The 113,790-nt window shown below is 72.7% G+C and carries 96 protein-coding genes and 9 pseudogenes (1 of these 105 running past the window's edge); 58 read left to right on the forward strand and 47 right to left on the reverse strand.

Annotation, left to right across the window (positions count from 1 at the left end):
- The first annotated feature begins 112 nt into the window (after positions 1 to 112).
- A complete protein-coding gene (locus P2424_RS01310; RefSeq protein ID WP_276473962.1) occupies positions 113 to 343 on the forward strand; it encodes a hypothetical protein in 231 nt (76 codons plus the stop codon).
- Between the two features lie 202 nt (positions 344 to 545).
- On the opposite strand, the gene P2424_RS01315 is transcribed toward P2424_RS01310, so the two are convergent.
- A complete protein-coding gene (locus P2424_RS01315; RefSeq protein ID WP_276473963.1) occupies positions 546 to 1,448 on the reverse strand; it encodes a serine hydrolase in 903 nt (300 codons plus the stop codon).
- A 2-nt stretch (positions 1,449 to 1,450) separates the two neighbouring features.
- Positions 1,451 to 2,380 (reverse strand): LysR family transcriptional regulator, encoded by a 930-nt coding sequence (locus P2424_RS01320; protein ID WP_276473964.1) that lies wholly within the window; start codon positions 2,378 to 2,380, stop codon positions 1,451 to 1,453.
- 186 nt (positions 2,381 to 2,566) lie between these two features.
- Here P2424_RS01320 and bla point away from each other — a divergent pair, with 186 nt between their 5' ends.
- Positions 2,567 to 3,484, forward strand: a complete 918-nt coding sequence (gene bla / locus P2424_RS01325) for a class A beta-lactamase (protein ID WP_276473965.1) — start codon at positions 2,567 to 2,569, stop codon at positions 3,482 to 3,484.
- A gap of 61 nt (positions 3,485 to 3,545) precedes the next feature.
- Here bla and P2424_RS01330 read toward each other — a convergent pair whose 3' ends face one another.
- The 3 genes and pseudogenes from P2424_RS01330 to P2424_RS01340 all read right to left on the reverse strand — a co-directional run.
- Positions 3,546 to 5,030, reverse strand: coding sequence for an alanine/glycine:cation symporter family protein (locus tag P2424_RS01330; protein ID WP_276473966.1), 1,485 nt, complete (start codon positions 5,028 to 5,030; stop codon positions 3,546 to 3,548).
- Between the two features lie 500 nt (positions 5,031 to 5,530).
- Positions 5,531 to 6,325 (reverse strand): MerR family transcriptional regulator, encoded by a 795-nt coding sequence (locus P2424_RS01335; RefSeq protein WP_276473967.1) that lies wholly within the window; start codon positions 6,323 to 6,325, stop codon positions 5,531 to 5,533.
- Between the two features lie 15 nt (positions 6,326 to 6,340).
- A pseudogene (locus P2424_RS01340) lies at positions 6,341 to 7,072 on the reverse strand (ABC transporter permease); the annotation flags it as partial.
- Between the two features lie 222 nt (positions 7,073 to 7,294).
- Here P2424_RS01340 and P2424_RS01345 point away from each other — a divergent pair.
- The 7 genes and pseudogenes from P2424_RS01345 to P2424_RS01375 all read left to right on the forward strand — a co-directional run bounded on the left by P2424_RS01345 (position 7,295) and on the right by P2424_RS01375 (position 12,315).
- Entirely contained in the window at positions 7,295 to 7,558 is a 264-nt protein-coding gene (locus P2424_RS01345) for a DUF6406 domain-containing protein (protein WP_276473969.1), read from the forward strand.
- Positions 7,559 to 7,982: 424 nt separating this feature from the next.
- On the forward strand, positions 7,983 to 8,519 hold the full coding sequence (locus P2424_RS01350; RefSeq protein WP_276473970.1) for a hypothetical protein: 537 nt from the start codon (positions 7,983 to 7,985) through the stop codon (positions 8,517 to 8,519).
- Between the two features lie 138 nt (positions 8,520 to 8,657).
- A pseudogene (locus P2424_RS01355) lies at positions 8,658 to 9,221 on the forward strand (XRE family transcriptional regulator).
- A 201-nt stretch (positions 9,222 to 9,422) separates the two neighbouring features.
- A pseudogene (locus P2424_RS01360) lies at positions 9,423 to 9,619 on the forward strand (DUF6247 family protein); the annotation flags it as partial.
- Between the two features lie 228 nt (positions 9,620 to 9,847).
- Positions 9,848 to 11,455, forward strand: a complete 1,608-nt coding sequence (locus P2424_RS01365) for an NACHT domain-containing protein (RefSeq protein WP_276473971.1) — start codon at positions 9,848 to 9,850, stop codon at positions 11,453 to 11,455.
- A 369-nt stretch (positions 11,456 to 11,824) separates the two neighbouring features.
- A complete protein-coding gene (locus P2424_RS01370) occupies positions 11,825 to 12,133 on the forward strand; it encodes a transposase (protein WP_276473972.1) in 309 nt (102 codons plus the stop codon).
- Positions 12,130 to 12,315 (forward strand): hypothetical protein, encoded by a 186-nt coding sequence (locus P2424_RS01375; protein ID WP_276473973.1) that lies wholly within the window; start codon positions 12,130 to 12,132, stop codon positions 12,313 to 12,315. Before P2424_RS01370 ends, P2424_RS01375 begins: the two co-directional genes overlap by 4 nt.
- Here P2424_RS01375 and P2424_RS01380 read toward each other — a convergent pair.
- Positions 12,301 to 13,072 (reverse strand): annotated as a pseudogene (locus P2424_RS01380) (transposase family protein). The gene P2424_RS01375 and the pseudogene P2424_RS01380 overlap by 15 nt on opposite strands.
- Before the next feature lie 112 nt (positions 13,073 to 13,184).
- Positions 13,185 to 14,022 (reverse strand): annotated as a pseudogene (locus P2424_RS30935) (ATP-binding cassette domain-containing protein).
- A 311-nt stretch (positions 14,023 to 14,333) separates the two neighbouring features.
- On the opposite strand from P2424_RS30935, the pseudogene P2424_RS01395 reads away from it, so the two are divergent.
- Positions 14,334 to 14,488: pseudogene (locus P2424_RS01395) on the forward strand (IS110 family transposase); the annotation flags it as partial.
- Here P2424_RS01395 and P2424_RS01400 read toward each other — a convergent pair.
- Positions 14,475 to 14,768, reverse strand: a complete 294-nt coding sequence (locus tag P2424_RS01400; protein ID WP_276473976.1) for a YciI family protein — start codon at positions 14,766 to 14,768, stop codon at positions 14,475 to 14,477. The pseudogene P2424_RS01395 and the gene P2424_RS01400 sit on opposite strands and share 14 nt — an antisense overlap.
- Before the next feature lie 69 nt (positions 14,769 to 14,837).
- Between P2424_RS01400 and P2424_RS01405 the strand changes: the two genes are divergently transcribed.
- Complete coding sequence (locus P2424_RS01405; RefSeq protein WP_276473977.1) at positions 14,838 to 15,488, forward strand: Crp/Fnr family transcriptional regulator; 651 nt, start codon at positions 14,838 to 14,840, stop codon at positions 15,486 to 15,488.
- 35 nt (positions 15,489 to 15,523) lie between these two features.
- On the opposite strand, the gene P2424_RS01410 is transcribed toward P2424_RS01405, so the two are convergent.
- The 3 genes from P2424_RS01410 to P2424_RS01420 form a co-directional block, all read right to left on the reverse strand.
- A complete protein-coding gene (locus tag P2424_RS01410; RefSeq protein WP_276478777.1) occupies positions 15,524 to 17,776 on the reverse strand; it encodes an AAA family ATPase in 2,253 nt (750 codons plus the stop codon).
- Between the two features lie 358 nt (positions 17,777 to 18,134).
- Positions 18,135 to 18,365, reverse strand: a complete 231-nt coding sequence (locus P2424_RS01415) for a 4-oxalocrotonate tautomerase family protein (protein ID WP_276473978.1) — start codon at positions 18,363 to 18,365, stop codon at positions 18,135 to 18,137.
- Positions 18,366 to 18,559: 194 nt separating this feature from the next.
- Entirely contained in the window at positions 18,560 to 19,342 is a 783-nt protein-coding gene (locus P2424_RS01420) for an SDR family oxidoreductase (RefSeq protein ID WP_276473979.1), read from the reverse strand.
- Between the two features lie 158 nt (positions 19,343 to 19,500).
- Here P2424_RS01420 and P2424_RS01425 point away from each other — a divergent pair, with 158 nt between their 5' ends.
- Positions 19,501 to 20,406 (forward strand): helix-turn-helix transcriptional regulator, encoded by a 906-nt coding sequence (locus P2424_RS01425; RefSeq protein WP_276473980.1) that lies wholly within the window; start codon positions 19,501 to 19,503, stop codon positions 20,404 to 20,406.
- Positions 20,407 to 20,777: 371 nt separating this feature from the next.
- Positions 20,778 to 20,936 (forward strand): annotated as a pseudogene (locus P2424_RS01430) (MFS transporter); the annotation flags it as partial.
- 181 nt (positions 20,937 to 21,117) lie between these two features.
- On the opposite strand, the gene P2424_RS01435 reads toward P2424_RS01430, so the two are convergent.
- Both P2424_RS01435 and P2424_RS01440 read right to left on the reverse strand, forming a co-directional pair.
- Positions 21,118 to 22,035 (reverse strand): NADP-dependent oxidoreductase, encoded by a 918-nt coding sequence (locus tag P2424_RS01435; RefSeq protein ID WP_276478778.1) that lies wholly within the window; start codon positions 22,033 to 22,035, stop codon positions 21,118 to 21,120.
- Between the two features lie 170 nt (positions 22,036 to 22,205).
- On the reverse strand, positions 22,206 to 23,012 hold the full coding sequence (locus P2424_RS01440) for an SGNH/GDSL hydrolase family protein (protein WP_276473981.1): 807 nt from the start codon (positions 23,010 to 23,012) through the stop codon (positions 22,206 to 22,208).
- A gap of 215 nt (positions 23,013 to 23,227) precedes the next feature.
- Here P2424_RS01440 and P2424_RS01445 point away from each other — a divergent pair, with 215 nt between their 5' ends.
- From P2424_RS01445 to P2424_RS01455, 3 genes are all read left to right on the forward strand, one after another.
- Positions 23,228 to 23,947 carry a spermidine synthase gene (locus tag P2424_RS01445; RefSeq protein WP_276473982.1) on the forward strand — a complete coding sequence of 240 codons (720 nt, stop codon included), beginning with the start codon at positions 23,228 to 23,230 and terminating at the stop codon, positions 23,945 to 23,947.
- A 146-nt stretch (positions 23,948 to 24,093) separates the two neighbouring features.
- Entirely contained in the window at positions 24,094 to 24,288 is a 195-nt protein-coding gene (locus tag P2424_RS01450) for a DUF1059 domain-containing protein (RefSeq protein WP_276473983.1), read from the forward strand.
- Between the two features lie 275 nt (positions 24,289 to 24,563).
- On the forward strand, positions 24,564 to 24,869 hold the full coding sequence (locus tag P2424_RS01455) for a hypothetical protein (protein ID WP_276473984.1): 306 nt from the start codon (positions 24,564 to 24,566) through the stop codon (positions 24,867 to 24,869).
- 265 nt (positions 24,870 to 25,134) lie between these two features.
- On the opposite strand, the gene P2424_RS01460 is transcribed toward P2424_RS01455, so the two are convergent.
- Positions 25,135 to 26,112 carry a DUF5996 family protein gene (locus tag P2424_RS01460; RefSeq protein ID WP_276473985.1) on the reverse strand — a complete coding sequence of 326 codons (978 nt, stop codon included), beginning with the start codon at positions 26,110 to 26,112 and terminating at the stop codon, positions 25,135 to 25,137.
- Between the two features lie 153 nt (positions 26,113 to 26,265).
- On the reverse strand, positions 26,266 to 27,381 hold the full coding sequence (locus tag P2424_RS01465; protein WP_276473986.1) for a LacI family DNA-binding transcriptional regulator: 1,116 nt from the start codon (positions 27,379 to 27,381) through the stop codon (positions 26,266 to 26,268).
- Positions 27,382 to 27,650: 269 nt separating this feature from the next.
- On the opposite strand from P2424_RS01465, the gene P2424_RS01470 reads away from it, so the two are divergent.
- The 4 genes from P2424_RS01470 (at position 27,651) to P2424_RS01485 (ending at position 32,463) form a co-directional block, all read left to right on the forward strand.
- Positions 27,651 to 28,979: an extracellular solute-binding protein gene (locus P2424_RS01470; RefSeq protein WP_276473987.1), complete on the forward strand. Its 1,329-nt coding sequence runs from the start codon at positions 27,651 to 27,653 to the stop codon at positions 28,977 to 28,979.
- Positions 28,960 to 29,955, forward strand: a complete 996-nt coding sequence (locus P2424_RS01475) for a sugar ABC transporter permease (RefSeq protein WP_276473988.1) — start codon at positions 28,960 to 28,962, stop codon at positions 29,953 to 29,955. The genes P2424_RS01470 and P2424_RS01475 overlap by 20 nt, the downstream gene beginning before the upstream one ends.
- A gap of 10 nt (positions 29,956 to 29,965) precedes the next feature.
- Positions 29,966 to 30,862: a carbohydrate ABC transporter permease gene (locus P2424_RS01480; RefSeq protein ID WP_276473989.1), complete on the forward strand. Its 897-nt coding sequence runs from the start codon at positions 29,966 to 29,968 to the stop codon at positions 30,860 to 30,862.
- A gap of 158 nt (positions 30,863 to 31,020) precedes the next feature.
- Positions 31,021 to 32,463, forward strand: coding sequence for a GH1 family beta-glucosidase (locus P2424_RS01485; RefSeq protein WP_276473990.1), 1,443 nt, complete (start codon positions 31,021 to 31,023; stop codon positions 32,461 to 32,463).
- Positions 32,464 to 32,544: 81 nt separating this feature from the next.
- Here P2424_RS01485 and P2424_RS01490 read toward each other — a convergent pair whose 3' ends face one another.
- Positions 32,545 to 33,450 carry a phosphatidylinositol-specific phospholipase C gene (locus tag P2424_RS01490; RefSeq protein WP_276473991.1) on the reverse strand — a complete coding sequence of 302 codons (906 nt, stop codon included), beginning with the start codon at positions 33,448 to 33,450 and terminating at the stop codon, positions 32,545 to 32,547.
- A 275-nt stretch (positions 33,451 to 33,725) separates the two neighbouring features.
- Here P2424_RS01490 and P2424_RS01495 point away from each other — a divergent pair, with 275 nt between their 5' ends.
- Complete coding sequence (locus P2424_RS01495; RefSeq protein ID WP_276473992.1) at positions 33,726 to 35,336, forward strand: MFS transporter; 1,611 nt, start codon at positions 33,726 to 33,728, stop codon at positions 35,334 to 35,336.
- A 283-nt stretch (positions 35,337 to 35,619) separates the two neighbouring features.
- Positions 35,620 to 37,586: pseudogene (locus P2424_RS01500) on the forward strand (serine hydrolase).
- Here the strand turns inward: P2424_RS01500 and phzG are convergent.
- The 5 genes from phzG to P2424_RS01525 form a co-directional block, all read right to left on the reverse strand.
- A complete protein-coding gene (gene phzG / locus P2424_RS01505) occupies positions 37,575 to 38,219 on the reverse strand; it encodes a phenazine biosynthesis FMN-dependent oxidase PhzG (protein ID WP_276473993.1) in 645 nt (214 codons plus the stop codon). The pseudogene P2424_RS01500 and the gene phzG sit on opposite strands and share 12 nt — an antisense overlap.
- 73 nt (positions 38,220 to 38,292) lie before the next feature.
- A complete protein-coding gene (locus tag P2424_RS01510; protein WP_276473994.1) occupies positions 38,293 to 39,180 on the reverse strand; it encodes a PhzF family phenazine biosynthesis protein in 888 nt (295 codons plus the stop codon).
- Between the two features lie 82 nt (positions 39,181 to 39,262).
- Entirely contained in the window at positions 39,263 to 41,296 is a 2,034-nt protein-coding gene (locus tag P2424_RS01515) for an anthranilate synthase family protein (RefSeq protein ID WP_276473995.1), read from the reverse strand.
- Entirely contained in the window at positions 41,293 to 41,928 is a 636-nt protein-coding gene (locus tag P2424_RS01520) for an isochorismatase family protein (RefSeq protein ID WP_276473996.1), read from the reverse strand. Before P2424_RS01520 ends, P2424_RS01515 begins: the two co-directional genes overlap by 4 nt.
- Positions 41,929 to 42,126: 198 nt before the next feature.
- On the reverse strand, positions 42,127 to 42,630 hold the full coding sequence (locus P2424_RS01525) for a PhzA/PhzB family protein (protein ID WP_276473997.1): 504 nt from the start codon (positions 42,628 to 42,630) through the stop codon (positions 42,127 to 42,129).
- Between the two features lie 304 nt (positions 42,631 to 42,934).
- Between P2424_RS01525 and P2424_RS01530 the strand changes: the two genes are divergently transcribed.
- Both P2424_RS01530 and P2424_RS01535 read left to right on the forward strand, forming a co-directional pair.
- On the forward strand, positions 42,935 to 43,984 hold the full coding sequence (locus P2424_RS01530) for a methyltransferase (RefSeq protein ID WP_276473998.1): 1,050 nt from the start codon (positions 42,935 to 42,937) through the stop codon (positions 43,982 to 43,984).
- 64 nt (positions 43,985 to 44,048) lie between these two features.
- Complete coding sequence (locus P2424_RS01535; RefSeq protein ID WP_276473999.1) at positions 44,049 to 44,903, forward strand: class I SAM-dependent methyltransferase; 855 nt, start codon at positions 44,049 to 44,051, stop codon at positions 44,901 to 44,903.
- A 176-nt stretch (positions 44,904 to 45,079) separates the two neighbouring features.
- Here the strand turns inward: P2424_RS01535 and P2424_RS01540 are convergent, their stop codons facing one another.
- Positions 45,080 to 46,255 (reverse strand): beta-1,3-glucanase family protein, encoded by a 1,176-nt coding sequence (locus P2424_RS01540; RefSeq protein ID WP_276474000.1) that lies wholly within the window; start codon positions 46,253 to 46,255, stop codon positions 45,080 to 45,082.
- A 453-nt stretch (positions 46,256 to 46,708) separates the two neighbouring features.
- Here P2424_RS01540 and P2424_RS01545 point away from each other — a divergent pair, with 453 nt between their 5' ends.
- Both P2424_RS01545 and P2424_RS01550 read left to right on the forward strand, forming a co-directional pair.
- Positions 46,709 to 47,359: an XRE family transcriptional regulator gene (locus tag P2424_RS01545; protein WP_276474001.1), complete on the forward strand. Its 651-nt coding sequence runs from the start codon at positions 46,709 to 46,711 to the stop codon at positions 47,357 to 47,359.
- Positions 47,360 to 47,459: 100 nt separating this feature from the next.
- Positions 47,460 to 47,681: a DUF6126 family protein gene (locus tag P2424_RS01550; protein ID WP_276474002.1), complete on the forward strand. Its 222-nt coding sequence runs from the start codon at positions 47,460 to 47,462 to the stop codon at positions 47,679 to 47,681.
- Positions 47,682 to 47,699: 18 nt separating this feature from the next.
- Here the strand turns inward: P2424_RS01550 and P2424_RS01555 are convergent, their stop codons facing one another.
- A complete protein-coding gene (locus P2424_RS01555) occupies positions 47,700 to 50,468 on the reverse strand; it encodes a SpoIIE family protein phosphatase (RefSeq protein WP_276474003.1) in 2,769 nt (922 codons plus the stop codon).
- A gap of 633 nt (positions 50,469 to 51,101) precedes the next feature.
- On the opposite strand from P2424_RS01555, the gene P2424_RS01560 reads away from it, so the two are divergent.
- The 4 genes from P2424_RS01560 to P2424_RS01575 are packed head-to-tail and all read left to right on the forward strand — an operon-like array spanning position 51,102 to position 54,017.
- Entirely contained in the window at positions 51,102 to 52,658 is a 1,557-nt protein-coding gene (locus P2424_RS01560) for an ATP-binding protein (RefSeq protein WP_276474004.1), read from the forward strand.
- A gap of 3 nt (positions 52,659 to 52,661) precedes the next feature.
- Positions 52,662 to 53,066, forward strand: coding sequence for a roadblock/LC7 domain-containing protein (locus tag P2424_RS01565; RefSeq protein ID WP_078534820.1), 405 nt, complete (start codon positions 52,662 to 52,664; stop codon positions 53,064 to 53,066).
- Complete coding sequence (locus tag P2424_RS01570) at positions 53,063 to 53,416, forward strand: DUF742 domain-containing protein (RefSeq protein WP_276474005.1); 354 nt, start codon at positions 53,063 to 53,065, stop codon at positions 53,414 to 53,416. Before P2424_RS01565 ends, P2424_RS01570 begins: the two co-directional genes overlap by 4 nt.
- On the forward strand, positions 53,397 to 54,017 hold the full coding sequence (locus P2424_RS01575; protein ID WP_276474006.1) for an ATP/GTP-binding protein: 621 nt from the start codon (positions 53,397 to 53,399) through the stop codon (positions 54,015 to 54,017). Before P2424_RS01570 ends, P2424_RS01575 begins: the two co-directional genes overlap by 20 nt.
- A gap of 132 nt (positions 54,018 to 54,149) precedes the next feature.
- Here the strand turns inward: P2424_RS01575 and P2424_RS01580 are convergent, their stop codons facing one another.
- Complete coding sequence (locus P2424_RS01580) at positions 54,150 to 54,656, reverse strand: MarR family transcriptional regulator (protein ID WP_276474007.1); 507 nt, start codon at positions 54,654 to 54,656, stop codon at positions 54,150 to 54,152.
- A 478-nt stretch (positions 54,657 to 55,134) separates the two neighbouring features.
- Here P2424_RS01580 and P2424_RS01585 point away from each other — a divergent pair, with 478 nt between their 5' ends.
- From P2424_RS01585 to P2424_RS01610, 6 genes are all read left to right on the forward strand, one after another.
- Positions 55,135 to 57,324, forward strand: coding sequence for a glycosyltransferase family 39 protein (locus P2424_RS01585; RefSeq protein ID WP_276474008.1), 2,190 nt, complete (start codon positions 55,135 to 55,137; stop codon positions 57,322 to 57,324).
- A 274-nt stretch (positions 57,325 to 57,598) separates the two neighbouring features.
- Positions 57,599 to 58,780 carry an ROK family transcriptional regulator gene (locus tag P2424_RS01590; protein ID WP_276474009.1) on the forward strand — a complete coding sequence of 394 codons (1,182 nt, stop codon included), beginning with the start codon at positions 57,599 to 57,601 and terminating at the stop codon, positions 58,778 to 58,780.
- 95 nt (positions 58,781 to 58,875) lie between these two features.
- Positions 58,876 to 60,141, forward strand: a complete 1,266-nt coding sequence (locus tag P2424_RS01595) for a 6-phospho-beta-glucosidase (RefSeq protein ID WP_276474010.1) — start codon at positions 58,876 to 58,878, stop codon at positions 60,139 to 60,141.
- Between the two features lie 83 nt (positions 60,142 to 60,224).
- Complete coding sequence (locus tag P2424_RS01600) at positions 60,225 to 61,289, forward strand: BadF/BadG/BcrA/BcrD ATPase family protein (RefSeq protein WP_276478779.1); 1,065 nt, start codon at positions 60,225 to 60,227, stop codon at positions 61,287 to 61,289.
- Positions 61,290 to 61,390: 101 nt separating this feature from the next.
- Positions 61,391 to 63,475 carry a SpoIIE family protein phosphatase gene (locus P2424_RS01605; RefSeq protein ID WP_276474011.1) on the forward strand — a complete coding sequence of 695 codons (2,085 nt, stop codon included), beginning with the start codon at positions 61,391 to 61,393 and terminating at the stop codon, positions 63,473 to 63,475.
- A 120-nt stretch (positions 63,476 to 63,595) separates the two neighbouring features.
- Complete coding sequence (locus tag P2424_RS01610) at positions 63,596 to 64,735, forward strand: aminotransferase class V-fold PLP-dependent enzyme (RefSeq protein ID WP_276474012.1); 1,140 nt, start codon at positions 63,596 to 63,598, stop codon at positions 64,733 to 64,735.
- A 30-nt stretch (positions 64,736 to 64,765) separates the two neighbouring features.
- Here P2424_RS01610 and P2424_RS01615 read toward each other — a convergent pair whose 3' ends face one another.
- On the reverse strand, positions 64,766 to 65,410 hold the full coding sequence (locus tag P2424_RS01615) for an HD domain-containing protein (RefSeq protein WP_276474013.1): 645 nt from the start codon (positions 65,408 to 65,410) through the stop codon (positions 64,766 to 64,768).
- Positions 65,411 to 65,464: 54 nt separating this feature from the next.
- Positions 65,465 to 65,911 carry a nitroreductase family deazaflavin-dependent oxidoreductase gene (locus tag P2424_RS01620; RefSeq protein ID WP_276474014.1) on the reverse strand — a complete coding sequence of 149 codons (447 nt, stop codon included), beginning with the start codon at positions 65,909 to 65,911 and terminating at the stop codon, positions 65,465 to 65,467.
- Positions 65,912 to 66,129: 218 nt separating this feature from the next.
- On the opposite strand from P2424_RS01620, the gene P2424_RS01625 reads away from it, so the two are divergent.
- Entirely contained in the window at positions 66,130 to 66,345 is a 216-nt protein-coding gene (locus P2424_RS01625; RefSeq protein WP_276474015.1) for an EF-hand domain-containing protein, read from the forward strand.
- A 345-nt stretch (positions 66,346 to 66,690) separates the two neighbouring features.
- A complete protein-coding gene (locus tag P2424_RS01630) occupies positions 66,691 to 67,506 on the forward strand; it encodes an SAM-dependent methyltransferase (protein ID WP_276474016.1) in 816 nt (271 codons plus the stop codon).
- Between the two features lie 33 nt (positions 67,507 to 67,539).
- Here the strand turns inward: P2424_RS01630 and P2424_RS01635 are convergent, their stop codons facing one another.
- On the reverse strand, positions 67,540 to 67,914 hold the full coding sequence (locus P2424_RS01635) for a hypothetical protein (protein WP_276474017.1): 375 nt from the start codon (positions 67,912 to 67,914) through the stop codon (positions 67,540 to 67,542).
- 132 nt (positions 67,915 to 68,046) lie between these two features.
- Here P2424_RS01635 and P2424_RS01640 point away from each other — a divergent pair, with 132 nt between their 5' ends.
- The 3 genes from P2424_RS01640 to P2424_RS01650 all read left to right on the forward strand — a co-directional run bounded on the left by P2424_RS01640 (position 68,047) and on the right by P2424_RS01650 (position 71,502).
- Complete coding sequence (locus tag P2424_RS01640) at positions 68,047 to 68,532, forward strand: helix-turn-helix transcriptional regulator (protein ID WP_276474018.1); 486 nt, start codon at positions 68,047 to 68,049, stop codon at positions 68,530 to 68,532.
- A 10-nt stretch (positions 68,533 to 68,542) separates the two neighbouring features.
- Entirely contained in the window at positions 68,543 to 68,953 is a 411-nt protein-coding gene (locus P2424_RS01645) for a VOC family protein (RefSeq protein ID WP_276474019.1), read from the forward strand.
- Positions 68,954 to 69,090: 137 nt separating this feature from the next.
- Positions 69,091 to 71,502 carry an excinuclease ABC subunit UvrA gene (locus tag P2424_RS01650; protein ID WP_276474020.1) on the forward strand — a complete coding sequence of 804 codons (2,412 nt, stop codon included), beginning with the start codon at positions 69,091 to 69,093 and terminating at the stop codon, positions 71,500 to 71,502.
- A gap of 14 nt (positions 71,503 to 71,516) precedes the next feature.
- Here P2424_RS01650 and P2424_RS01655 read toward each other — a convergent pair whose 3' ends face one another.
- On the reverse strand, positions 71,517 to 73,796 hold the full coding sequence (locus P2424_RS01655) for an ATP-binding cassette domain-containing protein (protein ID WP_276474021.1): 2,280 nt from the start codon (positions 73,794 to 73,796) through the stop codon (positions 71,517 to 71,519).
- Between the two features lie 62 nt (positions 73,797 to 73,858).
- On the opposite strand from P2424_RS01655, the gene P2424_RS01660 reads away from it, so the two are divergent.
- Positions 73,859 to 74,821 carry a YafY family protein gene (locus tag P2424_RS01660; RefSeq protein ID WP_276474022.1) on the forward strand — a complete coding sequence of 321 codons (963 nt, stop codon included), beginning with the start codon at positions 73,859 to 73,861 and terminating at the stop codon, positions 74,819 to 74,821.
- 555 nt (positions 74,822 to 75,376) lie between these two features.
- Here the strand turns inward: P2424_RS01660 and P2424_RS01665 are convergent.
- Complete coding sequence (locus tag P2424_RS01665) at positions 75,377 to 76,330, reverse strand: mechanosensitive ion channel family protein (protein WP_276474023.1); 954 nt, start codon at positions 76,328 to 76,330, stop codon at positions 75,377 to 75,379.
- Between the two features lie 434 nt (positions 76,331 to 76,764).
- Here P2424_RS01665 and P2424_RS01670 point away from each other — a divergent pair, with 434 nt between their 5' ends.
- Positions 76,765 to 77,265, forward strand: coding sequence for a hypothetical protein (locus tag P2424_RS01670; protein WP_276474024.1), 501 nt, complete (start codon positions 76,765 to 76,767; stop codon positions 77,263 to 77,265).
- Between the two features lie 125 nt (positions 77,266 to 77,390).
- Here the strand turns inward: P2424_RS01670 and P2424_RS01675 are convergent, their stop codons facing one another.
- Positions 77,391 to 78,251, reverse strand: coding sequence for an SDR family oxidoreductase (locus P2424_RS01675; RefSeq protein WP_276474025.1), 861 nt, complete (start codon positions 78,249 to 78,251; stop codon positions 77,391 to 77,393).
- 91 nt (positions 78,252 to 78,342) lie between these two features.
- Here P2424_RS01675 and P2424_RS01680 point away from each other — a divergent pair, with 91 nt between their 5' ends.
- From P2424_RS01680 to dhaM, 4 genes are all read left to right on the forward strand, one after another.
- On the forward strand, positions 78,343 to 79,068 hold the full coding sequence (locus P2424_RS01680) for a TetR/AcrR family transcriptional regulator (RefSeq protein ID WP_276474026.1): 726 nt from the start codon (positions 78,343 to 78,345) through the stop codon (positions 79,066 to 79,068).
- Positions 79,069 to 79,522: 454 nt separating this feature from the next.
- Positions 79,523 to 80,515: a dihydroxyacetone kinase subunit DhaK gene (gene dhaK / locus P2424_RS01685; protein ID WP_276474027.1), complete on the forward strand. Its 993-nt coding sequence runs from the start codon at positions 79,523 to 79,525 to the stop codon at positions 80,513 to 80,515.
- Between the two features lie 161 nt (positions 80,516 to 80,676).
- Positions 80,677 to 81,396 (forward strand): dihydroxyacetone kinase subunit DhaL, encoded by a 720-nt coding sequence (dhaL, locus tag P2424_RS01690; RefSeq protein WP_276474028.1) that lies wholly within the window; start codon positions 80,677 to 80,679, stop codon positions 81,394 to 81,396.
- Position 81,397: 1 nt separating this feature from the next.
- On the forward strand, positions 81,398 to 81,814 hold the full coding sequence (gene dhaM, locus P2424_RS01695; protein WP_276474029.1) for a dihydroxyacetone kinase phosphoryl donor subunit DhaM: 417 nt from the start codon (positions 81,398 to 81,400) through the stop codon (positions 81,812 to 81,814).
- Here dhaM and P2424_RS01700 read toward each other — a convergent pair.
- Entirely contained in the window at positions 81,799 to 82,359 is a 561-nt protein-coding gene (locus P2424_RS01700; RefSeq protein WP_276474030.1) for a hypothetical protein, read from the reverse strand. The genes dhaM and P2424_RS01700 overlap by 16 nt on opposite strands.
- A gap of 672 nt (positions 82,360 to 83,031) precedes the next feature.
- Here P2424_RS01700 and P2424_RS01705 point away from each other — a divergent pair.
- Positions 83,032 to 84,231, forward strand: coding sequence for a cytochrome P450 (locus tag P2424_RS01705; RefSeq protein WP_276474031.1), 1,200 nt, complete (start codon positions 83,032 to 83,034; stop codon positions 84,229 to 84,231).
- Positions 84,232 to 84,297: 66 nt separating this feature from the next.
- Entirely contained in the window at positions 84,298 to 85,830 is a 1,533-nt protein-coding gene (locus P2424_RS01710; protein WP_276474032.1) for a M28 family peptidase, read from the forward strand.
- Positions 85,831 to 85,887: 57 nt separating this feature from the next.
- Here the strand turns inward: P2424_RS01710 and P2424_RS01715 are convergent, their stop codons facing one another.
- The 3 genes from P2424_RS01715 to P2424_RS01725 all read right to left on the reverse strand — a co-directional run bounded on the left by P2424_RS01715 (position 85,888) and on the right by P2424_RS01725 (position 88,015).
- Positions 85,888 to 86,385 (reverse strand): NUDIX domain-containing protein, encoded by a 498-nt coding sequence (locus P2424_RS01715; protein ID WP_276474033.1) that lies wholly within the window; start codon positions 86,383 to 86,385, stop codon positions 85,888 to 85,890.
- Positions 86,386 to 86,449: 64 nt separating this feature from the next.
- Complete coding sequence (locus P2424_RS01720; protein WP_276474034.1) at positions 86,450 to 87,067, reverse strand: hypothetical protein; 618 nt, start codon at positions 87,065 to 87,067, stop codon at positions 86,450 to 86,452.
- Between the two features lie 138 nt (positions 87,068 to 87,205).
- Positions 87,206 to 88,015, reverse strand: a complete 810-nt coding sequence (locus tag P2424_RS01725) for an aspartate/glutamate racemase family protein (protein ID WP_276474035.1) — start codon at positions 88,013 to 88,015, stop codon at positions 87,206 to 87,208.
- Positions 88,016 to 88,139: 124 nt separating this feature from the next.
- Between P2424_RS01725 and P2424_RS01730 the strand changes: the two genes are divergently transcribed.
- Positions 88,140 to 89,288 (forward strand): glycosyltransferase, encoded by a 1,149-nt coding sequence (locus P2424_RS01730; protein WP_276474036.1) that lies wholly within the window; start codon positions 88,140 to 88,142, stop codon positions 89,286 to 89,288.
- Positions 89,289 to 89,334: 46 nt separating this feature from the next.
- Here P2424_RS01730 and P2424_RS01735 read toward each other — a convergent pair whose 3' ends face one another.
- A complete protein-coding gene (locus P2424_RS01735) occupies positions 89,335 to 90,714 on the reverse strand; it encodes a TerD family protein (RefSeq protein ID WP_276474037.1) in 1,380 nt (459 codons plus the stop codon).
- A gap of 402 nt (positions 90,715 to 91,116) precedes the next feature.
- On the opposite strand from P2424_RS01735, the gene P2424_RS01740 reads away from it, so the two are divergent.
- Positions 91,117 to 91,779 (forward strand): DUF6643 family protein, encoded by a 663-nt coding sequence (locus tag P2424_RS01740; RefSeq protein ID WP_276474038.1) that lies wholly within the window; start codon positions 91,117 to 91,119, stop codon positions 91,777 to 91,779.
- A 79-nt stretch (positions 91,780 to 91,858) separates the two neighbouring features.
- Here the strand turns inward: P2424_RS01740 and P2424_RS01745 are convergent, their stop codons facing one another.
- The 5 genes from P2424_RS01745 to P2424_RS01765 form a co-directional block, all read right to left on the reverse strand.
- Entirely contained in the window at positions 91,859 to 92,278 is a 420-nt protein-coding gene (locus P2424_RS01745) for a DUF779 domain-containing protein (protein ID WP_276474039.1), read from the reverse strand.
- Entirely contained in the window at positions 92,278 to 93,801 is a 1,524-nt protein-coding gene (locus P2424_RS01750) for an aldehyde dehydrogenase family protein (protein WP_276474040.1), read from the reverse strand. The genes P2424_RS01745 and P2424_RS01750 overlap by 1 nt, the downstream gene beginning before the upstream one ends.
- Before the next feature lie 92 nt (positions 93,802 to 93,893).
- Complete coding sequence (locus P2424_RS01755) at positions 93,894 to 95,240, reverse strand: helix-turn-helix domain-containing protein (RefSeq protein WP_276474041.1); 1,347 nt, start codon at positions 95,238 to 95,240, stop codon at positions 93,894 to 93,896.
- 109 nt (positions 95,241 to 95,349) lie between these two features.
- On the reverse strand, positions 95,350 to 96,738 hold the full coding sequence (locus P2424_RS01760) for a family 2B encapsulin nanocompartment shell protein (protein ID WP_276474042.1): 1,389 nt from the start codon (positions 96,736 to 96,738) through the stop codon (positions 95,350 to 95,352).
- A gap of 108 nt (positions 96,739 to 96,846) precedes the next feature.
- Positions 96,847 to 98,259 (reverse strand): family 2B encapsulin nanocompartment shell protein, encoded by a 1,413-nt coding sequence (locus P2424_RS01765; protein ID WP_276474043.1) that lies wholly within the window; start codon positions 98,257 to 98,259, stop codon positions 96,847 to 96,849.
- Positions 98,260 to 98,745: 486 nt separating this feature from the next.
- On the opposite strand from P2424_RS01765, the gene P2424_RS01770 reads away from it, so the two are divergent.
- Both P2424_RS01770 and P2424_RS01775 read left to right on the forward strand, forming a co-directional pair.
- A complete protein-coding gene (locus P2424_RS01770) occupies positions 98,746 to 99,348 on the forward strand; it encodes a hypothetical protein (protein ID WP_276474044.1) in 603 nt (200 codons plus the stop codon).
- A 181-nt stretch (positions 99,349 to 99,529) separates the two neighbouring features.
- The gene (locus P2424_RS01775; RefSeq protein ID WP_276474045.1) at positions 99,530 to 102,010 is read left to right on the forward strand and encodes a right-handed parallel beta-helix repeat-containing protein; all 2,481 of its coding nucleotides are present in this window, start codon (positions 99,530 to 99,532) and stop codon (positions 102,008 to 102,010) included.
- Here the strand turns inward: P2424_RS01775 and P2424_RS01780 are convergent.
- A complete protein-coding gene (locus P2424_RS01780; RefSeq protein ID WP_276478780.1) occupies positions 101,980 to 104,364 on the reverse strand; it encodes a hypothetical protein in 2,385 nt (794 codons plus the stop codon). The two genes, P2424_RS01775 and P2424_RS01780, sit on opposite strands and share 31 nt — an antisense overlap.
- Positions 104,365 to 104,702: 338 nt before the next feature.
- Between P2424_RS01780 and P2424_RS01785 the strand changes: the two genes are divergently transcribed.
- Positions 104,703 to 105,560, forward strand: coding sequence for a DeoR/GlpR family DNA-binding transcription regulator (locus tag P2424_RS01785; RefSeq protein WP_276474046.1), 858 nt, complete (start codon positions 104,703 to 104,705; stop codon positions 105,558 to 105,560).
- Positions 105,561 to 105,611: 51 nt separating this feature from the next.
- On the opposite strand, the gene P2424_RS01790 is transcribed toward P2424_RS01785, so the two are convergent.
- Complete coding sequence (locus P2424_RS01790) at positions 105,612 to 106,751, reverse strand: PLP-dependent cysteine synthase family protein (protein WP_276474047.1); 1,140 nt, start codon at positions 106,749 to 106,751, stop codon at positions 105,612 to 105,614.
- A gap of 155 nt (positions 106,752 to 106,906) precedes the next feature.
- On the opposite strand from P2424_RS01790, the gene P2424_RS01795 reads away from it, so the two are divergent.
- Both P2424_RS01795 and P2424_RS01800 read left to right on the forward strand, forming a co-directional pair.
- Positions 106,907 to 107,218 carry a hypothetical protein gene (locus tag P2424_RS01795; protein WP_276474048.1) on the forward strand — a complete coding sequence of 104 codons (312 nt, stop codon included), beginning with the start codon at positions 106,907 to 106,909 and terminating at the stop codon, positions 107,216 to 107,218.
- Between the two features lie 143 nt (positions 107,219 to 107,361).
- Entirely contained in the window at positions 107,362 to 107,958 is a 597-nt protein-coding gene (locus P2424_RS01800) for an ATP-binding protein (RefSeq protein ID WP_276474049.1), read from the forward strand.
- A gap of 48 nt (positions 107,959 to 108,006) precedes the next feature.
- Here the strand turns inward: P2424_RS01800 and P2424_RS01805 are convergent, their stop codons facing one another.
- The 5 genes and pseudogenes from P2424_RS01805 to P2424_RS01825 all read right to left on the reverse strand — a co-directional run bounded on the left by P2424_RS01805 (position 108,007) and on the right by P2424_RS01825 (position 111,563).
- Positions 108,007 to 108,405, reverse strand: coding sequence for an FtsX-like permease family protein (locus P2424_RS01805; RefSeq protein ID WP_346660123.1), 399 nt, complete (start codon positions 108,403 to 108,405; stop codon positions 108,007 to 108,009).
- A gap of 177 nt (positions 108,406 to 108,582) precedes the next feature.
- Positions 108,583 to 109,284, reverse strand: a pseudogene (locus P2424_RS01810) (ABC transporter ATP-binding protein); the annotation flags it as partial.
- Positions 109,281 to 109,586 (reverse strand): SHOCT domain-containing protein, encoded by a 306-nt coding sequence (locus tag P2424_RS01815; protein WP_276474050.1) that lies wholly within the window; start codon positions 109,584 to 109,586, stop codon positions 109,281 to 109,283. The gene P2424_RS01815 and the pseudogene P2424_RS01810, both read right to left, overlap by 4 nt.
- Before the next feature lie 197 nt (positions 109,587 to 109,783).
- Complete coding sequence (locus P2424_RS01820) at positions 109,784 to 110,329, reverse strand: GNAT family N-acetyltransferase (protein ID WP_276474051.1); 546 nt, start codon at positions 110,327 to 110,329, stop codon at positions 109,784 to 109,786.
- Between the two features lie 4 nt (positions 110,330 to 110,333).
- Positions 110,334 to 111,563, reverse strand: coding sequence for an ROK family protein (locus P2424_RS01825; protein WP_276474052.1), 1,230 nt, complete (start codon positions 111,561 to 111,563; stop codon positions 110,334 to 110,336).
- Positions 111,564 to 111,580: 17 nt separating this feature from the next.
- On the opposite strand from P2424_RS01825, the gene P2424_RS01830 reads away from it, so the two are divergent.
- Positions 111,581 to 112,876: an MFS transporter gene (locus P2424_RS01830; protein ID WP_276474053.1), complete on the forward strand. Its 1,296-nt coding sequence runs from the start codon at positions 111,581 to 111,583 to the stop codon at positions 112,874 to 112,876.
- 91 nt (positions 112,877 to 112,967) lie between these two features.
- Positions 112,968 to 113,790, forward strand: the 5' portion of a protein-coding gene (locus P2424_RS01835; RefSeq protein ID WP_276474054.1) for an alpha/beta fold hydrolase. Its footprint extends 8 nt past the window's final position; the window shows 823 of its 831 coding nt (coding positions 1–823); it begins with the start codon at positions 112,968 to 112,970; its stop codon lies off the right edge, out of view.

Genomic DNA, 113,790 nt, shown 5'->3' on the forward strand with positions numbered 1-113,790 from the left:
CGGATCAGCGGCGCGGACGGGAGACCCCGGAGGCGGGGGGCGTGTCCGCTGCGGACCGGGGCTCGTTGTCGTAGTGATCCGTCGTGCGGTACCGACAGCCGGGAGGAACCGGATGCACAAGCGAGCGCTGGCGCTGGGAATGCTGACCGCCGGAGCGTCCCTGCTGGGAGCGGCCACCGCGGCACAGGCCGCGGTGGCCGACGGCGGGTCGCAGCCTTCGGCCGCCCCGGCGCCGGCCCCGGCCGGCGGTGCCGGCAAGCTCGGGCTCGGCACCCTCATCTCCCAGCCCGAGCAGCAATTGCGCACCCTGGGGGAAGAGGCCCAGCGGTACGGGCAGCGCTGATCCGGGCGGCGGCGCCTGCCGCCGGGAGGCTCCTGGACGTACCCATCCGGGCGGCCCGCCCGGATGGGCGATGCCGGCCCGGCCCGGGCGATCAGCTCCTCAGCAGCTTCCGCAGTCCCGGCTGGAGGCGCCGTGCGCTTCCACCATGGCGTCGCACAGCTGTCGGATCCGTTCCGGTGGCAGCGCGCGGCTGCGCACCGCCTCAGCCGTGCCGCAGATGGTCCCGCAGCTCGCGGGCGACCTGGGCCATCAGGGCCTCGGCGCCGGGCTGGGCCACCGCGGGTACCCGGGACTCGGTCAGGGCCGCGACGGCGAAGACGTCGCCGTCCTCGTGCTCGACCACCCCCACCTCGTGCCGGAGGTTGAGGAGGGTGCCCGTCTTGGACGCCCAGGTGGCCGCGTCGGAGCTGAAGTCCGGCGCGAGCCGTTGGCGCAGCACGTTGTCGGCCATCAGGGAGCGGATCCGCGCCGCGACGTGCGGGTCAACGGCCGAGGGGGTCCAGAAGACTTCCAGCAGGTCGGCGAAGGCCCGGGCCGTCCCGGAGTTGGCCCGGGTCACATCGAGTTGCGGGAGCCGGTGGCCGTGCCCGCCGGTGGCGGCGCCGACGGCGAGGGAGTGCGCCAGAGGCGCGTTCTGCGCCGGTAGGTGCTCCACGGGCGTGTCGGTCAGCTCGCCGAGGGCGTGCCGGATCGCGAGGCCCCGCACCCCCAGCGCCCGCACCCGGGCATCCACGTCCCCGGGCGGGGTGAGGCCGAACAGGGCGTTGGCGGCGGCGTTGTCGCTGAGGGAGGTGCTGAGGTAGAGGAGGTCGTCGAGGGCGACGCGGGCCGGATGCCGGAAGCGGGTGAGCCCGGTGGGGCCGGGCCGGGTGGCGCGGCCCGGCTGCACGTCGAGCTGCTGGGCGCCGTCGAGTTCACCGCGCCGGATACGCTCCAGGGTCGCGAGGGCGAGGGGCAGCTTGACGAGGGAGGCGACGGGCAGCTCGAAGTCCGGGTCGATGCCCGCCTCCCGCCCCGTCCGCAGGTCGCGCACGAGGAACGAGCCGGTCAGTCCGCCGTCGTGCAGGGCCTGGCGCAGCTCCCGCAGCAGGTGGCCGTCCGTCATGCTCAGCTCTCCTCTTCGTCCGCGTCCTCGTGCTCGTGCTCGTCCTCGTCCTCGTCCTTCCGCACGTCCGCGCCCAGGCAGTGTGCGATCTGCTCGTCCAGGCGGGCGCCGAGCCGTTCGGCGTCGCTCTCCTCGTCAGCCAGGAGGCCGAACGTCCGCTCCAGCGCGAGTTCGCCGAGGGGCCGCCAGTGCAGACCGAACTCCCGGGCCTGCAGCGGTGAGCACAGCAGCAGGTCCTGCGAGGCGAACACCTCGGCGGCCGCCTGGGTCAGCGTGGCGGCGACGGTGAGCTGCGCGGGACGCAGTCCGACCGTGTCGCGCAGCCGGACCATCGGGTCCCGGATGTGCGGGACGTCGTCCTCGGGCTGGAGCCAGACGCGGCGGGGCGGCGCCGAGCCGGTGCGCCGGGGCCGCAGTGTTTCCAGGTAGCGGCGCCGGGCGCGCGGCCGGTCGAGGCCGGCGAGCCCGAGCGGCACGCGCCAGCGCGCCTGGTCCGGCGGGACCGCCACGAGCGCGGCCCGCACCTGCTGGGAGCGGACGAGGTGGGGGCGCGCCTCCGGGTCGGCGGTGCGCAGCTCCAGGGCGATGCGGTGACCGCGGGCGGCCGCCGCGAGGCGGGCGAGGGCGGGTGCCGGGCAGGTGTCGGGGACGGCGAGGCGGACGGGCCGGCGACGCGCTGCCGCCGCCTCGTGCTGAAGCTCCTCGGCCGCGAGCACCAGCCGCCGCGCCGCGGGGAGCAGTTCCCGTCCGAAGGGGGTCAGGCGGGTCCGTCGCGCGCTGCGCTCGAAGAGCAGTTCGTCGAAGTGCCGCTCCAGCGCGGCGACGCGACGGCTGGCGACCGACTGGGACATGCGCGCCGCGGCCGCGCCCACGGTAAAGCTGCCCCGTTCACTGACGTGCACGAACGCACGGCAGGCGCCTACAAGATCCACGCATGCCACTGTATGCGCCTGCCGAAGCTATGCGGATCCTGCATCAACCGGCGCGATCCGGTCTTGGACCGCATGACCGGCGCCGCGGCAGGCTGCCTCCCGCGGCGGCGCACGTGTGGCCCGCCGTACCGGGCCCCCACCGGCCCGGGGAATCAGGTTCCGGACAGTCGGAGGTATCGACCACCCATGCGCACGACCTCAGCCCGGCGCAGAACTCTCAGCGTCCTCGGTCCGCTCGCGCTCGTCCTGCCGCTGCCGGCCTGCGGCACCGACGACCGCACGGGGTCCTCCGCCGAGCCCTCGGCGACCGGGTCCGCGCGGCACGAGACCGCCGCGGCCTTCCGGAAGCTGGAGCGCACGTACGACGCCCGGCTCGGCGTGCACGCCGTGGACACCGGCACCGGCCGGGAGATCTCCTTCCACGCGGGCGAGCGGTTCGCCTACGCCTCGACGCACAAGGCGTTCACCGCCGCCGCCATCCTGGACAAGCGCTCGCTGAGCGGTCTCGACAAGGTGATCACCTACCACAAGGAGGACCTGCTCCCCCACTCCCCCGTCACCCGCGAACACGTCGAGGAGGGGATGACGCTGCGGGCGCTGTGCGCGGCGGCCCTGAGGCACAGCGACAACGCCGCGGACAACCTGCTGCTGCGCGAACTGGGCGGGCCCAAGGCGCTGGACGCCTTCCTCGAGACGCTCGGCGACGACGTGACCAACGTGAACCGCTACGAACCTGAGCTGAACGAGGCGACCCCCGGCGACGACCGGGACACCACCACGCCGCGCGCCTGGACCGCCGACCTGCGCGCCGTCGCTCTCGGTGACGGCCTGAGCGGGAAGGAGCGGACCCAGCTCGACACCTGGATGCGGAACAGCCCCACCGGGAAGACTCTGATCCGGGCCGGGGTCCCCGAGAAGTGGAGTGTCTCCGACAAGAGCGGGGGCGGGCGCTACGCCACCCGCTCCGACATCGCCGTCGTCCGCCCGCCCGGCAGGGCTCCGCTCGTGGTCACCGTGATGTCCAAGCGCACGGAGCGGGACGCCGAGTACGACGACAGGCTGGTGGCCGAGGCCGCCTCGGTGGTCGCGGACGAGCTGACCTGAGCACGGCGGGGCCCCGCGGAGAGCCGTCCCTCCGCGGGGCCCCGGACGGCGCCGGTGCGGCTCAGCGCTTCTCGGCCGACGCCTTGGCAGTCTCCGCCGCGGCGGCCCGCTCGCCTTCCCAGCACTCGATCTCGCCGGGGAGCTCCGGCAGCCGGTCCCGGACGAACGTCGGGTCCAGGCCCTGGCGGCGCTGGGCGCGGTAGTCGTCCAGCAGCTTCCACGCGATGGCCGACAGCGGCAGGATCGCCACCAGGTTGACCAGCGCCATACTGCCCATGAAGACGTCCGCGAGGTTCCAGACCACGTCCACCGAGCCGAGCGCGCCCGCGAACACGGCACCCAGCACCAGGATGCGGAAGCCGGGCAGCACCCAGCGGCGGCCCTTGGCGCCTGTCATGAACTGCAGGTTGGACTCGCCGTAGTAGTAGTTGCCGATCAGGGTGGAGAAGGCGAGCAGGAAGACGACCAGCGTCAGCACGTGCCCGGCCCAGCCGCCGAGGGAGTCCTCCAGAGCGGTCTGCGTCAGGTCCGCACCGCCGCGCTCGGAGAGCGAGGGGTTGGTGGTGAGGATGACGAAGGCGGTCATCGAGCAGATCAGCAGCGTGTCGAAGAAGACCCCGAGGGTCTGCACCAGCCCCTGCTTGACGGGGTGCGAGACCTCGGCCGTCGCGGCGGCGTTGGGCGCCGAGCCCAGGCCGGCCTCGTTGGAGAACATGCCGCGCCGGATGCCCTGCTGGATCGCCGCACCGATCGCGCCGCCGGCGACCTCGCGGAAGCCGAAGGCACCACCCACGATGTCCGCGAAGACCCGCGGCACATCGGAGATGTTGAGGATCACCACCGCGAGGCCCAGCAGCAGGTAGATCACGGCCATCACGGGGACGACGAGCTGGGTCACCGTCGCGATGCGCCGGACACCGCCGAAGATCACCAGGCCCAGCAGCACCATGACGGCGATGCCGGCGCCGGCCGCCGGGAAGTCGTCGCCGAAGGAGCCCTTGGTGACCGAGGCGATGGTGTTGGACTGCACCGCGTTGAACACGAAGCTGAACGTCAGCGTGATGACGACCGCGAAGACCACACCCAGCCAGCGCTTGTTGAGGCCGCGCTGCATGTAGTAGGCGGGGCCGCCCCGGTAGGTGCCGGACTCGTTGCCGTCCTTGTCCCGGTTGCGCACCTTGTACAGCTGCGCGAGAGACGCCTCCACGAACGCGGACGAGGCGCCCAGCAGCGCCATCACCCACATCCAGAAGACCGCACCGGCCCCGCCGGCGGTGATGGCGGCGGCCACACCCGCGACGTTGCCGGTGCCCACCCGGGCCGCGGCGGAGATGGTGAAGGCCCCGAAGGACGACACCTGCTTGCGGCCGTCCGGCCCCGGCTGGGCCTTGTCGCCGAGCACCCGCACCATCTCGGGGAGCAGCCGCAGTTGCACCCCGCGGGACCGGAGCGTGAAGTACAGGGCGGCACCTACCACCAGGGGGATGAGGAGATAGGTCCAGAAGACGTCGTTGACGTCGAGGATGAGGGAGTTGAGCGAATCCACGCGGCGTCCTCGGGAAGATCACGGTCGGTGCACGGGGCGCCGACCGGGGGACAAGTTCCGGAAAATCTTCCGTAGCGTACTTGTCACCCCGGACAGCCCGCAGCGCTCGACGGTGTGCCCTGCCTCACACCCCGTGCCGGAGGGCTTGCGCACCCTCCGGCACAGCGGTATTCGAGCATCGGCGAGAGCCGGGTCACACGGCGGGGTACGACGGGGCGCCCGGCGGGTGCGAGGTGCCGCGCCGCGTGCACGCACCGTCACAGTGGGGACGTCGTTCCACGGGCCTGCCCGCTCCCGGCGCGGCCGGCCCGACGACCGGCGCCCCTGCGCGGACGCTCACCACCCGGATCGATGCGACGGAAGGCACCGGCGAGCCTCGGAGGCCGACCTGGCGGGCACGGTCCAGCGGATCTTTCCTCATCCGCTTCGGCATGCTGTGTCCGCAGAGGCCGTGTGCGGGCGATCCCGTGTGGCCATTGCACCAGGACCCCGGTCCGCCTTCAGGACGGCGGCAGCTCAGTGTCGAGTCTGTCGGCAGGCACTTGCTCGATGCGGGTCCAGCCCCTCCAGCCCCGCTCCTCCAGGATCGCCAACAGCCGTGCGGCGTGTGGTGAGGACTCGACCATGGTCGAGTCCAGCAGGTCGACGAACTGGTCGTCGATGCCGTCGTCGGCACCCATCTCGCCGGCCTCCACAGCCCGCATCATCAAACGCTCCATGAATGCGGCGACCTCGACGACCCGCGGATCGTCGGCCGGCCAGTCGAGTGCCCCGCTGAGAAGGCCGTAGAGCTTCACCATGTCGGGGTCGTCCAGTTCCTCGTGCTTCTTGGCGATCACGGAGTCGATGGAGTGCGGCACCTGGGCGGCGATCATGATCCAGGCGTCCCGCTCCATCTCGATGTACCGCTGCTCAACGCCGAGACCGCGCAGCCGGTCGAGGTAGCCCACGACGCTCTGCGGGAGCGCCAGGTGCTCTCCGGCGGCAAGCCTGGCGAGTCGGCTGCGGGTGTCCCGCAGCCGCCGGATCTCGGCACGCAGGGCCGTGTCGACCTCCTGGACAGCGCCGGCGAACTCCTGCGGGCCGGCGTCGAGGAGTTCCTGCACCCGAGCCAACGGCACGCCGGCGTCTGCGAGGGTCCGGATCCGGATCAGTCGCACGACCGCGGCAGCGTCGTAGTTCCGATATCCGGACCGGTCGCGCTCGGGCTCCGGCAGCAACCCGATCCGGTGGTAGTGGCGTACCGCCCGCACTGTCACCCCGGCGTACGCCGCCAGCCTGCTGATGGTGAGCATGGGTCTCAGACTGTCTCAGGCGATCTTCCGGCGATAGGCGGCCATCGCGAAGACGTACGCCACGACGAGGATGCCGACGCACCATGCGAGGGCGGTCCAGATGTCGTCTCCGACCGGTTGCTGGGCGAACAGGTCGCGGATCGTGTTGACGATCGATGTCACCGGCTGATGTTCGGCGAACCAGCCTACCGGGCCGGGCATCGTCTTCGTGGGCACGAACGCCGAACTGACGAACGGCAGGAAGATCAGTGGGTAGGCGAACGCGCCCGCCCCCTCGACCGACGACGCAGAGAGCCCGGGGATCACGGCGAGCCAGGTCAGCGCCAGGGTGAACAGGAGCAGGATGGCGGCGACCGCGAGCCATGCCGACACTCCCGCCCCGGAGCGGAAGCCCATGAGCACAGCGACGCCCACGACGAGCACGAGCGCGATCAGATTGGCGACCAGAGAGGTGACGACATGAGCCCACAGCACACCCGACCGCGCGATCGGCATGGACTGAAACCGTTCGAAGAGCCCGCTCTTCACATCGACGAACAGCCGGTACGCGGTGTAGGAAATACCTGAGGCGATGGTCATCAGCAGGATGCCGGGCAGCATGTAGTTCACATACGAAACCGAGCCGGTATCGATGGCGCCGCCGAAAACGTAGACGAACATCAGCATCATGGCGACCGGTGTGACGGCGGTTGTGATGATGGTGTCCATGCTGCGTGTGACATGGCGCAGGGTCCGCCCCGTGAGCGCGACAGAATGACTGCCCCATCGTGGTCGGTACCCGGAAACCGAGCAAGGACGAGAGGCCGCTGCCCGATGATCTCTTCGGGGGGCACGCATACGAGGTCACGGAGATCGACGACCGCGGATGATCCACTTGCGGAACCCCCACAACAGGGATGATCCGCAGCCGATGACCTTTGAACAATTCCGGAAGACTTTCCTTCCCTTCTACACCACATTGGACCCGAAATGACTGCTCAGGAAATCGCCCTCTCGCCCAACACACAGGCGAACCGGGACATCGGAAGCTTCAGCGTCATCCATGTCTACGCCCCGGCGGGACAGGTGCCGACGGTCAGGCTCTCCGTCGGCACCGGAGGTACGGACACGCGCCACTCCCTGGCGCCCGGCGATGTCTTCCCTGTCCGGGACCAGGAATGGAAGCTCGACCACATCGACAACCTGGATTCCCCGACAGATGACTGGACGGTGGTCCTGGCCCGTGTGAAGTAGGGCCGTGGGTCAAGACCCACGGTCGGGCGCCGCTCCCAATTGTCTTGCCGAGAGTATGAGCCCTAGCTTCCAAAAGGCCGGGGCGGGTTGAGGCCTACTAGGGTTGGTTCAGAGCTCCGGTGATCACGGGTGTTGCTGGTCAGGGCGGGTTGATGAAGCCGAGCGGGCGGGTGTGGGGCTGGTAGGAGAGGTGGCTGGCGGAGCCCGGCGGCGATGCTGTGGTGGCCCGCGCTGCGCAGAGCGTTGATCGCGAAGTTGCGCAGGGACCTGATCGGCAGCACGACATACCCGGTCGCCGCCCCGGGAGAGGTGGATCCCTCCAGGAGTGAACCAGCGATACCCCGTTATGACGGGGATGCATAGTCTATCCTGAGCAGGCCGCCTCGGCCTCTCCGACCACGAGGCGGCCTCGCAGGGAGGCGTGATGATTCAGATCACTCTCGGCAAGAAGAAGGACGTCGACCCGAACAGCGATCCTCTTCGGCGCTCGCAGATCGGCTGGCGCGACGGGCTGTCCGATCGGCAGCTCTACGAGATCGCCCGCGGAGTCTGGGTGATGCCCGGTGCGCGCGTCGAACGCGAGCGGTTCGCGGTCGTCAACGGAGGCGGAATCATCCGCCTGGCCATGGAGGTCGACCGGGTTGTCGACGTCCCTGGTGGGCGCCGGGCTTTCGAAGGCCGCATCCTTGGTCCTGGACATCCCGTCTATGACCACTACGTCGGCAAGCCCGCCCCGAACGGTGCCCAGCAGAATCCCATCACCTACTTCGACTCCCCCCTGGGCAACCGTGAGTGCAATTGCGGATGCGGCAAGCCCATCAGCCGGGGTGACTTCCTCCCCGGCCACGACCAGCGGGCCATCCACGAGAGGATTGCCCGCATCGGCACCGTGAAGGACTTCATCGCCTGGTTCGACCAGACTTGGAAGCCCAACGAGGACCAGCAAGGCGATGCCGCATGAGGAAATGCCATCGAAGTGAGACGGAAACTGCGGGACATCCGATGAGACAGCAGCACAAACAGCAGGTCACCGCGGTCGGGGATGACAACGGCGGCCGGAACCTACACGACGCCGTACTGGACGAAGGGGAGTAGGGCCGTGGGAGAGATCGACGACGCCATCGAGCGTGCCGACCGGGAGGCGTTCACCAGGGACCCGCCCAAGACGCTGAGGGCCAGATCGGGTTCCTGCTCAAGCAGTTCGGCAGCGCGAAGGCCGTCGCCCAAGAGATCGGGGTCACCGCTGACTCCATCAACCGCTACCGGCGCGGCGCCCGCAAGCACGCCCGGGCCGACGTCGCCGCGAAGATTGAAGATTGATGAGGCCGTACGGCAGCGGTGGCAGCCGCTGGTGCGCAGGCGCCAGCAGAAGCAGGCCGCCACCACCGGCGGGATCACGGTGGAGACCCGGGCCCGGTTCGGCTACACCGCGCCCGTCGGCACAACCGACGACGGCCGCTTCCGCCGCCTGACCGTGCACCTTCCCGCGGCCTACGCGCAGCGCCTCTTCGACGCCCGCAACACGGGGGCCAGCGACCAGCAGATGCGCGGCATCATCGCCGAAGGATTCAAAGAAGTGTATTTTCAGGACGGCGGAGGACGTGCTATGGGACTGTCGGACGTGGAAATCAACGATATTGATTACCTCGATCTGGATTATTGACTAGAAGTGAAAAGCATGACCATCGACATGCCGCCCATCGACCGCAGCAAGAGCCCGTTGCCCGACGCTGACCACGATCCGGAACCCCCGGATGACCTGCTGTCCGAGCCGGTGCTCACCGAGACCATCGCCGCAGCGATGCTCCATGGCCACCCGGCGCGCGTACCGTGGCGGTGGATCCGCCGCCGGAAGGACCAGCTGATAAGCGCACAGCCCGACCACGCACCCGTCACGCCGTACACCCCGCGCCCGGGGCGCCGGCCGACCTCCTCGCCCAGCTGCGCGCCGATACCTGGGTGCCGGCCTTCGAACACGAGTGGGCCGCCGCCCTCGAGGAATCGCGGCGCACCTTCTCCCTCGCGCCGCTGTACGAGGTCCTCCAGGACTGGCAGGGCCGGCCTCGCCTCCGCCCCGTGAAAGAGCGGGGCCAGCCGACCGCGAAGCCCTCGCCCGCGTCGTCAACCAGCTGACCCCGGAAATCCGGCAGCTTCGCCAGCAGCCCGCAGTTCCCACCGCCGTCGTGCGTATCCTGCCCACTCAGCCTCAGTCGCCCGCTGGATAGGCAAGGGATCAGGGCGTCCCGTTGCTATCGTTGCGGCGCTGACGAAGCGGCACAGGGGGCGCAGATGAGGCGAGTTGGCGGGAAGTCGCGGCGGCCCCGGGTGGGCTGGGCCCTCGAGACCCTGGCCGTCGGACTGGTGCTGTTCCTATCCCTCGAGGCAACGGCGGGGCTACTTCCGGACGTGGTGAAGTCCGTTGTGGGCGACACACCGCGCAAGATCACGATCGCCTTGGTCGTCCTGGCAGTCGTCGCCTGCATCGCTCTCTACATCCGCCACCTGCACGCCGAGGTGGAGGCCGCTGCTGCGGCCGAGGACATCGGCGAGGAACAGATCCGGCGCGAGCGCGCGGGACTACTCCAACGCGTGCACAGCACGTGGACACGGCACCTCCACCTGCGGTGGAACGACGCCGTACGCATCGAGGTCGGTCTGCAGGACACCCCGGCCGCCGTCCACGACCCGTGGGGGCCACGCGAGGTGACGACGAACACGGGCACGTCGCTGCCCGACGACACCACCATGCGGGACATATTCGAGCAGCACGGCCATCAGCTGCTTGTACTCGGTGCGCCGGGAGCCGGAAAGACTGTGCACCTCCTGGAGCTGACGGCCGCCCTAGTACGGGAGGCACAGGCGGACGCCGAGGCGCCCGTGCCCGTCTTCCTGCTGCTGACGAACTGGCGTGGCGGCTCGCTGGAGGACTGGCTGATCTCGGAACTGCGCAACCGGTACCGGGTCTCTTCTACGGTCGCGTCCGTACTGCTTGCCCAGGGACGACTCTGCTTCGTGCTCGACGGATTGGACGAGGTGGACCCGGAGCAGGCAGAGGAGTGCGTTGCGCGCATCAACGAGTTCACTTCCGCCGACGGGCACCCGCACTGCCTCCTCGTCCTTTCCTGCCGCTTGGCCGACTACGACCGCATGCGGAACAAGCTGACGGTGAACGGAGCGGTCACCGTGCAACCGCTGCCCGTGCACGCCGTGCACGCCTTTCTGAATGCTGCCGGGCACCGGGTATGGGCACTGCGCGCGGCCGCGGCGGCGGACCCCGATCTCGCCAGGGTGCTGACCACTCCGCTGATGCTGGGCATCGCCGTGCTCGCCTACTCCGGTGTGGACGAGGGCTCGGTGTCCAGCTTCGGAACCCTGGAGGAACGTCGCGGACTGGTCTACGACGCGTTCGTGGAGCGGATGGTCACGCGTGATCGCACCCTGCGGGGCGAGCACACCACCGCGCAGTTCACCCTGCGCCAGGTCCAGAGCCGTCTGCTGCTCATGGCACGGGTCATGAAAAAGTACCAGGCCACGGTCATCTACCCGTTGAATTTTTTCCAGCTCGAATTCCAGGCATCTCCCGAGGTGTTAGACGAGATCTACCACGGTAGGACGTTCCTGCGGGCGGCGACGGCGCCACCCAGGGCCCTGTACAGGTCCTCGTCGGTCTTTGCAACCGTCATCTCCGGCTACATGCGCATCGCCACGCACTTGCTCTCCCGGGAAGCCTTCCCCTACCTGCAGAAGGACTTCGTCAAATTCGCCCGCGAACGTGCCCTCCTGCGGGCCTCGGGGGACGGAGTGGCCTTCATCCACAAGACGTTCCAGGACCACCTCGCGAAGCGAGTGAACGCCTTGACTCTCGAGCAGCAGCGGGAACTGTATAAACAGTCCTAGTCCTGACCACCGCATCCGTACACGGTACTCAGAGACGCCTAAGCGCGTATCCAGAAGTTCGCAGCTTCGTAGGTCTCTGGACGAGCCTCATCGTGCGTACCGTACGTCACCGCAACACGCTGAACTTGGCAGAGAAGACGACCCCGAAGGCGAGGACGTCCGGCACGCCTCCGTCGGCCAGCTCTCCCTCACCTACTGGGTGAACAGGCCCCTGTGCCGCCTGTCCGTCCTGAACATCACCTGGCTCGGATAGCCACCGGTGCAGGTGCCCTGACCCTGGCACCGCAGCTGCCGGGAGCAGGAGGTTGGGCTTGATTCGGTTTGACGGACATTCGAGATCAGGGGCGTCGCCCCGGAAGGATGTCCATCATGGAGAGCATGGGGAAGAAGAAGCCGCGTCCTCGCCGCTCGTTCACGCCGGAGTTCAAGGCCGAGATCGTTGAGTTGTGTCAGCGCGGTGACCGCTCGATCGGCCAGATCGCCAAGGACTTCGACCTGACGGAGACCGCGGTGCGGCTGTGGTTCCACCAGGCCGGGACCGACGCCGGCCGGCTACCCGGGCTGACCAGTAGTGAGAACGAGGAACTCGCCCGACTGCGCCGGGAGAACCGGCGTCTGCGCGAAGATGTCGAGATCCTCAAGCGGGCCACGGCTTTCTTCGCGACGGAGACCCGGTGAACATCGACCCGTTCATCGAGGCGGAGAAGCAGGCAGGCCACAGCATCAAACGCGTCTGTGAGCTGCTGAAGGTCTCCCGTGCCGCCTTCTACTGCCACCGCACCGGCGTCCCCGGCGCCCGTGCGCTGCGTGATGCGGAACTGAGCGGGAGGATCAGTGAGGCTTTTTCATCGTGCGTCTGAGCTGGCCTGATGGAGGGTGAGGACGGCCTGGACGAGGGCGGTGATGCGGGTGGTGGAGCATCGCAGCTTGCGCAGGAGTCGCCAGTTCTTGAGGTTGGCCATGGCCTGTTCGACGAGAGCGCGGATTTTCGCGTGTGAGCGGTTGACGGCTTGCTGGCCTGCCGACAGCGTCGCCCAACGGCCCCAGTAGGGCACGCGTGTGGTGCCGCCCGCGCCTCGGTATGCCTTGTCGGCCCAGCACCGTGTGCCCGCTTCGGTCAGGGCGCCGATGATGCCGTGGGTTCGCGCGGCCCTGACGTCGTGGACGGCTCCGGGCAGAGCGGGCGAAGCCCACAGCAGGCGTCCTGCCGGGTCGGTGATGACCTGGACGTTCATGCCGTGCTTCTTGTGTTTCCCGGAATAGAAGGGCCGGTCGGCAGCGATGCGGTCGATCGGCAGCACGGTGCCGTCCAGGATCACATGCGCCTTCTCCCGCACGGCCATCATGGCCTGATTCCAGCGTGGGCGCGCGTGCGGCCAGGAGATCGACGGCCTCGCGTATGTACCGGTAGACCGTCGCGATTCCGACGCGGAAACCTGCTGCAAGGCGGGCGTACGTGTCGCCGCATCGAAGGTGAGCCAGGACGAGCAGAGCCTGTCGGCCACAAGTCAGGCGACGCCACCGGGAGCCGATCTGACGTCGGTGACCTGCGAGGAGACCGGAGAGGTGTTGCAGGGCACGGCTGGACAGATCGATACCGGACGGGTAGACAAGCACGCGAAAGCTCCTGGCGGACTGGTGATCTTGGTCGTGAACCCGTCTACCAGGAGCTTTCTTCATGCCCACCGCCGGGGTCGCGCGCCCAACCACCCATCAGGTTGGAAACGGCTCAGTGTCGTTGAAGAAGTACGCGGTCATCCTCGCCCCCCCCAGTCGGCGTGCCGGCGACGTCGCTCGTGTCGGAGCCCCCGACGACGGAGAGGAAGATCTCCTCGAGAGACGGCTGCTTCTCGACGTATTCGACCTTGGCGGGCGGGAAGAGCTGCTTGAGTTCGGCGAGGGTACCGTTCACGATGATCCGCCCCTGGTGGAGAATCGCGATCCGGTCGGCCAACTGCTCGGCCTCGTCCAGGTACTGCGTGGTGAGCGTCACCGTCGTTCCATGGTCGGCGAGCTCCTTGACCGCATCCCACACCTCGATGCGCGCCTCGGGGTCGAGACCGGCCGTCGGCTCGTCCAGGAAAATCACCGGCGCATTCCCGATGAGGCTCATCGCGATATCCAGCCGGCGGCGCATCCCACCCGAATACGTGGACACTCGCCGCGCGCCCGCCTCGCTCAGCGAAAAACGCCCCAGCAGGTCATCCGCGAGCATGCCCGGGTTCTTGAGGTGGCGCAGCCTGGGCGAGGAGTACGAGGTTCTCCCGACCGCTGAGGATCTCGTCGACGGCCGCGAACTGGCCGGTGAGACTGATGGACTCCCGCACGTTCACCGGTCGTCCGGCGACGTCCAAGCCGTTGACGCTCGCCGCCCCCGCGTCGGCTTTCAGAAGGGTGGCGAGGATCCTCACGGTCGTGGTCTTGCCCGCCCCGTTGGAGCCGAGCAGGGCGAAGATGCTGCCCGGCTCCACATCGAAGTCCACACCACGCAGCACTTCCAGCTTCCCGTAGGACTTCCTGAGACCTTGCACACGAATCGCCGGACCGGCGATCGACTGGGCTGTCATAGTCATCTGCCTCCTTCGCGGAGCTGTTCCAGGCGTCTTCGCGGAAGCTCCTCCCGGAGGATGCAGGGTTGGCCCGACGTCAAGGTCAAGTCCGTTCCGACCACGGCAGCCAGACCACCGACCGCGTGGACACACCGCGGCGGTGATCGTTTCGACCACCGAGCGCAGCGAAGCGGGTGGGCCGCCCCAGGGAACTCAGTGCCGCGGTCGAACTCCTCGGCGTGGAACCGGGCGGAGAGGCCCGCCCCGGTTCCGACAGCACCCTGCTCACCCTGCTGGATCTTCTCTTGCTCCACGTCCTGTCCGAAGAGCGGGAAACCAACCGCGTCCAGGGCGCCTGCTCACCCGGTCCCGCCCGAGCGTGGAGCGTGTCCTGGGCCCCCGCCCGGACCACCCGGCAGTCGCCTGGCTGAGGTGCCGCACCGCCGGCACGCAGCGTCACGGCGAGGGCGTCATGCCCCGGGCCCGTCCTCCGCTCCCGGCGCGGCCGGACCGACGACCGGCGCCCATTCGCGGACGCTCACCACCCGGACTCCCGGTGTGCGGTAGTACGGGTCGGCGGACAGGACGGCTTCCAGCTCGGAGCGGGATGCATCGAAGATCAGCGCCGCGCCGCTGTCGTCCGTCCAGGGTCCGGCGGCCACGAGCTTGCCCTGTGCGTGCAGGTCGGCGAGCTGCTTCCGGTGCGCCGGACGGGCCGCGAGGCGCTCGGGGTCATCGGTGAAGGCGAGTTCGAGAATCAACATGCCGCAGACGGTATGGTAGCAGGCGTGACCAGGTCTGTATCAACTGCTACAGCCGAGCAGTGCCGCTCATTGGCTCATGTTCCCCTGCTGGCTTCCCTCCCGGACGACGCCCTGCGGCGGGTGTGGCGCGACTCACTTCCGCAGACGGCGGCCGCCGGAACGGCTCTGGGCCGGACCGGCGACCCCGCCGCCCACCTTCTGCTGCTGCTCCGGGGACGGGTGGCCGCCGCCACGACGACACGGACGGGCCGCGTCGTCCGCTTCGGGGAGTGGGCGGCGCCCTGCGCGCTGGACAAGGTGGCCGTCATCGACGGTGCGGGGCACACCGCCACCTTCACCGCGCTCACCCCCTGTGCCGTACGGCGCCTGCCGCGGGCGCGGTTCCTCGAACTGGTCGACGGCACGGCGCAGGTACGCACCCATGTGCTGCGCGTGCTCGCCGACGACGCGAGGCGGCAGCAACAGCGGCTGATCGCGGCGGCCACGCTGCCCGCGGAGGCCCGGGTGGCGGCCTGGCTGCTGGAGCAGGCCGCAGCAGCGCCGGGCACGCGCGTAGTGCTGCCCGGCGGCCAGCAGGCACTGGCCGACCTGCTGGGGGTGACCCGCGTCACGGTGAACCGTGCGCTGGCCCGCCTCCGGCGGGACGGGCTGCTCGAGATCCGGGGCAGCACCCTCGTCCTTCTCGCACCGGGCCTGCTCGCGCTCCGCGCCGGGGGCTGAGGAGCTCAGCCCCCGGCGCGGCCCGGGCTCCGGGGTCAGGCCGGGCCCGCCGCGTCCTCACCGTCCAGCACCTCGGCCAGCGGCGCCGGCAGGGGCGCCGCGTGCAGCAGGCCGAGGCTCTGCGTGGCCCGGGTCAGCGCGACGTACAGGTCGCTGGTACCGAACTCGCCGGGCTCGACGACCAGCACCCGGTCGAACTCCAGGCCCTTGGCCTGCCGGGGGTCGAGGAGCACCAGATGCCGGGTGAGGTCGGGCTCACCGCCCTCGACGATCCCGGGCAGCCGGGGGGCGAGTGCCGCGTGCAGGCGACGGGGGGCGATCACCGCGAGGCGCCCCTCCTCGGGGATCCGCGCCGCCGCCGACTCGGCGACGGCCGCGGGCAGACCCTCCTCCCGCACCTGCCGGGCCCAGGGACGGGTGCCCGTGGAGCGGACGGAGGAAGGGGGCGCGAAACCGGGGTGCCGCTCGCGTACAACGGCAGCCGCGAGCTCCATGATCTCGGCCGGGGTGCGGTAGTTGACTCCGAGCCGGGTGTGCTCCCAGCGGTCCCCGAGATAGGGGCCGAGGATCCCGTCCCAGGAGCCGACGCCGGCCTCCTCCGCGGTCTGCACCGGGTCGCCGACCAGGGTCATGGAGCGGGTCGGGCAGCGGCGCATCAGCAGCCGCCAGGCCATCGGTGAGAGCTCCTGCGCCTCGTCCACGACGATGTGGCCGAAGGCCCAGGTGCGGTCGGCGGCGGCGCGCTCCGCGGCCGTGCGGTGGTCGGCCTCCTCCTGGCGCTCGGCCATCCGCTCGGCGTCGATGACGTCGTGCGCGCCGAGGATCTCCGACTCGGCGTCCTCGAACTCGTACGACTCCGAACCGCGGGCGACCTCCAGCACTCCTTCCGCGTACGCGATGCGCTCCTGGCGTTCGGCCTCGGCCGCCGCCCGCTGCGCGCTGTCGTCCAGGCCCAGCAACTCGGCGGCTTCGTCGAGCAGCGGCACATCCGCGGCGGTCCAGTCCGCGGACCCGGTGACCGGGCGGCGGATCGCCTCGGCGTCGGGCTCGTCCAGGTGCACGGGGTCGGCCAGGTAGTCGGCGACGAACTCCTCGGGGGTCAGCTCGGGCCACAGGTCGGCGATCGCCGCATGCACGTCCGGGTTGGCCGCGATCGCCTTGCCGAGCTGCGCGACGTCGTCGGCGCCCAGCAGGTTGGGGCCGCCGTAGGGGTCGGTGCCGATGCGTTCGACGAGTTGCGCGGTGAGCGCGTCCAGTACCCGGAAGGCGAAGTGCGGGCGGGCCAGGTTGTGCTGGAGCCGGGTGGCACGGGCAGCCTCCCGGGCCTCGTCGGCCAAGTGCCAGTCGATGACCAGGTCGCCGTCGTCGTGCGGCACCACGAGCGGCTCACCCGGTTCGGGCACCTGCTGCCGGTCGCGGACGGCGAGCCGCAGAGCCTCCGCCATCTCCTCGCGGCCCTTGACCACGGCGGCGCGCGGGGTGTCGGTGCCGCGCGCGGTCAGGCCGGGGTAGAGCTCACCGAGGGTGGACAGCAGCACGCCGGTCTCGCCGAGCGAGGGCAGTACCTCGCCGATGTAGGCGAGGAACGCCGGGTTGGGGCCGACGATCAGCACCGCCCGCCTGGCGAGTGACTCGCGGTGCTCGTAGAGCAGGAATGCGGCCCGGTGCAGCGCGACGGCGGTCTTGCCGGTGCCGGGGCCGCCCTCGACGACGAGCACACCGCGGTGCGGCGCCCGGATGATGCGGTCCTGCTCCGCCTGGATGGTGCGCACGATGTCGCTCATCCGGCCGGTGCGGGCCGCGTCGAGCGAGGCGAGCAGGACGGCGTCGCCGGTGGGGTCCTCGTGCCCGGTGCGCTCCTCGTCCCCGAGGTCGAGCAGTTCGTCGTGGATCTCGGTGACGGTGCGGCCCCGGGTGGTGAGATGCCGTCGTCTGCGCAGGCCCATGGTGGTGTGGCCGGTGGCGAGGTAGAAGGGGCGGGCCACCGGGGCGCGCCAGTCGATGAGGACCGGGGTGCGTTCGGTGTCGTCCTCGCGGATGCCGATGCGGCCGATGTGGTACGACGCCCCGTCGGTGCGGTCGATCCGGCCGAAGCACAGGGAGCCGTCCACGGCGTTCAGCGCGGCCAGCAGCCCGGAGCGCTCGGCGACCCGCACGTCCCGCTCGACGCGTGCCTGCTGGGTGCTGCCCTCCGGCTGCTGCGCCTCCCGGACGGCCGAGGCCGTCCGCCCGCGCAGTGCGTCGACCCGCGTGTAGAGGCGGTCGAGGTATTCCTGCTCGTGCTGCAGTTCCGCACTTCCCCGATTTGACAAAACGGCTCCCTGCCCGGTAATCTCATTCTTGGTCGACAGCCCTCTACGGAGGGCTTTTTCTGTGTGCACACACAGAAATCCGGAGCCTAGCCAAGAAGTTCCCCGGCCCGCAATGCGGAACCGGAGAAGTGCGGTCACCGGGCACCCGCTGGAGTGCCCCGTCCCCGCACCCGGGCGGACACGCTTGCGGGATGCGGGGACGGGGACAGCAGAGGGAGGGGCTTCGCCGCTGACCTCACCGGCCTCCGGATGAACGAGGCCGGGTGAATGGACGTCCGATCCGGGCGGCCCTCGGTTTCCCGGTGCCGTGCCGGCCGGAGGAGTGCCGGTGCGGTCAGGCGTCGCCGCTGTTGGCGGGCGCCGCCTCGCCGAGCATGGCGAGGGTCAGCACATCGCCGGCGATGCCCCAGCCGCCGTCGGCGACCTCTTCGATGAGCACCATGGTGTTGTCGCGGGCACGCTCGCCGTAGATCTCGACGTACAGCTCGGTGGTGCGGGTGACGATCTGCTCCTTCTGCTTCGGGGTGAGGGTCTTCTCGGGGACCTTGAAGTTCGCGAAAGGCATGGCTGGTTGTTCCTTCTCTCAGTCGGGGGTCTACAGGGAGCTGCCTGCGGTGAGCAGGCTGTCCGGTCCGATGCGGCGGATGAAGCCGGCGCGGAGGCGGTCGGCGACCGGGGAGACGACTTCGCTGCCGTCTCGGCCGGGGTCTGTGGTGCGCGGAGGGCCTTTCGTGGATCGACGGGCCGGCTGCGGAAGGTTCAGATGATTCCGCCGTTGGCGCGGAGGACCTGTCCGTTGATCCAGCGGCCGGCCGGGGAGGCCAGGAACGCGACGACCTCGGCGATATCGGCCGGGGTACCGAGTCGCTCCAGCGGGGGCTGAGCGGCCAGCCGGGCGATGGTCTCCTCGTCCTTGCCGTCCAGGAACAGGTCCGTGGCCGTGGGCCCGGGCGCGACGGCGTTGGCGGTGACCTCCCGGCCCCGCAGCTCCCGGGCCAGGATCAGGGTCAGCGCCTCGACCGCACCCTTGCCGGCGGCATACGCGCCGTAGTCCGGGAAGGCCAGCCCGACCACGGACGTGGAGAAGGTCACGATCGCGCCTCCGGGGCGCACCCGACGGGCGGCCTGCTGGACGACGACGAACGTGCCGCGGACGTTGGTGCGGTGCAGGTCGTCCAGGACGGCCAGGTCCAGCTCGGCGATGGGTGCCATATGGGCCCGCCCGGCCGCGTGCACCACGACGTCGACGCCGCCGAACTCTGCTTCGGCCGCGTCGAACAGGGCCGCCACCGCGCGTTCGTCGGCGACGTCCGCCCGTACCGCGATCGCCCGGCCACCGTCGGTGCCGGCCTCCTGCACGGCGGCTTCGGCCTCGCCCTGGCTGCCGGCAAAGCCGACCACGACGGCATATCCGTCGGCGGCCAGCCGGCCGACGGTCCGGCGCCCGATGCCGCGCGAGCCGCCGGTGACGATCGCAACCCGGGGTGAGAGGGTGGGCTGGGCCGAGACAGCGGTCCCGTCGGGGGAAGTGGGGCCGGCCATAGCTGACTCCTGTGGTGGATGGGGGATCGGGCCATGCCTTGCCGTGGCCCTGCTGCGTCCTCCACGATCGGCCGGTCCCCCCTCCCCAGCCAGGGCTGCGTCTACCCGGGGGATGCCATCCCCTGGCTGAGTTCCGGCCCACCAGCGACCATGGAGGGGTGAACCTTCCGGAACTGGGCGCCTTTCTCAGGACACGCCGCGACCGCATCCGACCCGCCGAGGTCGGTCTCCCCCACGGCCCGCGGCGGCGCGTCCCCGGGCTGCGCCGCGAGGAAGTCGCGCAGCTGGCAGGGCTGTCAGCCGACTACTACACCGAGCTGGAACGCGGCAGCACGAAGAACGGGGCGCAGCCGTCGGCTCAGACCCTGGCCGCCCTCGCCCGAGCCCTGCGCCTGAACGGCGACGAGCGCGACCACCTGTTCCATCTGGCCGAACGGCCGATCCCACCGTCCGTACACGGACCGTCGGCACACGTGCAGCCCGCGCTCCTCGGGCTTCTGGACCGGCTGTCCAACACCCCGGCACGCGTCATCACCGACCTGCACGAAACCCTGGTGGAAAACGAACTGGCCCTGACTCTGCTCGGCAAGTCCCCGGCACACCGCGGTCCGACGGCGAGCTTCGTGTACCGCTGGTTCACCGACCCGCAGTCGCGCGAGATCTACCCGCCCGAAGACCACCCGCAGCACTCCCGGGTGTTCGTGGCCGACCTCCAGGCAGCGGCCGCCCGGCGGGGCCGGGATATGGAGGTCAGGAAGATGGTCGCCGTGCTGCGCCGCCGCAGCCAGGAATTCGCGGCCCTCTGGGACACCCACGACGTCGCGGTGCGCCGCATGGACCACAAGAGGATCGTCCATCCCCTGCTCGGCGTCATCGAACTCGACTGCTACAACCTCCTGAGCGAGGACGGACGGCAACGCCTGCTGTGGTTCACCGCCCCGCCCGGAAGTCCTGGAGCCGAGCAGTTGGAACTGCTGTCTGTCGTGGGAACGCAGGAGCTGAGCGACGCGGAGAGCATGGCACCGAAGAGGTCGTCAGCGGCGGAATCCGGAGCGCAGCGCTGACCCGGCCGATGGACGCCGGCGCCGAACCGGTCCATTCCCGGGCCTCGACGTGCCGAATCCTCTCCGCCGCCGGCGGCGACCTCAGCCTCCCCCGGTCGCTCCCGTCACGCCGGACTCCCCGGTTGACCTCGCCACAAGGTGCCGCATAGCGTGCTCGGCGCATGCGACCCGGCCCACCTCGCACAGGTGTCCGAGCCGCGACCGTAAGCGTTAACGTCAACCAACGCGTCTCTTCTGCCTGCTCGAACGGCCGAGGTGGCGCGACGGCGTACGCCGGACGGGGCCCACCGGCCGAGAACGGAGAACGGCCGGTGCCCACCGAACCACCTCGTCAGGACGATCCGGAGACCGGGCCCGCGGCCACGGGCGGGTTGCCGACGCCGGAGCCCGTTCCCGCGGCGGAACCCGAGCCCAGCAGCGGACTGCGGCGGCTGCGCCGGTTCGCCGTCGACACGACGCCGCTGCGCACGGCCCCCTTCCGGCGCCTGTGGTCCTCGACGGTGGTCACCGCGATCGGCAGCCAGCTCACGGAGTGTCTCGTCCCGGTCGTACCCGGCGGCGAGCCGGAGGGCACCCGGCCGGCCGCGCGCCGTCCCGGTCGACGGTCAGCAGCCGGGAACCAGCGCGTCGAGGATCCGCTCCGGTGCAGGAGCGGTGTCGCAGTCGACCGGCGGGAAGGGGAAACCCGCGACTCCAGCGGGGTCGCTGACGTCACGGCGTCACGATGATTTTCCCGTGCACATGGCCCGACCGGCTGAGTTCGAACGCGTCGGCCAGCCGGGCGAGCGGGAACACCTCGGCCACCCGCACGGTCAGCCGGCCCTCGTCGGCCCATCCGGCCAGGACCGCCAGATCGGCGCCGCTGGGGCGTACCCACATCCACTGGCCGCCCTTCTCCAGCACCGTGTTGTCCGCGATGGAGGCGTGCCTGCCGCCGTCGGCCAGGACTTCCAGCGTGGTGTCCAGGACGCCGCCGACGAAGTCGGCGACCACGTCGGCCCCCTCCGGCGCGACGGCCCTGACCCGCTCGGTGAGGCCATCGCCGTAGGCGACCGGCTCGGCGCCGAGCGCGCGCAGCCGGTCGTGGTTGGCCGGAGAGGCCGTACCGATGACACGTGCGCCGAGCGCGAGGGCGATCTGCACCCCGAGCGACCCCACTCCCCCGGACGCGTTGTGGATCAGCACCGTCTCGCCCTCCCGGGTGCCGAGCCGGGTGAGTGTCTGGTACGCCGTGAGCCCGGCCAGCGGCAGGCCGGCCGCCTGCTGCCAGGACAGCGTGCTCGGGCGGCGGGCCAGACAGCGCACCGGCACGGTGACGAACTCGGCGAACGTGCCGCCGTGCACGTAGTCCTTGCGGGCGTAGGCCATCACCTCGTCGCCCGCGGAGAACTCGGGCACGTCGATACCGACCCGTTCGACGACCCCCGCGACGTCCCAGCCCGGCACGACGGGGAAAACGGCGTCCATCATGCCCTCGAGACCGCCCGCCATGATCTTCCAGTCCACGGGATTGACCGCTGCGCAGCGCACCCGGACCAGCACCTCCCCCGGCCCGACCTTGGGCAGCGGCTCCCGGGTCGCGGACAGCACCTCCGGACCGCCGAACCGGTCGTAGGTCATCGCGTGCATCGTCTCGGCGTCGGAGTCACCGTTGGTCATGGTCACCGCTCCCTTTCGCTCGTTTCCGGTGGGTACGGGGTGCGTACCGGGACCCAGGAGTACCCCGGTGTCCCGTACTCCACTTCTGACCCGGTGCGCTGATCCGCACACCCGCCGCTCCCCGTCGCGGCGGGTGCGGGCTACCGGTCCGAGGTGTACAGGGGCAGGAGGTCGGGCCGCTTGGCCTGAATATGATCACCGGAGGACTCGCCGCGCAGCCTGCGTCCGATCCACGGGAGCAGGTGCTGGCGGGCCCAGTAGAGGTCCTCCCGCCGCGAGCCGGGCGTGACAGCGGCCTGCGGCCACGGCGCGTCGGAGCGGGTGGACGGGTGGTGGCCCAGCACTTCGGCGCAGCGTGCGGCGACCCGCCGGTGCCCCTCGGGGGACAGGTGCAGGCGGTCCTCGTCCCACGCCCTGCGGTCCTGGACCGCCCGCAGCGACCACAGGTCGAGCACCGGGCAGCCGTGCCGGTCGGCGATCGCGCGCAGGTGGCCGTTGTACGTCGCGATCCTGCCGCGCAGATGGCGCAGCAGGGGGAACTCGCGGGTGTCGAAGCCCGTGCAGACCACCACGGTGCCGACGGCCGGGAGGAGGTCGGTCAGCGCGGACTCGTACCGGGCGGCGAGGGCGTCGGGGTCGGAGCCGGGGCGCAGGACATCGTTCCCTCCGGCGCAGAACGTCACCAGGTCGGGGGCGAGTTCCGCGGCCCGGGGCACCTGCTCCGCGACGATCTGGTCGAGCAGTCGGCCGCGTACGGCCAGGTTGGCGTAGCGGAAGGCGCGCGGGTCCCGCTCGGCCAGGAGCGCGGCGAGCCGGTCGGCCCATCCGACGAAGACTCCGTCGCTCCCAGGGTCGCCGACCCCTTCGGTGAAACTGTCCCCGATCGCCGTGTAGGAGGCGATAGGGAATGCCGTATCCGATGACCACTTTCCTGCCGCACCTGTCACGATATGCATTCCATCAGGACGGACAGTCGCGCGCACAAGCGGGGTCCGGTCGCCGGGCACCCGCCGTACGCGTCATGCGCGCGTGGTCGGCTCCGATGCGAAAAGGGCGCACGACAGGAGGCCCGTGCCGGTCGAACCTGCTCCGGTGGCGGTTCGGGTGGGATCACGGGAGTGGATGATCTCGATCGACCCTCCGGCGGGGATAGGTTTGCCCGATGAGCGCGCGATTCGAAGAGCTCGACTGGCAGCCGACGGACCTGGGGGAGATCAGTCTGCGGCGCCGCCGCGACCCCTCCTCCGGAGCGGACGTGTACGAGGTCAAGCTCGATGACGACTTCCTCATGTCCAGTCTCTTCACCGAAGGAGAGGTCGCACTCGCCCGGCTCGGCCTGGCCGCGGCACCCGGGCAGGAGCTGGACGTCGTCGTGGGCGGACTCGGCCTGGGCTGGACGGCCGAGGCCGCGTCCCGGGACCCGCGGGTGCGCTCACTCCTGGTGGTCGAGGCGCTCGAGGCTGTGATCGGGTGGCACGAGCGGGAGCTGGTACCGGCGGGCGCCCGGCTGGCCCCGGACGCCCGGTGCCGCCTGGTGCACGGCGACTTCTTCGCACTCGCGGAGGACCGGGGCTTCGACCCCGACTCCGCGCACCGGCGCTTCCACGCCGTCCTGCTGGACATCGACCACTCCCCGCGGCATGTTCTGCGGCCCGGCAACGCGGCACTGTACGAGCCCGCCGGCCTGCGTCGGCTGGCCCGCCACCTGCACCCCGACGGGGTGTTCGGGCTGTGGTCCGACGACCCGCCGGACGAGCGCTTCCTCTCCGCCCTGGGCGAGGTCTTCGAGGAGGCCGAGGCACACACCGTCCGGTTCGACAATCCGGTGCTGGGCGGCACCTCGGCCAACACCGTCTACGTGTCCCGCGCTCCACAGCCGTGACGCACCGTCCCGGTCCCGGCCCGTCCGCGGGGGCGGGTGGGCGCCCGCTCCCGGCCGGTACCGAAGGGGTTTGCCTGCCGCGGTCCGCCGCGCGACGCTGGAGACGAAAGGTATCCGGCACCCGGCTTCGAAGGAAGGTGCCTGTGATGCGCAAGGTTGCGGACTGCAGGGATTACCCGAGCGAATCGAACTGCACCCTCACCATCGCCGGGGAGGAGGACGAGGTGGTCCGGGCAGCGGCCGAGCACGCGGCTTCCGTCCACGGTCACACCGACACCCCGGAGCTGCGCGAAGAGGTGCGCAAGATGCTCAAGGACGAGAGGACGCCGCAAGCGGCCTGAGCGTCCGCTCGCGTACAGCCCGCCGTCGGGCCCGTCCATCGGATCACCGAAGGCGCTGGCCAGTGCCCACCGCCCGCCGGGCCCCTGGCGGGCCGACGGGGCGGTGACGATGGTCCGCCGTCCCTTCGCTCGTGCCGCCTTTCGCTGCGCTCGGCGCAGCCCGGTACCTCGCACCGGCACCGGCACGACGGCGGGATCGGGCGAAGCCCGGCGGTAGGGAGAGCGTCAGCCGTGGCCGCGCGCCGGCCCCGAACGAGGGCGCGTACGCTGGACATATGTCTGACCCGAAACAATCCGAGCTCGACACCCTGTACGCGGACGCCGACGCAGGTGTGCAGGAGGCTCGGCAGCGCGTGCGTGACGCGTCGGCCGGCAAGGACAGCGCCAGGCTGGACACCGCGCTGGACGAGTTGGAGGCCGCACTGGCGCACCGAGAGGCGGCACGGCTCCGGACGCGGGAAGACGCCTGGATCCTCACCGCGCTCGGCGCGGCCAATGCCATCGACCCGGAGTTCCACGGATCCGACGCGCCGCAGTCGTCCGACGCGGACTCCGGCGGGGAGTCCCCGCTCGCCGGCTGAGGCCTCCGGCGCCCACCGTGCTGCTCGAATCCGTGCGGCCGCACCGGCCTGAACCGAGCAGGTCCCGGTTGCGGTTGGGGCGGCGGCCTGTCCGAGACGGGGGCCTCGGGGCAGTCAGCGCCGGAGCGGGATGCCGCGGGGACAAGCCGGGCGGCACCGGTTCGGTGGCAGGCACCCGGCGCGGATGGAACCCGTCCGGCGCGGGGGCACCTGGCGGTTCCTCCGCGCCGGACGGGAGCTGTGAAGCCCCGCACCGGGCGACGGGTCAGCCGGACCGCGCCTGTAGGGACATCGATCGTTCCCGCGCGTCCCAGCGGTGCGGATCGTCCTCGAGTTCGGCCCGGTTCCAGTCGCCGTGCACGGCCGCCGCCTCATAGGTGCTCTGCAGGAAGTCGGTCAGCACCCGGTCGGGCTCGGGGTCGGTGCGGACCACTTCGTACGGGAGCAGGAACTGGCCGTTCTGCTCGCTGTAGAACGCACCGCCGGGAAGCACCGGATGGTCCCGGAAGCCGTCCGGCTCCGGGTAGGCGTAGGCGTAGAACGCCCCTTCCGCCCCGCCGCCCGGCCAGAAGCCGCAGCTGCTCAACTCCCGTGAGTAGCCCTCCAGCATCACCCAGTCCCCGCAGTGCGGCGCACCGCCCGGGTGGGGCGGGGCCGAGCGGCCCGAGAACCGGGTGCAGGCCAGGTCCATGGCGCCCCAGAAGAAGTGCACGGGGCTGACCTTGCCCACGAAGCGCGACCGGAACTGCCCCAGGACGCGCTGTGCTTGGAGGAGCTGGCGCCAGAAGAGCTGAGCGGCCTCCGGGTCGTAGGACGCGTGCACGGTGTCCTCGGGGAACGGAATCGCCTGCTCCACCTCGTTGGGCCGTGGTTGTATCGGTGTGCGGACCCCCACCTCGTGCAGGGCGCGCATCGTCTCCTCGTAGAACTGCGCGACCGGTTTGGCCTCCAGACGTACTCGGCGTGCGGCTCCGTCGCTGGTGCGGATCCGCAGCGAGTGGTCGACGAAGTCGAATTCGATGTCGAACGCTCCGGTGCCGTGCGGGATCGTGGAGGTCGTGAGCCCGCTCGGGGTGACGTAGAGCGTCACCTGCCACCAGTGGTTGACCAGGGGCGCGTGGGCCAGCCGGATCTTGCCGATGATCTGGGTCCACATGTGGAGCGTGTCCCGCGTCCCGGTCCAGTCCGCCACCCGGAGCCGGGGCCACGCGCCGCGGCTGTGCGACGTCGTCAGCTCTGCCATCGCCACCTCCTCGCCGGGGTTCGGCGTTCTCCCCCGATGGTGGGCCCGGTCCGGCGGGGCCACAACTCGGGGGTGCGCGTCACTCCGCCCGGTGTCCGGCTCGCCGGGGCCGGCCGCGCCGCGGTGGCCGGGGCACCGGCGTCGCGGCGGGGTTCAGGAGGAGCGACGCCGGACCAGTTCGGTGGGGAGCACCAAGCGGGGCTGCTGCTCGGCCCCGGCGGCGCCGGGCGAGGTGCGCGGGGGGCCCTCCTGGGCGCGCGCCATCAGGTCCAGCAGCATCCGGACCATGGCGCGCCCCATCTCCTCGATGGGCTGCCGCACGGTGGTCAGCGGCGGATCCATGTGCCGTGCGACGGCCGAGTCGTCGAACCCGACGAGGGCCACGTCCTCGGGAACCTCGCGCCCTGCTTCGCGCAGCGCCAGCCGGGCTCCGGCGGCCATCACGTCCGAGGCGCAGAAGACCGCGTCCACCTCCGGGTCCCGGGCCAGCAGTTCCCGCATGGCGCGGTGCCCGCCCTCCTCGGTGAAGTCGCCCTGTACGACCAGGGGGCCGTCCGCGCGGAGGGGGCCGTCCTCCGGGTCAGGCGGCGGGGCGCCCTCCCGTCCGGCCGCGCGGAGCGCCGCGTGGTAGCCGGCCAGGCGGCAGCGGGCCCCGTAGATGTCCGGCGGCCCGGTGATGGTGGCGACCTTCCGCCGCCCGCGGCCGATCAGGTGCTCGACGGCGAGCTGCGCGCCGAGGAGGTTGTCGGAGTCGACGTAGGGCAGTTGCTCGGCGTGGGAGCGGCGGCCGCTGAGCACGGCGGGCATGCCGACCTCCCGCAGCAGGTCCGGCAGCGGATCGTCGCCGTGTACGGACACCAGCAGGACGCCGTCCACCCGGTGCGCCGCGGCGTACTGGGCGAAGCGCTCGCGTCCGCGCTGATCGCGGATGAGGGTCAGCAGGAGTTGCATGTCCGTGTCGCCGAGTTCGGCGCTGACCCCGCGCAGGATCTCGGAGAAGTAGGGCTCGGCGAACAGGCGGTTCTCCTGCTCCGGGACGACGAGCGCGATGGCGTCCATGCTCCCGGCCGCCAGTGCCCGCGCGGCGCGGTTGGGCACGTAGCCCAGTTCCGCCACGGCGGCCTGGACCGCGCTGCGGGTGCGTTCGCTGACCCGGGGTGAGCCGTTGATGACGCGGGAGGCGGTGCCCCGCCCGACGCCCGCACGCGCGGCGACCTGTTCCAGGGTCGGCCCGGATTTCCCGGCACCGTCCGCGCGGGCTGCTGGCATGGACGCGTCCTCCTTGTTCCCGGGTCCTGGGGCGCCCGGCCCACCTCCTGAGGGGCGGCCGGCGCACCGCCGTGCGGCAGGCCCCCCGTGGGCCGGCCCCACGTGTCGGGCCCATTCAACTACATCCGGCCGCTCCCGCACTCAGGGAGCGCTCCCTTGCCGGATCCCTTGACGTGGCTCTGTTCCTCACACATGCTGCAACGCATCGATGGGAGCGCTCCCATTACGGCGCTTCCCGCTTTCGCAGGTCCGGGAGGGACGGCACAGCCATGCGTACGACCAGGAAGAGAACCACGGGGCGACCGCTGCGCAGCGGGCCCCTCGCCTGCGGCCTGGCGGCCGTACTGGGGGCGGGCGCGCTGACCGGGTGCGCCCAGGACAGCGGCGGCTCCGGCGGCGAAGACGGCAGGACCACCCTCTCGGTCGGGGTGTTCGGGGTCTTCGGCTACAAGCAGGCCGGCCTCTACGACGAGTACGAGAAGCTCCACCCGGACATCCGGATCAAGGAGAACTCCACCGAGCGCAACGAAAACTACTACCCGGCCCTGCTCAACCACCTGACGGCCAACAGCGGGCTGAGCGACATCCAGGCCGTCGAGGTCGACAACATCAACGAGGTCGCCGGGCTGCACGCGGACAAACTCGTCGACATGGCGAAGGTCGAGGGGGTACGCAGGTCCGACTGGCTCGAGTGGAAGTGGAACCAGGCCAAGGCCGACAGCGGCCAGGTCGTGGGCCTGGGCACGGACATCGGCCCGATGGGGGTCTGCTACCGCAAGGACCTGTTCGCGAAGGCCGGACTGCCCACCGACCGCAAGGAGGTGGGCAAGCTGTGGCAGGGCGACTGGTCCAAGTACGTCGACGCCGGTGAGAAGTACACGAAGTCCGCACCCGAAGGCACCGCCTTCATGGACGGCGCCGCCGGCCTCTACAACGGCGCGGTCTCCAGCTATCCGGTCAAGTACTACAACGCCGGCGGCAAGCTCATCTACAAGAAGAGCGAGGGCGTCCGGGAATCCTGGGACCTGGCCATGCGCGCGATCAAGGGCGACATGACCGGCAAGCTCAAACAGTTCGACAAGGAGTGGGACCAGGGCTACGCCAACGGGGACTTCGCCAGCGTGGTCTGCCCGCCCTGGATGCTCGGCTACATCAAGGAGAAGGCCGGGGACAAGGGCGCGGGCAAGTGGGACGTGGCCGCGGCGCCCAGGCCCGCGAACTGGGGCGGCTCGTTCCTGACCGTCCCCAAGGGCGGCAAGCACCGGAAGGAGGCCGTCGAGCTGGCCACGTGGCTGACCGCACCCGAGCAGCAGGCCAAACTGTTCGAGAAGCAGGCCAGCTTCCCCAGTTCGCAGGCGGCCTACGCGCTGCCCGAGGTCAAGGGCGCCGAGCACCCGTACTTCGACGACGCGCCGATCGGGCGGATCTTCTCCGAGGCAGCCGAGGGCATCCCCACCACTCCGCTCGGGCCGAAGGACCAGATGATCAAGACGACCATCTCCGACATCGGCATCCTCCAGGTGGAGCAGCAGGGCAAGAAGCCCCGGGAGGGCTGGGACGCCGCGGTGAAGAAGATCGATGACGTCGTCGAGGACTGAGCCGCTCCCCCGCGTGCGGGAGGCCGGGCGCCCCGTCCCGGCGGACGGCGGCCGCGAGCGCTCCCAGGAGCGACGGGGTCGGCGGCGCCACCGGTGGGACGCCCGGTTCAGCCCCTACGCGTTCGTCGCGCCGTTCTTCGTGTTCTTCGCGGCGTTCGGCCTCTTCCCGCTCCTGTACACGGGCTGGGCCTCGCTGCACAAGGTCTCGCTGCACGACCCGACCCGGATGGAGTGGGTCGGCCTGCACAACTTCTCCAGGCTGCTGGAGGACGACTTCTTCTGGAACGCGCTGCGCAACACCCTGACCATCGGCGTCCTGTCCACCGTGCCACAGCTCCTGATGGCCCTGGGCCTGGCCCATCTGCTCAACTACCGGCTGCGCGGGTCCACCTTCTTCCGCGTCGCGATGCTCACGCCCTACGCCACCTCGGTGGCCGCCGCCACGCTGGTGTTCACGATGCTCTTCGGCCGCGACTACGGGATGATCAACTGGGGTCTCGGGCTGGTCGGCATCGAGCACATCGACTGGGAGAACGGCACCTGGACCTCCCAACTGGCCGTCTCCTCCATCGTCGTGTGGCGGTGGACGGGCTACAACGCGCTGATCTACCTGGCCGCCATGCAGGCCGTCCCGGACGACCTGTACGAGTCCGCGGCACTGGACGGGGCCAACCGGTGGCAGCAGTTCCTGCACGTCACGATTCCCGCGCTGCGACCGACGATCCTGTTCACAGTGGTCGTCTCCACCATCGGCGCAACCCAGCTGTTCGGGGAACCGCTGCTGTTCGGCGGCTCGCAGACCGGCGGCGGTTCGCACCAGTACCAGACGCTGGGGCTCTACCTCTACGAGCAGGGCTGGTTCGACTTCCAGCTCGGCCGGGCCTCCGCCATCGCCTGGACGATGTTCCTGCTCCTCATCGTGATCGGCCTGGTCAACTGGCTGATCGCGCGACGCCTCAACAGCACCGGCAAGTGAAGGGATGGACATGCTGCCGACGACGGCCCGGCGCCGCGCCCGCGGAGCGGGCACCGGGGCGGCCCCCCGCAGGGCAGGCAGTGCCGGACGGCACCTGCACGCGGGCCGGCTGACCTACGGCATCCTGCTGCTCTTCACCGCCGGTTCGCTCTTCCCGCTGATCTGGACGGCGATCGCCGCCTCCCGGAACAACCAGCGGCTGGCCGAGACGCCGCCGCCGTTCTGGTTCGGCGGCAATCTGTTCAGCAACATGGCCACGGCCTGGCAGGACGCGAACATGGGCAAGGCGCTGCTGAACACCACCTTCGTGGCCGGCAGCATCGCCCTGAGCACGGTCGTGTTCGCCACCCTGGCCGGATACGCCTTCGCCAAGCTCCGCTTCCGCGCGAAGAACGCGCTGCTGATGGCGGTGATCGGCACGATGATGGTGCCGCCGCAGCTCAGCGTGGTGCCGCTGTTCATGGCGATCGCCGAACTGGAGTGGACCAACCAGCTCCAGGCCGTGATCCTGCCGATGATGGTCAACGCCTTCGGCGTCTTCTTCATGCGCCAGTACCTGGTCAACGCGCTGCCGACGGAGCTGATCGAGGCCGCACGCGTGGACGGTGCGCACAGCCTGCGCGTCGTCTGGCACGTGGTCTTCCCCGTGGCCCGGCCCGCGATGGCCGTACTGGGGATGCTGACCTTCGTACTGGCCTGGAACGAGTTCTTCTGGCCCATCATCGCGCTGACCCAGGACAACCCCACCGTGCAGGTAGCGCTGACCGGCCTGGGGCGCGGATACATCCCCGACGAGTCGGTCATCATGGCCGGCGCCCTGCTGGGGACTCTGCCGCTGCTGCTCGCCTTCACCGTGTTCGGCAAGCAGATCGTCGGCGGCGTCATGCAGGGGGCGGTCAAAGGCTGACCCGAGCCGTGCGCGACGGGCCGTGGGACCCGGCCGCACGGGCCGGAGCCGTGCGGGAGGCCGTGTGGGGCGGCCTCCCGCACGGCTCCCCCACCCCGAACCACCCGCATCACCACGAGTCAGGGCACAGCCGTGCCCGCAACCCTGGGAGCGCTCCTATGACATCCGTGCAGGCCGGTTCCGCACCGGACACCACCGCTCCGCTCCGCTTCCCGAGCGGCTTCCTGTGGGGCGCCGCCACCTCCGCGTACCAGATCGAAGGCGCCGTGCGGGAGGACGGGCGGACCCCGTCCATCTGGGACACCTACTCCCACACGCCCGGCAGGGTGGCCGGCGGCGACACCGGGGACGTGGCCTGCGACCACTACCACCGCTACCGGGAGGACGTGGCGCTGATGGCCGAACTGGGCCTGGGCGCCTACCGGTTCTCCGTCTCCTGGCCGCGGGTCCAGCCCACCGGGCGCGGCCCCGCCGCCCAGCGCGGGCTCGACTTCTACCGGGCGCTGGCCGACGAGCTCCTCGACGCGGGCATCACCCCGCTGCTCACCCTCTACCACTGGGACCTGCCGCAGGAGCTGGAGGACGAGGGCGGCTGGCCGGCGCGGGAGACCGCGTACCGCTTCGCGGAGTACGCGGGCCTGGTCGCCGAGGCGCTCGGCGACCGGGTGGAGATGTGGACCACGCTCAACGAACCGTGGTGCAGCGCGTTCCTCGGCTACGGGTCCGGGGTGCACGCGCCGGGCCGCACCGACCCGGTCGACGCGCTGCGGGCGGCGCACCACCTCAACCTCGGACACGGGCTGGCCGTCCAGGCGCTGCGTGCGGCCCTCCCCGACCGCGCCCGGGTCAGTGTGAGCCTGAACCCGGCGGCCGTGCGCCCGCGCACCGGCACCCCGGCCGACCGGGACGCGGCCCGCCGCATCGACGCGCTGGCCACCCGGGTCTTCACCGGGCCGATGCTGCACGGCAGATACGACATGGACCTGCTGGAGGACACGGCCCGGCTCACCGACTGGTCCTTCGTCCGGGACGGCGACCCGGACCTCGCCCACCAGCCGCTCGACGGGATCTGCCTGAACTACTACACGCCGACCGTCGTCTCCGCCGCCCCGGCCGGCACCGAGCCCGAGCGCAACGACGGACACGGCGGCAGCGCGCACTCCCCCTGGCCGGGCGCCGACCGGGTCGCCTTCCACCAGCCGCCGGGCAGCCGCACGGCGATGGGCTGGAGCATCGACCCCGGCGGTCTGACCGAGCTGCTGCTCCGCTTCCACCGGGAGGCGCCCGGGACGCCGCTGTACGTGACCGAGAACGGGGCCTGTTACCCCGACGCGCCGGACGCCGACGGCCGGTTCCACGACCCGGAGCGGCTCAGCTATCTCCAGCGCCATCTGCGGGCCGTGCACCGCGCCCTGGAGGAAGGCGCCGATGTGCGCGGTTACTTCACCTGGTCGCTGCTGGACAACTTCGAGTGGGCCTGGGGCTACGACAAGCGCTTCGGCCTGGTGCACGTCGACTACCCGACCCAACGCCGCACCCCCAGGTCCAGCGCCGCCTGGTACGCGCGGGTGGCCCGCTCGGGGGAGCTGCCGCCGGAGTGACCCCGCAGCCGGGTGGCGGCCCGCCCGGTCCCGTCCGCGGGGAGCGCCGGCCAGGGGCCGCCGCTCCCCGCGGGGCCGGGCTCAGCTCGTCGGGTTGTGCGCGAGGACGGCTTCGAGGAGCCCCGGCTCGGACTGGGGGAAGTCCATCGGAATGATGCCGAGGCCGGCAGCCCCGGCCATTCCGGAGCCGTTGAGGAACTTTTTCACCTGCGGGTTGAGCCGGTCCGCGTTCCAGGCGGGCGGCAGGCCGGCGGCCGTGCTCGTGAAGTTGACGTACCAGGGGCCGGGTTCGGCCGCGGCCTGGCGGAACTGGTCGGTGATCCTGTCGTACTTGGCGAACGGCTCGGCCCGGTAGTCGTCCTGGACGTCGAAGAGCTCCGGGTCGGCCCAGCGGATGCCGGGCAGACCGCCGTTGTCGGCGAGGACCACGACCTTGCCGCGCGCCTCGCCCAGGGTGGGCGGCGTGCTGTCGAGCCGCAGCAGGGAGCGCCATCCCTTCTCGTCCAGGTACACCTCGAAGATCCGGCGGAACTCCTCGTCGCCGACCGAGGAGTACTCCTGCTTCACCCGCATCAGGATCGTCTCGCCGGGGTGCGCGGCGAGGAAGTCGCGGCAGGCTATGAGCACATCACCGAACATCAGGTGCTGGTAGAACGCGCCGTGGTGGATGGCGAACACCCCGTCGATGGCCCGGCAGCGCACGTCCAGGAACCGGATACCGGCTTCCAATTGCTCGCTGATCAGCGTGTCCTGGCACTCCACCCAGGCGCCACCGTACCGCGCTCCCGAGTCGTGGCTGCCGGGGATGGTCAGTGAGCGCAGCGGGGTGGCGGCCGGCAGCGGCGCCATCCAGTCCGGCGGGGCGGCCCGCCGCCGGGAGCGCGCCCGCGCTCCGCTCTGCGCCACGGCGACGCCGCCGGCCGCGGAGGCCAGCATCCCGGCCGTCGGCAGTACGGCCGCGCTCCTGAGAAATCCCCGCCTGTCCATGTACGAAATCCCCCGTCGGTCCGTGTCGATCTCCTCGATATCCGCGCACATCATGGTCGAGCGCGCAGGGCGGCGGAAGGGCGCCTCGGGAGCGGTGACCGTTCACCGGCCCTTCTGTGACGGGCTCACGACATCCGGCCGGGGCGTCCGCAGCCACCCGCCCCGCCGGGCACCGCGGGGCACGGCCGGCTGCCGGGGCGCCTGACCGGGAACTGCCGCCACCCGCCGTACGATCGCCGGGACGGCAGGCGGGGACGGGAGTCGGGAGAGGGACCATGGAGGCGCACCAGGACAACGCACCCGGAGCCGTCCCCTTCCGGTCGGCCACCGGCCGGTGGGTGCTCGTGGCGACCGTCCTGGGCTCGGCCATGGGCTTCCTCGACGCGACCGTCGTCAACGTGGCGCTGCCCGTGATCGGGCGGGACATCGGTGCCGGTGTGTCGGATCTCCAGTGGGTCCTCGACAGTTATCTGCTCACGCTCGCCGCGCTCATCCTGCTCGGCGGCTCGCTCGCCGACCGCTACGGGCGCAGACGGGTGTTCACCCTCGGAGTGGCCTGCTTCATGATCCCCTCCGTACTGTGCGCGCTGGCGCCGACCGCCGGGATCCTCATCCTGGCCAGGGCGTTGCAGGGCGTCGGTGCCGCGCTGCTCACCCCCGGCAGCCTGGCCATCATCCAGTCGACCTACCGCTCCGCCGACCGTCCCGCCGCGATCGGCGCCTGGTCCGCGCTCACCGGGGTGGCCTCGGCACTCGGCCCGATCGTCGGTGGCTACCTCATCGACGCCTTCTCCTGGCGGTGGATCTTCCTCATCAACGTCCCGATCGGGCTCCTCGTCATCGCCGTCACCGCCCGCCGGGTCCCGGAGAGCCGCGACCCCGCCGCGACGGGACGACTGGACGTGTCCGGCGCGGGACTGGCGACCCTGGGGCTGGGCGGGGTCACCTACGCACTGATCGAGGGGCCGCGCGGTGAGTCGCCCGGCTGGCTCACCGCCGCCGCTCTCGTCCTCGGCCTCGCCGCCCTCGCCGGGTTCGCCCACACCGAGCGCCATGCGCCCAGCCCCATGCTGCCCCCGGGCGTCTTCACGGCGCCCCAGTTCCTCAGCGCGAATGCGGTCACCTTCGTGGTGTACTCCGCGCTGGGCGGCGTCTTCTTCCTGCTCGTGGTCTTCCTGCAGACCTCCCTCGGCTACACACCGCTGTACGCGGGCGCGGCGTCCCTGCCGGTGACCCTGCTGATGCTCGCGCTCTCCTCCCGGGCCGGGGCGCTGGCCCAGCGCATCGGCCCGCGCATCCCGCTGACGGTCGGGCCGATGCTGCTGGCGGCCGGCATGCTGCTGATGCTGCGGATCGAAGTGGGCGAGACCGGCGTGAGCGGCTATTCCGCTTCGGTGCTGCCCGCCGTTCTCGTCTTCGGTCTGGGCCTGGCCACCACGGTCGCGCCGGTGACCGCGACCGCCCTGGCAGCGGCCCCCGCGGAGCAGTCGGGCGTGGCCTCCGGCGTCAACAACGCCGTCTCCCGCGTGGCCCAACTCGCGGCCGTCGCCGCGCTGCCCGTGCTCGCCGGAATCAGCGGCAGCGACTTCCAGGACCCGCGCGCTCTCGCGGCCGGCTTCCGGAACGCCATGCTCATCACGGCGGGGCTCGCGGTGGCCGGCGGGCTCCTCGCCTTCGCAACGATCCGTCGCGACGTCCTGGCACCACCCTCGGCACCGGAAGCGGCCGCCGAGAAGCGCCCGCCGAAGCCGGCGGAGCCCTGCCCGTACGAGTGCCCGATGGCGGGCACGCCGCTCCGGCCGGCGCCGGCCCCGGCTCGGCGGAGCGATCCCCCGCCCGGCCCGGGGCCGTCGGACTCGGCACCGCCGGGCTCCGCATCGTCCTAGCGCATCGGGACTGCCCGGCCGTCTGCGAGGGCCAGGGTGGTCTCGGCCGGTCCGGCGGTGTCCTGGGCGCCGCCCGGCGGACGTGCGTACCCTTCCCGAGACCGGTGCCCGTGGGTACCCGGCACCCGCGGCGTTGCAGCCCTCGGAGCCACCGCACCTTGGCCTCCCCTCAGTGCACTCGGCCACACCCGGATGCCCTCCGGTGCCCGGCTGTGGAGCGCGACGCGCGTAAGTTCGTCGGCGCGGAACCGTCTCTGACAGCGGTGAGGCCGAGGAGAGCTGCATGCGGGCTGCTGCCTACGCCGTCCTTCCGGCGAGTGTGCTCGTCGTACTGGCCGGGCTGCTCGGGGCCGTACCGCCCCCGGCTGCGAGCGACGGCCGGGAGGCGGGGCCGCCTCCCGGTGTCAGCAGGGGGTTCGACCGGCCGACGCGGGGATTCGCGCCTGCCGGCACCGTGCTCAGGCGGGCGGCCCCCACGCGGGTGGGACTCGGTCCCGGGCCGGTCGAGGAGTTCCTGCGCCGACTGCCGGACTGGACCGACCCCGCGAGCGGCGCGGAGTATCTGTTCCCCGGAGCCACGGCGCTGCTCGCGCACGACGGCGCGGTCGTCGCCCGGCGCGCGAGCGGCGACGCCGTCCGCTACACCGGACAGCGGGAGTTGCCGCCGCGCAGGCGGGTACCGGCCCGCACCGGCACCGTCTACGACGTCGCGTCCCTCACGAAGCTGTTCACCTCGATCGTCGCCCTGCAGCAGGTCGACGCCGGTCGCCTGCGAACGCACCCGTCGCCCGCTACCTTCCCGCGTTCGCAGCCCGGGGGAAGGGCGGCATCACCCTCCGGCAGTTGCTCACCCACACCTCGGGCCTGCCGGCCGAGCCCCGGCCACCGCTGTGGACGGTCGACGGCGGACCGCGGGCGCGCCGCCACTCGATCCTGCGGACCCGGCCGTCGGCCCGGCCGGGGGCCGCCTACCAGTACTCCGACATCAATATGATCAGCCTGCAACTGGTCCTGGAACGCGTGACCGGGCGAGGCCTGGAGGCACTCGTGCGGCGGGGCATCACCGAGCCACTGCGCATGCATGACACCGCCTACCGCCCGCCCGCGGCCCGGCGGCCGCGGATCGCCGCCACCTCGTTCAAGACCCGGCCGGCCCGGGGTCTGCTGCGGGGGTCGGTGCACGACGACAACGCCCGGTCCCTGGGGGGCGTGGCCGGGCACGCCGGACTCTTCTCCACCGTCGACGATCTGGCGGTGCTCGCCCAGACCCTGCTCAACGGCGGCACGTACCGGGGGCGGCGGATCCTCGCCCCGACCGCGGTCACGCTGCTGGGCAGGAACCACACGAGCCGCTTCCCGGGGGACGCCCATGGCCTGGGCTTCGAACTCGACCAGGCGTGGTACATGGGGGCCCTGTCCTCGCCGCGGACGCTGGGACACACCGGGTTCACCGGTACTTCGCTGGTGATCGACCCCCTGTCGCGCTCGTTCGCGATTCTGCTCACCAACCGGGTACACCCTCGCGACGAGACCCCGTCGATCAACCCGGCGCGGCGCGCACTCGCCCGGGCGCTGTCCCGGTCGCTTCCGGTACGGGCGCCGGGCGGCGGCCCCTCGTGGTTCGCCGGGCCGCCGGACGGCCCGCGGCGCGGTCTGAGGGAAGCCGGTGGCCGGAACGGCTTCCCGGAAACCGAGAGCACCCTGACGACCGGTCCGCTGCGGCTCCCCGCTCCGGACCGGGTCACCAGGCCACCGGACGGCCCAGCCCGACCGTACGGTGGGCGGAGGCCGCTGCGCGTCCGGTACGACGCCTTCGTGGACGTCGACGAAACCGACCGGTTCGTCATGGAATACAGCACGGACGGCGGCCGCACCTGGCGCGCCGTACCGGGCACGGCACGGTACGGGTACCACGGACGGCGCTGGCAGCGGGTGCACGCCCGGCTGCCGGCCGGCCCGTACCCCGCGGGCCTGCGGCTGCGCTGGCGGTACACCACCACCGGGGTCTCCGGCGGCCGGGGCGTGAACCTGGCGGGGGTGCGGGTGACCGACGCCACGCGCGTACTGTTCGACGGCGACTGCCCCGCCACCCGGCCGGCCGCGCACGGCTGGCGGCCGCTGCCTCCGCCCCGGCCGCCGGCGTACGCCTCCGGACTCGTCCCGGGCGGCACGGCCCTCGGCTGTCCCCGCGAGGCGCTGCCGGGGACCATCCACCGCCCCCGGCGCGGCCCCGCGCCGTCACGGCTGTAGACGGACCGCGCTCCAGCCCTCCGCAGCGCGGTCGTAGCGCAGCCGTTCGTGCAGGCGCCGGGTGCCGTCGGCCCAGAATTCGACGGAATCGGGGGCGATTTCGAAACCGACGTACGCGGCGGGACGCGGCTGGGGGCCCTGGCCGCCGGCTGTCTCGGCGCGGGCCCGCAGCCGCGCCACGTCCGTCAGATCGACGAGCGGCTCGCTCTGCCGGGAGGAGACGGTCATGGCGTGGGTGAACACCGGGCGGGCGGCCCACAAGGCGTCGCACTCGGGGTCGGAGAGCCTGCGGACAGGGCCCGCCAGGCTGATCTGCTGACCGGTCTCACGCCAGTACAGCAGGCCGGAGGCCCAGGGGTTGGCCCGCAGTTCGCGACCCTTGCGGCTGCCGTCGTGGGTGGCGAAGACGATGCCGGTGGCGGTCACCCGGTTCAGGACGACGGTCCGCAGCGAGGAGCGGCCCCCGGCGTCTGCGGTGGCCAGCGCCAGGGCCCGCGGCTCGCGTACGCCGTGCGCCTCCGCGGACTCCAGCCAGCCGCGCAGAAGCCCCAGCGGCTCGGCGGGCGGCGAGAGGTACTCGGGAAAGGTCACGTCGATCTCCCCGGTCAGGGTCTCCGACCTGCCAGTGGCCATGCCGTCTCTCTTCCCTGTCCGCCGCGCGATCGTCGCGCGGATGTCATCGGAGCGGGCCTCTCCGGCGCCGCGGTCACACATGCAGGCTGCCCTCCGCCACCAGCACCCCGGCGCCGCCCACGTCCACCGAGGCGGGGGAGCCGGCAGCCTCCACCGTCCCCTCGGCCCGGGCCAGCATCAGCGAGGGGCGGCCCATCTCGACGCCCTGGGTGATCCGGATCTGCCGGCCGTAGGGTGCCATGCCGTGCCGGGCCAGATGGACGGCCAGCGGTCCGGCCGCGGACCCGGTGGCGGCGTCCTCGGTGACACCGTAGGCGGGCGAGAACATCCGGGTGCGCCAGGAGCTCGCGCCCTCCTCGTCCGGCGCCGGGCGCCTCGTCTCCCCGCCGGGGTCGGGGGCGAAGCAGTTGGCGGCCAGGTCCTCGAAAGCGGCCAGAGCTCGGTGGTCGGGGCGGAGGGCGGACAGCGCGGCGACGCTCTCCAGGCCGACGAGGACGTGTCGGGGTCCGTTGTGGTAAATCTCCACGGGCAGCGTGGACTTCTGCACGCCGAGCGCGGTCAGCAGCTCTTCGGCACGCGCGAAGGGGCGCCAGGTGGGGACAGGTTGCCGCATCCGGGCGGCGACCACCCTGCCCTGCTTCCTTGTGAGGTCGAACGGGACGATGCCCATGGCCGTCTCCAGCCGTAACCGGTCCCCAGGACCGCGGGCCCCCAGCGCGATGGCCGTACCCAGCAGCGGGTGCCCGGCGAAAGGCAACTCGTTGACCGGGGTGAAGATGCGGATCCGGGCGTCACCACCGTGCCGGGGCCGGAGCACGAACGTGGTCTCCGACAGGTTCATCTCCCGGGCGATGCGCTGCATCGTGCGGGGTGACAGATCGTCGCTGCCGAAGAACACGGCCACAGGGTTGCCGAGCAGCGGCTGGTGGGCGAACGCGTCCACGACGACGTACGTGTGCATCGGGGGCCTCCGAGTGGTGGACGAAGAGGAGTGGCGCGGGCCGCGTCGCCGCGGGCTCCGGGCCGGAAGCCGAGGTGCCGGGTCACCGGCCGAGCGCGGCCCGCAGGGCGCGGCCCATGATGCCCGGGCCGTCCCGGGTGAGCACCGATTCGGCGTGGAACTGCATCGACGCGAACCGCGGCCCGCGCAGCGCGTGGATCTCCTGCGTCTCGGGATCCCGCGCCGCCTCCACCACGCCCACACCCTCGACATCGGTCTTGTCGTGCCGGGCGTGGGCGGCGAACGTGTTGTAGAAGCCGACCCGTTCACGGGCCCCGAACAGGTCGATCTCCCGCTGCACCCCCTGGTCCGGAGCGTCCCGGCGGACGAGCGGGAATCCGAGCCGGCGGCAGAGGGCCTGGTGGCTGAGGCAGACGGCGACGAAGGGACGCTGCCGCTCGAGCAGGCAGCCGATCGCCGCATGCAGACGGGCCGTCCTGGGGCACGAGAGATCCCGCGGGTCGCCGGGGCCCGGCCCCATCACGACCAGATCGTAGGCGTCGAACGCGGCCTCCTCGTCGTGGCGACGCACCCTCACCCGCAGGCCGAGAGCGCGCAACTGAAGGGCGATCATCGCCGTGAAGGTGTCTTCCATGTCGACGACCAGTACGCTCCGGCCGGCCAGCTCGGCAGCACCGTCGAAGCCGTGGGCGTCGGCGGGACCGGCGGCCGTGGACAAGCCGGGGGCGCCCACGTCGCGGGGGACGCCGCCCGCTCCCGGATGCCGCCCGGAGGGCGGCGTCCGGCAGGCTGCCGTCTCGTCCAGCCAGAAGTCCGCGAGCGGCTCGTTGCGCCGGTCCAGCGCGCCGCGCACGCTCGGATGGGCGGCGAAGGAACGGGCGGAGCCCGGTTCCAGGGCCGCGATGAGTCCTGCCGCCTTGGCACGGGTCTCGGCCGCCTCGGACGCCGGATCCGAGTGGCGGACGAGCGTGGCACCGACGCCGATGCGGACCTCCCCGGCGGCGTCGATGTCGGCGGTCCGGATGAGGATCGCGGAGTCCAGCGTCCTGCCGCCGCGCCCGTCCCGGCCGATCAGGGCCGCGACGCCGCTGTAGTAGCCGCGGCCCTGCCGCTCGTACCGGGAGATGACCCGGGCCGCGCTCTCCAGAGGACTCCCGGTCACGGTCGGCGCGAGCAGCGTCTCGTGCAGGATCTCGCGCACGCCCCGCGCTGTGTGCCCCTCGATGAAGTACTCGGTGTGGGCCAGTCGGGCCATCTCCTTCAGGTACGGCCCGGCAAGGCGACCGCCTTTTTCGCAGACCCGCGCCATCATCTTCAGCTCTTCGTCGACGACCATGTACAGCTCCTCGGCCTCCTTGCGGTCGGCGAGGAAGTCCAGGACCCCGGTGAGTTCCGGGCCCCCGGCCGGATAGCGGTAGGTGCCGCTGATCGGGTTCATCACCGCTGTGCCGTCGCGCAGGCTGATGTGCCGCTCCGGACTCGACCCCACCAGCGTGCGCTCCCCGGTGTGCACCAGGAAGGTCCAGTAGGCTCCCGACTCGCTCTCCAGGAGCCGGCGGAAGAAGGCCAGGGCGAGCTCGCCGGAGTAGTCGGTGAGGTCGGCGACGAAGTCACGCCGGATGACGAAGTTGGCTCCTTCCCCGCGCCCGATCACCTCGGTGACGACGCGGCGCACGGTGTCCGCGTACTCCGTGTCTCCGGGGACGAAGCGCTGATTGACCAGGGTGGTCGCCGTGCGCGGCAGCCGGGGCAGCGCCTCGGCGAGGGGAAGCGACTCCTGGCCGGTGACCGTCAGCGCGACGAGCGGCGTGGCGTCGTCGACGCAGGCGTAGCCGCGTTCGGCCAGCTGGCGGTACGGGATGAGCACGAGCGTCTCATGGCGGTCTCCTCCGCCCCCGGGAGCCGTGGCGGCCGCGGTGCCACCGGGCCACCCGCTGCTGTCGGGGCGCTCCTGGCCCGGGGGCTCCGGAAGCGGTATCCGCGCCAGCGTCGGAGGCGTGGAGACCGGCCCGGCGAGGACCTCCAGGCGGTCGGCGCCGGTGCCGGGCGAGCGGTGGAGGAGAGCGAACGGCGCGGACGGGTCGTCGAGCACCCGCTCGAACAGTCCGCCGCTCACGACGCGACCTCCGCGAGCAGCCGGTCGGCGGAGACGACCATGGCGCAGCGCTCCGCCGCGTAGGTGAGGGCCATCCGGTGCCGGTCCTGCGAGAAGTCGGCGACGGCATCGCCGACCAGAAACGTCCGGATGTCGTTCGCGTACGCCTCCATCGCCGTCGCCAGCACACCCACGTGCGCGTACACGCCGCACAGGATGAGCTGGTCGCGCCCGGCCGCGCGCATCCGCCGCAGCAGGGGCGAGCGGAAGAACGCGCTGTAGCGCCATTTGGTCAGCAGCCAGTCGCCCTCGGCGGGGGCCAGTTCCTCGGCCACCTGACGGTCTTCGGCCGAGGCGCGCATCCCAGGGCCCCAGAAGTCCATCAGCAGACCGCGGTCCCGGGCGCTCATCGCGCCGGGTTGGGTGGAGTAGGCGACGGGCACGCCGCGGGCTGCGCAGCGGGTGCGAACCCGTTCGGCGTTGCCGAGGAGTTCCGCACGCACGGTGCCGGGGAAGGGCGCGAGGAAGTACCGCTGCATGTCGTGGACGAGCAGCACCGCCCGGTCCGGGTCCACACTCCACGCGGCAGTGTTGTCCGGCAGCTCGTGGGAGGAGGGAAGCGGGTAGGACGCGATGGGCGGGATGCCTGCCATGAGCGGTGCCTTTCTGTCGCGCGGTGGTACTCCCCGCGGCTGCCGGTCCCGGGCACCGGGCACCGAGGCCCGCGGTGGGCCCGGGCCGCTCGAGCCGCGCCCTGGGGGGGGGCGGGTGGAGGTGCGGGATCGCGTCGGTCCGGCGGGAGCCCCGAGGGGTTCCCGGACGGTTCGCAGGGGTCTGAGCAGGCGGGACGGTCAGGTGGGGATGCCGTCCCGCCGGACCGTCGGCACCGGGATGCCCAGCGCGCGCAGTTGCTCGAACGGGTTCATGAACTCCCGGTTCTGCAGGATCTTCCCCCGGTCGTCGAAGCGGAACGAGTGGAGGAAGTGGTTCTCGTAGTACCCCTCCGGATAGCCCGGGAAATTGATCTTCCCGTGCCCGTCGCACTCGACCCAGAAGAAGCGCGGGTCCTGGGTCTCGAAGACCTGGATGTTGTACCACTCCCAGTCCGGGAAGCACTTCAGCGACCAGACGGCGTGCTCGGCCAGGCGAGCGCGCCCCGTGATCTCGATGGGGGCGCCGGTGTCGTTGGTCCACAGTCCCCCGCTGCCGTTCTCGGCGAACAGCTCGTGGCGGCGCAGCCGGTTCCGGCCCTTGGTGTGTTCCAGATACTTCTCGACCGTGGCGCGGTTGGCGCGGCGCTGCTCGGCCGCGTCGGCGAAGCCCTGTGCCGCAGTGCGGGCGGATGCGTCGGCCATGGAGTGCCTCCTTGCGGTACCGGTGAGGGTGGAGCGGGTACGGAGCGGCCGATCGTCCGCGAACGGACTCGGCCGAGACTTGACGCAGACATGACGGATAGTCGACGACGCTGACGTCCGATCGGCCACGCTTCCCCTCCTGCACCCCTCGACCACCGCACGACCCTCCCTGCGCACACTGCCCCGAACCGTGCGACAAGCGACCGTGCCGCAGCCGGGAGGACGAGCCGTCGAGACGGCGTCGCGCGAGCACGACAGCCGCGCGACCCGGGCGCGACCCGCGCGACGAGAGGGGACCCAGCTGATGACCAGTGCCGCCCGCCCGGACCCCCAGCACGCTCCGGCGGCCGCAGCGGACCCGGCCGGCCAGTTGCTGGAGCTGTCCTTCGGCTACCTCTACTCGGCCGCCCTCCACACGGCGGCCCGCCTGGGTATCGCCGACCATCTGACCGACGGCCCGCGCACCGCGGAGCAGCTCGCGCAGTCGGCTCAGGCGCACGGTCCGCACCTGCGGCGGCTGTTGCGCTTCCTCGCGACGAAGGGCGTCTTCCGCCAGGACGAGGCCGGCCGCTTCCACCTGACCCCGCTCGCCGAACCGTTGCGCACCGGCGTCGAGGGGTCGCTGCGCGACTACGTCATGATGCGCGGAGAGGACGTCTTCTGGCTCCCGGCGGCCCGGCTGCCGGACGCGGTACGCACCGGTGGCACCGGCTTCGAGCAGGTCTACGGTCTCCCTTTCTACGACCACCTCGCCGCGCACCCCGAGGTGGGGGCGGCCTTCCACGCCAGCATGGCGGCGTTCTCGCAGACGCTGAGCGACGATGTCGCGGGCGCCTTCGACTTCTCCTCGGTGCGGAGCGTGGTCGATGTGGGCGGCGGGCGCGGCGGGCTGCTGAAGGCGATCCTGCTGCGCCACCCCGCGGTGGCGGGTGTCCTGTTCGACCGGGAGCCGGCCATCGCCTCGCACGTGCTCGACATCCCCGAACTGGCCGGGCGGTGGCAGGCGGAGGCCGGCGACTTCTTCGCCGCGGTCCCGCCCGGCGCCGACGTCTACCTGCTGAAGCACGTGCTGGCCGGCTGGCCGGACGAGGAGTGCGTGCGGATCCTGCGGGCATGCCGCCGCGCGGCTCCGGCCGGCGGCCGGCTGCTGGTCGTCAACGGTCTGATCCCGGAAGGGAACGAGCCGCATCCCGGCAAGACCCACGACATGCTGATGATGACCGTACTCGACGGGAAGGGGCGCACGCGCCGGGAGTACGAGCAGCTCCTGGCGCGGGCAGGACTGACCGTGCGCCGGGTGGACACCCTCTCCGCGCACGCGTCGATCATCGAGGCCGTGGCCGACGGCCGTTGACCGGGCCGTCGGCCGACCGACACCGGAAGTCAGCAGCCGACGGACGGCCGCCGGAAAGGACGTCATGACCGAGACGATGGACGCGGTGGGACGCACAGCGCTGCTGACCGCCGCCATGCGTGCGCTGGAGAGCCGACGGCCGGACCGGCTCCACACGGACCCCTACGCGCAGGAGCTGTGCGGCGACGAGGGGCCGAAGCTGCTGGACGAGATGTGGGGCGCGACCTTCCCACCGCACCGGCGGCGCGCGATGCCCGACAGCCTCGACGTCAACGCCATCCGCACCCGCTTCTTCGACGATCTCCTGCAACGCGTCTCCCGGGGCCGGCACGCCCAGATCGTGTCCGCCGCCTCCGGGGTCGACTCCCGCCCCTACCGACTGGAGTGGGCGCCGGAGGTGCGCTACTACGAGATCGACCGCCCGTCGGTGCTGGATTACAAGCAGCGCCGGCTCACCGGAGCGCACCCCCGGGTGGCACACCGGATGATCGCGGCCGATCTGACCGCTCCCGGCTGGGAGCGCCGACTGGAAGCGGCCGGATACGACGCGACGGCGCCCTCGGTGTGGCTCCTCGAGGGCGTGCTTCCCTACCTGCACGAGGACGAGGTGCACCGCTTGCTGCAACGCATCCGCACCGTCACCGCCACCGGGAGTCTGGTCGCGGGGGATCTGGTCAACGCCGAGGCGCTGACCTCGGCCCAGGCACGCGGCCAGCTGGATGTCTTCGCCCGGTGGGGCTGCCCCTGGCGGTTCGGCACCGACGACCCGGAAGCCCTCTTCGAGAGACACCGCTTCACCGCCGAGGTCGTCCAGCCCGGTGACGAGAGCGCCCACTACGGCCGTTGGCGGGACCCGGTGTCCCCGCGGAGCGTGCCCGGCGTCCGCAGGATCTTCCTCGTGTGCGCCGAGCGGCGCTGAGCCCGCGGTTCCCCGGTGCGGCAGCAGCCCGGCACCGCGCCGAGGCGCGGCTCTCCCGCGCCTCGGCGCCGCCCGGGTCGGGCGGGTGCCCCCCGGGGCGGTCAGGCGGTCCACGCCGCCCCCGCCACGGAAGGCGGCGTGGACCGGCGGCGGACGACGGACGTCCGCCGCGGCCGTCACCCGAAGGGCGTCAGTGTGAGCGTCAGTTCGCTCGCGGCGCCGTCCTCGATGTAGGAGGCGAAACCGCCCACGTCGTCGAAGGCGAAGCCGTACGCCTTGCCGTCCTCCGTGGCGGCGTGCATGGCCTTGGCGTAGTGGTGTGTGAGGTCGCCCTGGTAGAAGGCGGCGGGGTCGGTGGTGGGCTGGTCGGCGGCGGAGAGCAGGGTGGTGCGGTTGAAGGCGGCGCCGAGGATGGCGGCGACCGGGCCGGTGGTGCCGTCGTTGGGTGCGGCGAGCGCGCCGTCGCAGAAGAGGACGTCCTTGGTGGACGGCTTGCCGAAGGACACCTCGGCCGGGCCGGAGAAGGACAGCCGGTCGCCGGCCACCCGGCCGGTGAACGTTCCGGCGTTGGTTGTGACCTTCAGATCCTTGCTCTGGTACGCGGCCCAGACCTGGTCGATGTACGGCGCGAAGTAGTCCTCCGCGAAACGGCCGGCACCCAGGCCGTGGCCCGGGGCTATGACGCGCTTGTCATCGATGACGAGCTGCGAGAACGCCTCGACGGAACGCACCGAGTCGAAGATCCGGTCGCGGGCGCCGGGCTTGAGCGTGCCGGTGGTCTGCTGCTTGGTGCCCTTGAGCCCGATGGCCAGCGGCACGCTGAACATGTCGACCATGGTGGTGTTGCAGTACATCGCGCCGCCCTGGTACGTGAACTCCGCACAGTCGTGCACGACCGGGTAGTTGGGGTCGGACTCGACCCAGGCGGCGGGGTACGCCAGGGCGGCGCCGGTGTCGGCCTCGACGGCCTTGAACTTGAGCTTCTCGCCGCAGGCGACATAGATGCGGCCGGACATCTCCGGAAGCGAGACGACCGTCTCGGTGCCGGTCAGTGGGATGGCGTAGTCGGTGTAGCCGTCCGGGCCGTTGTCGGACATCTGCACCGGCTTCAGTTCGCCTTCGGGCGTGACGTGGCACTGGTTCGTGCCGTCGTTGCCCACGATGTAGAGGTGGATCGACCCGTTGTCGTAGGCGCCGCTGTTGTTGACGATTTTCAACGACAGTCCGGCGGCGGCGGTCGGCCGGAAGAGGCTGCCCGCGGTCGCCTGCTGAGCGACGAGCCCGGCGGCGGGGACGGTGACTGCGGCGGCTGCGGCGCCGCGGAACAGCGCGCGGCGGCTGACGGGACTCATCGGACAGAACCTCCGTTGACGGCGGCGGTGGGGGGAACGGGGAGACCGACATCGTTGTCGGCCAGCGGTGCGGCGCCGTGCGCGGCACTCGTCGGCGCGGCCGGGGCGCCGGCGGGAGAGGGGTTTCGCCGACGGCTGCTTCGTGCGGAGCGGTTCCGCACAGGCGTGATCGACGGACTCATGATGCGCTCCTTCAGTGTGGGGGTGGGTGAGCGCTCTCACGTCACGGCAGAGAACGGTGCCGAAGGTATGGACCTTCGTCAAGGGCTCGTGGAAGCCGGTCGCTCCACAGGCGTGCGGCGCTCACCACCCGGCGTGCCGAGCGGATGTGACGTCCTCACAGGTCACCACGGGAGGAGCGGGAGCCCGGTTCACGGCGGGGCCGGCCTGGAGCAGTTTTGCCTGTGAGGCAAAGCCTTTGCCCCACAGGCGAAGAGTGTCTTTAATCAGGGTATGAGTCCGAACCCTCCCCATGATGGGGCACCCGGGCCGGAGGCGGGAGAAGCGCCCGCGTTCGCGCCCCGCATGCGCCTGCTGAGGCGGCGCAGTGGGCTGAGCCTGGAGGCGTCGGCGCGCAGGGCGGGCCTCTCCCCCGCGCACCTCTCCCGGCTGGAGACCGGCAAGCGGCAGCCGTCGCTGCCGCTCCTGCTCACCCTCGCCCGCGTCTACGGCACGACCGTCGGTGAGCTGCTGGGCGAGACGACCACGGCCGCCGACGCGATCGTCCGGGGTGAGGAGACACCGACCGTCGACGCCGGGGGATGGCACTACCGGCAGGCGGGACAGGCCGGACGCGCGATGCAGGCCCTCCAGGTCCACGTGCCGCGCGGCCCACAGCGGGACCTCGTCCGCGTCCATCCGGGCGAGGAGTGGATCCATGTGCGCCGCGGCGCACTGCGGCTGACGCTCGGCCAGGTCACCGAGACGCTGGCGGCCGGGGACTCGGCGCACTTCGACTCGCTCACTCCGCACCGGCTGGAGGCCGTCTCGGCGGACGGCGCGGACCTGCTCTTCGTCCACACTCTCCTGCAGTCCCCCACCGCCGAACTGTGCGTGACCGGCTCAGCCGGTGCCACCGCGCCCGGCGGCACCCCGCGGCACTGAGCCGCGGACCGTGCGCCGGCGCCACCGGTGGCGCCGGCGCACCAGCCACCCCGTCCCACCGCAGCCCCCCCTTTCCCGCGTGCGCACAGAAGGGCCCGCCATGACCTCCCACCAGCAGGCACCGGAACCGCAGTCCCCCTCGTCCGCGCCGGCCTCCCGGCAGCCGCCTGCCCGGCGCGAGCGCCGCTACGAACCGGGCGAGGAGCGCGGCGACGGCCGCTTCCCGCGCGGTCTGGCGCTGCGGCTGTTCGTGTACGTGGTGGCCGGTCATCTGCTGGCGGGGTTCCTGTTCCTCCTCTTCGAGCTGGGCGGCGGCAAGTAGCCGCCGCGTGCCGCGGTGTCACACCAGCGGCACCTCCGACGGTGCACCGTCCAGCGACAGTTCGGCCCAGATGGTCTTCCCCTCCGCGGTGTAGCGGGTCCCCCAGTGCTGGGCGAGCTGCGCGATCAGGAACAGCCCCCGGCCCCCCTCGTCCACGGTGGTGGCGCGCCGAAGGTGCGGTGCTGTGCTGCTGCTGTCCGAGACCTCGCAGGTCACATAGCGGTCGCAGAGGAGCCGCACGGTGACGGGAGGCGCCCCGTAGCGGATGGCGTTGGTCAGCAGCTCGCTGAGAATGAGCTCCGCGGTGAAGGCCGTCTCCTCCAGACCCCATTCGACCAGCCGGGCCGCGCACGCGGCCCGCACCGGGGCGACGGCTTCCGGGTCGCTGGGGACCTCCCAGCGGGCGATCCGGGAGGACGGCAGCAGCCGCGTCTCGGCGACGAGCAGCGCGATGTCGTCACGGTCCTCGCTGGTGCGGTCCGGCAGCATGGCCTCCAGCACGGCAGCGCACGTCTCCTCGGGCCCCTGTCCGGTGCCGGAGAGCGCGACACGCAGCATCTCCAGCCGTTCATCGAGATCGCGGCTGCGGACCTGGACCAGTCCGTTGGTGTACAGCGCCAGCCGGCTGCCTTCGGGCAACGTCAGGGTGCGGGTCTCGAACGGCGAGGCACCCAGTCCGAGCGGCAGGTTCTCGGGGGCTTCCAGGACGGCGGTGGTGCCGTCCGGACAGGCCAGCGCGGGTGGCGGATGGCCTGCCCCCGAGAACTGGCAACGGCCGGAGGCGGGATCGTAGATGGCGTACAGCACGGTCGCTCCGGTGACCGCGGCGGTGTCCGGGCCGAGCGTGGGGTCCTGGTCGATGCGCATCACCAATTCGTCCAGGTGGGCGAGCAGTTCCTCCGGGGGAAGATCCAGGGAGGAGAAGTTGTGCACCGCGGTGCGCAGCCGGCCCATGGTGGCGGCCGCGTGCAGTCCGTGACCCACCACGTCCCCGACCACCAGCGCCACCCGGGCACCGGGCAGCGGAATGACATCGAACCAGTCCCCGCCCACCCCCGCCCGCGCCGGCAGATAGCGGTAGGCGGCCGAGACGGCGTTCTGTTCGGGCAGTCCGCCGGGCAGCAGGCTGCGCTGGAGTGTGACGGCCAGACCGTGCTCGCGTGCGTAGCGCCGGGCGTTGTCCACGCAGACCGCGGTGCGGGTGACCAGCTCCTCGGCCGAGGCCAGGTCCTCGGCCTGGAACGCGCGCTGGTCCCGGCGCCAGAAGCAGGCCCGGCCCAGCACGGTGCCGCGGGCCCGCAGCGGCACCATGATCAACGAGTGGAAGCCCTCGCGGAGCATGCGTTCGGCGCGCTCGGGGTCGGTGGCACGCCAGTCGGTCGCGGCGGCCAGATCCGGCTCCAGGACCGACTCGGCCAGGTCTCCGGCGTCTCCGGCGTCTCCGGCGCGCCCGCCGCCTTCGCCGCCCCCGGCGGTCCCGTCCTCCCTTCCGCTTTCGCTCCCTCCCGGGCCCGAGAGGGGCGGAACCGCGGGGCTGCTGTCCACCGGTTGCAGCGGCGGGACGGCGCCGCCCTCGAAGCGCAGCGCGACCCGGCGGACGGCGGCGGTGGACGGACCGGGCAGCGGCTCCTGCCCGCCGATGACCGGTTCGAGCAGGTCGACGGTGGCCGCGTCCGCGAACCGGGGGACCGCGACCTCGGTCAGTTCCTCGGCGGTGCGCACCACGTCGAGCGTGGTGCCGATCCGCAGACCCGCGGTGTAGAGCAGTTCCAGGCGCTGGGCGGCGACCTGGGCCTGGCCGGCGACCTCCCGCAGTTCGGTGGTGTCCCGCAGCGTGGCCACGCACCCGGCCGGGCCGCCGTCGGAACCGGTGGGGCGCTGGTTGACGGCGAGCATCCGGTCGCCGACGGCATACACCTCGTCGCTGGCGGAGCGGCCGGAGGCCAGCAGCCCCGCGATGCCCGGCTCCAGCCGCAGGTCGTCGATCTGCTGCCCCTGCGCGTGGTCCGGCAGCCGCAGGAGCCGGTGCGCCTCGTCGTTGGCGAGCACCAGCCGCCCGGTACCGTCCAGGACGAGCACGCCCTCCCGCGCGGCGTGGAGCACCGCGTCGTGATGTTCGTACATGCGCGTCACCTCCGCCGGCCCCAGGCCGCGGGTCTGGCGGTTGAGCCGCCTGCTGACCAGCCCGGCGCCCAGGGTCGCGAGGAGGAGGGCGCCCGCGGCGCCCGCCCCTACCCACGGCAGTTCGCGGTCCAGCTTGGCCGAGACGGTCGCCAGGTCGACGCCCGCCGTGACCAGCCCGATCACCGTGCCGTCCGGGTCCTGCACGGGGGCGACCGCGCGGACGGAATCCTTGGGCTGGCCTTCGAACTGCTCGGTGTAGGACTGGCCGGCCAGCGCCCGGCTGAAGTCGCCCGAGGCCCGTTTGCCGATCAGCCGCGGGAGGGGGTCGCTGAGCCGGACGCCCTGCCGGTCGAGGACCGCGACGAAGTCGATCCCGCACTCACGACCGGCCCGTACGCTCACCGGCTGCAGCTTCCCGGTCGGGCGGGGCGAGCGCAGGGCAGCGGCGGTCGAGGGAGAGAGGGCCAGCGTGGCGGCACAGGTCAGGGAGCGTTCCCGGGCGCTGCGGACGTCGGCCAGTCGGGCCTGCCAGGCCAGGCCCGCGGCGGCGGCGAGCACCAGCAGCAGCACGATCGCCAGTTGCAGTACGAAGACCTGTCCGGCAACGCTCCGCACCGCGAGCCGGGAACCGCGCTTCGCGGCGCCAGGACGCTTTTGAGTCATGCAGCATGGTCTATCGCCCTTTGCCATGAATCCCGCGGATGCACAACCCGGCCGTGCGCACGGCAACACCTGCGAGGCACCCCGTACCGGCCAAGCGCGCGGGACGGCGGGCCGTGGAGAGGCACATCAGGGCACAGCACATCCGCCGGGAGGCACATCCCCGCCGGGCGAGGCGGCTCCGTCCGGCGGCGAGGTCACCGTGCCGCAGCCCGGGCCGCCGCTTCCCCGGGGCCGCGGCCGGGGCGGGTCCCGGTGCACGGCGGGCGGGTGACCGCACCGTCCCGAACCGGAGCACGCGCCGGGCGGCGGCGGCCCCGATCCCGCGGGCCGCACCGGCGGGAGCGGGGGCCCGGACAGCGGAGCAGAGGGGCGTTCGTCCGACTATGCGAACGGCATGTGCGTACGAAGATCAGAAAGGGCTATCCTGCGAACGGTTCTGCGAGTTGACGCCACAACGACCAGGCCGCGGCCAGAGTCCTTTCCCCGCAACGGGGTTCCGCGTACGGCGAGTCGGCAGTCGTGCCGGCTGGTGCCACGCATCGCTGGTCATGATGTCGATCTTATGCTGTTGAGAGGGTGCTGATGGTCCGTCGCGAAGTGTCGTCCGGAAGTCGAAGGCCCGCTTCCAGAACGATGTGGTGGGTGCCCACCGTCCTCGTGGTCCTGGCCACCGTGCTCGCCGCGGCACTCGTCCCGCCCTCCTCCCGCATCGCGGTGCTGGTGTGCGGCGCCGTGGCGACCGCCGTCCTCGCGGGTGTGACGGCGGAACTCGTGCGCCGCGGGGCCGAGTCGGAACGTTTCCGCGCCGAGGCCGCAGCACGCGAGGCGGATCTGCGCAGGCACCTGGAGGAGCAGGAGGCCGCCACCGTACGGCTGGCCGAGGAGGTGCTGCCGCGCGCCGTGGCGAGGCTGGAGGAGGGCGAGTTCTCCCAGGACGTCCTGCGCTCCTACCCCGTCGACGGCGGACTCGGCCCGCGGTTCCGCGCAGCCCACGAGGCCCTGCTGCGCTCCGTCGTGGAAGCCGTGCAGTCCGAGGAGACCATGCGCGACTCGGCGCAGCGCGGCGTCGTCAACGTCGCCCGCCGCGTCCAGGCCATCGTGCACCAGCAGGCGACCGATCTGCGCACCATGGAGGACCGGCACGGCAACGAGCCCAAATTCTTCACCGACCTCCTCCGACTGGACCACGGCACCGCGCTCATCGGCCGCCTCGCCGACAGCATCGCCGTCCTCGGCGGGGCCCGGCCCGGCCGCCAGTGGAACCGGGCCGTCCCGCTGTACAGCGTGCTGCGCGGCGCGATGTCCCGGATCATCGAGTACCAGCGGGTGGAACTGCACTCCGTCGCGGAAGTGGCCGTCGTCGGCCCCGCCGTCGAACCGCTCATCCACGCGCTGGCCGAACTGCTGGACAACGCCACCCGCTACTCGCCCCCCAAGACCCGCGTCCATCTCACCGCCGTCGAGGTGCACATGGGCATCGCGGTCGAGATCGAGGACGGCGGGGTCGGCCTGAGCGAAGAGGCCCGCGCCCGTGCCGAGCGCATGCTCAAGGAGGCCCGGGCCGGCATCGACCTGAACGACCTGGGCGAGTCGCCGCGGCTGGGCCTGGCCGTGGTCGGCCGGCTGGCGCAGGCGTACGACTTCCAGGTCTCGCTGCCGCCCTCCGCCTACGGGGGGGTCCGCGCGGTGCTGACCGTGCCGCAGAGCCTCATCACCACCGCCCCGGCCGAGGGCCGCGCACACGGCATCGGCGCCGCCTCCGGCCTGCGGCCGCTGTCCTCCGACGCCCCGCGGCCGGAGTCGGGAGAGCACCGCGGCGCGGCGGCCGATGCGGCCCGACACCGGGAGGCCGCCCCCACTCCCGCCCCCGCCGGAACCGCCCCGGCGGCGCAGAAGCCGGACGGCGTCGCCGCCGCGCATCCGGATGGCGGGGCCGCGGCCGACGGACAGCAGGACCAGGCGCCCGAGCGGACGCCGAGCGGCCTGCCGCAGCGCAGGCGCCGCCGACCGAGCGGAGACGGGCGGCCCGCGGCAGCTCCGCGCCCGGCGCGCCCGGGCCCCGCCGCCACCGCACACGAGGAACCCGCACCCGGCGTATGGATGGCCGAACTCCACAGCGGGCTGCACGGCGACAGACCGGCGCCGGACCCGGCTCGCGCCAACAGCGACACGTCAGACAAGGATGAGTAGCCGATGGATCACCGCGCGGACATGGACTGGATGCTTAAGGACCTCGCCGAGAGCGTCCCGCAGACCCGTCACATAGTGGTGCTGTCCTCGGACGGCCTGTGCATGGCCCGGTACGACACCGACGTCGACACCGCGGACAGGATCGCGGCGATCGGCTCGGGTCTGCAGAGCCTCTCCGGCGCGGTGGCCGCCGAGTTCCCGCAGAGCGACGGGCGGATGCGGATGGTGGTGATCGAGGTGAGCGGCGGCTTCATGTACCTGATGGCCGCCGGCGCCGGCGCGCACCTCGCCGTGCTCGCGGACGAGGGGGTGGATGCCGGGCTGGTCGGTCAGTGCATGCGCGATCTGGTGGCCCGCATCGGTGCTCATCTGACCAGCCCGCCACGGACCGACGGGCAGGTGCCGTGAGCGAAAACGGCCACGGGTGGGAGGAGAGCGGCCCGGAGCGGCTGTATGTGATCACCGGGGGGCGGGAGGCGGACGCCGAGCGGGTCCGGCTCGACCTGGTGACGCTGATCGTCTCGCGGGAGGAGCCCGGGGTGGGCATGCAGCCGGAACTGGCGGCGATCCTGCGGATCTGCCGCTCGCCGCTCTCCGTCGCCGAGATCTCCGCGTATCTGGCCCTGCCCTCCAGTGCGACCGGTGTGCTGCTCGACGACTTGCTGACCGACGGGCGGGTCGAGGCACGCGAACCCGCCAGCTCTCTTCCCGACATCGCATTGATTGAGGCGGTAATCGATGGACTCCAAAAGCTCTGACACGGTCCTGGAGCCACGGGAGGCCGACCGGCTTCCCTCCTCCGCTTCGTCCGCGGTCAAGATCGTCATCGTCGGCGGATTCGGCGTCGGCAAGACGACGCTGGTCCGCTCGGTCAGCGAGATCAGGCCGCTGACCACCGAGGAGACGATGACCCGGGCCAGCACCGGCATCGACGACCTCGCCGGGGTCGAACGCAAGTCCGAGACGACGGTGGCGATGGACTTCGGGCGGATCAGCCTCAACGAGGAACTGGTGCTCTACCTCTTCGGCACGCCCGGGCAGCAGCGCTTCTGGTTCCTGTGGAACGGACTGTTCGAAGGCGCGCTGGGAGCCGTGGTCCTGGTGGACACCCGGCGGCTGGAGGTCAGCTTCGACGTGATCGGAAGGCTGGAGGAGGCGGGGGTGCCGTTCGTCATCGCCGTCAACGCCTTTCCGGACGCGGCCAGTTATCCGACCGAGGAACTGCGGTCCGCACTCGACCTGCCGACGAGTGTGCCGATCGTGGTCTGTGACGCACGGCGCCGCGAATCCAGCCGGGATGTCCTCATCTCGCTGATGCACCACCTGCGCGACCACACCCTGACTGCGGAACCGAGCTGACAGCGCAGCCGAGCCGCCGGGGCCCGCGAGCCCCGTCTCCGGGGAGCCCGTCTCCGGTGAGCCCGGCGCCGGTCGCGCGGCGTCCCGCGCCGACTCCCGGCGCGGGACGCCGACGCACCGTCGGCGGACAGATCAGGCCGAGCGGTCGTCGACCTCCCGCAGCGCGGCGAGCCGGGCGAGCGGGGCCGCGCCCTCGGTCGCCTCACGGAACGCCCTGAGCCCTTCGTAGAGCACGGCGCGCGCCTTGGGCGACATCGCCTCCAATGTCACGGTCAGCGCCTCCTCGCGGTGGAGCCGCAGATCGCTGAGGTACTTCCGGCCCTGGTGGGTCAGATGCAGTTCCAGCTCCCGTCGGCTGACCTGACTGGGCAGCCGCTCCAGGAAGCCGAGCGCCTGGAGGCGGTCGCACAGCCGGCTGACCGACGAGGGAGCCGAGCCCAGCATCTCCCCCAGCATGCGCAGATTCATCCCCTCATCCCGGTCCAGACAGTAGAGGACGCGCAGCTGGGAAGCGGAGACCGGGGAGGAGGAGACCGCGTCGCGGCCGTGCTCCCACAGGACTTCCAGCAGCTCGATGACGTCCCCCACCGTCCCGGCGCCGGCCGACTCGCTGCGGCCGCCGGGAGGCTCGCCGGTCACTGCTCCGCTCCGCGCCGGTACCACCGGTCTGGGGCGGGGGTCGAAGCCACGTTTCACTCCACACGATCGGCGCTTGTGCCGCCCCCGGCTCTGCGAGGCTCGCTCGCCGCCGTCCGGGTCCGGTACGAGTTTATCCCTTCGCACCCGCCCCGGACAGGCCCGCCTCCCCCGCCCCGCGGGGTGCGGGCGCGCCGGGCCCCGCCACAGGCGGCACCGGAGCGGCACTCACAGCCGCCGCACAGGTCCAGCACAGGCGGATGACAGGGCCGTTCGCGAGGTTCGGACCCATGCTCGCCGAGAACCCGGCCGCCCGCGCCGCCGGATCCGCGGCCCGGCCCGCCGCCGACGGGACGGTGGCCTTCCGGCCGCTCGGCCCGGCGCAGGCCGAGCGGCCGTGCTTCTCGTCCCGAGCCACGCGGGCGGCAGCGACTGCACGCCCGTGGCGCCACCACGGACCTGAAAGAAAGCGGACTCCAGTATGACCACCCTCCATCCTTCCGGCAGCGCGGCGGAGGCGCCGCGCCCCGGTCCCGGCTCCGATGCCGGGCACCGGGGCGGCCTCGGCGAGCGGATCCGGTCCCGGGCACGGCACCGACGGGCCGGACGGCCACGCTGGGAGTCCCCGGCGTTCTGGGCGCTGCTGGCGGTCTCCGCCGTGCTGTACCTGTACGGCCTCGGCTCCTCGGGCTACGCCAACTCCTTCTACTCGGCCGCCGCCCAGGCGGGTGGCACGAGTTGGAAGGCGTTCCTGTTCGGTTCGCTCGACGCGGGCAACGCCATCACCGTCGACAAGCCGCCGGCCGCACTGTGGCCGATGGGTCTCTCCGTCCGGCTCTTCGGCCTGGGGTCCTGGCAGGTCCTGGTGCCGCAGGCGCTGCTGGGCGTCGCCTCCGTCGGCGTGCTCTACTCGGCCGTGCGCCGCCGCACCGGGCCGGCCTCCGGTCTGCTCGCCGGGGCGCTGCTGGCCCTCACCCCGGTGGCGGCGCTGATGTTCCGCTTCAACAACCCGGACGCGCTGCTGTGCCTGCTGATGGTGGCGGCACTGTGGTGCATGGGCCGGGCCGTGGAGGACGGCCGCACCAGGTGGCTGGTGCTGGCCGGAGCCTGCTTCGGAGCGGGATTCCTGGCCAAGGCCCTGCAGGCGTGGCTGATCCTGCCGGCCGTGGCGCTGGTCTACCTGGTCTGCGGACCGACCCGGCTGCGGAACCGGATCGGGCAGCTGCTGTGCGGCGGAGCGACCACCCTGGTCACCGCGGGCTGGTGGGTCGCCCTCGTGGAGCTGTGGCCCGCCGCCTCACGGCCCTACATCGGCGGCTCGCAGGAGAACAGCTTCCTGGAGCTGACCTTCGGCTACAACGGCTTCGGCCGGCTGACCGGCGAGGAGACCGGCAGCGTCGGCGGCGGAGGCGGCCGCGGCGGCGCCTGGGGGCAGACGGGGCTGGACCGGCTGTTCACCGGCACCGCGGGCGGTCAGATCTCGTGGCTGCTGCCGGCCGCCCTGCTGTTCCTGGTCGCGGGGCTGGTCCTGGCGGGCAGGGCGTCCCGCACGGAACCGCTGCGGGCCGCGTTCCTGCTGTGGGGCGGCTCGCTGCTGAGCACGGCTGCGACCTTCAGCTTCATGTCCGGAATCTTCCACGACTACTACACCGTCGCGCTGGCGCCCTCTGTCGCGGCCGTGGTGGCCATGGGTGCGGCCACGCTGTGGCGGGAGCCGAGCCGGCCGCTGCGGAACGCGGTCCTGGCGGCGGCGGTCGCGGGGACGGCGGGCTGGTCGTTCGTCCTGCTGGGCCGGGCCCCGGACTGGTTCCCGTGGCTGCGCTGGGTGGTCTCGGCCGCGGGTGTCGCGGCGGCCTGCGGGCTGCTTGCGGCCGCCGTGCTGCCCCGCACCCTGGGGGGCGCGGTCGCGGCGCTGGGACTGCTCGCGGCGGTCGCCGGGCCGGTGGCCTACACGGTGAGCACCGTCGGTACCCCGCACACCGGCTCGATCGTCACGGCGGGCCCAGCGGTGAGCCGGGGCGGACCGCCCGGCATGCGGGGCGGGGGCAAGGGCATGCCGGGGCCGGGCACGAAGCGCCCCACCCCCGGAGCGGGACAGAGACAGGGCGCGGGACCGGGCCGCGGACAGACGCCCGGTGGGCAGCAGGGATCCCCGGGCGGCGGAACGGGCACGCAGCAGGGTGCCGACGCCGGACCCGGTGTGCCGCCCGGTCCCGGCGGCCCCGGGCAGCGAACCGGCCGAGGCGGCGGCACGGGCGGCGGACGGGGCGGCCCCGGCGGCGGGGGCGGGATGGGCGGGCTGCTCGACGGCAGCCGGGTCTCGGCGAAGGCGGCGGCGCTGCTGAGCGCGGACGCCGGGTCCTGCACCTGGGCGGCGGCCGCCGTCGGCTCGCAGAACGCGGCGAGCTATCAGCTCTCCACCGAGCTGCCGGTGATGGCGATCGGCGGCTTCAACGGAACCGACCCCTCGCCCACGCTCGCACAGTTCAAGAAGTACGTGGAGCAGGGGCGGATCCACTACTTCGTCGCCGGTTCCCGGGGCGGCCCCGGAGGGGACCGTGGCACCTCCGCGCAGATCAGCTCGTGGGTGGCGGAGAAGTACCCGGAGGTGCAGGCAGGCGACGCCACCTTCTACGACCTCACCCGGCCGAAGGAGGCAGCGGCGGAGTGACCGGGGGCCGCGGGCGGCAGGGCCGGCGTCGGAACCGACCCGCCTCCCACGGCTGTCCGGCAGTCCCCGACACCGTGGTGCCGGCACGGCCGGCGGCAGGGCACGGAGCCCGGTCGGCTTCCCGGAACCGGGGACCGCTGTGAGGGCCGGCCCCTTGACCGGGCGGTGCGGGGGTCCTAGATTCCCCGGAACCAACAGGAAACTTTCCTTACGGATATCGGCCGTCCACGCGGTCCGGCACCGGACGGCAGATCCGGAGAGACAGGGCATCACCATGGCCGCACCGACCGTTCCGAGCGGTATCGGCACTCCGGGCGTCCCGCGCGTACTGCGCGCCATGAACGACCGCGCCGCACTCGACCTGCTCGTGGCGCACGGCCCGCTCACCCGCACCCGGATCAGCGAACTGACCGGCCTGTCCAAACCGACCGCCTCCCAGCTCCTGAGCCGACTGGCGGAGTCCGGCCTGGTGCGCACCCGCAGCAAGGAGCGCGGCAGGCCCGGCCCCGACGCGCTGCTGTACGAGATCGACCCGACGGCCGCCCGGGTGGCCGCGCTCTCCGCGGGCCCCCGGGGTGTCTCCGCGGTGGTCGCCGACCTCGCGGGCACCGTCGTCGGCCGGGCCCGTGTGGCGGCGGACCCGGCAACCGGAGGTTCTCGCGACCGGACCGCGCGGCTGGTCGGGAAAGCCGTGGGCGCCGCGCTGCGGGAGGCCGGCTCGGAGCGGCCCCGCCCGCACACCACCGTCATCGGGACCCCCGGAGCGATCGACCCCCGCTCGGGTGAACTGCGCTACGCACCGCACCTGCCCGGCTGGCACTCCCGCGCCCTGCACACCGAGCTCACCGAGGTTCTGGGCGCCCCGGTGACCATCGAGAACGACGTGAATCTGGCGGCCGTGGCGGAACGGCACGCGGGCGCGGCCCGGGGCCACGACGACTTCGTCCTGGTATGGGTCGACGACGGCATCGGCGCCGCCGTCTTCGCCAACGGCGCCCTGCTGCGCGGGGCGACGGGCGGGGCGGGCGAGGTGGGCTACATGCCGCTGCCCGGTGCTCCGCTCGCCCGGGGCGGCCCGGGCACGTACGCGCGAGCCGACGCGGGGGGCGGGTTCCAGAGCCTGGTCTCGGTGCCGGCGGTATGCCGCCTCGCTGGCGGCGCGCCGCTGGCCGAGGCGTTGGCCGACCCGTGGGTGCGGACCGAGACCGCTCGCCGGCTGGCCGACGGCATCGCCGCCCTGACTGCGGTCCTCGACCCGCGTCTGGTCGTGCTGTCCGGCGCCGTACCGCGCGCCGGAGGGGAAGAGCTGCGCGCGCTGGTGGAGCGCGAACTGACCGGGCTCGCGCTGCCCCGACCGCTGCTGCGGCTGAGCGAGCTGGAGGACGACCCGATTCTGGGCGGGGCGCTGCTCTCCGCCCTGGCGCGGGCTCGTGACGACGTGTTCGACACCGGCTGAGCGCACTGCGGCCGCATCGGTCCGCCTCCCACCGCCCTCTTTCGACAGGACCTTCCCCGAGGCGTCACCCGCACCGGAGCACAGGACGGAGAGACATGAAACTGGCCGTGGTCGGCGGAGGCTCGACCTACACGCCCGAACTCGTCGACGGCTTCGCACAGTTGCGCGAGGTGTTGCCGATCGACGAGCTGGCCCTGATCGATCCGGCGGCCGACCGGCTGAACCGCGTCGGCGGCCTGGCCCGGCGCATCTTCGCCCGGCAGGGCCACCCCGGCACCGTGACCACCACCGACGATCCGGACGCCGGTGTCGACGGCGCGGACGCCGTGCTGCTCCAACTGCGGGTGGGCGGCCAGGCCGCCAGGGAACGGGACGAGACCTGGCCGCTGGAGTGCGGCTGCGTCGGCCAGGAGACCACCGGTGCCGGAGGACTGGCCAAGGCGCTGCGTACCGTGCCGGTGGTGCTGGACATCGCCGACCGGGTACGTCGCCGCAACCCCGACGCCTGGATCATCGACTTCACCAACCCCGTCGGCATCGTCACCCGCGCGCTGCTCGACGCCGGGCACAAGGCGGTCGGGCTGTGCAACGTGGCCATCGGCTTCCAGCGGAAGTTCGCACGACTGCTGGAGACCGCACCCTCCCAGGTACATCTGGAACACGTCGGACTCAATCACCTCACCTGGGAGCTGGGCGTCCGACTCGGCGGCCCGGACGGTACCGACGTGCTGCCCGGCCTGCTGGCCGAGCACGGCGCGGCCGTCGCCGAGGACGTGCGGCTGCCCCGCGCGCTGGTCGAGCACCTGGGTGCCGTGCCGTCCTACTACCTGCGCTACTACTACGGACACGACGAGGTGGTGCGCGCCCAGCGGGAGGGGCCCACCCGGGCCGCGGAGGTGGCCGCGCTGGAGCGGGAACTGCTGGAGATGTACGCCGACCCGGCCCTGGATTCCAAGCCCGGACTGCTGGCCCGTCGCGGCGGTGCCTACTACTCGGAGGCAGCCGTCGACCTGGCCGCCTCCCTGCTGCGCGCAGGTGGCAGCGCCCACCAGGCGGTCAACACCCGCAACCGGGGGACGCTGCCCTTCCTGCCGGACGACGCGGTGATCGAGACCCAGGCCCGGATCGGCCCCGACGGCGCCCGTCCCCTGCCGGTGCCCGCGCTCGACCCGCAGTTCACCGGGCTCATCTCGCACACGGCCGCATACGAGGAACTGGCCCTGCGCGCCGCCCTGCACGGCGGCCGCGACCGGGTCTTCGCCGCGCTGCTCGCGCACCCGCTCATCGGCCAGTTCGACCGGGCCGAGCAGCTGACCGACCGGCTTCTCGCACACAACAAGGAACACCTCGCGTGGGCCTGATCCGAGCCCGTTCCGCGGCACCTGCCGCCGGACCGCGTCCCGCGGCGTCCGCCGCCGCGGGCACCGCCGGGTTCCCGGCCCGCGTGCCGGGCGCCGGCCCCTCCCCCGCCCTCCTGGCCGTCGACGCGGGCAACAGCAAGACCGACGTGGCGCTGCTCGGTACCGACGGCAGCGTGCTGGGCACCGCGCGCGGGGGCGGCTTCCGCCCGCCCGCCGTGGGGGTCGACGCCGCCGTGGACGTCCTCGCCGAGGCCGTCGAGCGGGCACACGCCGCGGCCGGGCCGGGCGGCGGCACGGCTCCCGTGCATCAGGTGACGGCCTGCCTGGCCAACGCCGACCTGCCCGTCGAGGAGGAGACCCTGACCGAGGCGCTCACCGCGCGCGGCTGGGGGCGGCGGGTGGCCGTGCACAACGACACGTTCGCCGTGCTGCGCGCCGGAATCACCGCACGGGACGGCGAGGCGGCGCCCCGCGGGGTGGCCGTCGTGTGCGGCGCCGGGATCAACTGCGTCGGCGTCCGGTCCGACGGGCGCACCGCGCGCTTCCCCGCCCTCGGACGGCTCTCCGGGGACTGGGGCGGCGGCGGCGGGCTGGGCGAGGAGGCGCTGTGGCACGCGGCGCGCGCCGAGGACGGCCGGGGGGAGCCCACCCTGCTGCGTACGGCCCTGCCCGCACACTTCGGTCTGGAGTCGGTGTACGCGCTGATCGAGGCCGTGCATCTGGGGCGCATCGCCTGGGAGCGGCGGCTGGAACTGGTGCCGGTGCTCTTCGCGGCGGCCCGCAGGGGGGACGCCGTCGCGGACGGGCTGGTCGCACGAATGGCCGAGGAGGTGGCCACGATGGCGGTAGTGGCCCTGCGCGAGCTGGACCTGCTGACGGAGGAGGTCCCGGTGCTGCTCGGCGGGGGCGTCCTCGCCGCGGGCCACGCCCTGCTGGACGACCGGGTCACCCGGCTGCTGGCGGAGCGCGCCCCGCGTGCCGTTCCCCGTGTCGTGCGGGCCCGCCCGGTACTCGGCGCCGCTCTGCTGGGCCTGGACACGCTCGGCGCATCCGTCGCGGCGCACGACCGCGCGCGCCGGTACTTCGAGCCGCCGCGGCTCTCGGACGGCGCGCCCGCAGCCCCGGGCCCCGGCGCGGCCCGGGGCTGATCGCGCCCGGCGGCGGAATACCGGCCCCGCCGGGGAGCACGACAGCGGACCAGGGGGGAGGATGGGAGGGTACGGCCCCGTCCAGGGAGGTAGCCGGCGTCGTGACGAACCGCGAGGAGCCGCCCGAGGGTGACACCGGCGGGGTGCCGGGGGTCAGCCTCTCCCCGCCCGGTGGGCTCCTGGATGTGCTGGCGGTCGGCGCCGTACTGCTGGACGAGCACGGGCGCATCGTCCTGTGGAGCCCGCAGGCCGAGGAACTGTTCGGATATTCGGCGGCGGAGGCCCTGGGCCGGTACGCGGCTCCGCTGCTGGTGCCGGAGCAGCGGACCGCGCTCGTCCTCCGCCTCTTCGACGAGGTGATCCGGGAGGGCAAGAGCTGGGCGGGCGTCTTCCCCGTCGTCTGCAAGGACGGCCGGACCCGCAAGCTGGAGTTCCGCAACATGCGGCTCCATGACGACCAGGGCGCCCGCTACGCGCTGGCGCTGGTCACGGACCGGGCCGCGCTCCGCGAGGTGGAACGCGATCTGGCCTTCTCCACACTGCTCATCCGGCAGTCCCCGATGGGCATCGCGGTCATGGACACCGATCTGCGCTATGTCTCGGTCAACCCCGCCCTCACCCGCCTCGACGGGGTCGACGAGGAGGGGCATCTGGGCAGGACGGTGCGCGACGTCCTGCCTCCGACCCACGCCAGGGAAGCGGACTCGGTGCTGCGCCGGGTCCTGGAGACGGGCGAGCCGGTCATCGACCGGGAGGTGCTGGGCAGCGAGACCCCGGGAGGCCGCGGCCACGCCTGGTCCGTCTCCGTCTACCGGCTCGACGACTCCGGTGGGCGCCCGCTGGGCCTCTCCATCTCCGTCACCGACATCACCGCCCGGCACCAGGCCGCGCTCCAGGCCGAGCTGGCCCGGGAACGCCTCTCGCACCTGGCCGAGGCGTCCGTACGGATCGGTACCACGCTCGACCTGGAGCAGACGGCGCGCGAACTCGCCGAGATCACCGTCCCCGAACTGGCCGACATCGCCGCCGTCGATGTGCTGGACGCGGCCGTGCGGGACCGGCCCGGGGGCCTCTCGGCGGAGGGGAGCGCCACCTTCCGCGCCCTGGCGCTGGTGGCCGGCTATCCCACGGTCGCGGTCGAGGCAGCCGACTCGCCCGGGCAGGTGGCCCGGTACGGCGCCGAGCGGCTCGTGACCCGCTGCGTCGCCACGGGGCAGCCGGTCGCCGTACCGGCCGTCCAGGACGAGGACCTGAGCAGGATCGCCCGCGACGAGCACGCCGCCGGCCTCCTCGCCCAGGCGGGCGTCCATTCCTACCTCGCGGTTCCACTGATCGCCCGCGGCGAGGTGCTGGGTGCGCTCGACCTCAAGCGCACCCGCAACCCGAAGCCCTTCGACCACGACGACACGATCCTGGCCTGCGAACTGGCCGGGCGCGCCGCCGTCTGCATCGACAACGCCCGCCTCTACCGCCAGCAGCGCAGTATCGCCCTGATGCTGCAGCGCAGTCTGCTGCCGACACCCGCCACCGCCACCACCCGGCTGCGCATCGCCTCCCGGTACCAGCCGGCCGGAGCGCACAGCGAGATCGGGGGCGACTGGTTCGACGTCCTCGAGCTGGCGGAGGACCGCACCGCGCTGGTGGTCGGCGATGTGATGGGCAGCGGCATCAACGCCGCCGCCACCATGGGCCGGCTGCGCACCGCGACCCAGACGCTCGCCCGGCTGGCGCTGCAGCCGACCGAGGTGCTGCACCATCTCGACCAGATCACCACCGGCCTCGATCCGTACTTCGCCACCTGTCTCTACGCCGTCTACGATCCGCGCGGGAACCGCTGCCGGATCGCCTCCGCGGGGCACCTGCCGCCCGTCCTGGTCCCGGCGCGGGGCGAACCGCGGCTGGTGGAGGTGGTGCCCGGCACCCCGCTGGGGGTCGGCGGCGGTACTCACAGCACGGTCTCCGTCGATCTGTATCCGGGCGACCTGCTGGTGCTCTACACCGACGGTCTGATCGAGACGCGGCACGACGACATCGAGGACCGACTGGAGGTGCTGCTGGGCCTGCTGCGCCCGGTCGCCGGGGCCGACGACTCCTTGGAGCAGACCTGCGACCTGCTCCTCGAAGCGTTGCGCAGTCCCGAGAACCACGACGACGTGGCGCTGCTCCTCGTCAGTCCGACGGAGTAGCACGGCGGCCCCGCGGCGGCGGGCGCCAGGGCCGGAAGGGGGCGGCCGCGCCGACGGACGTAGGCTCGGAGGGGAGCAGGGCCGTGACCGGATGCGGCCCGTCATGGCTGGAAGGCGACCGTGACCGCGAACACCGAGCACCCGTCCCTGCTGGATCTGCCGCCGCTGAGTGCGGAGCACTTCGCCGCCGTCGAGGACAAGGTGGCCTCGCTGCTGCGGACCCGGGGCGACATCGTGACGATGCAGGGCGAGGCGCTGCTCCCGCTGGAGGCATGTATCCGTGCGGCGGCGCCGCGCGGCAGTACGGCGCTGAACGTGGTCACCGGCCCCTACGGCGAGACGTTCGGCGGCTGGCTGCGGTCCTGCGGCGCGGAGGTCGTCACACTGACCGCGCCGTTCACCGGCGCCGTCGGGGCGGACGAGGTGGCCCGGGCGCTGCACGAGCACCCGGAGACCGGCCTGGTGAGCCTCGTCCACGCGGAGGCGGCGACCGGCAACACCAACCCGGTCGCCGAGATCGGCGCCGCTGTGCGCGAGCACGGGGCGCTGCTGATGCTGGACGCGGTCGCCTCGGTGGGGGCCGAGCCGCTGCTGACCGACGCCTGGGGCGTGGACCTGTGCGTCATCGGTGGTCAGAAGGCGCTGGCCGGTCCGGCCGGGGTGTCGGCCGTGTCGGTGAGCGCCCGTGCGTGGGACCGGATCGCCGCTAACGAGAGCGCGCCCCGCCGCTCCTATCTGTCGCTGCTGGACTGGAAGGAACGGTGGCTGGACGGCGGCCGGAAAGCGCTGCCGCACGCTCCGGCGCAGTTGGAGATGCTGGCCCTGGAAGCAGCCGTCGACCGGGTGCTCGCGGAGGGCCTGGACTCCTCGATCGCCCGGCACCGGGCGGCGTCGGCCGCGACGCGCGCCGGGGTGCGGGAACTGCCCGCGCTGGCCGCGTATGTGACGCGGGACCAGGACGCGGCCCCGGCCGCGACGACGCTCCGGGTCCCGGCCGACGGCATGGACGCACGCGAGGTGGTCGCCGCGGCGCTCGGCGCCGCCCCGGAGGCACCGCTGCAGGCCGCGGGCGGTGCCCTGGCCGCGGAGGTGCTGCGCGTCAACCATTACGGGCGGTCGGCCGACCGCACGGTCGTGTTGGACTCGCTGGCGGCGCTGGCCGACGGCTTGGCCGCGCTCGGTGTGCCCGGCGCAGCGGATGCCGGGGCGGAGGCGCGCGAGGCTGCCGCCGCGGCGTGGGAGAGCGCGCTGCGGGCGTGATCCGCGGCAGGGGGGCGGTACAGGCCGCGCTCACTCCGGCCAGGGTGACTCCAGAACGGCGCGGACGAAGTCTCCGCGCCGGAAGTGCGGGTCGTAGTGGGCGAGGACGTCCGCCTTGACGTTGCCGAACGTCGTCTCCGGCTTCGGCTGCACACCGTCCGCGAACGCCCGCAGGATGCCCTGTTTGAACGCCGGGCGCGGGTGCGCGGCGACCACCTCCGCGCGGTCCGCTTCGGAGATCTCTCCGTACCCGGAGCCGAGCACGTCGTACTCCACCCCGGCGGCCACCAGCGCCACCTCGGGTTCCATGAACTCGGGGATGCCGGGCGTGGTGTGCAGGGCGACGGCGGTCCACACCCGCCGGATGCGGTCCTCCGGGATTTGGCGGGCCGTCAGGAAGCGGCGGGCTTCCTGGGCTCCGTCCACCTCGAAGCGCCGTCCGCTGCCGTGGAAGGTCTCGCCGAGACCGACGTCGTGGAAGAGCGCCGCGATGTAGAGCAGTTCCGCGTCGTGGCCGATCCCGCGCGCGCCTCCCAGGAGGCTGCCGAAGAAGTACACCCGCAGCGAGTGGTCGTAGATCAGGTCACTGCTGGTGTCGCGCACCAGTTCGGTGGCCTCCGCGGCCAGGCGGGAGTCCGGCACGCGTACGCCTGCCGGGCTGTGCTGTTCACCCATGGCCTCCTGGCCTCCTTCTCCGCCCCGGCGTGGTCCGCCGGGTGTGCGGCGGGGTCAGTGACCTTCGGGGGCGGGTTCCAGGACGAGGACCGGGATCTCCCGGTCGGTCCTGCGCTGGTAGTCGGCGTAGTCGGGGTACGCCTCCACGGCACGCTCCCACCACACGGCCTTCTCCTCGCCGGTGACCTCACGGGCCGTCATGTCCTGTCGCACCGGACCGTCCTGGAGTTCGACCCGGGGATCGGCGAGCACGTTGCGGTACCAGACCGGGTGCGAGGGTGCCCCGCCCAGCGACGCCACCGCCGCGTACCGCCCGTCGTGCTCCACCCGCATCAGCGGCGTCTTGCGGACCTTGCCGCTCTTGGCCCCCTTGGTGGTGAGGACGATGACGGGCATGCCCCGCATCGTGGTGCCCTCCCGGCCGCCGGAGCGCTCGTAGAGGTCGACCTGGTCGCGCACCCACTGCTCGGGGCTCGGCGCGTACTCGCCCTCGACAGGCATGGTGTGTCCGCCCTTTCGTCGTCTGGTCCGGGTCCGTCCCGGAACCGCGCGGCCGTCGGCCCGCGGCCCTCTCGGCTTACCACGGGCAGCGGGGGCGTACACGTACCCGGGTGCGGAGCAAGGGGCGGCCGAGGCGCGTGCGCACGGCGGGGATAGCGTGGCGGGGCACGTGCCGACGGGCACGTGGTCGGTACATTCATGCGGAGGTAGGGGCTGTCGTGGCCGGTATAGAGGACGCACGCAAGACCTTTGACAAGTTCGACCGGAACGGCGACGGGTACGTCACCCCGGTCGAGTTCCAGCAGGCCATGGTGGAGCTGGGGGACCTGCACTACACCGTGGGCCTCGCGGAGGCCATCGTCAGCACCCGGGACGCCAACGGCGACGGCGTCCTCACCTTCGAGGAGTTCTTCGACAAGGCCAAGAACCTCTGAGGGACGAGGCCCAGGCCCCCGACGGCGGATCGTCCCCCGCGGGCTCCGCCTCGCGCGCACCAGGCGGCCGCCCGAGCGGGCGGCCGCCTTGCGGCATCCGGTCGGCAGGCCGGGAAGGTGACCGGGGCGCGGCGCCGGGCCCGAGCGGGCGGCGCGCCGCCCGTCCGGGCCGGGCAGCACCCGCCCGCCATGGCAACCAGGCCTGCGCGCACGGCGGTTGTCGGCCGGGACCGGCCGCGCGGAGCCGACCTCGCCGCCCCGGGCGCCCGGGGGTCGGTCGTAGAGTGTCACCCACGAGATCGTTGCCCCGGCAGACCACCGGGGCGGAATGTCTGGGGCGCACCAATGACGGAAACCGGGGACGGGCAGCGGCCGCTCAACACAGGTACGGCACACTCGGCACGGGTCTACGACTACATTCTGGGCGGCAAGAACCATTACGAGGCCGATGTGGCCGCCGGTGAGGCCATGATCGAGGTCTGGCCCGCGCTGCCGGTGCACATGCGGGCCAACCGGGCGTTCATGCTCCGGGCGAGCCGCTACCTGGCGCGCGAGTGCGGGATCCGGCAGTTCCTGGACATCGGCACCGGGCTGCCCACCTCGCCCAACCTGCACGAGGTCGTCCAAGCCGTCGAGCCGGGCGCCCGGGTCGTCTACGTCGACAACGACCCGATCGTGCTGAACTACGCGCAGGCGCTGCTCGCCAGCACCCCGGAGGGCCGCACCACCTACGTCCACGCGGACATGCGGGACCCGGACGCGATCCTCGGCTCGCCCGGGTTCCGCGCGACGCTGGACCTCGACGAGCCGATCGCACTGCTGGTCATCGGGATGCTGCACTTCATCCACCCCTCCGACGACGACCACGGGCTGCTGCGCAGGCTGCTGGACCCGCTGCCGCCCGGCAGCTACCTGGCCGCGACCATCGGCACCGCGGACTTCGCGCCGCAGGAGGTGGGCCGGGTCGCGGAGCAGTACGCGTCGGAGGGGATGCCGATGGCACTGCGCACCCATGAGGAGGCGGCCGCCTTCTTCACCGGGCTCGACCTCGTGGACCCCGGTGTGGTGCAGGTCCACAAGTGGCGGCCCGACGCGGGGGACGAACAGGTCCGGGACGCGGACATCGCCATGTACGGCGCCTTGGCCCGCAAGCCCCGCTGACGCCTCCGCCGACCCCCGCGCCGGGCGCTCCGCTCACTGGTCGGAGTACCGCAGCTCCCCCACCGTCCAGGCGCTCACGTCCCGGATGGCGATCCGGTACATTCCGCCCGTCTCGGGAATGCCCACCGAGCCCTGCAGGATCCGGGCGACATGGAAATGCAGGTAGGAGGGCGCCTCGGCCTCGGGGGTCGCGGCGTCCTCCAGAACCGGGACGAAGGAGCCCGCGAACGGGCCGAGCCGGTCGGAGTCCCGCAGGACCTCGGCAACTCGCTGCCTCCACACCGACTCGGGAGCCAGCCGCCCGGTGATGACGGCTCCGTGGACCACGACGGTGAGGGACATCTGGTTGGTCTGCTCCGACTCCACCGTGGCGGCGATGTCGACGAGCAGCGCGTCAGCGTTCGGCATGGCTGGTGATGCTATAGGGCCGGGCCGCACGTCCGCGACAGGCCGGGGTGTCCCGCGTTCCGCCGCCGTCCGCGGTCGCTCGCGCCGCCGGGCACACCGGGCCGCGGCAGCCCCCGGCGTACCATCACCCGTGTGGCGAACAGAACGATCTCGGCGCAGCAGCTGCGCGACCTGGCACGGCTGCGCCGGGTGCGCGACCGGATCGACCGGGAGTACGCGCAGCCGCTGGACGTCGAAGCCCTCGCTCGTGGCGTGAACATGTCGGCCGGGCACCTCAGTCGCCAGTTCCGGCAGGCCTACGGCGAGTCCCCGTACTCCTACCTGATGACACGGCGTATCGAACGCGCGATGGCACTGCTGCGCCGCGGGGACCTCAGCGTGACCGAGGTCTGCTTCGCCGTCGGCTGCTCGTCGCTGGGCACCTTCAGCACCCGCTTCACCGAACTGGTCGGTATGCCGCCCAGCACCTACCGCAGGCGCACGGCGGACGATCCGGCGGGGCTGCCACCGTGCGTCGCCAAGCAGGTGACGAGGCCGGTCAGGAACCAGCCGGAGGGCCGTCCGGCCGGGAACCAACAGGTCAGGAATCGAGAAGCACCCCCGGCCGGCCGCGGCTAGCGTGAGCCACATGGACATCAGCATTCACACCACTGTTCTCCCGCACGACGACCCGGACGCCTCGCTGGCCTTCTACCGCGACACCCTCGGCTTCGAGGTCCGCACCGACGTGGGTTCCGGGACGATGCGCTGGATCACCGTCGGCCCCGCCGACCAGCCGGGTACCTCCATCCTCCTGGCGCCCCCGGCCGCCGACCCCGGGATCACCGACGACGAGCGTCAGACGATCGCCGAGATGATGGCCAAGGGCACCTACGGCTGGATCCTGCTGGCCACCCGGGACCTGGACAGCACCTTCCAGAAGCTGCAGGAAGGCGACGCCGAGGTCGTCCAGGAGCCGACCGAGCAGCCCTACGGCGTCCGCGACTGCGCCTTCCGCGACCCGGCGGGCAACCTGATCCGGATCAGGGAACTGCGCTGAGCCGTGCGCCGGCCGCGCGACACCCGGCCGGCACGAGGGGCGGCACCGGACCGGCCGGGGCGTCACCACGCCGGTCCGACCGCACCGGGCGAGGAATCCGCGGGCCGCACGGCACCGCAGGAAGAAGGGGAGACAGGATGAGCAGAACCGGTGAGACGGACGGGCAGCCGTCCGCGCGGCACGCCGCCGACAGCCACGACCTGATCCGCGTGCACGGCGCGCGCGAGAACAACCTCGCGGACGTCAGCATCGAGCTGCCGAAGCGGCGGCTGACGGTGTTCACCGGCGTCTCGGGCTCGGGCAAGAGTTCACTGGTGTTCCACACCATCGCGGCGGAGTCGCAGCGGCTGATCAACGAGACCTACAGCGCCTTCGTGCAGGGCTTCATGCCGAACCAGGCACGACCCGAGGTGGACGTCCTCGACGGGCTGACCACCGCGATCATCGTCGACCAGCAGCGGATGGGCGCCGACCCCCGCTCCACGGTCGGCACCGCCACCGACGCCAACGCGATGCTGCGCATCCTCTTCAGCAGACTCGGGCAGCCGCACATCGGCTCCCCCAACGCGTTCGCCTTCAACGTCCCCTCGGTCCGGGCCAGCGGCGCGCTCACCGTCGAACGCGGCCCCCGCAGGAACAAGACCGTCAAGCAGACCTTCTCCCGCACCGGCGGCATGTGCACCCGCTGCGAGGGGCGCGGCGCGGTCTCCGAGATCGACCTCACCCAGCTCTACGACGACTCCAAGTCCCTGGCCGAGGGCGCGTTCACCATCCCCGGCTGGAAGTCGGACAGCTTCTGGACCGTGCGGGTCTACGCCGAGTCGGGCTTCCTCGACCCGGACAAGCCGATCCGCGACTACACCGAGCAGGAGATGCGGGACTTCCTCCACCGGGAGCCGACCAAGGTGAAAGTCGAGGGGGTGAACCTGACCTACGAGGGACTGATCCCCAAGATCCAGAAATCCTTCCTGGCCAAGGACAAGGAGGCCCTGCAGCCGCACATCCGGGAGTTCGTGGACCGGGCGGTCACCTTCACCACCTGCCCGGAGTGCGACGGCACCCGGCTGTCCGAGGCGGCCCGCTCCTCGCGGATCGACGGGATCAGCATCGCCGACGCCTGCGCGATGCAGATCAGCGATCTGGCCTCCTGGGTACGCGGGGTGACCGACCCCTCGGTGGCCCCGCTGCTGGGCACGCTGGGCAGGACGCTCGACTCGTTCGTCGAGATCGGTCTCGGCTACCTCTCGCTCGACCGGCCCTCGGGCACCCTCTCGGGCGGTGAGGCGCAGCGCGTCAAGATGGTCCGCCAACTGGGCTCCTCGCTCACCGACGCCACCTACATCTTCGACGAGCCCACCGCCGGGCTGCACCCCCATGACATCGGGCGGATGAACGACCTGCTGCTGCGGCTGCGGGACAAGGGCAACACCGTCCTCGTCGTGGAGCACGAACCGCAGACGATCGAGATCGCCGACCACGTCGTCGACCTCGGCCCCGGAGCCGGCACCGCCGGAGGCACCGTCTGCTTCGAGGGCACCGTCGAGGGGCTGCGCGCGGGCGGCACGCTCACCGGGCGTCACCTGGACGACCGCGCACGTCTCAAGGAGACCCTGCGCAGCCCGACCGGGGCGCTGGAGATCCGCGGCGCCGGTACGCACAACCTGCGGGACGTCGACGTCGACATTCCGCTCGGGGTGCTGACCGTGGTCACCGGCGTCGCCGGTTCCGGCAAGAGTTCCCTCGTCCACGGCGCACTGCCCCGGCAGGCCGCCGCAGCCGGAACCGATGTGGTCGCCATCGACCAGGGCGCGGTCCGGGGATCGCGGCGGAGCAACCCGGCGACCTTCAGCGGACTGCTGGAACCGGTCCGCAAGGCGTTCGCGAAGGCCAACGGCGTCAAACCGGCCCTCTTCAGCGCCAACTCCGCGGGCGCATGCCCCGACTGCAAGGGGATCGGGGTCGTCTACACCGACCTGGCGATGATGGCCGGTACCGCCACGACCTGCGAGGAGTGTGACGGGAAGCGGTTCCAGTCGGAAGTGCTGGAGTACCGGCTCGGCGGCCGCGACATCAGCGAGGTGCTGGCGATGCCGGTGGCCGAGGCCGCGGAGTTCTTCGCGACCGGGGAGGCGCGTACCCCGGCCGCGCACCGCGTCCTGGAGCGCCTCGCCGACGTCGGACTCGGCTACCTCCGGCTGGGCCAGCCGCTGACCACACTGTCCGGCGGCGAGCTGCAGCGGCTGAAACTGGCGACCCGGATGGCCGGCAAGGACGGCGTCTACATCCTGGACGAGCCGACCGCCGGGCTGCACCCCGCCGATGTCGAGCAGTTGCTGGGCCTGCTCGACCGGCTGGTGGACTCCGGCACGTCGGTCGTCGTCGTCGAGCACCACCAGGCGGTGATGGCGCACGCCGACTGGATCATCGACCTCGGTCCGGGGGCCGGCCACGACGGCGGCCGGATCGTCTTCGAGGGCACGCCGGCCGACCTCGTCGCAGAGCGCTCCACGCTCACCGGCGAGCACCTGGCGGACTACGTCGGCGGCTGAGCGGAGCGCGCCCGTCAGCCGGCCGCCGGGCCGCTTCCGGCGGACGAGGGCACGAGGGTGCGGCCCTCCTCGCGCAGTGCCTCGGCGGTGGCGGTGCCGGTGATCCCGGCGACCGGCCCCTGGTACAGGAGCCGCCCCCCGTGCCGCCCGGGGCCGGGACCGAGGTCGATCAGCCAGTCGGCACTCCGTACGACATCGAGATTGTGCTCGATCAGTACGACGGTGTGCCCCTGGTCCACCAGGCCGTCGAGGAGGGCCAGCAGAGTGTCGATGTCCTGCAGGTGCAGGCCGGTGGTGGGTTCGTCGAGGACATAGAGGGCCGGTCCGGCGGCGTCCCGGAGTTCCTTGGCGATCTTCACCCGCTGGCACTCACCGCCCGAGAGGGTCGTCAGCGGCTGGCCGAGCCGCAGATACCCCAGCCCGACATCGTCGAGGTGGCGCAGGGCGCGGACGATCGCGCGGTCCGGGAGCCGTTCAATGGCCTCGTGGACGGTGAGAGCACCGATGTCGGCGATGGTCAGCCCGTCGACCGTGTACGCCAGCGCCTCGGACGTGAACCTGCGTCCCCCGCAGCTCTCGCAGACCGTCTCCTGGTCCTCCAGGAACGCGAGGTCGCTGGAGACGGTCCCCAGCCCGTTGCAGCCCGGGCAGCCGCCCCGGGAGTTGGAGCTGAACAGCCCTGCGTCGACGCGATTGCGGCGGGCGAAGAGCCTGCGGACGGCGCCCGCGATTCCCGTATAGGTGAGAGGCGTGGAGCGCCGGTTGCCGACGACCGGCCGCTGGTCGATCACGACGGCGTCGTGCTGGGCGACGAGTTCGTCGGCGAAGCTGGTCTTGCCAGAGCCCGCCACGCCGGTGAGCACGGTCAGCACCACGGTGGGGATGTCCGCGGTCACATGGCGGAGGTTGTTGCGCGCGGCGCCGGACACGGTGAGGTGCCCGCGCGGCGTCCGCGGAGCGTCCTTGACCGGCCGGCGCCGGGCCAGGGCGGCCGCCGTCGCGGTACCGGCCCGGCGCAACTCCTCGAAGCCGCCCTGGTGGACGAGTGCGCCGCCCTGCTCCCCCGCACCCGGGCCGATCTCGACGACCTGGTCGGCGACGGCCATGACCGCGGGGTCGTGCTCGACGACCAGGACGCAGTTGCCCTTGTCCCGCAGCCGCAGCAGCAGCCCGGTCATGGCGGAGACATCGTGGGGGTGCAGCCCGACGGTGGGCTCGTCGAAGACGTAGATCATCTCGGTGAGGCTGCTGCCCAGGTGCCTGAGAGTCTTGATCCGCTGTGCCTCGCCCCCGGAGAGCGTCGCGGTGCCGCGGCCGAGGTGCAGATAGCCGAGCCCGATGGCGACCATCGCCCGGAGCCGTTCGGTGAGGGCCGAGACGACCGGTGCCACCCGCGCCTCGGTCACCTCCCCCACCAGATCGGCGAGTTCGGCGACCTCCATCCGGGACATCTCCCCGATGGTGCGGCCGAGCACCGTGGCCGACCGGCTCGCCTCGCACAGCCGGTCCCCGCGGCAGTCCGGGCACACCTCGGAGCGGGTGAACCGGGCAATCGTCTGCTTCTTGCGCTCGGACATCTCCTCGGAGCCGCGCAGATGGATCCGCTCGAAGCGCTGCACCACGCCCTCGTAGCCCTCGGGCAGCCGGTCAGCGGGCGAGCCCGCAGCCGCCGTCCCGTACAGCAGCGCGTTCCGCTGGTTCGTGTCCCAGTGGCGCAGCGGCGTGCCGAGGGGGAACACCCCGATGTCGGCGAAGTGGGAGTACCAGTATCCACCGGGGGCGAATCCGGGCAGCAGCACGGCACCCTCGCGCAGCGACCGGTCCGGATCCACGAACCGGTCGACGGCGCCGGCCACGACCTCTCCCAGGCCGGAGCAGGTGGGGCACATCCCGGCCGGGTCGTTGAAGGAGAAGGCGGAGGCCTCGCCGGCGTGCGGGGTGCTCGTCCGGGAGAACAGCAGGCGCAGAAAGGTCCAGACGTCGGTGACCGTGCCCACCGTGGAGCGGACACTCCCGCCCAGCCGCCGCTGGTCGATCACCACGACGGGCGACAGCCCGTCGATGTGTGCGACCTCGGGACGGTTCCACTTCGGCAGGCGGCTGCGGGTGTAGGGCGGGTAGGTCTCGTTGAGCTGGTATCCGGCCTCGGCCGCGAGGGTGTCGAACACCAGCGACGACTTGCCCGAACCCGACACCCCCGCGAAGACCACGAGCTGCCCGCGGGGCACATCGATGTCGAGGTGCCGCAGGTTGTGGGTACGGGCTCCCCTGATCCGGATGGCGTGCTGCGTCATGAGCGGGACCCTAGGCCAGGATGCGGCCGGAATCCGGCCGCAAATTCTGCGAGACTGCCGCCGTGGCCGACGTGATGCAACGGGTTCTCGCACTGCTCGCGGTCCTGCAGTCGGGCAGGAGCTTCAGCGGTGCGGAACTGGCGGCGCGGCTGGACGTCCCTCCGCGCACCCTGCGGCGCGATATCGGCCGCCTCCGCGGCTACGGGTACCCGGTCGAGACCCGGCCGGGGCCGGGCGGCCACTACCGGCTCGCAGCCGGGCGGGCCATGCCTCCGTTGCTGCTCGACGACGACGAGGCCGTCGCCACCCTGCTGGGCCTGGCGGCCCTCGGCTCGACCGGCAGCGCGAGCGAGGGCAGCCTCGACGAGGCCGCGGTCCGCGCCTACGGGAAGGTGGACCAGTACCTGCCCAAGCGGCTGCGCCCGCGGGCGGCGGCGCTGCGCGCGAGCCTGGAGACCGCACCCACTCCCGCACCGAGCACCAGCGCGGCGGCGGTGAGCACGATCGCCGAGGCGATCGCGCAGGAGCACACGGTCACGTTCCACTACGTGGGAGCGGCCGGAGCGGCCACCACGCGCCTGGTCGAGCCGCACCGCCACCTCCACCTGCACCAGCGCTGGTATCTGCTGGGGTGGGACGTCGACAAGCGGGACTGGCGGACCTTCCGCCTCGATCGGCTGGCCGAACTCCGGGTGACCGGCCGGACGTTCGCCCCCCGACCGCTGCCGGCCGGGACGGGCATCGACCAGCTCCGTGCGGGCATCAACCGGCATCGGCGCCGCGTGGTGCTGACTCTCGACGCTCCGGTACCGGCAGTGGCCGACGCGTTCCACCGCCAGGACGTCGTCCTCAGCACGGTCGCCGGGGGTGCCACCCGGGCCGAACTCGCCCTCGACTCCTGGCAGTGGCTGCTGCCCGCCCTCGCCTTCCTCGGCGCCGACTTCACCGTCGAGGAACCCGAGGACTTCCGCACCGCGCTGCGGGGCTTCGCCGCCCGCCTCGGCCGCGGCGCCGCACCCGCGTAGTGGGTGTCCTCGCCGGATTCCGGCGGGAGGGGCGTCGCAGGGGGGCGTGGCCCCGGCCCGGCGGGCGGAGGAGTTCGCGTGCGGTCGCCTCCCGCGGTCCGTCGGCCCGGGTGACGTTCGGCTGGCGTATCCGTCCGATCGGAAGGAATGCTGTTCGCTGCTGTGCGCGCGGCATCGCGTCCTCATTCTGCACGGAATTCCGGAGGCCCCGGCTCTTCCCGCATGCCGCTGACCGGGCGGTGCCAGGAGGAAGGACCGGGAATGTCCCCACTGCGCACCGCCGGGCGCCTTCCGGCGCGCGCCAGAATTCAGAGAGGCGATTCCGGGGTGATTCCGCCCCGGACGCCATTGTTGCCGAACGGAATGCGCGACGGATCGCCCCGCGCGGCTCGGCGTCCTGCGCCGCGCCTTCCGGCAGCACGCGGGCGGGGCCGGAGCACGTCGGACGTGCTCCGGCCCCGCCCGCGTCGGAGGCCGACGATGCCGGGATCCGGGCTGTGGGACACCGCCCGTGCCGGGAGCCGCCGCAGGCGCCGGCCGCCGGACCGGCGTGGTTCAGCGAGGAGCGGGCACCGAAGCGGACTCGGGACTGCCGTCGTTGTCGCCGCGCACCCACACGGTCCGCTGCGGGAAGGGGATGTCGACCCCGGCGGCCTCGAGCGCCTCCTTGACGCGGCGGCGCAGCTCGCGGGCGACTCCCCACTGCTTGAGCGGAGCCGTCTTGACGGCGATGCGGACCAGCACACCGTCGGCGTCCAGGGACTGCACACCCCAGACCGCGGGGTCCTCCAGAAGCATGCCCTCGAAACGGGGGTCCTCGCGCATCTTGCGACCGGCGGTCTCCAGGACGCTGCAGACGGTGTCGAGGTTGGACTCGTAGGCCACGGAGACGTCGAGGACCGCGCGGGCCCACTCCTGGCTGTCGTTGCGGACCCGCAGGATCTCGCCGTTGCGGATGTGCCACAGGCCGCCGTTGAGGTCGCGGATCTGGGTGAGCCGCAGGCCGACGTGCTCGACTTCGCCGATGGCCTCGCCCAAGTCCACCGAGTCGCCCACTCCGTACTGGTCCTCCAGCATGATCAGCATGCCGGACAGGTAGTCGGCCACCAGGCTCTGCGCGCCGAAACCGATCGCCAGACCCACCACACCGGCACTGGCCAGCAGCGGGCCGAGCGCGATGCCGACCTGGTCGAGCACCATCGCCGCGCCCATGACCCCGACGACGACGGTGACGATGCTGCTCAGTACCGACCCGATCGTCCTGGCCCGCTGCTCGCGCCGCTCCTGGGCCCGGGACCGGTCCCGGGCCAGCACCGCGGGACCCCGGCCGGACGGGCGCCCTCCGGCCTCCCGCTCCTCGGACGGCTCCAGGATGCGCTTCACCACGTGCTTGATGCCCTTCTTGGCCAGCACGCGGACTATTGCCATGGCGACGACGATGAGCAGGATGCGCAACGGCACGCCGATGAGCGTGTCCACGTTGTCGCGCAGCCAATCCGGGGCGGTCATGGCCTGTTGCATGTCACCACTGAGCAGGTAGGACGCCGACGGGTCGGGAAGTGACACGGGAAGGACTGCTCCACTCTTCATCGACAGCTGTATTTCCGCCGTCGACCGTATCCGGGATTCGACGACCGGGTCAAAACCGTGAAGACCGGACGCGAGCGACGTGAACGTGATGCGCGGAGCCAAGAATCCCGATCGAACTCGGGACCGGCGCACGGAAATGCACCTTCCCGCCCGGCCCGAAGCGCCGCTCCGGTTCTCCCGCATTCTGCTCCGCGCTTCTCCCTCGGCAGTCTTTTCTCCGGCCGTCACTCCGACGGATCCATGTCCCGCGAGGGCACCGCCCTCGAAGACCCGATGGTGTTCACCGCACCCGCGCGCCACTGCGTCGTCGAACAGGGATGCCCCGGCCGGCGCGGCAACCGCATACTCGGCACATGGACTTGCTCTCCGACCGGTTCCGGGACCCGCTCAGCACCGAGTACGACTTCATCGGTTCGATCGTCGTGCGATGCCCCGGCTGCACGAAGGCCGCCCGTGTCGTTCCAGCACCCGGGGCCGGCGACTCCGGGGAGCGGATGCTGTTCAGGCGGCGGCGGCTGGTCTGCCGCGGCTGCGGACTGTCACGGGAGTGGAGTGGCCGCCTGCTCGCCCTCCCCCGCGGCACGGCCGAGCCCGTGACGGATCCCTACTTCGGTCTGCCGCTGTGGCTCCAGGCGGAGACCCGGCACGGCTGGTTGTGGGCGTACGACCTGGAGCATCTCGACCTGATCCGCCGGTTCGTGCAGGCGTCGCTGCGGGAGCGGGCGCCCTGGTACGAGACCGGGCCGCGGTTGACCCTGGTGGCCCGTCTCCCGGCATGGATCAAGAGGGCGAAGAACCGGGACGAGATCCTGCGTGCCGTCAGCCGGATACACGCCTCACCGCTCGCCGCTTGACCTCGAACGGCATGGGGTGTCCGAACCGCACGTCCGGTCCGGCCGTCCGCATCCGCGCTCCGGTTGCGCGGTGAGCCGGGCGGGGTCCCGCCGGACGTGCGCGTCACGGCACCGGCCCCTCGCAGCTATGCGCTCCAGGCATGCTCCAGCAGAGTGCGGAAGGAGGCGGGCTCTCGGCCGATCAGACCGGCCAGCGTCGGGTCGACTGCGGTGAACTCGTCGTTCCGTGCCGCCACGAAGACGCTCAGCATCAGGTCGGCGACCGGCGCGGGGACACCGTGCGCCAGTGACTGCTCGCGGAAGGCGCTGTCGGAAGCGGCGGTCCGGGTGAAGGCCCGTCCGGTGATCCGGGACGCGATCTCGCCGAGGGCGGCGAAGTCCAGAGCCGCCGGGCCGGTGAGCGGTGGGGTGGGCCCCTCGAAGCGGCCCTCGTCGGAGAGGATCTCCGCGGTGGCCTCGGCGAGGTCGTCGTGGCCGGTCCAGGCGACGGGTCCGTCGGCGGGCAGGGCGATGTCCCCGGTGTGCCGGGCGGGTTCGAGGAACTGCAGGGCGCCGGCGGCGTAGAAGCCGTTGCGCAGTGCGGTCCAGGGCAGGCCGGTGGCCCGCAGGAGGTCCTCCGTCCGGGCGTGGTCGCGGCAGGGCTGGAAGAGGGAGTCGTGGGCGGCGCCCATCTGGCTGGTGTAGAGGATCCGGCCGACGCCGGCCCGCACGGCGGCGTCGACGGCGGCACGGTGGCCGGCGACGCACTCCTCGCCCGCGCGGTCGAGAGAGACGAGGAGCAGCTGCTCGGCTCCCTCGAAGGCGTGCGCGAGCGAGGCGGGGTCGTCGAAGTCGCCCTGTCGGACGCGGACGCCCCGTTCGGCGAGGTCATGGACCTTGCGCGGGTCGCGGACGCGGACGCCGACACGGTCGGCGGGGACGCGCTCCAGGAGGTGCTCGACGGTGCGGCGGCCGAGCTTTCCGGTGGCTCCGGTCACGATGATCACGAGTGGGGTCCCCTCAGGTGTTTCCGGTGGAATCACTAGAACGATAACGCTGAAACTAACAGCGGAAGCGATTTCTCGTTAGCATCGATTCATGCGCCACGACACCTCCGCCGACCCCCGCCGCCGCATCGTCGAAGCGGCCGTCGAACTGCTGGAGAGCGGCGGGCCCGAAGCGGTGAGCACCCGTGCGGTCGCCACCGCGGCCGGGATGCAGCCCCCGGCGATCTATCGCCTCTTCGGCGACAAGGAGGGCCTGCTGGAGGCGGTCGCCGAACACGGCTACACGCAGTTTCTGGAGAACAAGCGCGCGCAGCTCGACCCCGCCCCGGAGGACCCGGTGGAGGAACTGCGCCGCGGCTGGGACGTGGTGGTGGAGTTCGGCGTCTCGCGCCCCGAGCTGTTCGCGGTGATGAACAGGGCCACCAGCCGGGGGTCGGACGCGGCCCATCACGCGGGCCTGGAGATCCTCCGTGGGCGGGTGCGCAGGCTGGCGGCCGGAGGGTGGCTGCGAGTCGACGAGGAGCTCGCCGCACAGATCATCCAGGCGACCGGTCAGGGCGCGGTCACCACCTGGAACTCCACCCCCGCGGAGCGCCGCACCCCGGCCCTGTTGGCTGTCCTGCGCGAATCCATGGTCGCCGCCGTCACTCGCGCCGAACCGGCCCTCCCGGCCGGGGAGTCCGGCCCCGCCCCGGCAGCCCGCGCGCTGCGCGCCGCGCTTCCCGACGGCACCGGCCTCCTGAGCGACGCCGAACAGCGGCTGCTGTACGAGTGGCTCACCCGGCTGGCGTCGGACGGCGGCACGCCACATGCCTGACCGCCGGAGGGCAGGGCGCGGGCGACACCGCCGCACGGGGCGGAGAGCCTGCCTCACACGGGGTCGGGTCGATGCGGCAGACGCCGCGATACGGGTTCGCTTCTGCGGGTGGCTCCTGAAGCACTCCGGTCGGCCGCTGCCCGGCGCATCCGGCGCGCCACAGAAATCACCTGGCCGCCCCGAGGCATCACGGACCCCGGGCATCACGACCGCATCAGGTACGTGACGACCCGCGATCAACGCGAGAGACTGTCCGGGATGAACGATACCGATCAGAGGTTCGACTGATACGTCCTCACGAGCCTCGTCAGCAACTCGGCGCCGGCCCCGGAAGTCCCCGCGGCGCCGGCGCCTCGAAGCGCCGGGACCAGGCCCCCCGGTTCCCCCACAACCCGCTGTCACCAGCAACGAAGCCCGCACAAGCGATAGCTGCCGATCTCGCGTGGAGGTACACATGAGGATGCTCATCAACGTTCCCGAGTCCGTGGTTCCCGACGCGTTGCGCGGGATGGCCGCCGCCCACCCCGAGCTGGCCGTGGACGTGGACCGTCGGGTGGTCGTGCGGCGGGACGCACCCGTGGCGGGGAAGGTCGCGCTGGTCTCCGGTGGCGGTTCGGGACACGAACCGCTGCACGGCGGATTCGTGGGGCCCGGGATGCTGGATGCCGCATGCCCGGGCGAGATCTTCACCTCTCCCGTCCCCGACCAGATGGTCGCCGCGGCCGCGGCCGTGGACAGCGGGGAGGGCGTGCTGTTCGTCGTCAAGAACTACACCGGCGACGTGCTGAACTTCGACATGGCCGCCGAACTCGCCGAGGACGAAGGGGTCCGCATCGGGAAGGTACTGGTCGAGGACGACGTGGCGGTGACCGACAGTACGCACACGGCCGGACGCCGGGGTACGGGCGCCACGCTGTTCGTGGAGAAGATCGCGGGTGCGCTGGCCGCCGAGGGGGCGCCGCTGGAGCGGGTGGAGGCGGTCGCACGCCAGGTGGCCGACTCCTCGCGGAGCTTCGGAGTGGCACTCAGCCCGTGCAGCACCCCGTCCAAGGGCGGTCCCATGTTCGAGCTGCCCGCAGGCGAACTGGAGCTGGGGATCGGCATCCACGGGGAACCGGGCCGGGAGCGGCGCCCGATGATGACCTCCGGGGAGATCGCGGACTTCGCCGTCGACGCGGTGCTGGAGGATCTGCGCCCCGAGGAGCCGGTGCTCGCGCTGGTCAACGGCATGGGAGCGACGCCGCTGCTGGAACTCTACGGGTTCTGCGGCGAGGTGCACCGGGTCCTGGGCGAGCGGCGGATCCCGGTCGCCCGTACCCTCGTCGGCAACTATGTGACCTCGCTGGACATGGCGGGCGCCTCCGTGACGCTGTGCCGGGCCGACGAGGAGCTGCTGCGGCTGTGGGACGCGCCCGTGCAGACCGCCGGACTGCGGTGGGGCGCCTGAGGACCCACCGAACGGTGGCACGAGGGTGGCGGGACGGCCTCGCGACCGCGCAGCGGTGCGGCACGCACGACGGTGCCGCACGTCTCGCACGGCGGTGACGTACGCGGTGGTCCTGCCGGAGCGGGCAGCACCACGACCGGGACAGCGGTGAAGGAGCAGGAGTGAGCGGCAAGGTGACGAACGAGACCGGCGAGTCCGGCGGAGGCGGGACAGGCGTCCGGGAGCTGGACGCCGCCTTCTTCGCCCGGTGGATGACGGCTTCCGCCGACGCGGTGGCCCGGGAGGAGAGCCGGCTGACGGAACTGGATTCGGCGATCGGCGACGCCGACCACGGCGGAAACATGCGCCGGGGATTCGAGGCGGTGCGCGGGGAGCTGGCCGAGGACGTCCCCGCGACGCCGGGAGCCGTGCTGATGACGGCGGGCAGGAAGCTGGTCTCCACGGTGGGCGGTGCCTCGGGCCCGCTGTACGGAACACTGCTGCGCCGTACGGGCAAGGCGCTCGGCGGCGCGGAGCGCGTCAGCGGCGCGGAGCTGGCGGACGCGCTGCGCGCCGGTATCGACGCGGTGGCGCAATTGGGCGGTGCCGCCACGGGTGACAAGACGATGCTCGACGCGCTCCTCCCGGCCGCTGAGGCACTGGCGGACAGCGGCGGTGAGGACTTCGGCGCGGCGCGCGACGCGGCCGAGCGGGGTGCGGAGGAGACCGTGCCGCTCCAGGCCCGCAAGGGCCGGGCCAGCTATCTGGGAGAGCGCAGCATCGGGCACCGGGACCCCGGTGCGACCTCGGCGGCGCTGCTGGTGGCGGCGCTGGCGGAGGCCGGCGGCGCCGAAGGCGGGACGGCAGGGTCCCAGGAGAGCGACAGCGGTGGGGGTGAGTGACATGGCGGAGGCCGACGGCGGCAAGCGGGTAGGGATCGTCCTGGTCTCGCACAGCAAGGAGGTCGCCGACTCGGTCGCCCGGCTGGCCGCGGGGCTCGCGGGAGTGCCGGACGCCCGGGTCGCCGGTGCCGGCGGGCTGCCCGACGGCGGGCTCGGTACCAGCGAGGAACTGATCGTCGAGGCCGCGCACCGGATGGACGAGGGCGCGGGTGTCGCGCTCCTCGTCGACCTGGGCAGCGCGGTGCTGACGGTCAAGACGCTGCTGGCCGAGGGCGACGAGCTGCCGGAGCCGGCCCGGTTGGTGGACGCGCCCCTGGTGGAGGGTGCGGTCGCCGCCGTCGTGACGGCTGCGGGCGGCGGCGACCTGGCTGCGGTGGCCTCGGCTGCCGAGGAGGCCTACACCTACCGCAAGCTCTGAGTGGCAGTCAGATATGGGCGCGGCGGGCCGCTGTCCGCGTCCGTTCCGGACCCGGCTGCGGCCGGTGCCACCGGTCCCGCCGGTGGCACCGGCCTGGTCGGAGCCCCGGCCTCGGCCGGACCCCCGAGTGCGGCCGGGCCGGCTCTTCGGCGGAAGTCCCGTCCGTTTCCGGGCTCCGGTCCCGGTCCGGGGCCGCGGTCGAGACCGCGGCCGGGAAGCGGTTCGGCGCGCCGGTCCGGGTCGGCGGAGGCCGCGGCGTGCCGCCATCGGCTCTCGGCGGCACGCCGGGTAGCGACCGCCGCCCGGGCGCGATGCGCGGTGGCGTCGGCCACCGCGCGGGCCGCTGTTCCGGCCAGCGCGTATCTCCCGTAGCCGGTGCGGTGCACCAGACCGTGCTCCGCGGCCTGCGCGAGAAGCTTGTTCGCCTGGGAGGCGCTGAGACCGGCGCGCCGGGCTATCACCCCCAGCCGGAGCGGCGAGCCGGGGTTCTCCCGCTCCAGCGCCGTCATGGCCGCCAGTAACGCGAACCCGGTGGCGGCGCTCACCGGGCGCGCCCGGAACGAAGAGTGCTCCGGTACCGGGTACCGGCGCGGTACCGCGCCGGGAAGCAGGTCGACGATTTCATCATTGGTTTACACCTTCGAAGTCGTTTGATTCGCCGGATTCTGCACGGCCGGAAACTCCCACCGCCCGCCGTCTTTCCGGATGCCCCGCTCGGGTCGTCCGCATTCGCGGGCCCGCCGCGGAACGTGGCATACCGCACCGGAATGTGACGCCCACTTTTCCGCCGGTGGAAAAGTAGCCGTTCCCAACCCGCCACCCTCTTGCGCTGGGCGCACCGGCTGTCGGAAGGTGACCACGGCCGACTTCAGGCCCTCCGGAGCGCGACAGGGAAGGTGGGACGTGGGTATTCCTTTCGCATCCATGACACCGGCCCGCCCCTCGCGTTCGATTTACAGGAGGGCAACCCTCCGTATCCGCCGTCGGGGCGACCGTCCGACCGCCCTTTCCGAGGCCGGATTTCACACCGGCCGCACCCCAAGATCGCCGTCGGCACGCTGTGACGGCGGACCCCGGGAACCACACAGAAGGGAGAACGCCATGCGTTACATCTACTGATGAGTTCACGGTTGTCGCGGCCACGCGTATTGCCGCGTGGCCGCGAACGGTGCGATCTTTTTTCCCTCACCCCACCCGGATCCGAAGAAAGGACGGCCATGACGGGAGCGGCGGCGCAAACACGGCGGGATCCCCTCTACGACCCCCTGGCTCCTGAGGTCATCGCCGCTCCGCACGCGGCCTACCGGCGGCTGCGCGAACACCGCAGGGTGTACTGGCACGCGCAGCTCGACTCCTGGGTGCTCACCGGATACGCCGAGTGCCGCAAAGTGCTCGGGGACACGGCCGCCTTCGGCTCCGACTTCCGCAGGGCGGGCGAGGAGGTTCCCGAAGCCCAGCTGAGCGTGCAGTCGCTGGACCAGCCCGAGCACTCCGCGATCCGCCACCTGCTCGTCTCCGCACTGCACGTGCGCTCGCACACGGCCATGACGGATACCGCGGCGCGGCTGGCCGCCGGGCGCCTGGACGCGCTGCGCGGCGCCGGCCCCGTCGACCTGGTCAGCGGATTCGCCCGCCCGCTCGCACTGCACACGATGTGCGACTTCCTGGGCGTCACACCGCCCGACGGCCCCTGGTTCGAGGAGATGTCCAACGCGATCGTGCGCGGCATGGACGCGGGGCTGGACCCCTCGCGTGCCGAACCGGGCATCCGTGCCAGGGAGGAGCTGAGCCGAATGGTGGGCGGGTGGCTGGAGACCGCCGGTGAGGACGGCTTCCTCGGTGCCGCCCGCGCCGCCCGCGCACAGGCCCCGGAGGTCTCCGATGCGGTGTTGGCCAACTCGCTGCGGGGAGTGCTGCACGCGGGGTACGAGTCGGTCAGCCGACTGATGGGCAACGCACTCGCCCGGCTGGTGGACGACCCCGCGCTGCTCGGACGCGCCATGGCGCAGAACGCGCTGGATCCGCTGGTGGACGAGCTGCTCCGGCTCGACGGGCCGGTGCAGGGCGACGCGCGGGTGTGCGTGGCCGACAGCGAACTGGGCGGCCGGCGGATCCGGCGCGGCGAGATCGTCGTTCTGCTGCTGGGCGCGGCCGACCGGGATCCGGAGGTCTTCACCGATCCGGACGCCGTGGACCTGACCCGGCGCAAGGGAGCGCATCTGGCGTTCGGCCGGGGCGCGCACGCCTGTCTGGGTGCGGGGCTGGCCACCCTGCAGTTGCGTGCGGTGCTCTCGGCACTGCACACGGCCGGGATCGGCTTCCGTCCCCAGGGGCCCGCAGAGTACGAACGCACCGCGACACTGCGCGGATTGCGCGCGCTGCCGGTCGTGGTGAGCGAAGCCGCTGTCGCCCGCTGAACGCCGGGCCGCAGCTCCGTCCCGGCTCCGCGGAACACCCCCGACCACCGTGCGAAGGGAGAGCCCGTGCCCGTCTTCGACCGTCCGCTCCGCCACACCCTGAGACTCGCCGCCGCGGCGGCGCTGTCGCTGGCCTGCCTGTCGGCGCAGCAGGTCGGTGCCGCGCCACTGCCCTCCTCCGCACCGGCCGGGACCGCCGCAACCGACCGGGCCGACCGGGCCGATGGGGCCGATGGGGCCGATGGGGCCACGCTCTCCCCCGAGCAACTGGCCGAGCGGGTGCGGGGCCGGGACGTGACCCGCCATCTGCGGGCCTTCCAGCGGATCGCCGATGCCAGCGGCGGCAACCGGGGCTACAACCAGCCCGGATTCACCCGCTCGGTACGGTACGTGGCCGGAAAGCTGGCGGCGGCCGGATACCAGGTCGAGCGGCAGCGGGTGCCCTATACCGACTTCGCCATCGCCGAGGAGCGGCTCTCGGTGCGGACGAGGAGCGGCGCCGGCCGGCATGTGCCCGTCCTGATGACCCGCTTCACTCCCTCTACCTCCGCGGCCGGTCTCGACGCACGAGTGGTCGCGCCGCCCCGCGGGAAGACAGGCTGCGCGGTGTCCGACTACGACGGCGTGGCCGCGCGCGGGGCGGTCGTCGTGCTGGCCCGCGACGCCTGCGGATTCGGACATCAACAGCAGGTGGCCGCGCAGGTGGGCGCGCGGGCGGTGGTGATGTACTACCCGACACCGTCGCCCCGGAACAACTACCGCCTGATAGGCCTCCCCCGGGGGAGCTTCGTGCTCCCCATGGGGATGGTCTCCCAGGCCGACGGCGAACGGCTGGTACGGCAGGCCGCCTCACGTGCGGGCGCCCGGGTGCATCTGACGCTGCGCGGCCACGACGTCCGGCGCACCACGGTGAACCTCATCGCCGAGACCAGGGGCGGCGACCCGGACGACGTGGTGGTGATGGGCGGCCACCTCGACAGCGTGCCGGAGGCGCCGGGCGTCGACGACAACGGTTCCACCGCCGCCACCGTGCTGCAGACGGCGCTGGAGCTGGCACCGCACCAGGACCGGGTGCGCAACAAGGTGCGGTTCATGTGGTGGGGCGCCGAGGAGCTCATCGACGTCGGCTCCGGCTACTACGTCGACCACCTCTCGCCCGCCGAGCGCGGCAGGATCGCCGCCGTCCTGAACGCGGAGCTGCTCGCCCCGTCCAACTACGGCCGCTTCGTGTGGGATCCGGGAACCGGCGGCAGCCACCGGATCGCCGAGCTGTTCGCCGGGTACTTCGAGCGGCACGGACTGCCCTACGAGCGGCAGGACCCGGGCGCGATCGGCTCCGACCACCTGGTGTTCCAGGCAGCGGGCATCCCGGTCGGCGGGCTGGACGGGGGCAACCTGCAGGTGAAGACCCCCGAGCAGCAGGCCCGCTTCGGCGGCACGGCCGGGCAGATGTTCGACCCCTGTTATCACCAGCCGTGCGACCGGCTGAAGGCCATCGACCGGACGGCGCTGGACACCAACGCCCGCGCGCTGGCCTGGGTCCTGGGCGAACTGGCGCTGAAGGACGGTGCCGTACGCGGGATTCGGGCCGCCGGGTAGCCCGGCGACCACCTGCGGCCGGGCCCGGCGACTGCCGGCCCGGCCGCCGCCCCGTCGTCAGCCGGCCGCCTCGGGGGAGGCCGTGAACGAGGCCGGGCCCTCCTGGGAAGCCTGCTTGATGCGGAAGTGCGCGTACTCCTTCATCGGCGGCAGCTCGTCGAGGCCGAACCAGCCGACCTCCAGCGACTCCTCGTCGTTGACCCGTACGGCGCTCGCCGCCCGCGCGGTGGCCCGGCAGCGGAAGACGATGTCCATGAACTGGCAGATGTCCCCGTTGGGGTAGGTGACGGGCTTCTCCAGCGCGTACACCCCGACCAGGCGCTCCGCCACACACCGGACGTTGGTCTCCTCCCGCACCTCGCGCACCGCGCAGTCGGCCGGCTGCTCGCCGGGCTCCGGGATGCCGCCGATCACCGCCCACCGGCCGGTGTCGGCACGCCGTCCCAGGAGCACCCGCCCCCGGTCGTCGAAGACGATGACGCTGACGCCGGGCAGGTGGAGGAGCTGGTGGCCGGCGGAGCGCCGCAGATCGCGGATGTAGTCGGGAGTCGCCATGTTCCGACCCTAAGCCGGGCCGGGTCCGCGCGCCGAGCGAGGCGGGCGCGGGCGGCCCGCGGAGTCAGGCCGCCCGCAGCGCGTGCAGCCGGGTGCGGATGTGGTGGACCGCCGCCTCCGCGTCGTCCACCGTGACGGTGAACAGCCGGCCGTCTCCCAGCCGCAGCACCAGCCCCTCCCCCCGCCGGATGACGACGGCGGTGCCCTTCTCGGGCCGCCAGCGGTAGCCCCAGCCGCCCCAGTGCCGCGGGGTGACGCGGGGGGCGTGCTCGGCGTGTACCACGTCGCGCAGGTGGATGCGACGGCGCGGGACACCGGCGTGGCCGCACCGCACCTCCAGCGTGTCGTTCTCCACCTTCACCTCGACGTGGACGAAGGCGAGGGTGCCGAAGAGGACGAGCAGGCCGACGGCGACACAGCCGACGACGGACATGATCCGCGGCACGGCCCCACCGGGCCAGGTCATGTCCACGGCGAGATCGATGCCCAGCGCCAGACATCCGGCACCGACGGCGGCCAGGCACCATTGCAGCCGGCTGCTGGCCCGCCCGGTCCACACCTGCGTACCCGGCGGCGGGACGACGTGCCGCAGAGGCGCGGGGGCGGCGCTGCGGGCGGCTTCGCCGCGGGGCCCGGCGCCGCCCTGGGCGGATGCGGCGCCGTCACGGGGACGGTCACTCATGTCGGCAGCGTACTCGCGAGTCCTCGCACCGGCAGCCGGAGCGGGCCGTGTCAGACACCCGGAATCGGGCCGCCGCCTCCCGCCCACGGGTACCGGGCCCCGCCCGGCCCTCGGCCGCCGGGGGCCCGGGCCGGACGGTCAGGCCCGCGTGGCGGGGGTCGCGCTCGCCTCGGCCAGCAGCCTGCCCTCGGCGTAGCTGAAGGCCGCCTCCGGCAGTGCGGCCGCCCTGCCGCTGTGCAGCACGGTGAGCTCTCCGGTGGGTGCCGCGTCCGGCTCCGGTCGGGCGCCGGCGCGGCGCAGTGCCTGGGCGCAGACGGCGGCGGCCGAGCCGTACAGCGCCGGGCCCTCGGCGCGGGTGCCGCGCAGCGCTTCCCGGATCCTGCTGCCGACCAGCTCGTAGTGGGTGCAGCCGAGCACGACCGTCGCCACATCCGCGGGGGTACGCGCGGCGGCCGCCCGCACGGCGTCGGCGATCAGGGTTTCGGAGCCGCTCTCCACGGCGTCCGCGAGTCCGTGGCAGGGCACTCCGGTGATGTCGGCGCCGTTGCCGAACTCCTCGATCAGCCGTCGCTGGTAGGGGCTGCCGGTGGTGGCCGGGGTGGCCCAGATGGCGATCCGCCCTCCGGTGCGGACGGCGGCCGCCGCCGCGGGCTTGACGGCCGGGACGGTGCCGATGACGGGCAGGCCGGGTTCCAGTTCGCCGCGGAGCGCGGGCAGCGCGTGCACCGAGGCCGTGTTGCAGGCGACGATCAAGGCGGCCGGTCGGTGCTCGGCGGCGGCGCGGGCGCAGTCCAGAGCACGCGCGGCGATGTCCGCGCCGTCGCGGGGCCCCCACGGCAGGCCGTCCGGGTCGGAGGAGAGCACGAGGTCCGCGTCGGGGCGTGCGCGGCGTACCGCCGCGGCCGCGGCCAGCAGGCCGATACCGGAGTCCATCAGCGCGATCTTCACGTGACGGAACTGTACTTCACCCGCGCGGGCCGCCCTCCTGCGACCACTGCCGTGGCGGCCGGTGCGCCTGGTCGCGCGCGCGGCGGAGCGCCGCCGTGGGCCGGTGTACGGCAGACTCCGCACGATGAGCACGCTCGCCTGGACCTCGGCCGTTCCGCTCGCCTCGCTGGCCGCGTGGGCGTGGCTCCTGCTGGGGCAGGGCTTCTTCTGGCGGACCGACGTCCGGCTGCCGCCCCCCATCGGTCCGGAACCGGTCCGCTGGCCCACCGTGTGCGTCGTGGTTCCCGCCCGGGACGAGGCCGGGGTACTGCCGGTGACCCTGCCGACGCTGCTGGCCCAGGACTATCCGGGGCCGACGACGATCGTGCTGGTGGACGACGGGTCCCGGGACGGCACCGGCGCCGTCGCCCGGAAGCTGGCGGCGCGGGCGCCGGAGGGGCCGCCGCTGACGGTGCTCTGGCCCGGTGAGCCCGCGCCGGGCTGGACGGGGAAGCTGTGGGCGGTGCGGCAGGGCATCGCGCACGCCCGCCGTGACCCGGTGGAGCCGGAGTTCCTGCTGTTGACCGACGCGGACATCGCGCATGAGCCGGACTCGCTGCGCCACCTGGTGCACGCCGCGCTCGGCGGCCGGTTCGACCTGGTCTCGCAGATGGCGCGGCTGCGGGTGCGCACGGGGTGGGAGCGGCTGATCGTGCCGGCCTTCGTGTACTTCTTCGCGCAGCTCTATCCGTTCCGCCGGGTCAACAGGCCGGGCACCCGCACCGCGGCCGCGGCGGGCGGCTGCGCGCTGCTGCGGACCGTGGCCGCGGTCCGCGCCGAGGTGCCGGACAGCATCCGGGACGCGGTCATCGACGACGTGTCGCTGGGCCGCGCCGTCAAGCGCTCCGGCGGCCGGATCTGGCTGGGCCTCGGCGACCGGGTGCGCAGTGTGCGCCCGTACACGGGGCTGGAGCCGCTGTGGCGGATGGTGTCCCGCAGCGCCTACGCGCAACTGCGCAACAGCCCGCCGGTGCTCGCGGCCACCGTGCTGGGGCTCGTGCTGGTCTACCTGGTGCCGCCGGTGTGGGCCTGCGCGGGCTCCCCGGTGGCCGGAGCCGGGTGGCTGGCCATGTCCCTCTCGTACGCGCCGATCCTGCGCTACTACCGGCAGCCGCTGTGGCTGGCACCGTTGCTGCCGGTGACGGCGGCGCTGTATCTGGCCATGACCGTCGACTCGGCGGTACAGCACCACCGGGGCCGGGGAGCCGCGTGGAAGGGCCGCACCTATTCCTGAGGGCACGGCCGGATCAGCGGGCCGCAGGTGAGCGGCCCCGGGCCCGTCACTTGCGGCCCGGTGTCCACTGCATGCCCCAGCCGTACTCCTCGTCCACGGTGCGCTGCGGGCTGACGCCGCGCCGTGGGACGAGGTAGCGGGCCTCCCGGCGCACCATCAGCTCGCCCCGCTCATTGCTGATCAGGGCGAGGGCGCAGACGGTGGAGGGGACGGTGCACTCGTCGAGGGAGAAGTCGACGGGGGCGCCGTGCTGCGGCTGCAGGGTGACGGTCGCGTGCAGCCCGGCGAAGCTGCGGGCCCCCTCGTAGATGGTGACGAAGATGAGGATGCGGCGGAGTTCGGCGGCGTGGTCCAGGTTGATGGTGAGGTTCTCGCCGGTCTCCACGGCGCCGGTCCGGTCGTCGCCGTCCAGATGGATGTAGGGCGGCCGGTTCAGGGAGCCGAAGGAGTTGCCGAGCGCCTGGACGACGCCCTTGCGTCCGTCGGTGAGCTCGTAGAGGGCGCACAGGTCCAGGTCGGGGCCGGTGAGGGCGCCCATGGCCCGGGTCAGCCGGCCGGCCAGGCCCTTGGGCGGCTGAGCCTGGGTGGTCCAGTTGAGGTTGACCCGCATGGCGCCCGAGGTGCCGCCCTGCTTGGTGAGCGAGACCGAGGGCGCCTCCTTGGTGAGCGTCACCTTGGTCAGCCGTACCGGTTCGGGTCCGCCGGCCGCGGACGCCGTGGGAGGCGCGCTCGGCGCCGCGGCGGGGGCCGGAGCGGCGGGTGCGGAGACCTGTGGTACCTGCGGCGCCCGGACGCCGGGCGGTGCGGGGACGTGCGGCGTCGGAGCGCTGTTCGGGTGCGGCGGGGTACCGGTGCCGGCCGCGGTGGGTGTGCTGCCGGCGGGCGAGTCGTCGACGCTGATGCCGAAGTCGGTGGCCAGTCCGGCCAGCCCGTTCTCGTATCCCTGGCCGACGGCGCGGAACTTCCAGGCGCCCTGCCGGCGGTAGAGCTCCCCGAGCAGGTACGCGGTCTCCCCCGCCGCGTCGGTGGGGTCGAAGCGAGCGATCTCCTGGCCGGACGACGGTCCGCCGACGGTCGCGTCCAGCAGCCGCACGTACAGGCCGGGGACCTGCCCGAAGCTGCCGCCGTCCGCCGAGGCGGCGACGACGATGCGGGTGATGTCCGGTTCGACACTGTTCAGTTCGACGGTCAGTTCGTCGGTGCAGGCGGCGCCTATCGGGTTCTTCCCCTCGTGCCGGACGGCGGAGGAGGAGTGCCGCGGCTGGTTGTAGAAGACGAAGTCGTCGTCGGAGCGGACCTTGCCCTGCTCGGTGAGCAGCAGGGCCGAGACGTCGACGTCCGGCACCAGGGGGCCGGACGACCAGCCGAGTTCGACCCGCACCGCCGTGGCGGGTACGGGGACGTTCGTCCCCTTGCGCATCGTCATGGCCACTCCCCCTGGGTTCGGTTCCTGCCTACCGCTCCCCAACCTATTGCACCGCGCCACCGCTGCCGAAGCCCCCTCACCCCGACTCCTGGGAGTCGAACATCTGGCAGGGGCATGGGCGTTCTATGTCCTAGCCGGTGGGCTTATGCTTCTGTCAGCTTCCCCTCCCGCGCGCCCGCAACAGGGACAGGCGGGAACAAGCCATGCCCCTGTGCCTGATCAGCCGTCATCGTGGTCGGCATGGGGGGTATTCGCCCTGTTCGGGCTCTCCCGCGCGCGCCTCGGGCGCGGCTGCCTCCGATGGGGCGAAAACCGGCTCCTGCCTGCACCGACAGGGAAGGCGCAGGCGTTCCTTCCGCACCTCTCTAGTGCCGATGCTGATTATGGGCTTAACTTATGAGTATGACCTCCCCCCGCAGCTCTTATAGCGGCGGCTACTACGCTGCACCGTCCTACCCCGAGACGCCGATCTACGACAGTCTCGTCGCCGAGCGGGGCACGCCGCAGATCGCTCCCATCCGGGTGCCGTCGGCCTATGACACGGGAGGCACAGGCAGCGCCCTCGCGGCGCTGCCTCCCGCCCTGCCCTCCGGCCCCGCAGCACCCCAGCAGCCCGGCCCCCTGCAGTACTCCGCGCCGGCGCCGTCCTACGGCTACCCGTCGGCCGCCGCGCCCCAGCCGCAGATGCCGCAGCCCGCACCGCAGCAGGCGGCGCCGATGCGCCAGCAGCCGATGCGGCAGGCGCCCGCCGCGCTGCCCCCCGGGGGCGGCGCCGGCCAGGGCGGACCCGTGCCGTTGCAGCACACTCCGGCACCGCACATCCCGCAGCAGGCCCAGCGCGGCTACGGCTACCCGGGGCCGGGGGGCCCGGCGCAGCCTCAGCAGCCCATGCAGCAGCAGCCGCAGCCGCAGGTCCAGGTGCAGCAGTACCAGCAGCAGGCGGTGCACAACCAGGCCACGCAGTACATGCGTCCGGTGGCGCCGCGGCCGGCGACGCCCCGCCCGATGCCCGGGCAGTACGAGGAGCCCTACGACGGCTACCAGTACCCCGGCCGCGGCTACTGAGCGGTCCGCACACCGCACCGGTGCCGCAGGCGTGCACCGCCGTTGGGGAGACGGCGGTGCACGCGGACGGCCACCGGGCTCAGTCCTCCAGCAGCCGGGACCTGATCAGGAAGCGCACTCCCTCGGGGGCTTCCAAGGAGAAGCCGCTCCCCCTGCCCTGGACGGTGTCGACGGTCAGGTGGGTGTGGCTCCAGTAGGCGAATTGGGCGGCGGACATCCAGAACGGCACCGGGTCCGGCACGCCGTCGATCCACAGCTCGCCCAGGAGGACGTCGGAGTCCCCGGTGCGGAACTCGCCGCGCTCGTAGCACATGGGGCTGCTCCCGTCGCAGCAGCCGCCGGACTGGTGGAACATCAGCGGTCCGTGCTTGCCGGTCAGTACCCGCAGCAGCTCGGCGGCGGCCGGCGTGACGGCGACCCGCTCGGGCTCCGCACCCTGCCCGGCCGGAGCACCACCCGCCTCCCGCCCGGCCGGATCGCCCTGTGGCCGGGCCTCCATCAGAACAGTCCCATCTTCTGCGGCGCGTAGCTGACCAGCAGATTCTTCGTCTGCTGGTAGTGGTCGAGCATCATCTGGTGGTTCTCCCGGCCGATACCCGACTGCTTGTAGCCGCCGAACGCGGCGTGCGCCGGATAGGCGTGGTAGCAGTTCGTCCACACCCGTCCGGCCTGGATGGCACGGCCCGCCCGGTAGGCGCGGGCGCCGTCGCGTGTCCAGACCCCGGCGCCGAGCCCGTAGAGGGTGTCATTGGCGATCCGCACGGCATCGTCGAAGTCCTCGAACGCGGTCACCGAGACCACGGGTCCGAAGATCTCCTCCTGGAATACGCGCATGCCGTTGCCGCCCTCCAGGACGGTGGGCCGCACGTAGTAGCCGCCCTCCAGCTCGCCGCCCAGTTCGGCGCGGGCCCCGCCGGTGAGCACCCTCGCACCCTCCTGCTGCCCGATGTCGAGATAGGAGAGGATCTTCTCCAGCTGGTCGTTGGACGCCTGGGCGCCCACCATGGTGTCGGTGTCCAGCGGATGGCCCTGCACGATCGCCTCGGTGCGCGCGACACCGGCGTCCAGGAAGTCGCGGTAGTGGCCGCGCTGGATGAGCGCGCGCGAGGGGCAGGTGCACACCTCGCCCTGGTTGAGGGCGAACATGGTGAAGCCCTCGAGGGCCTTGTCGAGGAAGTCGTCGTCCGCGGCCGAGACGTCGTCGAAGAAGACGTTGGGGCTCTTGCCGCCCAGCTCCAGGGTCACGGGCTTGAGGTTCTCGGAGGCGTACTGCATGATCAGCCGACCCGTGGTCGTCTCCCCGGTGAAGGCCACCTTGGCGACCCGGGCGCTGGCGGCCAGCGGTTTGCCCGCCTCCGCACCGAAGCCGTTGACGATGTTGACGACTCCCGGCGGCAGCAGGTCGGCCACCAGGCTCATCCAGTAGTGGATGGAGGCCGGGGTCTGCTCGGCGGGCTTGAGCACGACCGCGTTGCCCGCGGCCAGCGCGGGGGCCAGCTTCCACGCGGCCATCAGGATGGGGAAGTTCCACGGGATGATCTGCGCGACCACGCCCAGCGGTTCGTGGAAGTGGTAGGCGACGGTGTCCTCGTCGATCTGCGAGAGCGAGCCCTCCTGGGAGCGGATCGCGGCGGCGAAGTACCGGAAGTGGTCGATGGCCAGCGGGATGTCGGCGGCCAGCGCCTCCCGGATCGGCTTGCCGTTCTCCCAGCTCTCGGCGATGGCCAGTTCCTCCAGATGCGCCTCCATCCGCTGCGCGATCTGGTTGAGGAGCTGCGCGCGCTCGGCGGGCGGCGTACGGCCCCAGGCAGGTGCCGCCGCGTGCGCTGCGTCGATGGCCCGTTCGACGTCCTCGGCGGTACCGCGGGCGATCTCGGTGAAGGCGGCGCCCGTCACAGGAGTGGGGTTCTCGAAGTATCCGCCCTGCTTCGGAGCGACGTAGCTGCCACCGATCCAGTGGTCGTAGCGCGGCTGGTAGCTCATCAGCGCGCCGTCGGTTCCCGGTGCGGCGTAGCGGCTCATGCTCTGCCTCCCTGTGCTCGGCGCACACGGCGTCCTGGCGTGTACGCAGGCGTCCTCGGCCCGCCCGGCGGTGGACGGACGTTGCGGGGAGGCTAGCCGCGGCGACGTTGCGGATACGTTGCGTGCCTGCTCCCGGCGCCGCCCGGCGTGGGACCGGGCGGCCGCAGCCCGTAGACGGCCCGCAGCTCCCGCACCCGTGCCGCGGTGCCCGGCGTGGGACGTGCGGTGTGCAGGGCCTCCCACATCTCCAGGTCCTCCTCCCCGGCCGCGGTGCACAGCCAGCGCTCCAGCAGCCGCGGTTCGGGACGGGTGAGCAGCCGGCGGCGCAGCCGCTGTTCCAGCAGCCTGCGCAGCCGCAGCACTCCGGGCGCCGACGAGCCCGGCAGCAGCGGGCCGCTGCAGGCGTCCAGGGCCGCACCGGGGTCGTCAGCGGCGAGCGCGTCGACGACCGCGTCGTAGTCGGTGTGCGGGCGTTCCCGGAGCCGGTAGGGGCGCGAGTCCAGCAGCGGGCCCAGCAGGTGCCGCAGCCGGGAGAGTTCGGCGCGCAGCGTGACCGGATGCACGTCCCGCTCCCCGTACAGTTCGCGGGCCAGTTCCTCGCCCGTCAGCCCGTCGGGATGCGCGGCCAGCAGCAGCACGATCTCGCTGTGCCGCCGCCCCAGTCGCAGCGGCCGGCCGCAGGCGCGGGTCTTGGGGGTGTGCAGCAGCGCCTCGTCCCGGCCGAGGACGGTGAGTGAGCAGACGTCCGGCGGCAGCAGGGGGCCGCTCGCACGGGGAGCCGCTTCCGGACCTGCCAGGCACCCTTCGGCCGCGCGGGCCGTGGCCTGGACCAGGGCGAGGCTGTGCGGTGACGCGAGGTGGTCGCCGCCGGTCAGATCGACGGCCCCGATGACCCGCCCGGTGCGCGGATCGTGCACCGGCGCGGCGGCACAGGTCCAGGACTGCACCGGGCGGCAGTAGTGCTCGGCGCCGAAGATCTGGACGGCGTGGTCGACCGCGAGGGCGGTGCCGGGCGCGTTGGTGCCGCCGGCGCGCTCGGACCACCGGGCACCGGGGACGAAGTTCATCCGCTCGGCGCGGCGCAGCACCTGCCGGTGGCCCTCCACCCAGAGCATCGTGCCCTGCTCGTCGCAGACGGAGAGCAGATGGGCCCCGTCCTCGGCGATGGTGCCCAGCAGCTCACGGAAGAGCGGCATGGCGCGGGCCAGCGGATGGGCCTCCCGGCGCCGGGCCAGTCCGGCGTCGTCCATCTCGACACCCGCCATGCTCTCGGGAGCCAGCCGCGCCCCGGCACAGCGGCGCCAGGAGGCGGCCACCACGTCGCGGACGGGCGCGGCGACGGTGCCGCCGGTCAGGAAGCGTTCGTGGGCCCGGCGCAACTGCCCGGCCCGCTGGGCCGCGTCGGCACCGGCCTCGAGTGCCAGCCATGGATTGCGCACCCCGTCATCGTGCAGCGGGTCGGGGCCGCAGACAACGGCTGCGGCGCACTCCGTCCGGCGGGGCCGCCGGCCGGCTGATCCGGCCGGCGGCCCGCGCCTCCCGGTACGGTCAGACCTCGATGTCCTCCAGGATGCCGAGCGCGTCGGGCACCAGGACGGCGGCCGAGAAGTAGGCGCTCACCAGGTAGGAGACCAACGCGCGCTCGTCGATGCCCATGAAGCGCACGTTCAAGGAGGGTTCGATCTCGTCCGGGAGCCCGGTCTGGTGCAGCCCGATGACGCCCTGGTCCTCCGCCCCGGTGCGCATGGCCAGCACCGAGGTGGTGCCGTCCGGCCGGATCGGGATCTTGTCGCAGGGCAGCAGGGGGATCCCCCGCCAGGCGTGTGCCGTGGTGCCCTCGACCTGGACCCGCTCGGGGTAGATGCCGCGGCTGCTGCACTCCCGGCCGACAGCGGCGATGGCGCGTGGATGCGCCAGCAGATACCGGGTCTTGCGGCGGCGTGAGATCAGCTCGTCCAGATCCTCCGGCGTGGGGGCGCCGGTGCGGGAGCGGATGCGCTGGGTCAGGTCGGCGTTGTGCAGCAGTCCGAACTCGCGGCTGTTGACCAACTCGTGCTCCTGGCGCTCGCGCAGCGCCTGGACGGTGAGCCGCAACTGCTCCTGCACCTGGTTCATCGGGTCGTTGTAGAGGTCGGCGACCCGGCTGTGGACCCTGAGCACCGTCTGGGCGACGGCCAGCTCGTACTGGCGCGGGTTCAGCTCGTAGTCGACGAACGTGCCCGGCAGCGGAACCTCGCCGAGGTGGCCGGAGGCCAGGGCGATGTCGGCCTCGCCGCGCCGGTTCTGCGCGGGCAGGGTGCGGGCGAGGACGGTGTCGAGGTGGTGGCGCAGCGGCGGGGAGGCGTCGGCGGTCTGCCGGAACGTCTCTCGGGGCAGCGCCAGCACGGTGCAGCGCGTGGTGGCGCGCAGGGTCTGCTGCCAGTTGCCGGGGTCCGGGGTGAGGATCTGGTCGCCGGCGTGGTCGCCGTCGGCGATGACACCGAGTTCGATCTCGTCGTCGTACTGGCCCGCGGCCTCCTTGACGACCCGGCCGTGCGCGATCAGCAGCAGTTCGTCTGCGGGTTCGCCGCGGACGGCCAGTGCGTCGCCGGGCTCGTACTCGCGCTGGACGAAGCCGTCGGCCAGGGCACGCAGGGCTGCTTCGTCCGCCAGGCCGCGCAGCAGCGGGATCTCCCGCAGTTCGGCGGGGATGACTTCGACTTCGGCGCCGGTGGAGACGAACTCGATCCGGCCGTCGCCCAGGGTGTGGGTGAGCCGCCGGTTGACGCGGAAGGTGCCGCCGGTGGTCTCCGTCCAGGGCAGGATGCGCAGCAGCCAGCGCGGGGAGATCCCCTGCATCTGGGGCGGTGTCTTGGTCGTGGTGGTGAGCTTGCGTGCGGCCGCCGTGGAGAGGCTGGCGGCGCGGTCCTGCCGCTGTTCTTCAGGATGAGTGGTCATGTATGCCCGGTTTCCTGGTCTTTCCGACTGCCTGCTTTTCTGATGACGCTCTGCCGGTCACCGCCGAGGGCGGCTCTGCGGGCCGGGGACCGATGCCCCGGACACGGGTCAGTGGCCGATCTCGACGTCCTCGAGGATTCCGAGCGCGTCGGGCACCAGGACGGCGGCGGAGTAGTAGGCGCTCACCAGATAGGACATGACGGCCTTTTCGTTGATCCCCATGAAGCGGACCGAGAGGCCGGGGCTGTACTCGTCGGGAATTCCGGTCTGGTGGAGTCCGATCACTCCCTGGGCCTTCTCGCCGGTGCGCATCGCCAGGACGGAGGTGCTGCCCTGTGGGGTGACCGGAATCTTGTTGCAGGGCAGGAGGGGCACGCCGCGCCAGGCGGGCACCGACTGCCCCCCGTGGTCGACGGACTGCGGGTAGAGCCCGCGCCTGCTGCACTCCCGGCCGATCGCGGCGATCGCCTTGGGGTGGGCCAGGATGACGCTGGGGTCCTTCCACACGGTGGCCAGCAGCTCGTCCAGGTCGTCGGGGGTGGGCGGGCCCGAGCGGGTGTGGACGCGCTGCCGCGTCCCGGCGTTGTGCAGCAGGCCGATCTCGCGGTTGTTGACCAGTTCGTGCTCCTGGCGCTCGCGCAGCGCCTCGATGGTGAGCCGGAGCTGCTCCTCGAGCTGGTTCATGGGGTGGTTGTACAGGTCGGCGACCCTGGTGTGGACGCGCAGCACAGTCTGGGCGACTTCCAGTTCGTATTCGCGCGGGCTCAGCTCGTAGTCGACGAAGGTGCCCGGCAGCGGCGCCTCCCCCACGTGCCCGGACGCCAGCTCGATCGCGGACTCGCCGTTCTCGGTGCGCCGGGAGGGGCGGAGGGCGTCGGCGGATGCCAGGTGGGAGCGGAGCGAGTCGGCACCGGCCAGTACGGTGTCGAAGGCGCTGCGCTCCAGAGTCAGGACGGTGCCGCTGGTGAGCGCGGTCAGGGTGCGGTCCCAGGTGCCCGTCTCGCCGGCCAGCAGATGGTCGCCGACGAAGTCGCCGTCCGCGAGCACGCCCTGGGTGACGTCCTCGTCGTACCGGCCCCGGACCGACTCGCGCAGTTTGCCGTGCGCGATCAGCACCAGCCGGTCGGCGGGCCGGCCCTCCTCCACGATCACCTCGCCGGGACGGAAGTCACGCTGCTCGCACCGGTCGGCGAGGGCTTCGAGCACCGCGTGGTCGTCGTAGCCGCGCAGCAGCGGGAGCTCGGTGAGCTCCAACGGGATGACCCGGACCTCGGCGCCGGTGGAGACGAACTCCACCCGGCCGTCGCCCAGGGTGTGGGTCAGCCGCCGGTTCACCCGGAAGGTGCCGCCCGTCACCTGCACCCACGGCAGGGCCCGCAGCAGCCACCTGGAGGTGATCCCCTGCATCTGCGGGGGCGTCTTCGTGGTGGTCGCGAGATTCCGTGCCGCTTCCGTGGCGAGACTCTGCTGCGCCTGGTCCGCACTCCCGTTTCCGGAATTCCGCTCCGCCGCAGTCGTCATCCGACACCGCCAATCTTTGTGATGCGCAGTCATATGGCTTGATGCGCAACGAAGTTAAGTGGGCCGCACGGGAAGCGGCAATCGCCCGAAAGAGATGGGCACGCCCCGAATGCCCGCGCGATTCACGGGTAAGATCACCAATTTTTCCTACCGAGCGTCACGACTCACCCGGTGATCTCACCGCGTGTGACACCCTCGCCGCCCCGCGCCCCTTCCCGCCCTCCGGCCCGAGCAGATGTGCGGAAGATGCGGGCGTACACAAGTCCGAACCGCGCCCGGTGTCCGGCACCGGAACGGCACTCAGTAAACTCTGCGGATCACGAGGGGACAGCCGCGAGCAAGCCCGAGGACGGAGAGGGGACCGACGGACCCGAAGAACCGGCAGCCGGTCGTACGGCAGTCGGTGAGCTGTACGGCCCGGGGCTCGACGCCTCCTCTCGTGCGGGCACCGCGCCCGGTGGACGAACGGCGAGAGGGGGTGCAGCGGTGCGCACTGTCGCCGGTCTGTGGCGCTGGCGGAGGAACCCGCTGTGCCGGCGCACCGACCGCCGGGAGGCGTGGCTGACCCTGTGCGCCGTGCTGCTGATCGCTCTCGCCGCACCATTGGCGGGGTGGGCTGCCGCCGAGAGGGCCCACGCGGCACTGCTGCGCACGGCACACGAGCAGCAGCACCAGCGGTCGCGGATCCCGGCGACGGTCCAGCACGTGACGGTCCTTCCGCCGCTGGACTCCGAGACCGAGACCGGCGCCGGGGCGCAGAACCGCCATCGGATCACGGCGCGGTGGGAGGGGCCGGACGGCGCCCCGCACACCGGCGTCGTCGTCCTCCGCCACCGCGTGGAGCCCGGCGCCCGCTTCCCGGTGTGGACGGACGCGCACGGGCGTCTGACCTCCCGTCCGATGAGCGCGCGCAGGGCCCGCTCCTACTCGCTGCTGGCCGGGCTGGCCATCGGCGCGCTCACCGCCGGAGGGCTGGAGGTCGCCAGGCGGGTGACCGTACGGTTGCTGCTGCGGCGCCGCTACGCGCGCTGGGACGAGGAGTGGGTGCGCATCGGTCCCGACTGGGGCCGCACCGGAACCAGCACCTGACAGCCGCCCCTTCCGGGATGTCCGTTCCGAACGGGTGTCCGCGCCGGTCGCTCGGTCGGACCGTCACCGCAGAGCACCAGCGCACGCTACGGTGGTGCGGCCGGCCCGGACAGCGCACGCAGCGCTCCGCGCGACCGGCGCAACGCATCTCCGCACGCACGAGGTTGGGGCACAGCACTCCATGGCACAGGGCTCGGTCCAGGTGACGCACAGCGGCACGTCGCGGTGGCGGCGGCGCACGGGCGAATACGCGTCGTTGTCCGCCGCGCTGGAGGTGGCGGGCGACGGCGACGTCCTCACCGTGGCGCCCGGCACCTACCGGGAGAACCTGGTCATCGACCGCATGGTGACCCTGCGGGGCCCCGAACGCGGCGGCTCCGGACCGGTCCGGATCGCCCCCGCGGACGGGGTGGCGCTCACCGTGCGGTCCGCCGCGCTGGTCCAGGACCTGCAGATCGAGGGCCAGGACTCGGCTGTGCCCGCCGTGCTCGTGGAGGACGCGGCACCGGAGCTGACCGGGCTGCGGGTGATGACCCGCTCGGCCTCGGGGATCGAGGTACGCGGCGGGGCCCGGCCCACGGTACGGCGCTGCACCGTGGACAACCCGGCCGGGATCGGCTTCAGCATCACCGGAGGCGCCGGAGGCGTCTTCGAGGAGTGCGAGGTGGTGGCCGCGGGCCAGTCCGGCGTCCTGGTGCGGGACGGCGCCCGCCCCCGGCTCGCGCACTGCAGGGTGCACCTCGCCTCGGGCGCGGGCATCGCACTGCAGGGCGAGGGCAGCACGCTGGAGGCGCTGGGCTGCGAGGTGTACGAGATCAAGGGCAGCGGCCTGCGCGTCGCCGGGCGCGCCAGCGGGCACTTCACCGACTGCCGGGTACACCGCACCTCGACCGACGGGGTCACCCTGGACACCGACGCCGTGCTCACCCTCGCCGACTGCGACATCCACGACATCCCGGAGAACGCGGTCGACCTGCGGTCCCGCTCCGTGCTGACCCTGACCCGCTCCACGGTGCGCCGGTTCGGCCGCAACGGCCTGTCGGTGTGGGACCCGGGAACCCGCGCGGACGCCAACGGCTGCGAGATACACGAGAGCACCGGCGACTACCCGGCGGTGTGGGTCAGCGACGGTGCCACCGCGGTACTGGACACCTGCCGGGTGCATTCGGTGCCCGACGCGCTCTTCGTCCTGGACCGGGGCTCCCGCGCCGACGTCCTGGACAGCGACCTCTCCCAGGTGCGCGGCACCGCCGTCTCGGTGAGCGACGGCGCGGTGGTGCAACTGGACGACTGCCGCATCAGCAAGGCCGCCACCGGCGCCTGGTTCCGCGACCACGGCAGCGGTGGAGTGCTCAACGGCTGCACCATCGACCAGGCGGCGACCGGCGTGATCGTCACCAAGGGCGCCGATCCCACGATCGAGCGCTGCACGGTCAGCGGTTCCGGCGAGGCGGGGTTCTACGTGTCCGCCGAGGGACGCGGGACGTTCCACAACTGCCGGGTGTCCGGCTCGCGCGGCTACGGCTTCCACGTGATCGACGGCTGCCGCACCACGCTGCGCCGCTGCCGCACCGAGCGGTGTACGCGCGGCGGCTACGAGTTCGCCGAGGAGGGCCCGACCGTCGAGGACTGCAGCAGCGACGAGAGCGCCGCCGCGGTCACCGCGGCGGCGCCCGCACCCTCCTCGGCGTCCGTCTCCGCCACTCCCCCCACCGACGGACCGGCGGGGCTGCTGACCGCGCGGGCCGCGGTGCCCCGGCAGCGTGCGGAGAGCCCGTCACCGGCAACGGCACCGGGGGACGCAGCAGCCGGCGACGGCACGGCCGACGAGGACGCGGGCGGGGAGGCACCGCGCCCCGCCAAGGAAGTACTGGGCGAACTCGACGGCCTGGTCGGCCTGGACGCGGTCAAGCGCGAGGTCCGGGCGCTCACCGACATGATCGAGGTCGGCCGCAGACGGCAGCGCGCCGGCCTGAAGGCGGCGTCCGCACGACGGCACCTGGTCTTCACCGGATCGCCCGGCACCGGCAAAACCACGGTGGCCCGCCTCTACGGCGAGATCCTGCACTCCCTGGGGGTGCTGCGCCGCGGGCATCTGGTGGAGGTCTCCCGCGTGGACCTGGTCGGCGAGCACATCGGGTCCACCGCACTGCGCACCCAGGAGGCATTCGAGAAGGCCAAGGGCGGCGTGCTGTTCATCGACGAGGCGTACGCGCTCGCCCCGCAGGACTCGGGCCGCGACTTCGGCCGCGAGGCCATCGACACCCTGGTGAAGCTGATGGAGGACCACCGGGACGACGTGGTGGTCATCGTGGCGGGCTACACCACCGAGATGGAGCACTTTCTGGCCGCCAACCCCGGTGTGGCCTCGCGCTTCTCCCGCACGATCACCTTCGGCGACTACGCACCCGAGGAACTGCTGAGCATCGTCGAGCAGCAGGCCGAGGAGCACGAATACCACTTGGGCGGCGGCACGCGGCAGGCGTTGCTGGAGTACTTCGGGCGGCTCCCCAAGGGCCCCTCGTTCGGCAACGGACGCACCGCGCGGCAGACTTTCGAGGCGATGGTCGAGCGGCACGCGGGCCGGGTCGCGCAGCTCCCCGATCCGAGCACCGAGGACCTCACCCTGCTCTACCCCTCGGACCTGCCCCGCCCGGTCTGAGCGGCGGGCGGGGCCCCCGTGCCGGGCCCTCGCCGGTCCGGCTGCCGACCGGGCCGCCGCCCCGCGTCCCGCGGCGGGCACGGGGGCGCGCCGGCTGCGACAGCCCGCCGGGCGCGGTCCGCGAGACGGGCCAGCAGCCCGGCCCGCTCCTCGGCGAAGGCCGGGTCCGCCTGGTAGTCCCCGTGCGCCAGGATCGGTTCGGGCAGCGGCAGCTCGCGGGTACGGCCGTAGGCGACGGGATCCAGCAGCGGGCCGCGGTCGACGCCGCGGCACTCCTCGGGCGGTCCGGGCTCGGGAGCACCGGCGCGCTCGGGCCGCACCGGACCGCCGATCGGGTCGGTCAGCCGCCACAGGTTGCGCCAGCACTCCAGGTCACCGTGGAGCGCGGCCAGCCGGTGCGGCCCGAAGTAGGCGGGGAACCAGCGCCCGTAGAGCCGTTCCAGGGGTGAGCCGTAGGTGAGGAGCGCGACCTGGCGGCGGGTGCCGGGATCCAGCTGCCAGACCGCCGCTGCCGCCAGGACGCTGCCCTGCGAGTGGCCGGAGATCACCAGTCGTCGCTCGGGCCGCCGGTCGGTCCACATCGCCATCCGCCAGGCCAGGTCGGGCACGGCGCGTTCGGCGTAGCAGGGCGGCGCGAACGGGTGGGCGCAGCGCGGCCAGAACGTACCCACATCCCACAGGATGCCGATGGTGCGGCGGGCCGAAGCGTCCCGGTAGGCGCGGCGGCCCCAGGCGAGCAGCAGCACGAAGGCGAACCCGACCAGCCAGGAGCCGAGGGCCTGCACCGCGTCGGCGGACCCCGCCACGACGCCCGGGGCTCCGTCGGTCGCCCGCCCGGGAACCTGGCCCGTCAGCAGCGTGCCGAGCACGGCCGCAGCGCCCATGACGAGTGTGCCGGCAGCGACGGCGGCCACCAGCCGGGGTGCCCGGTCGGTGAGACCGGCGCGGGCGATCGTGGCGGCGATCCGGCGGGAGCGGGACCGGTCGGGCAGCGACGCGGGGTACCCGGCCGCCACGTCGTCGGTGAGCCGCCGGGTGTCGCGCCACACATGCGCGGCGGACCAGCCCGCCAGCAGCAGCACCAGGGCCAGCAGGACGGGGATGATGGACGCCTGCCAGGTGAGGATGGCCGGCGGGCCGGCGATGCGGCCGCCGCTGCCGCCGGACGCGCCGGGGCCGTCGAGCCAGTCCCCGACCCGCTGGCAGACCCCGCCGGAGAGCACGCCGCCCAGCGAGCAGGCGAGCATCGCCACGCATCCGGAGGCCGTCCCGCGCAGCGCCGTGCGGGGGACCCGCGTGCGGCGGTGCAGCCGCAGGCCCAGCACGCCGAGCGCGACCACGAGCGTGCCCTGGAGCACCGCGAGAACGCTGAACGTCTCGTCGCCGGGGAGGGTGCCGCCGGAGGTCCACTCCGGACGGCTCCAGCCGGTGTGCACGACGGCCGACAGCAGGACGGCGAGGGAGACCGGAGGCAGTCCGCGCACGGCGAGCGTATCGGCGCCGTCGTCCGGTTCGGTCTCCTTGCGGCCCCGGCCGCAGACGACGAACAGCACCCAGGCGGCTCCCGCCAGCACCAGCCCCGTCAGCAGTCGTCCGGACAGCTCCAGCGCGGTGCTGGCGCCGGGTGCCCGGTCGTGCCGGGCGGTGGCGGCGATGAGCGCGGCGGCGACGGTCAGGAACCCGGCGGCGGTGTGCGCGGCACGCAGCCGGGCGACGAGACGCTTGCCGTACCAGAAGCCGGGCAGCGACAGCGGTGGCCGCCCCTCCGCCGCGGGGGCGTACTCGGGGACGGTGCGCTCCAGCGGCGGCTGGGATTCGTAGGCGCTCCACGTGCGGTGCGAGAGCCACCACAGCAGCGCGGTCACAGCAGCGGGCAGCACGGCGGCCAGCGCGAGCCGGCGGCCCGGCTGGCTCCACCAACTCCCGGAAGCCGCGGGTTCCCCGGGCGGCGCCAGGAAAGCCAGCCAGGAGCGTTCCCCGGCACAGCGGGCGGTCCCGGCGCACTGCCAGGCGACCAGGTCGAGCGCGACCTCGCAGGACGCGGCGACCAGCAGCACCGTCAGTGAGAGCGCCAGCAGCCGCACCAGCAGGCCGTGCAGCCGTACGGTGCGGGCGCGGCCCCGGGAGGCGGGCCGGGTCCAGTGGGCCAGGTTGGCCACCATGAACGGCAGCAGGATCAGCCACAGGGCGCGGGCGCCGTTGCCGGAGGTCAGGTTCGACCAGCAATACGCCTCCGGTACCGCTCTGCCCGAGTAGTCCGCGGGGCGCTGCTCGGCGTCGGCGTCGTCCGTGCGCCGGTGGATCGCCGCCGTGCCGTCCCCGGTGACGCGCTCGGTACGCGGGTCGCCGAGCATCTCGGCGGGGGTCGTCCCGCCCACTCCGTGTACGAGCAGTTCCAGCGCGAGGCCCGGCGCGTCGCCGGGTGCGCCGCTGGGTGCGTGGTCTGTCGGCACTGTGCTTCCCCCCGGTCCCCCGGTTCCCCCGAACGGTGTGTCAGCTTCGTGTCGGCTAAGGCCCGGTGCCAGCATCGCTGCCCCACCCGGGCTGTGCCAGCCCCCCACGGGTGAAACCGGGGTGGGCGGGGCTCGATCGAGACAGCGGCGCGACTGTGGCGCACGTGGGAGGATGGGCCGACCGGCGGCCTCCCCCACAGCCCCGACACCCGGTCGCGAAAGGAACGGAGACAGCGGCAGTGAGCGACAACCAGAACCTCCTCGCCGAACAGCGGCGCGCGCTGATCCTGGAGGAGGTGCGGCGCCGGGGCGGCGCCCGGGTCAACGAGCTGACCAGGAAGCTGTCGGTCTCGGACATGACGGTGCGGCGCGACTTGGACGCACTGGCCCGGCAGGGCGCCCTGGAGAAGGTGCACGGCGGAGCCGTGCCGGTCGCCGAGGCCAGCACCCACGAGCCGGGGTTCGAGGCGAAGTCCTCGCTGGAGCTGAGCGCGAAGGAGGACATCGCGCGGGCGGCGGCCACCATGGCCCAGCCGGGGACCGCGATCGCGCTCTCGGGCGGTACGACGACGTTCGCGCTGGCACGGCACCTGCTGGAGGTGCCGAACCTGACGGTGGTGACCAACTCGGTGCGGGTCGCGGACGTCTTCCACACGGCGCAGCGGAGCGGTGCCGGAGCGGGGACCGCGGGGAGCCGTCCGGGCGCGGCGACGGTGGTGCTGACGGGCGGAGTGCGGACGCCCTCGGACTCGCTGGTGGGTTCGGTGGCGGACGCGGCGATCCGCTCGCTCCACTTCGACGCGCTCTTCCTCGGGGTGCACGGCATATCGGTGGAGGCCGGGCTCTCCACCCCGAATCTGGCGGAGGCGGAGACCAACCGGCAGTTCGTGGGCTCGGCCCGCCGCGTCATCGTGGTCGCGGACCACACCAAGTGGGGCACTGTGGGGCTGAGTTCGTTCGCCTCGCTGGACCAGGTGGACGCGCTGGTGACGGACGACGGGCTGCCGGCAGCGGCACGGGAGGAGATCCAGGAGCGGCTGCCGGAGCTGGTGGTGGCCGGGGAGCAGGACGGCGAAGGCTTCGCGGGCGCGCTCTGAGCCGGGCCCGCGGCCCGGCCCGCCGCGCCGCGGGGCGGACAGCGGGACGGGCTAGTGCGGCTCCGCCCACTCCCCCGAGGCCAGGAACCGCTCCAGGGTGCGCGTGTAGGGAGCGATGTCCAGGCCCTGCCGGGCCAGCCAGGAGTCGGCGTAGTACTTGTCCAGGTATCGCTCCCCCGGGTCGCACAGCAGGGTGACGACGCTGCCCTGTTCGCCGGCGGACAGCATCCGGGCGACGATCCGCAGGCTGCTCCACAGCCCGGTGCCGGTGGACCCACCGGCCTTGCGGCCCAGCACCCGGTCCAACTCCCGTACGGCGGCCACGCTGGCGGCGTCCGGGACCTTCATCATCCGGTCGACGGCGGCCGGCACGAAGCTGGGCTCCATCCGGGGCCGCCCGATGCCCTCGATCCGGGAGCCGCAGTCGCTGGTGGCTTCCGGGTCGCCGCGCGTCCAGCCGTCGAAGAAGCAGGAGTTCTCCGGGTCGGGGACGCAGACCCGGGTGTCGTACTGCATGTAGCGGATGTAGCGGGCGAAGGTCGCCGAGGTGCCCCCGGTTCCGGCGGTGGCGACGATCCACGCCGGTTCCGGGTACCGCTCCCCGGCGAGCTGCTGGTAGACGGACTCGGCGATGTTGTTGTTGCCCCGCCAGTCGGTGGCTCGTTCGGCGTAGGTGAACTGGTCCATGAAGTGTCCACCGCTCTCCGCCGCGAGCCGTGCCGAGACCTCGTAGACGGTACGCGGATCGTCCACCAGGTGGCAGGTGCCGCCGTGGAACTCGATCAGCCGGGTCTTCTCGCGGCTCGTCGTGCGCGGCATCACCGCGATGAACGGGACGCCGATCAGCTTGGCGAAGTACGCCTCGCTCACCGCCGTGGAGCCGCTGGACGCCTCGATGACGGGCCGCCCCTGCCGGATCCAGCCGTTGCACAGCGCGTGCAGGAACAGTGAGCGGGCCAAGCGGTGCTTGAGGCTGCCGGTGGGGTGGGTCGACTCGTCCTTGAGGTACAGGTCGACGCCCCACTCCTCGGGCAGCGGGAAGGCGAGCAGGTGGGTGTCGGCGCTGCGGCCGCTCTCGGCCCGCACCTTGCGTACCGCCTCCTTCAGCCAGCCGCGGCGGTCGGGGTCGCTGCGGTCCACGTCCTGGGTGGGGAGGCCGGGGGCAGGAGGGGCGGGGTCGATGGTGCTCACAGGCCGATCATAGAGGGGAGTCGGTAGACGGCGGCGGACATGGGCATGCTCCCGGCAAGGGTTCGGGCTCTCCGGGGGTGTACGCGCACCGCCCGGGGGTAACCCGGTACCTCTGCTGGGCAGAACCGGTGGGAGCCGGTGGGAGGCGGTGTGCAGTGGCGGAGCCGGAGTTCGACGCGACTGGGGTGGGGATCAGCCGGATGCTCCGCTCCCTCACCCGGGCCGGCCACGTGCTGGTGCGGGACGGGGAGCTGGTGCTGCTGACCAGCTACGGCAGCGAGATCGACAGCGCCCCGGTCGAGGAGGTGCGGATCAGCGGCTACGGGCTGCTCGACCAGGTGCCGGCGACGCTGCGCGGCAGAAGCTATCTGCTGCGCCTGGGCCCCGAGCACCGGGAGGGTCTGCTGTCCGCCCTGCGGACGGCGCGGGCGAAGGCCGCGGCGGAGCGCGGTGTGCTGGGCAGGTGAGCACGGTCGAGGCCCCCGTTCCGTGACCGGATCGTCGCAGTGCGTTTGCACCTCGGCCCGTCGGCTCCCATCCTGGCTCTGTAGCGCACGTCACATGTGATCCGTCCCCGCCGTCGGCGGCCCCTCATGAGGGAGTCACAGCCGTGATCAGTCCACCGAGCAGCACCCGTACCCCGGCCGCGGCGCGGCACTGCGCCGTCGAGTTCCAGGCGCTGCCCCCGCGCATAGGGCAGGTCCGACGAATCGTCTCCGCGCAGCTGCGGTACTGGCGGCTGGACGCCGTCCTGGACGTGGCGGCCCTTCTGCTGACGGAGTTGCTGGCCAACGTCCACCGGCACGCCGCTCCCGGGGGCGGCCACGGCGCCGGTCCGGCTCCGGCCGACAAGCACTGCACCGTGGAACTGTCCCTGGTCGGGGACCGGCTGACGGTCTCGGTGCACGACCACGACCCCCGGCTGCCACGGGTCCGGGGCACGGCGTCCGACGAGCCGCTGCCCACCAGCGGTCGCGGCCTCGCCCTGGTGGCGTCGCTCAGCGAGAGCTGGGGAGTGCGGGCCCGGCCCGACGGCGCGGGAAAGACCGTGTGGTTCTCGCTGCCGGTCCCGGCTCCGGAGCCGGCCGCGCGAGTCCGGGGCCGTGCGGGCCGTGCCGCCCGGGACGCCGCCGCTCCGGAGCCGCCGGCCGCCGGTCCGGCCCCGGTGCCGCCGCCTGCCGAGGTGGAGCCGGCGGCAGCGGGCTGAGGAGGCGGAACCGGCGGCCGGTGCGGTCTCCCGGTCGGGGTTGGGCGGCTATTCGGCGCCGATGGCGCGCAGCACGTCCAGGCGTGCCGCCCGGCGGGCGGGGCGCCATCCGCCCAGGAGACCGGCGGCGACCCCGACAAGGGCGACCACCGCCAGAGGGAGGGGCGGCAGGCTCAGGGCGCTCAGCCCCCGGCTGTCGGTGGCACGCACCAGCGCCCAGCCCAGGAAGCTGCCGAGGGCGAGGCCGCCCACCGTCCCGAAAGCAGCGACCAGCACCGCCTCCCACCGCACCATGGCCCGCAGTTGGCCGCGGGTCTGCCCGACCGAGCGGAGCAGCCCAAGCTCCCTGGTGCGTTCGTGCACGGCGAGGGTGAGAGTGTTGGCGATGCCCAGCAGGACGATGAACACGGCCAGTCCCAGCAGCGCGTAGACGAGGGTGAGCATCATGTCGATCCCGGCGGCCGCGGACTGCGCGTACTCCTCGCGAGTCTGCACCTCCGGTTCGCCGTACCGGTCGGCGACCCGCTGGACGGCCGCCCGGCCCGCTTGCGTCGAGACGCCGTCCTCGAAGACGACCGACAGCAGCCGGTCGGCGTCCTGGGTGCGGTGCGGTGCCCACGCGCGGCGGCTGACGACATAGTCGCCGGTCGACATCCGCCCCGCGAGCCGCCCGTCGGCGAGGAAGACGACCTCGTCGGCGCAGGCGGCGGCCACCGGGTCATGGGTGACCATGACGACGGTGCGACCCATCTCGTGCACGGCGCGGCCGAGCAGGCCCAGCACCTGCCGGCCGGAGCGGGAGTCGAGGTTCCCGGTGGGCTCGTCGGCGAAGACCACCTCGGGTCGGCCCGCCAGCGCCCGGGCGACGGCGACGCGCTGCTGCTGTCCGCCGGAGAGTTCACCGGGCCGGTGGTGCAGCCGGTCGCCGAGCCCGACGATCCCGGTGAGGGTCGCGATCCACTCCGGGTCGGGACGGGCACCGGCCAGGTCCTGCGGGAGGGTGATGTTCTCGGCGACGGTGAGCGTCGGCAGCAGGTTGAAGGCCTGGAAGACGAAACCGACGCGCTCGCGGCGCAGCAGGGTCAGCTTCCGGTCGCCCAGCGCACCCAGTTCGGTGTCGCCGATCAGCGCCTTCCCGGAGGTGAGCGTGTCCAGCCCGGCGGCGCAGTGCATCAGGGTGGACTTGCCGGAACCGGAGGGTCCCATGATGGCGGTGAAGCGGCCCGCCTCGAAGCCGAGTGTGACCCCGTCGAGTGCGCGGACCCGCGTGTCACCGCTGCCGTGGACCTTCACGGCGGCGGTGACCCGGGCGGCGGTGCGGGTCACCGCGTGCCGCCCGCGCGCTCCGCCTGCCGCTCGCGGGTGCTCTCGGCCAGCACGGAGGTGCGCCGCCAGTACTCGTCCTCGTCGATCTCGCCCTGTGCGAAGCGCCGGTCCAGCAGGTCCAGCGGGTTCTCGGTGCCGGGTGCGGCGTGCTGCCGCTGCTGCCAGGGCGCGCGGCGGCCCCGGAGGACCGTGCGGCGCAGCAGGAGGATGCCGGCCGCGACGAGGGCGGCCCAGATGAGCGGGAAGAACAGGATCCAGGGGCCCGGTCCCCCCGCGCCGTGCCAGTGGGCCAGGGTCTGCATGGTCGTCAGCTCCTCGGTAGCGGTCTGTGGTGCCTTGCGCTACCGAGACTGCGCGCGGGGAGGGGCTCGGGGCGTCGTACAGCCGGCGGCGGTACGGGTACCTCGCGGGGAGTACCGCGGGGGTGCCGGGGCTGCTCTCGCGGCGGACGCGGAACGGATGCGGACAACCGGCTCGGACGAGGGCGGCGGCCCGGGGGCTACTCCGGCGGGAGAGGGTCCGCGTGCGTCGGGGCGGCGGCCTCGCGGCGCATGCACACCCGGGGCCGGCGGTCCAGCCCGGCGGCGGCCTCCCGGGCCCGGATCTCCCGGAGTCCGGGGCCGAGTTCGTGGGTGGCGAGGGTGCGGAAGCCCAGGCGCGCGTAGTAGGGCGCGTTCCAGGGGACCTCGGTGAAGGTGGTGAGGGTGAGTGCGGGTGTCCGCTCGGCCGCCGCCCGGGCCGCCAGGTGGTCGAGGAGGGCGCGCCCGATGCCGCGGCGGGCGCGGTCCGGGTGGACGGAGAGCTGCTCGATGTGCAGGCAGCCGTCGACCGGTTCGGTGAGCGCGTAGGCGACCGGCCGGCTGCCGTCCCGATCGGTGGCGACCCACAGCCCGCCCGCTTCCGCGAACTCGCGCAGGCACTGCCGGGTGGGCGGCTCGTCGTCGGCTATTTCCGGCATGCCGATGCCGCGGAAGCACCGGCCCGCGGCCCGTTCGATCTCCTGGAGCCTGCCGAGTTCGCGGGCGGTACCCGCTCGGATGCGCATGAGATCACCCTCCCAGCACCGCGAGCGGGTCGTCGAGCACCGGCTGCCAGGCCGACTCGGCGGCTCCGACGAGGGAGTTGTGCGCCAGTCGGCTGGGCAGGACGGGGACGCTGCCGCTGCGTCCCCACAGGCTGCGGTCCGCGACGACACCGCGCAGCCGTTCGCCGTCGGCCTCGACCAGGGCGCGGTGCAGTCCGGCGAGCACGATGCGGTCGGGGTTGAGGATGTTGACGAGTCCGGCGAGTCCGAGCCCGAGCCGGTCGATGAGCCGGCCGGCCGCCTCCCGGACCGCGGGGTCGGCGCCGTACTCCGTGCGGAGCAGTTCGGCGGCCTGGGTGAGCAGGGAGGTCCCGGGGCTGGCCGGACGCGCGGCGGCGGCGAGGAGTGCCGCGGGGTCGGTCTCCACGTCCAGGCAGCCGCGGCTGCCGCAGTGGCAGGGGCGGCCCTCCGGGTCCACCGTCAGATGGCCGACCTCCAGGGCCAGGCCCGAACTTCCGGTGTGCAGCCGTCCGTCGAGCACGAGCGCACCGCCCACACCGTGGTGCCCGGTGCCGACGACGAGCAGGTGGCGGGCTCCGCGGCCGGCGCCGTGCCGGTGCTCGGCCAGCGCCGCGACGTTCAGGTCGTTGGCGGCGAAGCCGGTGACGGTGGCGCCGTCCGCGCCGGTGACCTGGGCCCGGGCGAGGCAGGCGCGGAACGTGTCGCGCACCGGGGCGCCGGCCTCCCAGGCGAGGTGCAGCGGGTTGAGTGCGGTGCCGTCGGGTTCGGCCACGGCGGAGGGTACGGCGAGTCCCGCGCCCACGCAGCGCCGTCCGCTGGAGCGCAGCAACTCGGCTCCCGCGGCCACGACTTCGCTGATGATCTGCGCGGGGTCGGCGTCCACGGTGCCGCAGCCGGGCGCCGTGGCGACGATACGCCCGCCGAGGCCGACCAACGCCGCGCGGTAGCCGTCCGCGTGGATCTGCGCGGCGAGCGCGACGGGCCCCGCGGGGTCGACGGCGAGCCGGTGCGAGGGCCGGCCCTGGCTGCCCACGGGTGCGGTGGGGTGGGCGTCGACGGTGATGAGCCCGAGGGCCTCCAGTTCGGCGGCGACGGCGCCCGCTGTCGCGCGGGTCACCCCCAGTTCGGCCGTGAGCACGGCGCGGGTGGGCGCCTGCCCGGTGTGGACCAGCTCCAGCGCGGGCCCGAGGGCCGAACGCCCTCTTTCCAACCTTGTTGTACGTGTCCGGGTCACGGGCCTATTCTCTCTTTGTGCCGACACTAAACAAAATACGGTCGGCGCTCGCCGGTGCGAAGGAGCGCGGCGGCCGGCCCCCCGCCGCTCCCCACCGTCCGGACCTGCGCCGCTTCCGCCACGCCCTGACCGCCTTCTTCGCTCTCGATGGTTTCCTCTTCGCCGGATGGGTCGTCCGGATTCCCGCCGTCAAGGCCCGGACGGGCGCCTCGGACAGCGCGCTCGGCCTGGCGCTGCTCGGCCTCTCGGCGGGCGCCGTGGTGACCATGATGGCGACCGGACGGCTGTGCTCCCGCTTCGGCAACCAACCCGTCCTGCTCGGCTGCGGATTCCTGCTGTCCCTCAGCGTGGCACTTCCGCCGCTCGCCCGCTCACCACTCGCCCTCGGCCTGGTACTGCTGGTCTTCGGCGCCGCGTACGGCGGAATGAACGTCGCACTCAACAGCACCGCGGTCGACCTGGTGGCCGCGCTCGACCGTCCCGCGATGCCGGGCTTCCATGCCGCCTTCAGCCTCGGCGGCATGCTCGGTGCGGGCCTGGGCGGCCTGCTGGCGGGCGCGTTGAGCCCCACCCGGCACCTGCTGCTGCTCGCCGCGACGGGGCTGGCCCTGGCCGCACTCGCCACCCGCCCGCTGCTGCGCTTTCCGCTGCCCGCCGCCCGGCGCCCGGCACCCTCCCGCCGCACCGGCCCCGCGCCCGGACACCGCATTCCGCGGACGGACGCGGACCCCGCGTCCGCATCCGCCGCGGATCCGCCCCGCCGCGCCCGCCGGGCGGTCGCCGTCCTGGGGGTGATCGCGCTGTGCACCGCGTACGGCGAGGGAGCGCTGGCCGACTGGAGTGCGCTGCACCTGACGGACGACCTGGGCGCCGGCCCGGCCCTCGCCGCCGCCGGCTACTCCGTCTTCGCCGGAGCCATGACGGTGGGGCGGCTCTTGGGCACGACGCTCGTCGAGCGCCTGGGCCCCGGCGCCGTACTGATCCGGGGCGGGGCACTGGGCTGCTGCGGCATGCTGCTGGGTGCGCTCGCGCCGTCGGTGTGGGCGGCTCTCGCCGGCTTCGTGCTCACCGGCCTCGGCCTGGCCAACGTCTTCCCCATCGCCATCGGACGGGCAGGTGACCTGGCGGGGCCCGGCGGGGTGGCGGCGGCCTCCACGCTCGGGTACGGCGGAATCCTGCTGGGCCCGGTGGCGATCGGGCTCCTGGCAGAGCGATTCTCGCTGCAGGCCGCGCTTCTGACGGTCGCACTGCTGGCGGGAGCCGCCGCGCTGACCGCGGCGGCGGCACGGCGCGCCGTACTGCCGCAGCGGTGAGCGCGGGGCCGGCTCCAACCGGCCGGATCCTTGCGTTTCTCGTCACTCCAGCCAGTGGTCCGGCAGCTCCGCCACCCGCAGAGTGGTGCACATGAACGACACCTGGACGCTGGACCGCACCTACGAGAGTGCGCTCGGGACCGTACGCTGGGCCGCTTCGGGCGACCCCGCACTGCCGCCCGTCGTACTGCTGCACGGGACCCCCTGGTCCTCCTACACCTGGCGGAACGTCGCCCGGAGCCTCGCCGGGCGCCACCGCGTCCATGTGTGGGACATGCCCGGATACGGCGCTTCGGCGAAGTACGAGGGGCAGGAGGTGTCGCTGCGCGCCCAGGGTGAGCTGTTCGCCGAACTGCTGGACCACTGGGGCCTGGAGCAGCCCGCCGTGGTGGCGCACGACTTCGGCGGCGCCGTCGCCCTGCGGGCGCACCTGCTGCACGGTGCGCGCTACTCCCGGCTGGCGCTGGTGGACGTCGTGGCCCTGGCTCCCTGGGGATCGCCGACCTACCGGCTGCTGGGCGGGCACTCCGAGGTGTTCGCCCAGCTCCCGCCCGCACTGCACGCGGCGCTGGTACGGGAGTACATCTCCTCCGTCGGCGGTCCCGGCCTGCCGGGGGACGTCGTGGCGCAGCTGGCCGAGCCGTGGCTGGACCCGGCGGGGCGGAGCGCCTTCTACCGGCAGATCGCTCAGAACGACCAGCGCTGGACCGACGAGATCGAGCAGCGGTACGGCGAGCTGACACTGCCCGTCCTCGTCTGCTGGGGCACCGACGACGCCTGGATCCCCGTCGACCGCGCGCACCGGCTGGCCGCGGCGATCCCCGGTGCCCGGCTGCGGCTGCTCGACGGCGCCGGACACCTGGTCCAGGAGGACGCCACCGCGGAGCTGACGAAGGCACTGGCCGGCTTCCTGG

The organism is Streptomyces sp. WMMB303, assembly GCF_029351045.1.
Lineage (GTDB): Bacteria > Actinomycetota > Actinomycetes > Streptomycetales > Streptomycetaceae > Streptomyces.

Bases quoted from the DNA above. Each gene is read 5' to 3' on its own strand.
- P2424_RS01480 (WP_276473989.1), top strand. From the start codon at position 29,966: ATGCTGCCGACGACGGCCCGGCGCCGCGCCCGCGGAGCGGGCACCGGG.
- P2424_RS01655 (WP_276474021.1), bottom strand. From the start codon at position 73,796: ATGACGCAGCACGCCATCCGGATCAGGGGAGCCCGTACCCACAACCTG.
- P2424_RS01540 (WP_276474000.1), bottom strand. From the start codon at position 46,255: ATGAGTCCCGTCAGCCGCCGCGCGCTGTTCCGCGGCGCCGCAGCCGCC.
- P2424_RS01735 (WP_276474037.1), bottom strand. From the start codon at position 90,714: ATGACGATGCGCAAGGGGACGAACGTCCCCGTACCCGCCACGGCGGTG.
- P2424_RS01420 (WP_276473979.1), bottom strand. From the start codon at position 19,342: ATGGCCGGCCCCACTTCCCCCGACGGGACCGCTGTCTCGGCCCAGCCC.
- P2424_RS01350 (WP_276473970.1), top strand. From the start codon at position 7,983: ATGATTCAGATCACTCTCGGCAAGAAGAAGGACGTCGACCCGAACAGC.
- P2424_RS01750 (WP_276474040.1), bottom strand. From the start codon at position 93,801: ATGAGCCGCTACGCCGCACCGGGAACCGACGGCGCGCTGATGAGCTAC.
- P2424_RS01665 (WP_276474023.1), bottom strand. From the start codon at position 76,330: ATGACCGCCCCGGATTGGCTGCGCGACAACGTGGACACGCTCATCGGC.
- P2424_RS01335 (WP_276473967.1), bottom strand. From the start codon at position 6,325: ATGCTCACCATCAGCAGGCTGGCGGCGTACGCCGGGGTGACAGTGCGG.
- P2424_RS01415 (WP_276473978.1), bottom strand. From the start codon at position 18,365: ATGCCTTTCGCGAACTTCAAGGTCCCCGAGAAGACCCTCACCCCGAAG.
- P2424_RS01490 (WP_276473991.1), bottom strand. From the start codon at position 33,450: ATGGACAGGCGGGGATTTCTCAGGAGCGCGGCCGTACTGCCGACGGCC.
- P2424_RS01460 (WP_276473985.1), bottom strand. From the start codon at position 26,112: ATGGCAGAGCTGACGACGTCGCACAGCCGCGGCGCGTGGCCCCGGCTC.
- bla (WP_276473965.1), top strand. From the start codon at position 2,567: ATGCGCACGACCTCAGCCCGGCGCAGAACTCTCAGCGTCCTCGGTCCG.
- P2424_RS01805 (WP_346660123.1), bottom strand. From the start codon at position 108,405: ATGATGCTCACCCTCGTCTACGCGCTGCTGGGACTGGCCGTGTTCATC.
- P2424_RS01450 (WP_276473983.1), top strand. From the start codon at position 24,094: ATGCGCAAGGTTGCGGACTGCAGGGATTACCCGAGCGAATCGAACTGC.
- phzG (WP_276473993.1), bottom strand. From the start codon at position 38,219: ATGGCCACTGGCAGGTCGGAGACCCTGACCGGGGAGATCGACGTGACC.
- P2424_RS01400 (WP_276473976.1), bottom strand. From the start codon at position 14,768: ATGTTGATTCTCGAACTCGCCTTCACCGATGACCCCGAGCGCCTCGCG.
- P2424_RS01590 (WP_276474009.1), top strand. From the start codon at position 57,599: ATGGCCGCACCGACCGTTCCGAGCGGTATCGGCACTCCGGGCGTCCCG.
- dhaK (WP_276474027.1), top strand. From the start codon at position 79,523: ATGAGGATGCTCATCAACGTTCCCGAGTCCGTGGTTCCCGACGCGTTG.
- P2424_RS01435 (WP_276478778.1), bottom strand. From the start codon at position 22,035: ATGCACGCGATGACCTACGACCGGTTCGGCGGTCCGGAGGTGCTGTCC.
- P2424_RS01535 (WP_276473999.1), top strand. From the start codon at position 44,049: ATGACCGAGACGATGGACGCGGTGGGACGCACAGCGCTGCTGACCGCC.
- P2424_RS01585 (WP_276474008.1), top strand. From the start codon at position 55,135: ATGACCACCCTCCATCCTTCCGGCAGCGCGGCGGAGGCGCCGCGCCCC.
- P2424_RS01745 (WP_276474039.1), bottom strand. From the start codon at position 92,278: ATGGAGGCCCGGCCACAGGGCGATCCGGCCGGGCGGGAGGCGGGTGGT.
- P2424_RS01740 (WP_276474038.1), top strand. From the start codon at position 91,117: ATGACCTCCCCCCGCAGCTCTTATAGCGGCGGCTACTACGCTGCACCG.
- P2424_RS01645 (WP_276474019.1), top strand. From the start codon at position 68,543: ATGGACATCAGCATTCACACCACTGTTCTCCCGCACGACGACCCGGAC.
- P2424_RS01775 (WP_276474045.1), top strand. From the start codon at position 99,530: ATGGCACAGGGCTCGGTCCAGGTGACGCACAGCGGCACGTCGCGGTGG.
- P2424_RS01650 (WP_276474020.1), top strand. From the start codon at position 69,091: ATGAGCAGAACCGGTGAGACGGACGGGCAGCCGTCCGCGCGGCACGCC.
- P2424_RS01595 (WP_276474010.1), top strand. From the start codon at position 58,876: ATGAAACTGGCCGTGGTCGGCGGAGGCTCGACCTACACGCCCGAACTC.
- P2424_RS01705 (WP_276474031.1), top strand. From the start codon at position 83,032: ATGACGGGAGCGGCGGCGCAAACACGGCGGGATCCCCTCTACGACCCC.
- P2424_RS01565 (WP_078534820.1), top strand. From the start codon at position 52,662: ATGGATCACCGCGCGGACATGGACTGGATGCTTAAGGACCTCGCCGAG.
- P2424_RS01520 (WP_276473996.1), bottom strand. From the start codon at position 41,928: ATGGCAGGCATCCCGCCCATCGCGTCCTACCCGCTTCCCTCCTCCCAC.
- P2424_RS01615 (WP_276474013.1), bottom strand. From the start codon at position 65,410: ATGGGTGAACAGCACAGCCCGGCAGGCGTACGCGTGCCGGACTCCCGC.
- P2424_RS01765 (WP_276474043.1), bottom strand. From the start codon at position 98,259: ATGACGACTGCGGCGGAGCGGAATTCCGGAAACGGGAGTGCGGACCAG.
- P2424_RS01465 (WP_276473986.1), bottom strand. From the start codon at position 27,381: ATGCCAGCAGCCCGCGCGGACGGTGCCGGGAAATCCGGGCCGACCCTG.
- P2424_RS01370 (WP_276473972.1), top strand. From the start codon at position 11,825: ATGGAGAGCATGGGGAAGAAGAAGCCGCGTCCTCGCCGCTCGTTCACG.
- P2424_RS01365 (WP_276473971.1), top strand. From the start codon at position 9,848: ATGAGGCGAGTTGGCGGGAAGTCGCGGCGGCCCCGGGTGGGCTGGGCC.
- P2424_RS01720 (WP_276474034.1), bottom strand. From the start codon at position 87,067: ATGAGTGACCGTCCCCGTGACGGCGCCGCATCCGCCCAGGGCGGCGCC.
- P2424_RS01475 (WP_276473988.1), top strand. From the start codon at position 28,960: ATGACGTCGTCGAGGACTGAGCCGCTCCCCCGCGTGCGGGAGGCCGGG.
- P2424_RS01455 (WP_276473984.1), top strand. From the start codon at position 24,564: ATGTCTGACCCGAAACAATCCGAGCTCGACACCCTGTACGCGGACGCC.
- P2424_RS01530 (WP_276473998.1), top strand. From the start codon at position 42,935: ATGACCAGTGCCGCCCGCCCGGACCCCCAGCACGCTCCGGCGGCCGCA.
- P2424_RS01560 (WP_276474004.1), top strand. From the start codon at position 51,102: ATGTGGTGGGTGCCCACCGTCCTCGTGGTCCTGGCCACCGTGCTCGCC.
- P2424_RS01545 (WP_276474001.1), top strand. From the start codon at position 46,709: ATGAGTCCGAACCCTCCCCATGATGGGGCACCCGGGCCGGAGGCGGGA.
- P2424_RS01630 (WP_276474016.1), top strand. From the start codon at position 66,691: ATGACGGAAACCGGGGACGGGCAGCGGCCGCTCAACACAGGTACGGCA.
- P2424_RS01550 (WP_276474002.1), top strand. From the start codon at position 47,460: ATGACCTCCCACCAGCAGGCACCGGAACCGCAGTCCCCCTCGTCCGCG.
- P2424_RS01485 (WP_276473990.1), top strand. From the start codon at position 31,021: ATGACATCCGTGCAGGCCGGTTCCGCACCGGACACCACCGCTCCGCTC.
- P2424_RS01820 (WP_276474051.1), bottom strand. From the start codon at position 110,329: ATGCGCATCCGAGCGGGTACCGCCCGCGAACTCGGCAGGCTCCAGGAG.
- P2424_RS01555 (WP_276474003.1), bottom strand. From the start codon at position 50,468: ATGACTCAAAAGCGTCCTGGCGCCGCGAAGCGCGGTTCCCGGCTCGCG.
- P2424_RS01680 (WP_276474026.1), top strand. From the start codon at position 78,343: ATGCGCCACGACACCTCCGCCGACCCCCGCCGCCGCATCGTCGAAGCG.
- P2424_RS01310 (WP_276473962.1), top strand. From the start codon at position 113: ATGCACAAGCGAGCGCTGGCGCTGGGAATGCTGACCGCCGGAGCGTCC.
- P2424_RS01445 (WP_276473982.1), top strand. From the start codon at position 23,228: ATGAGCGCGCGATTCGAAGAGCTCGACTGGCAGCCGACGGACCTGGGG.
- P2424_RS01620 (WP_276474014.1), bottom strand. From the start codon at position 65,911: ATGCCTGTCGAGGGCGAGTACGCGCCGAGCCCCGAGCAGTGGGTGCGC.
- P2424_RS01780 (WP_276478780.1), bottom strand. From the start codon at position 104,364: ATGCTCGGCGACCCGCGTACCGAGCGCGTCACCGGGGACGGCACGGCG.
- P2424_RS01730 (WP_276474036.1), top strand. From the start codon at position 88,140: ATGAGCACGCTCGCCTGGACCTCGGCCGTTCCGCTCGCCTCGCTGGCC.
- P2424_RS01525 (WP_276473997.1), bottom strand. From the start codon at position 42,630: ATGGCCGACGCATCCGCCCGCACTGCGGCACAGGGCTTCGCCGACGCG.
- dhaM (WP_276474029.1), top strand. From the start codon at position 81,398: ATGGCGGAGGCCGACGGCGGCAAGCGGGTAGGGATCGTCCTGGTCTCG.
- P2424_RS01345 (WP_276473969.1), top strand. From the start codon at position 7,295: ATGACTGCTCAGGAAATCGCCCTCTCGCCCAACACACAGGCGAACCGG.
- P2424_RS01760 (WP_276474042.1), bottom strand. From the start codon at position 96,738: ATGACCACTCATCCTGAAGAACAGCGGCAGGACCGCGCCGCCAGCCTC.
- P2424_RS01715 (WP_276474033.1), bottom strand. From the start codon at position 86,385: ATGGCGACTCCCGACTACATCCGCGATCTGCGGCGCTCCGCCGGCCAC.
- P2424_RS01470 (WP_276473987.1), top strand. From the start codon at position 27,651: ATGCGTACGACCAGGAAGAGAACCACGGGGCGACCGCTGCGCAGCGGG.
- P2424_RS01635 (WP_276474017.1), bottom strand. From the start codon at position 67,914: ATGCCGAACGCTGACGCGCTGCTCGTCGACATCGCCGCCACGGTGGAG.
- P2424_RS01510 (WP_276473994.1), bottom strand. From the start codon at position 39,180: ATGCACACGTACGTCGTCGTGGACGCGTTCGCCCACCAGCCGCTGCTC.
- P2424_RS01575 (WP_276474006.1), top strand. From the start codon at position 53,397: ATGGACTCCAAAAGCTCTGACACGGTCCTGGAGCCACGGGAGGCCGAC.
- P2424_RS01815 (WP_276474050.1), bottom strand. From the start codon at position 109,586: ATGCAGACCCTGGCCCACTGGCACGGCGCGGGGGGACCGGGCCCCTGG.
- P2424_RS01670 (WP_276474024.1), top strand. From the start codon at position 76,765: ATGGACTTGCTCTCCGACCGGTTCCGGGACCCGCTCAGCACCGAGTAC.
- P2424_RS01495 (WP_276473992.1), top strand. From the start codon at position 33,726: ATGGAGGCGCACCAGGACAACGCACCCGGAGCCGTCCCCTTCCGGTCG.
- P2424_RS01315 (WP_276473963.1), bottom strand. From the start codon at position 1,448: ATGACGGACGGCCACCTGCTGCGGGAGCTGCGCCAGGCCCTGCACGAC.